Annotated in this window: 93 protein-coding genes (2 of these 93 running past the window's edge); 50 read left to right on the forward strand and 43 right to left on the reverse strand. The window is 53.8% G+C overall.

Translation table 11 applies throughout. The features are described from left to right. Positions 1-213, reverse strand: the beginning of a protein-coding gene (locus Y017_RS11155) for a DUF4062 domain-containing protein (RefSeq protein WP_231483486.1). The gene continues 834 nt to the left of window position 1, outside the view; only the first 213 of its 1,047 coding nucleotides appear in the window; its start codon is at positions 211-213; its stop codon lies beyond the left edge, outside the window. 305 nt (positions 214-518) lie between these two features. Between Y017_RS11155 and Y017_RS11160 the strand changes: the two genes are divergently transcribed. Continuing rightward, a complete protein-coding gene (locus Y017_RS11160) occupies positions 519-1,265 on the forward strand; it encodes a ParA family protein (protein ID WP_011588021.1) in 747 nt (248 codons plus the stop codon). A 104-nt stretch (positions 1,266-1,369) separates the two neighbouring features. Here the strand turns inward: Y017_RS11160 and chrA are convergent, their stop codons facing one another. Further along, positions 1,370-2,512, reverse strand: a complete 1,143-nt coding sequence (gene chrA, locus Y017_RS11165; protein ID WP_035460831.1) for a chromate efflux transporter — start codon at positions 2,510-2,512, stop codon at positions 1,370-1,372. 100 nt (positions 2,513-2,612) lie between these two features. Here chrA and recQ point away from each other — a divergent pair, with 100 nt between their 5' ends. Further along, positions 2,613-4,754 (forward strand): DNA helicase RecQ, encoded by a 2,142-nt coding sequence (gene recQ, locus Y017_RS11170; RefSeq protein ID WP_035460833.1) that lies wholly within the window; start codon positions 2,613-2,615, stop codon positions 4,752-4,754. Positions 4,755-5,213: 459 nt separating this feature from the next. Beyond that, complete coding sequence (locus Y017_RS11175; protein WP_035460835.1) at positions 5,214-6,593, forward strand: DEAD/DEAH box helicase; 1,380 nt, start codon at positions 5,214-5,216, stop codon at positions 6,591-6,593. 90 nt (positions 6,594-6,683) lie between these two features. Here Y017_RS11175 and Y017_RS11180 read toward each other — a convergent pair whose 3' ends face one another. Then, positions 6,684-7,358, reverse strand: a complete 675-nt coding sequence (locus tag Y017_RS11180; protein ID WP_011588017.1) for a hypothetical protein — start codon at positions 7,356-7,358, stop codon at positions 6,684-6,686. Between the two features lie 434 nt (positions 7,359-7,792). Next, positions 7,793-8,698: an aspartyl/asparaginyl beta-hydroxylase domain-containing protein gene (locus tag Y017_RS11185; RefSeq protein ID WP_011588016.1), complete on the reverse strand. Its 906-nt coding sequence runs from the start codon at positions 8,696-8,698 to the stop codon at positions 7,793-7,795. A 264-nt stretch (positions 8,699-8,962) separates the two neighbouring features. Here Y017_RS11185 and Y017_RS11190 point away from each other — a divergent pair, with 264 nt between their 5' ends. Next, the gene (locus tag Y017_RS11190) at positions 8,963-9,289 is read left to right on the forward strand and encodes a YecR-like lipofamily protein (RefSeq protein WP_035460837.1); all 327 of its coding nucleotides are present in this window, start codon (positions 8,963-8,965) and stop codon (positions 9,287-9,289) included. Positions 9,290-9,452: 163 nt separating this feature from the next. On the opposite strand, the gene sat is transcribed toward Y017_RS11190, so the two are convergent. The 6 genes from sat to Y017_RS11220 all read right to left on the reverse strand — a co-directional run bounded on the left by sat (position 9,453) and on the right by Y017_RS11220 (position 15,492). After that, entirely contained in the window at positions 9,453-10,658 is a 1,206-nt protein-coding gene (sat, locus tag Y017_RS11195) for a sulfate adenylyltransferase (protein WP_081737609.1), read from the reverse strand. A 193-nt stretch (positions 10,659-10,851) separates the two neighbouring features. Beyond that, positions 10,852-11,910, reverse strand: coding sequence for a succinylglutamate desuccinylase/aspartoacylase family protein (locus Y017_RS11200; RefSeq protein ID WP_011588013.1), 1,059 nt, complete (start codon positions 11,908-11,910; stop codon positions 10,852-10,854). 118 nt (positions 11,911-12,028) lie between these two features. Continuing rightward, the gene (gene rimK, locus Y017_RS11205) at positions 12,029-12,937 is read right to left on the reverse strand and encodes a 30S ribosomal protein S6--L-glutamate ligase (protein ID WP_011588012.1); all 909 of its coding nucleotides are present in this window, start codon (positions 12,935-12,937) and stop codon (positions 12,029-12,031) included. Then, positions 12,934-13,392 carry an ATP-dependent zinc protease gene (locus Y017_RS11210; RefSeq protein ID WP_011588011.1) on the reverse strand — a complete coding sequence of 153 codons (459 nt, stop codon included), beginning with the start codon at positions 13,390-13,392 and terminating at the stop codon, positions 12,934-12,936. The genes rimK and Y017_RS11210 overlap by 4 nt, the downstream gene beginning before the upstream one ends. After that, a complete protein-coding gene (gene gloA / locus Y017_RS11215) occupies positions 13,392-13,775 on the reverse strand; it encodes a lactoylglutathione lyase (protein WP_011588010.1) in 384 nt (127 codons plus the stop codon). Before gloA ends, Y017_RS11210 begins: the two co-directional genes overlap by 1 nt. Positions 13,776-14,268: 493 nt before the next feature. Beyond that, positions 14,269-15,492 (reverse strand): argininosuccinate synthase, encoded by a 1,224-nt coding sequence (locus Y017_RS11220; RefSeq protein WP_035460840.1) that lies wholly within the window; start codon positions 15,490-15,492, stop codon positions 14,269-14,271. A gap of 228 nt (positions 15,493-15,720) precedes the next feature. On the opposite strand from Y017_RS11220, the gene rnt reads away from it, so the two are divergent. Continuing rightward, on the forward strand, positions 15,721-16,389 hold the full coding sequence (gene rnt / locus Y017_RS11225; protein ID WP_035460842.1) for a ribonuclease T: 669 nt from the start codon (positions 15,721-15,723) through the stop codon (positions 16,387-16,389). 133 nt (positions 16,390-16,522) lie between these two features. On the opposite strand, the gene Y017_RS11230 is transcribed toward rnt, so the two are convergent. From Y017_RS11230 to Y017_RS11245, 4 genes are all read right to left on the reverse strand, one after another. Further along, positions 16,523-17,125, reverse strand: coding sequence for a peroxiredoxin (locus Y017_RS11230; RefSeq protein ID WP_007148668.1), 603 nt, complete (start codon positions 17,123-17,125; stop codon positions 16,523-16,525). 336 nt (positions 17,126-17,461) lie between these two features. Then, the gene (grxD, locus tag Y017_RS11235; RefSeq protein ID WP_011588007.1) at positions 17,462-17,794 is read right to left on the reverse strand and encodes a Grx4 family monothiol glutaredoxin; all 333 of its coding nucleotides are present in this window, start codon (positions 17,792-17,794) and stop codon (positions 17,462-17,464) included. Between the two features lie 165 nt (positions 17,795-17,959). Further along, positions 17,960-20,143 carry a TonB-dependent receptor domain-containing protein gene (locus Y017_RS11240; RefSeq protein WP_035460843.1) on the reverse strand — a complete coding sequence of 728 codons (2,184 nt, stop codon included), beginning with the start codon at positions 20,141-20,143 and terminating at the stop codon, positions 17,960-17,962. A gap of 87 nt (positions 20,144-20,230) precedes the next feature. Then, positions 20,231-21,781, reverse strand: a complete 1,551-nt coding sequence (locus Y017_RS11245) for a hydantoinase B/oxoprolinase family protein (RefSeq protein ID WP_035460844.1) — start codon at positions 21,779-21,781, stop codon at positions 20,231-20,233. A gap of 232 nt (positions 21,782-22,013) precedes the next feature. Between Y017_RS11245 and Y017_RS11250 the strand changes: the two genes are divergently transcribed. The 3 genes from Y017_RS11250 (at position 22,014) to Y017_RS11260 (ending at position 25,215) form a co-directional block, all read left to right on the forward strand. After that, positions 22,014-23,195: an aspartate aminotransferase family protein gene (locus Y017_RS11250; RefSeq protein WP_035460978.1), complete on the forward strand. Its 1,182-nt coding sequence runs from the start codon at positions 22,014-22,016 to the stop codon at positions 23,193-23,195. Then, positions 23,192-24,100, forward strand: coding sequence for an ornithine carbamoyltransferase (gene argF, locus Y017_RS11255; protein WP_035460846.1), 909 nt, complete (start codon positions 23,192-23,194; stop codon positions 24,098-24,100). The genes Y017_RS11250 and argF overlap by 4 nt, the downstream gene beginning before the upstream one ends. 65 nt (positions 24,101-24,165) lie before the next feature. Then, positions 24,166-25,215 (forward strand): ABC transporter ATP-binding protein, encoded by a 1,050-nt coding sequence (locus Y017_RS11260; RefSeq protein ID WP_035460847.1) that lies wholly within the window; start codon positions 24,166-24,168, stop codon positions 25,213-25,215. Positions 25,216-25,355: 140 nt separating this feature from the next. Here Y017_RS11260 and Y017_RS11265 read toward each other — a convergent pair whose 3' ends face one another. The 5 genes from Y017_RS11265 to Y017_RS11285 form a co-directional block, all read right to left on the reverse strand. After that, on the reverse strand, positions 25,356-26,459 hold the full coding sequence (locus tag Y017_RS11265; RefSeq protein WP_035460848.1) for a GGDEF domain-containing protein: 1,104 nt from the start codon (positions 26,457-26,459) through the stop codon (positions 25,356-25,358). Further along, the gene (locus Y017_RS11270; protein WP_035460850.1) at positions 26,456-27,559 is read right to left on the reverse strand and encodes a diguanylate cyclase; all 1,104 of its coding nucleotides are present in this window, start codon (positions 27,557-27,559) and stop codon (positions 26,456-26,458) included. The genes Y017_RS11265 and Y017_RS11270 overlap by 4 nt, the downstream gene beginning before the upstream one ends. A 197-nt stretch (positions 27,560-27,756) precedes the next feature. Then, positions 27,757-29,250 carry a glycerol kinase GlpK gene (gene glpK / locus Y017_RS11275; RefSeq protein WP_011587999.1) on the reverse strand — a complete coding sequence of 498 codons (1,494 nt, stop codon included), beginning with the start codon at positions 29,248-29,250 and terminating at the stop codon, positions 27,757-27,759. A gap of 188 nt (positions 29,251-29,438) precedes the next feature. After that, complete coding sequence (locus Y017_RS11280) at positions 29,439-31,064, reverse strand: ATP-binding protein (protein ID WP_011587998.1); 1,626 nt, start codon at positions 31,062-31,064, stop codon at positions 29,439-29,441. Between the two features lie 45 nt (positions 31,065-31,109). Further along, on the reverse strand, positions 31,110-31,832 hold the full coding sequence (locus Y017_RS11285) for a response regulator (RefSeq protein ID WP_011587997.1): 723 nt from the start codon (positions 31,830-31,832) through the stop codon (positions 31,110-31,112). Positions 31,833-32,505: 673 nt separating this feature from the next. Between Y017_RS11285 and Y017_RS11290 the strand changes: the two genes are divergently transcribed. The 4 genes from Y017_RS11290 to Y017_RS11305 all read left to right on the forward strand — a co-directional run bounded on the left by Y017_RS11290 (position 32,506) and on the right by Y017_RS11305 (position 40,659). Further along, positions 32,506-35,394 (forward strand): ribonucleoside-diphosphate reductase subunit alpha, encoded by a 2,889-nt coding sequence (locus tag Y017_RS11290; protein ID WP_011587996.1) that lies wholly within the window; start codon positions 32,506-32,508, stop codon positions 35,392-35,394. Between the two features lie 144 nt (positions 35,395-35,538). After that, on the forward strand, positions 35,539-36,831 hold the full coding sequence (locus Y017_RS11295; RefSeq protein ID WP_011587995.1) for a ribonucleotide-diphosphate reductase subunit beta: 1,293 nt from the start codon (positions 35,539-35,541) through the stop codon (positions 36,829-36,831). A 194-nt stretch (positions 36,832-37,025) separates the two neighbouring features. Continuing rightward, positions 37,026-37,343 (forward strand): hypothetical protein, encoded by a 318-nt coding sequence (locus Y017_RS11300; protein WP_035460852.1) that lies wholly within the window; start codon positions 37,026-37,028, stop codon positions 37,341-37,343. A 1-nt stretch (position 37,344) separates the two neighbouring features. Next, the gene (locus Y017_RS11305; protein ID WP_035460854.1) at positions 37,345-40,659 is read left to right on the forward strand and encodes a hypothetical protein; all 3,315 of its coding nucleotides are present in this window, start codon (positions 37,345-37,347) and stop codon (positions 40,657-40,659) included. A gap of 64 nt (positions 40,660-40,723) precedes the next feature. Here Y017_RS11305 and Y017_RS11310 read toward each other — a convergent pair whose 3' ends face one another. Next, positions 40,724-41,302 (reverse strand): restriction endonuclease subunit S, encoded by a 579-nt coding sequence (locus tag Y017_RS11310; protein WP_035460855.1) that lies wholly within the window; start codon positions 41,300-41,302, stop codon positions 40,724-40,726. Between the two features lie 261 nt (positions 41,303-41,563). On the opposite strand from Y017_RS11310, the gene Y017_RS11315 reads away from it, so the two are divergent. From Y017_RS11315 to Y017_RS11375, 12 genes are all read left to right on the forward strand, one after another. Further along, positions 41,564-42,322 carry a hypothetical protein gene (locus tag Y017_RS11315; RefSeq protein WP_035460857.1) on the forward strand — a complete coding sequence of 253 codons (759 nt, stop codon included), beginning with the start codon at positions 41,564-41,566 and terminating at the stop codon, positions 42,320-42,322. A gap of 16 nt (positions 42,323-42,338) precedes the next feature. Continuing rightward, positions 42,339-44,318, forward strand: a complete 1,980-nt coding sequence (locus Y017_RS11320) for a DDE-type integrase/transposase/recombinase (protein ID WP_035460859.1) — start codon at positions 42,339-42,341, stop codon at positions 44,316-44,318. Between the two features lie 11 nt (positions 44,319-44,329). Beyond that, positions 44,330-45,304: a TniB family NTP-binding protein gene (locus Y017_RS11325; protein ID WP_035460862.1), complete on the forward strand. Its 975-nt coding sequence runs from the start codon at positions 44,330-44,332 to the stop codon at positions 45,302-45,304. Beyond that, complete coding sequence (locus tag Y017_RS11330; protein WP_035460864.1) at positions 45,301-47,367, forward strand: TniQ family protein; 2,067 nt, start codon at positions 45,301-45,303, stop codon at positions 47,365-47,367. The genes Y017_RS11325 and Y017_RS11330 overlap by 4 nt, the downstream gene beginning before the upstream one ends. Beyond that, on the forward strand, positions 47,364-47,687 hold the full coding sequence (locus Y017_RS11335) for a hypothetical protein (RefSeq protein ID WP_035460866.1): 324 nt from the start codon (positions 47,364-47,366) through the stop codon (positions 47,685-47,687). Before Y017_RS11330 ends, Y017_RS11335 begins: the two co-directional genes overlap by 4 nt. A 138-nt stretch (positions 47,688-47,825) precedes the next feature. After that, complete coding sequence (locus Y017_RS11340; RefSeq protein WP_035460868.1) at positions 47,826-48,275, forward strand: hypothetical protein; 450 nt, start codon at positions 47,826-47,828, stop codon at positions 48,273-48,275. After that, the gene (locus tag Y017_RS11345; RefSeq protein WP_051428759.1) at positions 48,272-49,039 is read left to right on the forward strand and encodes a metallophosphoesterase; all 768 of its coding nucleotides are present in this window, start codon (positions 48,272-48,274) and stop codon (positions 49,037-49,039) included. The genes Y017_RS11340 and Y017_RS11345 overlap by 4 nt, the downstream gene beginning before the upstream one ends. Beyond that, positions 49,036-49,635 (forward strand): 3'-5' exonuclease, encoded by a 600-nt coding sequence (locus Y017_RS15580; RefSeq protein ID WP_081737611.1) that lies wholly within the window; start codon positions 49,036-49,038, stop codon positions 49,633-49,635. Before Y017_RS11345 ends, Y017_RS15580 begins: the two co-directional genes overlap by 4 nt. Before the next feature lie 540 nt (positions 49,636-50,175). Beyond that, positions 50,176-51,435: a hypothetical protein gene (locus tag Y017_RS11360; protein WP_035460871.1), complete on the forward strand. Its 1,260-nt coding sequence runs from the start codon at positions 50,176-50,178 to the stop codon at positions 51,433-51,435. Beyond that, on the forward strand, positions 51,432-52,061 hold the full coding sequence (locus Y017_RS11365; protein ID WP_035460873.1) for a hypothetical protein: 630 nt from the start codon (positions 51,432-51,434) through the stop codon (positions 52,059-52,061). Before Y017_RS11360 ends, Y017_RS11365 begins: the two co-directional genes overlap by 4 nt. Continuing rightward, a complete protein-coding gene (locus Y017_RS11370; protein WP_155849263.1) occupies positions 52,036-54,867 on the forward strand; it encodes a hypothetical protein in 2,832 nt (943 codons plus the stop codon). The genes Y017_RS11365 and Y017_RS11370 overlap by 26 nt, the downstream gene beginning before the upstream one ends. Next, positions 54,864-55,703: a hypothetical protein gene (locus tag Y017_RS11375; protein ID WP_155849264.1), complete on the forward strand. Its 840-nt coding sequence runs from the start codon at positions 54,864-54,866 to the stop codon at positions 55,701-55,703. Before Y017_RS11370 ends, Y017_RS11375 begins: the two co-directional genes overlap by 4 nt. 463 nt (positions 55,704-56,166) lie before the next feature. Here the strand turns inward: Y017_RS11375 and Y017_RS11380 are convergent, their stop codons facing one another. The 8 genes from Y017_RS11380 to Y017_RS11420 form a co-directional block, all read right to left on the reverse strand. After that, positions 56,167-57,312 (reverse strand): hypothetical protein, encoded by a 1,146-nt coding sequence (locus Y017_RS11380; protein ID WP_035460880.1) that lies wholly within the window; start codon positions 57,310-57,312, stop codon positions 56,167-56,169. A 514-nt stretch (positions 57,313-57,826) separates the two neighbouring features. Beyond that, entirely contained in the window at positions 57,827-58,717 is an 891-nt protein-coding gene (locus Y017_RS11385; RefSeq protein WP_035248946.1) for a restriction endonuclease, read from the reverse strand. A gap of 100 nt (positions 58,718-58,817) precedes the next feature. Beyond that, complete coding sequence (locus Y017_RS11390) at positions 58,818-59,570, reverse strand: endonuclease/exonuclease/phosphatase family protein (protein ID WP_035460884.1); 753 nt, start codon at positions 59,568-59,570, stop codon at positions 58,818-58,820. Between the two features lie 403 nt (positions 59,571-59,973). Then, positions 59,974-61,121 (reverse strand): IS3 family transposase gene (locus Y017_RS11395; protein WP_101235023.1). Its coding sequence is split into 2 segments (ribosomal slippage): positions 59,974-60,884 and positions 60,884-61,121, totalling 1,149 coding nucleotides; the frame shifts between segments, so codons are not numbered across the junction. Positions 61,122-61,357: 236 nt separating this feature from the next. After that, positions 61,358-62,734 (reverse strand): hypothetical protein, encoded by a 1,377-nt coding sequence (locus Y017_RS11405; protein ID WP_035460888.1) that lies wholly within the window; start codon positions 62,732-62,734, stop codon positions 61,358-61,360. Positions 62,735-62,754: 20 nt separating this feature from the next. Next, positions 62,755-64,206: a DUF4041 domain-containing protein gene (locus Y017_RS11410; protein ID WP_035460889.1), complete on the reverse strand. Its 1,452-nt coding sequence runs from the start codon at positions 64,204-64,206 to the stop codon at positions 62,755-62,757. Between the two features lie 3 nt (positions 64,207-64,209). Beyond that, positions 64,210-64,491 carry a hypothetical protein gene (locus Y017_RS11415; protein ID WP_035460891.1) on the reverse strand — a complete coding sequence of 94 codons (282 nt, stop codon included), beginning with the start codon at positions 64,489-64,491 and terminating at the stop codon, positions 64,210-64,212. 855 nt (positions 64,492-65,346) lie between these two features. After that, positions 65,347-66,000: a peroxiredoxin gene (locus Y017_RS11420; RefSeq protein ID WP_101235024.1), complete on the reverse strand. Its 654-nt coding sequence runs from the start codon at positions 65,998-66,000 to the stop codon at positions 65,347-65,349. Between the two features lie 192 nt (positions 66,001-66,192). Here Y017_RS11420 and Y017_RS11425 point away from each other — a divergent pair, with 192 nt between their 5' ends. Together Y017_RS11425 and Y017_RS11430 are read left to right on the forward strand one after the other, a co-directional pair. Further along, entirely contained in the window at positions 66,193-66,756 is a 564-nt protein-coding gene (locus Y017_RS11425) for a DUF3365 domain-containing protein (protein ID WP_035460894.1), read from the forward strand. A gap of 712 nt (positions 66,757-67,468) precedes the next feature. Further along, on the forward strand, positions 67,469-67,681 hold the full coding sequence (locus tag Y017_RS11430) for a hypothetical protein (protein ID WP_011587991.1): 213 nt from the start codon (positions 67,469-67,471) through the stop codon (positions 67,679-67,681). 58 nt (positions 67,682-67,739) lie between these two features. On the opposite strand, the gene Y017_RS11435 is transcribed toward Y017_RS11430, so the two are convergent. After that, positions 67,740-69,467 carry an amidohydrolase gene (locus Y017_RS11435; protein WP_035460896.1) on the reverse strand — a complete coding sequence of 576 codons (1,728 nt, stop codon included), beginning with the start codon at positions 69,465-69,467 and terminating at the stop codon, positions 67,740-67,742. A 366-nt stretch (positions 69,468-69,833) separates the two neighbouring features. Here Y017_RS11435 and Y017_RS11440 point away from each other — a divergent pair, with 366 nt between their 5' ends. The 7 genes from Y017_RS11440 to Y017_RS11470 all read left to right on the forward strand — a co-directional run bounded on the left by Y017_RS11440 (position 69,834) and on the right by Y017_RS11470 (position 79,191). Then, a complete protein-coding gene (locus Y017_RS11440) occupies positions 69,834-71,474 on the forward strand; it encodes an acetolactate synthase large subunit (protein WP_011587989.1) in 1,641 nt (546 codons plus the stop codon). Positions 71,475-71,585: 111 nt separating this feature from the next. Beyond that, positions 71,586-73,016, forward strand: a complete 1,431-nt coding sequence (locus Y017_RS11445; RefSeq protein ID WP_035460899.1) for an aldehyde dehydrogenase family protein — start codon at positions 71,586-71,588, stop codon at positions 73,014-73,016. A gap of 387 nt (positions 73,017-73,403) precedes the next feature. Beyond that, positions 73,404-73,931: a spore coat U domain-containing protein gene (locus Y017_RS14910; RefSeq protein ID WP_050731498.1), complete on the forward strand. Its 528-nt coding sequence runs from the start codon at positions 73,404-73,406 to the stop codon at positions 73,929-73,931. A 48-nt stretch (positions 73,932-73,979) separates the two neighbouring features. Then, positions 73,980-76,454 carry a fimbria/pilus outer membrane usher protein gene (locus tag Y017_RS11455; protein ID WP_155849265.1) on the forward strand — a complete coding sequence of 825 codons (2,475 nt, stop codon included), beginning with the start codon at positions 73,980-73,982 and terminating at the stop codon, positions 76,452-76,454. Positions 76,455-76,469: 15 nt separating this feature from the next. Next, positions 76,470-77,177, forward strand: a complete 708-nt coding sequence (locus Y017_RS11460) for a molecular chaperone (protein ID WP_035460903.1) — start codon at positions 76,470-76,472, stop codon at positions 77,175-77,177. After that, entirely contained in the window at positions 77,174-78,115 is a 942-nt protein-coding gene (locus tag Y017_RS11465; RefSeq protein WP_035460905.1) for a spore coat U domain-containing protein, read from the forward strand. The genes Y017_RS11460 and Y017_RS11465 overlap by 4 nt, the downstream gene beginning before the upstream one ends. Before the next feature lie 287 nt (positions 78,116-78,402). Then, on the forward strand, positions 78,403-79,191 hold the full coding sequence (locus Y017_RS11470) for an endo alpha-1,4 polygalactosaminidase (protein WP_035460907.1): 789 nt from the start codon (positions 78,403-78,405) through the stop codon (positions 79,189-79,191). A 3-nt stretch (positions 79,192-79,194) separates the two neighbouring features. Here the strand turns inward: Y017_RS11470 and Y017_RS11475 are convergent, their stop codons facing one another. Together Y017_RS11475 and Y017_RS11480 are read right to left on the reverse strand one after the other, a co-directional pair. After that, a complete protein-coding gene (locus tag Y017_RS11475; protein ID WP_035460909.1) occupies positions 79,195-80,832 on the reverse strand; it encodes a cation:proton antiporter in 1,638 nt (545 codons plus the stop codon). Positions 80,833-81,143: 311 nt separating this feature from the next. Next, the gene (locus Y017_RS11480; RefSeq protein ID WP_231483487.1) at positions 81,144-81,773 is read right to left on the reverse strand and encodes a lysophospholipid acyltransferase family protein; all 630 of its coding nucleotides are present in this window, start codon (positions 81,771-81,773) and stop codon (positions 81,144-81,146) included. Between the two features lie 110 nt (positions 81,774-81,883). On the opposite strand from Y017_RS11480, the gene Y017_RS11485 reads away from it, so the two are divergent. From Y017_RS11485 to Y017_RS11505, 5 genes are all read left to right on the forward strand, one after another. Then, complete coding sequence (locus tag Y017_RS11485) at positions 81,884-82,381, forward strand: M48 family metallopeptidase (protein ID WP_035460912.1); 498 nt, start codon at positions 81,884-81,886, stop codon at positions 82,379-82,381. A 312-nt stretch (positions 82,382-82,693) separates the two neighbouring features. Further along, on the forward strand, positions 82,694-85,441 hold the full coding sequence (gene acnA, locus Y017_RS11490; RefSeq protein ID WP_035460915.1) for an aconitate hydratase AcnA: 2,748 nt from the start codon (positions 82,694-82,696) through the stop codon (positions 85,439-85,441). A 339-nt stretch (positions 85,442-85,780) separates the two neighbouring features. After that, positions 85,781-86,071 carry a hypothetical protein gene (locus Y017_RS11495; RefSeq protein WP_144412620.1) on the forward strand — a complete coding sequence of 97 codons (291 nt, stop codon included), beginning with the start codon at positions 85,781-85,783 and terminating at the stop codon, positions 86,069-86,071. Continuing rightward, positions 86,071-86,676: a GNAT family N-acetyltransferase gene (locus tag Y017_RS11500; protein ID WP_011587977.1), complete on the forward strand. Its 606-nt coding sequence runs from the start codon at positions 86,071-86,073 to the stop codon at positions 86,674-86,676. Before Y017_RS11495 ends, Y017_RS11500 begins: the two co-directional genes overlap by 1 nt. A 396-nt stretch (positions 86,677-87,072) precedes the next feature. Beyond that, the gene (locus Y017_RS11505; protein WP_011587976.1) at positions 87,073-87,831 is read left to right on the forward strand and encodes an NYN domain-containing protein; all 759 of its coding nucleotides are present in this window, start codon (positions 87,073-87,075) and stop codon (positions 87,829-87,831) included. Between the two features lie 131 nt (positions 87,832-87,962). On the opposite strand, the gene Y017_RS11510 is transcribed toward Y017_RS11505, so the two are convergent. From Y017_RS11510 to Y017_RS11550, 9 genes are all read right to left on the reverse strand, one after another. Then, a complete protein-coding gene (locus Y017_RS11510; protein ID WP_011587975.1) occupies positions 87,963-89,252 on the reverse strand; it encodes a TRAP transporter large permease in 1,290 nt (429 codons plus the stop codon). Next, complete coding sequence (locus tag Y017_RS11515; protein ID WP_011587974.1) at positions 89,249-89,758, reverse strand: TRAP transporter small permease; 510 nt, start codon at positions 89,756-89,758, stop codon at positions 89,249-89,251. Before Y017_RS11515 ends, Y017_RS11510 begins: the two co-directional genes overlap by 4 nt. Then, positions 89,755-90,744 carry a TRAP transporter substrate-binding protein DctP gene (dctP, locus tag Y017_RS11520; protein ID WP_011587973.1) on the reverse strand — a complete coding sequence of 330 codons (990 nt, stop codon included), beginning with the start codon at positions 90,742-90,744 and terminating at the stop codon, positions 89,755-89,757. The genes Y017_RS11515 and dctP overlap by 4 nt, the downstream gene beginning before the upstream one ends. 8 nt (positions 90,745-90,752) lie before the next feature. Continuing rightward, a complete protein-coding gene (locus tag Y017_RS11525) occupies positions 90,753-91,604 on the reverse strand; it encodes a TRAP transporter TatT component family protein (protein WP_011587972.1) in 852 nt (283 codons plus the stop codon). Between the two features lie 73 nt (positions 91,605-91,677). After that, the gene (locus Y017_RS11530; RefSeq protein WP_011587971.1) at positions 91,678-92,499 is read right to left on the reverse strand and encodes a rhomboid family intramembrane serine protease; all 822 of its coding nucleotides are present in this window, start codon (positions 92,497-92,499) and stop codon (positions 91,678-91,680) included. Then, entirely contained in the window at positions 92,490-93,542 is a 1,053-nt protein-coding gene (locus tag Y017_RS11535; protein WP_011587970.1) for an aminopeptidase, read from the reverse strand. Before Y017_RS11535 ends, Y017_RS11530 begins: the two co-directional genes overlap by 10 nt. Then, a complete protein-coding gene (gene yeiP, locus Y017_RS11540) occupies positions 93,542-94,108 on the reverse strand; it encodes an elongation factor P-like protein YeiP (RefSeq protein ID WP_011587969.1) in 567 nt (188 codons plus the stop codon). Before yeiP ends, Y017_RS11535 begins: the two co-directional genes overlap by 1 nt. 119 nt (positions 94,109-94,227) lie before the next feature. After that, positions 94,228-95,013 carry a 1-acyl-sn-glycerol-3-phosphate acyltransferase gene (locus tag Y017_RS11545; protein ID WP_011587968.1) on the reverse strand — a complete coding sequence of 262 codons (786 nt, stop codon included), beginning with the start codon at positions 95,011-95,013 and terminating at the stop codon, positions 94,228-94,230. 50 nt (positions 95,014-95,063) lie between these two features. After that, complete coding sequence (locus tag Y017_RS11550) at positions 95,064-95,924, reverse strand: GNAT family N-acetyltransferase (protein ID WP_050731497.1); 861 nt, start codon at positions 95,922-95,924, stop codon at positions 95,064-95,066. 124 nt (positions 95,925-96,048) lie between these two features. Between Y017_RS11550 and Y017_RS11555 the strand changes: the two genes are divergently transcribed. After that, entirely contained in the window at positions 96,049-96,312 is a 264-nt protein-coding gene (locus Y017_RS11555) for a CDGSH iron-sulfur domain-containing protein (protein WP_011587966.1), read from the forward strand. 17 nt (positions 96,313-96,329) lie between these two features. Here Y017_RS11555 and ppc read toward each other — a convergent pair whose 3' ends face one another. Next, on the reverse strand, positions 96,330-98,996 hold the full coding sequence (gene ppc / locus Y017_RS11560) for a phosphoenolpyruvate carboxylase (RefSeq protein ID WP_035460920.1): 2,667 nt from the start codon (positions 98,994-98,996) through the stop codon (positions 96,330-96,332). Positions 98,997-99,177: 181 nt separating this feature from the next. Between ppc and Y017_RS11565 the strand changes: the two genes are divergently transcribed. From Y017_RS11565 to Y017_RS11575, 3 genes are all read left to right on the forward strand, one after another. Further along, on the forward strand, positions 99,178-100,122 hold the full coding sequence (locus tag Y017_RS11565) for a hypothetical protein (RefSeq protein WP_011587964.1): 945 nt from the start codon (positions 99,178-99,180) through the stop codon (positions 100,120-100,122). A 94-nt stretch (positions 100,123-100,216) separates the two neighbouring features. After that, positions 100,217-101,908, forward strand: coding sequence for a trypsin-like serine protease (locus Y017_RS11570; RefSeq protein WP_035460922.1), 1,692 nt, complete (start codon positions 100,217-100,219; stop codon positions 101,906-101,908). A 66-nt stretch (positions 101,909-101,974) separates the two neighbouring features. Next, a complete protein-coding gene (locus tag Y017_RS11575; RefSeq protein WP_081737614.1) occupies positions 101,975-103,903 on the forward strand; it encodes an acyltransferase family protein in 1,929 nt (642 codons plus the stop codon). A 144-nt stretch (positions 103,904-104,047) separates the two neighbouring features. Here Y017_RS11575 and Y017_RS11580 read toward each other — a convergent pair whose 3' ends face one another. Continuing rightward, positions 104,048-105,064 carry an LLM class flavin-dependent oxidoreductase gene (locus Y017_RS11580; protein ID WP_011587961.1) on the reverse strand — a complete coding sequence of 339 codons (1,017 nt, stop codon included), beginning with the start codon at positions 105,062-105,064 and terminating at the stop codon, positions 104,048-104,050. A 182-nt stretch (positions 105,065-105,246) separates the two neighbouring features. Continuing rightward, positions 105,247-105,945, reverse strand: coding sequence for a TetR/AcrR family transcriptional regulator (locus Y017_RS11585; RefSeq protein WP_011587960.1), 699 nt, complete (start codon positions 105,943-105,945; stop codon positions 105,247-105,249). Between the two features lie 319 nt (positions 105,946-106,264). On the opposite strand from Y017_RS11585, the gene Y017_RS11590 reads away from it, so the two are divergent. The 8 genes in view from Y017_RS11590 to Y017_RS11625 are tightly spaced (at most 56 nt apart) and all read left to right on the forward strand, a layout consistent with a single transcriptional unit that may run on beyond the window. Next, complete coding sequence (locus tag Y017_RS11590; protein WP_231483489.1) at positions 106,265-107,767, forward strand: DUF1302 family protein; 1,503 nt, start codon at positions 106,265-106,267, stop codon at positions 107,765-107,767. A gap of 56 nt (positions 107,768-107,823) precedes the next feature. Beyond that, entirely contained in the window at positions 107,824-109,110 is a 1,287-nt protein-coding gene (locus Y017_RS11595; RefSeq protein ID WP_011587958.1) for a DUF1329 domain-containing protein, read from the forward strand. A 50-nt stretch (positions 109,111-109,160) separates the two neighbouring features. After that, entirely contained in the window at positions 109,161-110,396 is a 1,236-nt protein-coding gene (locus Y017_RS11600; RefSeq protein ID WP_035460927.1) for a Rieske 2Fe-2S domain-containing protein, read from the forward strand. A gap of 50 nt (positions 110,397-110,446) precedes the next feature. Then, positions 110,447-111,685: a Rieske 2Fe-2S domain-containing protein gene (locus tag Y017_RS11605; RefSeq protein ID WP_035460930.1), complete on the forward strand. Its 1,239-nt coding sequence runs from the start codon at positions 110,447-110,449 to the stop codon at positions 111,683-111,685. Between the two features lie 3 nt (positions 111,686-111,688). Beyond that, positions 111,689-112,723, forward strand: coding sequence for a ring-hydroxylating dioxygenase ferredoxin reductase family protein (locus Y017_RS11610; protein WP_011587955.1), 1,035 nt, complete (start codon positions 111,689-111,691; stop codon positions 112,721-112,723). Between the two features lie 3 nt (positions 112,724-112,726). Continuing rightward, positions 112,727-114,061 carry a M20 family metallopeptidase gene (locus tag Y017_RS11615; protein ID WP_011587954.1) on the forward strand — a complete coding sequence of 445 codons (1,335 nt, stop codon included), beginning with the start codon at positions 112,727-112,729 and terminating at the stop codon, positions 114,059-114,061. Between the two features lie 41 nt (positions 114,062-114,102). Further along, entirely contained in the window at positions 114,103-114,948 is an 846-nt protein-coding gene (locus Y017_RS11620) for an alpha/beta fold hydrolase (protein WP_035460931.1), read from the forward strand. A gap of 3 nt (positions 114,949-114,951) precedes the next feature. Further along, on the forward strand, positions 114,952-115,343 hold the start of the coding sequence (locus Y017_RS11625; RefSeq protein WP_011587952.1) for a hypothetical protein. 625 nt of this gene lie beyond the right edge of the window; 392 of the gene's 1,017 nt are visible here — the first part of the coding sequence; the start codon lies at positions 114,952-114,954; its stop codon lies beyond the right edge, outside the window.

Genomic DNA, 115,343 nt, shown 5'->3' on the forward strand with positions numbered 1-115,343 from the left:
AATCAGAATGAAATAATCACTGCTATCAATCAGCGTCTGGATGACCGGCAACAGCGTATTACATTCTGCAGCAGCACTGTCCAATCCGGTGGGAATCAGGCCACTAGCCAACATGGGCGGCATCAACGCCTGGCGCGCTCCCCGCATATCGGGAAACGTGGCGCTGATAAAGGCTTGATAGCATTTGTTGGCTGTCGCGCTCACCCTGATCATGACCTCATTCTTTGTAATTCCGGCCCATTGGGTTCGGTCGGCGGATGGTTATTAAAACGCCTGACTGCCCCGATCACAAGCCAGCCTGGTAGCCTGAAAGCCCAGCATACACCCGACATGGACATTTAACTGGTTCATGCTAGCCTGAGCCCAGTCTATAACGCGGCCAAGGCCGCTATAATGGCTGATTGCACCGGCGGCAAAGGAAGCCCACGCAGGCTTTGAAAAGCCCTTCCCCTTGCCCTATGGGGCTTTTCAACAACTTGCCCGCAATACACTTTCAAAGTTTACAGGAAAGGAACGCCATGCAAACCATTGCCTTTTACAACCTGAAAGGGGGTGTAGGTAAGACCTCAACAGCAGTGAACATTGCCTGGCATGCTGCTCGCTGGAAACACCGCACTCTGCTTTGGGACCTAGACCCACAAGGTGCCGCCAGCTTCTACTTGGGCGTAGATGATGGCGATGGCTACAAAGCAGGCAACTTGATCAAAGGCAAACAACCGATCGGCCGACTAAAACGGGAAACCCGCTGGAGCAACCTGGATGCTATCCCTGCCGATCTTTCCATGCGTAATGCGGACATCAAGCTAATCGAAAATGGCGGCGCCAAAAACCGCCTGAAACAATTGATTGCTCCGCTGGGGGAAAGCTACGAGCTGGTTATTCTGGATTGCCCTCCCACCTTAAGCCCGATGGCCGAAAGCATCTTCGCTGCGGTTGATTATCTGTTTGTCCCAGTGATTCCCACTCACCTGTCAGTGCGTGCTTTCCAGCAGGTTCTCGACTGGCTGGACAGCAAAAACTACAAGAACCTAACCGTAGTGCCGTTTTTCAACATGGTGGATCGCCACCGGGATCTACACGTGGAAATGCTGGTGAAGCGCCCCAAGGCAATGAAAGGCGGGCTAAAAACCTGGATTCCCTATTCCACTCACGTGGAGCAGATGGGCGACCACAGAGCCCCTGTAGGCGAGTTTGCCCCCTACACCCCAAGCGCCCAAGCTTTTCGCGCCATGTGGTTCGAGATTGTCGGAAAATTGAAATTATAGTTTCTCTAGGCGGGGGGGGGGCTTTTCGTGAGAGGCGAACCCCTCCTTACTTGGTAACCCCGAGGACAAGTCCCAAGGGCGCCAATGTGGCGCCAGAAAAAAGCTTAGTTCAGCATGGTCTGTGCCAGCACGCCCAGCATCGTCATGCACAGCACCATCCCCCATAGCGGCACCTTGCCGCTGTACAGCAACAATAAACCAGTCAACACCGCCAACAGATCCCAAACATCATGCACCGCGGAAACAAACACAGGCTGATAAAGCGCCGCCAACAGCAACCCAACCACTGCCGCATTGATGCCCGCCACCGCCCCGGCTAGTGCAGGACGAGAAGACAACCACTGCCAAGCGTCCATCAACCCCAACACCAGTAAGAAACCGGGCAAAAAAATGGCCAGGGTGGCAATCAATGCGCCCCACCACGGGCTAGCCGGCAATAACACAGCCCCTAAGTAGGAGGCCAATGAGAACATCGGCCCGGGCACCGCTTGCGCGGCGGCGTAGCCGGTGAGGAAGGCATCCGGGCTCAGCCGTGAGCCCACCAATTCCTGCAGCAAGGGGAGAACCACATGGCCGCCGCCGAAAACCAAGGCGCCGGCGGTGAAGAAATCATTCCACAGCGCCAGCAACGGTCCGTCAGTTAACAGCGCCGCCACCGCTAATAGCCCAAACAGCACCAAAGGACGCCGCCGTAGCACGGGCTTGCCCACAGCTGGGCCGGCCAGCACTGGGCGCAACCAACGCCACCCCACAATCGCCGCTAACAGCAACGCGATCACTTGCCCGTAGAGGGTAGGCCAACCGATTAACAGTAACGCCACCACCATTGCCAAACACCGGGTCAATTTATGGGTACAGAAGCGCCGCCCCATATTCCATACCGCATCAGCAACCACGACCACCGCCAGCCACTTAAGCCCGCTGATCACTCCCCCCTGCAGCCAGAGCGGCAATGCGTTGGCATAAAGGGCCAGCAACCCCATCAAGAGAAAAGACGGGAGAGTAAAGCCTATAAACGCCACAAAAGCGCCAGCCACCCCACCCCGTAACCGACCGATAGCAAAGCCCAACTGGCTGGATGCCGGCCCCGGTAGAAACTGGGTAAGCGCCAACAAGCGCGCAAAATCCTCGTCATTCAGCCATTGCAGTTGCACCACGAAACGCTGATGGAAATAGCCCACGTGCGCCGCCGGCCCGCCAAAGCTGATCAAACCCAACAACAAAAACTGCCGAAAAATATCGGTCATTAACTGCACTCACACCTATTATCAGTTGTACCCAAAACGCTACCACACCGTAGTGTCAGACGGATGTCATCGTTTCCGCCCTGCAGGTATACTCCCGACCATGCAATCCAATGCCCACTCCGTGCTCGAACATGTCTTCGGCTATCATCAATTCCGTGGTGAACAACAAACCGTTATCGATACCCTGATACAAGGTGACGACGCCTTAGTGCTCATGCCCACCGGGGGCGGTAAATCTCTTTGCTACCAGATTCCCGCACTGGTGCGCACAGGTACCGGTGTAGTGATCAGCCCATTGATTGCACTGATGCAAGACCAAGTGGACGCCCTTAAAGCGTTAGGGGTGAGAGCGGCCTTTCTTAACTCCACCCTGGCGCACGATCAGGCCCGGGCGCTGGAAAGCGCCCTGCTGCAGGGTGAGCTGGACATGCTCTACATCGCCCCCGAACGGCTCATACAACCGCGCACCCTGGCGCTGCTGAAACAGGCTGAGATTGCCCTGTTCGCCATTGATGAAGCCCACTGCGTTTCCCAATGGGGCCATGACTTCCGCAACGACTATCTGCAGCTATCCTTGCTGCACCGGGAATTTCCGGATGTGCCGCGCATTGCGCTAACCGCCACCGCGGACCAGCGCACCCGCACGGAAATCGCCGAGCGACTCGACCTAACTCAGGCACGGCATTTTGTCTCCAGCTTTGATCGCCCCAATATCCAGTACCGCATCGAACGCAAGGACGGCGCCCGCAACCAACTACTGCGCCTGCTGCGCGCAGAACACGCCGGCGAAGCCGGCATCGTCTACTGCCTGTCACGTAACAAGGTGGACCGGGTGGCTGAATGGTTATGCCAGCAAGGCATCAATGCCCTGCCCTACCACGCCGGGCTGTCTGGTCCCATGCGGGAAAAACATCAGCAGCGGTTTTTACGCGAAGACGGCATCGTCATGGTGGCAACGATTGCTTTTGGCATGGGTATCGACAAGCCCGATGTACGCTTTGTGGCACACCTGGATTTACCTAAAAGCATCGAGTCCTACTATCAAGAAACTGGCCGTGCCGGCCGCGACGGTAATCCGGCCACCGCCTGGATGGCCTATGGACTGGAAGATGCCATCAAATTAAAACAGATGCTCGCCCAGGGCAGCGGCAACGAGCAACACAAGCGCAATGAAAACCAGCGTTTGGAAAGCATGCTAGGGCTATGTGAAATCACCCACTGCCGCCGTCAGGCCCTGCTACATTATTTTGGCGAAACCCTGGAAAAACCCTGCGGCAACTGCGACACCTGCCTGCACCCACCGGAAACCTTCGACGCCACCGAGGCAGCTCAAAAAGCCCTAAGCTGTGTGTATCGCACCGGACAACGCTTTGGCGTCAACCATTTAATCGACGTCCTTACCGGCAACCGCTCGGACAAAGTCGCCAGCGCCGGCCACGACCATGTGTCCACCTGGAACATCGGTAACGAATTCAGCGCTACCCAGTGGCGCAGCATTTACCGTCAACTGGTAGCCCGTGGGCTTCTCACCGTGGACATGAATGGTTACGGGGCTCTCCAGCTCACCGATGCTTGCCGCCCTTATTTGCGCGGCGAGCAGCCCCTGCTCCTGCGCAAGGAAATCGCCAAAGCGAAGAAAGCGGGCCTGCGCAAAAGCCAATCCAACGTGGCAGAGGCCGACCGCACACTCTGGGAAGCGCTGCGCGCCTGTCGCAAACGGTTGGCAGAAGAAGAAGGCGTGCCACCCTACGTAGTGTTCCACGACGCCACCCTGATGGACATGCTCGCCATTCGGCCACGTAACCATCGGGAATTTTCCGCCGTAAGCGGGGTGGGCGATCGCAAACTGGACCGTTACAGTGACGACTTTTTAGCTGTCCTGAATGGCCACGCAGAGGGTAATGACAACGACGAGGCAGACGCTGCCGGCCCCGACAGCAACGACATTCTTACTCTGGCCCTGGCCAACATGGATCCACCCGCTATCGCCCGACAACAGAACGTGAACGAACAGACCATCTACCGAGAATTGAGCAAACTAATCGTGAGCGGTAAGTTGTCACTGGAACAAGCGTTGGGCCTTAGCCACGTAGAAATCGGTATTATTCAAGATGCCTTGCTTAGCCAAGCTAACTTGGCCGAAGACACGTTCAGCTACCGCCAGATCAAAGAACAACTAGCCGATGACTGGCCCACAGGCGTTCTTCATTGTGTACGTCAAGCCATTTTGGCGCAGTGCTAAACCTCCCTGCGCAGAAACACCGTCTTTTCCTCAGTGATCTCTGAATCCTGGCAGCTAACCATCTGCCCTAAACTGGTTATTTCACTCTTTTTCCGTGCCTCTCTTAAACGAACGCGGAAACTACCGTGTCAGGAAGTTTGATCAACGATGTACTAAGCCAATCTCGTAGCGGCTGTAGACCACCGGCAGGCCATACTCAACTTCGGCACGGTAATGATGACGCCGATGTAAGCAAAAAATTATACCGATACAACAAAATCCACTACTGGATTAGGCTAACGCAAGTACAAAAAACAAACAGCGGGAGGAGGAAAAAAAGGAACAGGAAGAATCTATACAGGGGAACATGCCAACCTCTTAACGGCCTAAACCGGTCATCGGCTTTACCAAGCATTACTCGTGTTCACCGCCCGGATCAGTTAGGCTTGCCGCCCTTTTCCAGCTGATCCTCCCAACTTCATGCATTTTTCAGATCTCGGGCTGTGTGATGCCCTGCAAGCGGCCGTCGCTGAACGTGGCTACGACACCCCTTCTCCTATTCAGGCTCAGGCCATTCCCGCCGTACTCTCTGGCCGTGATGTGATGGCCGCAGCCCAGACCGGTACCGGCAAAACCGCCGGCTTTACGTTGCCGCTTCTGGAGCGCCTGCGCACGGGCTCACCCGCCCGCAATAACCAAGTCCGGGCTCTGGTGCTCACGCCGACCCGCGAATTGGCCGCTCAAGTAGCAGAGAGTGTGGCCACCTACGGCAAGAACCTGCCCCTAACGTCCACCGTGGTATTCGGTGGAGTGAAGATCAATCCACAAATGCAACGCTTGCGTGGCGGTTGCGATGTGCTGGTGGCAACTCCGGGGCGCCTGCTGGACCTATACCAGCAGAACGCGGTGAAGTTTGATCACTTGGAAGTGCTTATTCTGGATGAAGCCGACCGTATGTTGGATATGGGCTTTATCCACGACATCCGCAAAATTCTTGCGAAACTGCCGCCCAAGCGGCAGAACCTGATGTTCTCTGCCACCTTCTCGCCGGAAATTCGCGCGCTGGCCAAAGGCCTGGTCAACGACCCGGTGGAAGTGGATATTAGCCCACGCAATACCACTACCGAACTGGTGACACAGTGGATTGCCCCGGTGGACAAAAAGCGCAAACCCGCTTTGCTTACCCATTTGATTCAAGAAAACGGTTGGTTCCAAGTGTTGGTATTCAGCCGCACCAAACATGGGGCCAATAAACTGGCCAAGCAATTGGAAGCCAACGGTATCGAAGCGGCGGCCATCCACGGCAACAAAAGCCAGAATGCTCGCACCCGGGCACTGGCTGATTTCAAGAGTGGTAAAGTCCGCGCCCTGGTCGCCACGGATATCGCCGCCCGTGGCTTGGATATCGAGCAGCTGCCTCAGGTCGTCAATGTGGACCTGCCCAATGTTCCCGAAGATTACGTGCACCGCATCGGCCGTACTGGCCGGGCCGGCGCCACTGGCCAAGCCATCTCTCTGGTCAGTGCCGACGAATTCCAGCAGCTCAAAGACATTGAACGCCTGACCCAACAGCAGCTGGAACGCAAAATTGTAGCGGGCTTTGAGCCTAGCGAACCCTTACCTACCGGCCGCGCGCCCCTTCCCCCCAAGAGCAAGCGCCCCAAGAAGCCTAAACCTGCCTCCGCAGGCAGGAACCGCAACGGCCAGCCCTCGGGTAACGGCCAGCGCGCCCAACAGGGCAGCAAGGGAAACCAGAGTGGTAATGGCGGCAATAGTAGCCATGGCGCCAAACCTGCCGGAAATGGACAACGCCGCCGTCGTCCCCCAGGCAACCGCCCCGCCAATGGCAACAAAGCCTAAATGCCGTGGCGAGACGCATAACGCCCGGCAACTGATGGCGAACAAAAAACGGGGCCTACAGGCCCCGTTTTTTGTACTCACGCCAAAACCTTAACGCTGGCGCAACAGGCTCTGATACTGCTCCATATAGGCCTTTAGATCGGCATCACTCAGGTCTTTCAAAACCTTGTTGTTCACCGCATGCATCGCTTTGCGGCTACCGTCCACCCCTACATTCAAGGCTTTCTGGGACACAAACCCCACCTTCACTTCCTTGGTATTGGCGACAAAAACCTCATCAATCACTTTGTCCGACACATCATTCATTGCACGGATTACCAGCGACACCTCTTCGGTTCCTTTACCCGCTGCACACAATTCAGTGGCCTTATGGAAGCGCTCGGCAAAATCGTCATCCACCGCAAACGCCATATACGCCTGGTTATCGTTATCGTCACCGGCCGGCCAGTACATCTCCTTTACATTGGCCAATACCCGCGAAAACTCTTTGCTCGTGATTTTTTTGAAAATCTGGCGAGTCAGCATGCTAGACGCCTTACTCCCCGTTGAAACGGCAAAATCGATCACTTTTTTCTGGCCGCCAGAAAGCTCGGTCCTGTTGGCCGGTTCCAAAAGAAGCAGGCTAATAACACGATCGGTCAGGTGGTCCACCATCTCAATAAACTTTTCTGCGCTATCTTTACGGTCGTTTTCAACCGCATGAATAAAATCTTCTGTGCTGTTCACCAGCGCCGGGTTTGCTGGAATCGCCACCACGTTTTTCATTGTTAGATCCTTGCTTTACAGGTCTGTGTGCCCAGGCCACCTAATGGGCGGCCGATCAAGTTGGCCATAATAACGGTGCCATGGGCGCAGGGGAAACGCCGATCAGGCCGGAATAACAAAGGCTATACGTATATGAGGCTAACGGGCGTCATGTGTAACCGACTCTCGAGCTGCCGATCCACACCCGTTTGCCTGCTCCAACGCCGCGCCACACCAGTGATGCCGGCCCCAGCAGCCTGCGCAATGCTTCTGTTTGCTGGCATCACAAGCCAAGCGCGGTACTCAAATACCCCCCGGCCCCAGATGCTGCGGGGTTCACATCATAAATAAAGACACACGTTTATTGGCAAGCCGAGAAGGAGAAAGAGGCTTGCAGTCGGAGGGTATGCTGCAGCTAAATCAGACCCTCACCGGGTGCAGGCAGCGCCCCCTCCTTACACCAACCGGTAACCGATACTGCCCAGCACCGCCAGCACCACTATCCATTTGGCTGTCACATAGAACGGCTTGTTCTTTCTTTTCACGGACTTAAGGAACGCCTTGTAAGCCAACACCCCCTTGCCCAATTTGTTGCCAATACCCGTATGGCTGCTATCCACGTTATCGATCATGAACAAACGATTAAAGAACCAGCCAAAAAACCAATAGCTCTTCTGCACCCATTTAATTTTCATGGGCCGGTCCACGTCTGTCATCAAAATAATACGAGGCGTCTCGGTACGGTTCCAAGCGGAATGAATATAGGTTTCATCAAAGATAATACTGTCGCCATCACGCCAGATATAATCCTCTTCATCCACCGTCAATCCGCAGCCTTCATCGTTGGGTGTACTCAACCCAATGGAGTATCGCAAGGTGTAGGCAAAAGGATCATGGTGCCGATTGAGCTTCTTGCCCGGCATCAACACCGCGAACAAGGCGATATTCAGCGTCGGGATTTGCTCCAGCAGCGCCATGGTTTTAGGCGCTAAATTGTAGGCGGAGGGAAGCTTATTGTCGTACACCTTCAAGTAGAAGCTGGTCCAACGGTTATCCTTATAGAAGCTGCTAGCGGGCAGGTCATCCTTTGCCGTAATTAAACCACCTTGGTACAGCGCCACCGCCTCATCACGGATGGTTTCCCAGTTATCTTCAATCAGTTGCAGCTCCGGCAGATACGACAAATCGATACGCGGTGTGGTTGGCACTTTGGACAGCAAATAGGCGGGGATATTGAACGGCACCATAAAGGTGGAAAAATCCGACAACTGGCGCTTCAAGCCAAACGGCTCGCGATTACGCATCCGGATAAAAAGAATACAGCCGGCATAAATTAGCAGGCAGGCCAGAATCACTGTCATCAGCTTTTCCCTGGGTTCTGGGCAGACCTACTGCCCGAAAAATCGACGGACGGGATCTTAAAAACCACCCCGTAAAATCAGCATAATACCTGCCAATCAGCGCCATTGCTCTGTCAAACGGCTCCACTGGTCTGTTGCCTCTTTTGCGGGAATACAGACACTACCGTTATCACCATTTTGCTTTCTTTACAGATTGCCGCTTGAGTCCGTCAAGCCAGCCCGTAAACTTGCCGGTTAATGCTCACAAACTGACTGGAGCGCTTTATGCTCACTCGATTGATTGCCGTTCTTGCCTTTGCTTCGCTGACCGCCTGCGTAACCCCCGCCTCGCCGATTCGCGTCGCCGATGGCAACCAAGCCGAAGGCTCCGTGACCCTGGCCACCGACTACAGCCTGATGCAAAACCCACAGATAGATTGGCAACAGGGCCTGCAGAAAGCCAACACCCAATGCCAAGGCTGGGGTTATAACGGTGCGATTCCCAGCGGCAAACCGAAACGGACCTGCAACAATGAAACCCAGGATGGAAATTGCATCGGCTGGACCGTCAATGCCACCTTCCAATGCACGGGACCGAACCAGCCACAATAACACGGCTAAAAACGCGACGATGGCCAGCCGCTCTCCTTAGTTGCTTATTAGTTGCTTATTTTTTCCTGTCCAACGTCGACAGTCCATAAACAAAAAAAGCCTCTTTCCAGAGGCTTTTTCCTTTTACTCAATGTCGATCAAGCGCAACGACTCTTGGGGCCGATTACTTTCCGGCATCCAGCGCCTGATAATAATCCATCAGAATCTGTGCCACTTCCGGGCGCGAAAATTCCGGCGGCGGCGCAATGCCTTGGCCCAACATCTCACGCACCTTGGTACCTGACAGGAGAACAAAATCGTCTTTGGTGTGATCAGGCACATCGCGCATCATCACCACGCGATCGAGTTTTTTCGAATAGGCGGTGTGGTCGGCTTCGAAGATTTTAATTTCCAGTGCACCCGCTGGCACTTTCTCCTGGAAGATGGTTTGTGCGTCGAAGGCACCGTAATAATCACCCACTCCGGCATGATCACGACCAACGATCAAATGACTGCAACCACAGTTCTGGCGGAATACCGCGTGTAGTACCGCTTCACGGGGGCCAGCATATAGCATGTCAAAGCCGTAGCCGGTAATCATCACGGTATTGGGCGGAAAATAGACGTCTACCATCTTGCGAATGGAGGCATCGCGCACGTCAGCCGGAATATCGCCGGCTTTCAGCTTGCCCAGCAGCATGTGAATCAGGATGCCATCGGCGTTCAGCGCTTCCTGGGCCATGCGGCACAGTTCTTCGTGGGCACGGTGCATCGGATTACGGGTCTGGAAAGCAACCACATTATTCCAGCCGCGTTCAACAAATTCATTACGGATGGACACAGCGGTGCGGAAGGTGTCGGGGAAGTCGTCAGCAAAGTAGGAGTAATTCAACACCTGGATGTCGCCGGAAACAATAAAGTTACCCGCAGCAAGGAAGTTGGCCACGCCCGGATGTTGCTTGTCTGTGGTGGCAAAAACCTTCTCCGCAACGGCTTCCAACTCAGCGTCAGTTGCTTCCTCAATGGCCGCCACGTCCATCACCGCAATTACCGGCTCACCCTCCACATTGGGATCGCGCAAAGCAATACGTTTGGCCCCGGCAATAGCGCTAACATCCTTCAACATATTGAGGATCGGCACAGGCCAGAACAGGCCATCGGCGGTCGTCAGGTTATCAGCCACCGACAACATATCGGCCTTATTCATATAACCCGTGAGCGGGGTAAAATAACCAGCCGCCATCATCACCGCATTGGCGGCGGCCGAGGAACTGATCGCCACCGAAGGCAGAGTCTCCGCTTCACGCTGCAAGGCAACGCGGGCGTCTTCATCGGCGACGTAAAGGGGGGTTAATTCATCCGCACCATGCGGCTTGACCAAAGCGACCATCTAGTTACTCCAAATACTCAATCAACGAGGCATCCATATAGCGGCGCAGTATAACAAAAGACGAGTGTCAGGTCGGCCCAACAATGAGGCATAAGACAAACGCAAACCGGCATAAGGAGTCTTGTAAAGCGTTAAGCCGTTACCACGAACAGCGAGCCCCATTCTTTCCTGACTCAATTCAACGCGCCATGCTCTATACAATCGGCAGCTGCCCGGATTGCGTCGGCCCGTCTTCGATATCCGAGGTAAAGACTTCCAGTGACTCCGCCACTTCACTGACTTCCTCGAAACGAGCAATGTGATACAAGGCTTCGCCTTCATTCACCAGCGGCAAGTTATTGCGACCCACCAGAATGCCCGATGCGGGAGAAATAATATCCACGTCGTCGCCACCAAACGGGCTGGAAATGCGACCGATCAAATCGCCGCTTTTAATCCACGCACCCAGCGCCACCAGTGACAAGAACACACCGTCGCGTTCCGCACGGACCCAGCTTGAAGAACGAGCAATATAAGGCTCGCGCGGGGCTTTGGTACGGCGGCTACCGGTCATTCCTAGGTGATGCATGACATTGAGCACGCCTTTGACGCCGGCACGGATACAGGATTCATCAAAACGCAACGCTTCGCCAGCTTCATAGGTAATCACCGGAATGCCTTGAGCTTCTGCCACTTCGCGCAAGGTGCCTTCGCCCAGTACCGAGTTAATCACCACCGGCACGCCAAAGGCGTTAGCCATGGCACCGGTATCTTCGTTGGACAGATTAGCCCGAATTTGTGGCAGGTTATCGCGATGAATAGCGCCGGTATGCAAGTCCACCGCATAGCTAACCCGGTCCAGCACTTGAGTCTTGAACTGCCACGCCATTCGCGCGCCCAAGCTGCCGGTTTCAGAACCGGGAAAACAGCGATTCAAGTCCCGGCGATCCGGCAGGTAACGGGATTTATGGATAAAGCCGAACACATTCACCACCGGCACCGCCAGCACGGTACCGCTAAGGTTCTTTAATGCGGAGTGGCGCAACAGGCGGCGAATGATTTCCACGCCGTTCAGTTCGTCTCCATGGATAGCCGCGCTGACCATAAATACCGGTCCCGGCTTACGCCCATGAATCACATGGATCGGTACGTTTAACGGTGTTTGGGTATAAAGCTGCGCTAACGGCAATTCCACTTTCGCCCGAGTGCCGGGCTGAACCGTAATGCCGTTGATCTCGAAGGGGGTATTTTTAGGCTCTCTACTATTTTTCATTTTTTATTCAATACCTTAGAGAAAAACCGTTGAGCTAAAGATCTCTCTGCAGGAGCCCTTAAGAGGCCAATGGCGCCTACCCATTTCGTCCCTCAAGGGGCTCCTACGGTGACCTCCGTCAGCCTTTGGATCCTTTTGTCTGGGTTCTATAAGGCCGCGCATCCTTTTCGATAAATTTGATCAGCAAACCGGCCACATCCTTATTGGTGGCTGTTTCGATGCCTTCGAGGCCCGGCGAGGAATTCACTTCCATAACCACAGGGCCATGGTGTGAACGCAGGATATCCACACCGGCCACGTTGAGGCCCATGATGCGCGCAGCACGCACCGCAGTGGCGCGCTCTTCCGGGGTAATACGGATCAGGCTAGCACTGCCACCGCGGTGCAGGTTGGAGCGAAATTCACCCGGGGCGGCCTGGCGCTTCATGGCCGCAATCACCTTGCCGCCCACCACAAAACAGCGGATATCCGCACCGCCGGCCTCCTTGATGTACTCCTGCACCATCACCGAGACGTTCAAACCCATAAAGGCTTCGATCACCGACTCTGCCGCCTTGCGTGTTTCCGCCAGCACCACACCGATTCCCTGGGTGCCTTCCAACATTTTGATCACCAGCGGCGCACCGCGAACCATGTTGATCAGATCAGGAATGTCATCCGGAGAATGAGCAAAACCGGTAATCGGCAGGCCAACCCCTTTACGGGACAATAGCTGCAAGGAGCGAAGTTTGTCCCGGGAACGGGAGATCGCCACCGATTCATTCACCGGAAACACGCCCATCATTTCAAACTGGCGCACCACCGCCGTGCCGTACTGGGTAATCGAGGCGCCAATACGGGGGATCACCGCATCAAAGCCTTCCAGCACTTCACCTTTGTAGTGAATCTCCGGCTTGTGGGCCACCATGCTCATATAGCAACGCAGAGTGTCAATTACGTGCATTTCATGGCCCGCTGCTTCGCCGGCTTCGACCAGGCGACGCGTAGAGTACAAACGCTTGTTTCGGGAAAGAATCGCAATTTTCATGGTTGCTCTTTTGTGCCGCCCAGTAGGAATGAGGCTGTCGGGTCCACAGTTATCAAATCCATGGCGGTTCGTCCCAGCAGCATGCGGAATTTCATATTTTCACGGTCAGTGAGGGTGATTTCTATGGGCCATTGGCGCCCACCTAACGCGATCTCTGTGCGAATCACGGGCCGCTCTTCCTTGTGCCCACCGGAGTCAGTGACCACTCGGCGATCCAGCACAGGGGCTTCACATTCACGAATGGTGTTCTGATCTTGAATCGGATGAATACAAAAACGTACCCATTCGTTACCGCCGCGCTCAAAGGTTTCTACCTCATAGGCATGCAACGCCGAGGTACGAGCACCGGTATCCACCTTCATCTTGATGGCATCAATACCCAGCTCCGGCAAAGTAGCCCACTCGCGCCACCCTACCGTCACCTTGCTAAGTGCCTGCGAATCATTCGATACCATCAATCGCGTCCCAGCAATTCGACTTTGTAGCCATCCGGGTCTTGGGCAAAGGCCAGTACCGTAGTGCCGTGTTTCATGGGCCCCGGCTCACGGGTAATACGGCCACCTTTTTCCCGAATACGCTCACAAGCAGCGTACACGTCGTCCACGGCAAGAGCCACATGACCATAACCGTCGCCCAGATCATAGGCGCTCTGATCCCAGTTGTAGGTCAACTCCAGCACCGCACCCTCAGATTCTGGCTGGAAGCCCACAAAAACATTGGTAAAGCGGCCTTCCGGATACTCTTTACGACGCAATTCGGTCATTCCCAGCACCTGAGTATAGAAAGCAACGGACGCCTCAAGGTCGCCCACACGCAACATGGTATGCAGGATTCGCATGCAAGAATGGCTCCCAACGATATTAGAACGCTACAAGGCTTGTACAGGCCCTGCCCTATCAGGGCGGAGTGTGGTGTCAGTTTGGTGAATTAACAAGAAAAAAACCGTAAAGCTAACGCGTAAGGTCCCACGCCCGCCAAGGCCAGAGAACTATCTGAGCCTAGCATTCGGCAACATGATCCAAAGCAGCAACACAGAATCCTGGTAATCTACATCTGCTTTTCGGCCTACGGTCGTCATGTATACGTTGCAGGTGAGTATTCACATTCACCCAGACCAAACGAGCAGGCAGAAACGTGCTGTCAGCTGCGCTCACAGCGATGCTGTGTAGGGCAAATGCAAATAGTTGCCTTCTACCGAGGCAAAGATCCTACGATCGAAATGCGATTTGCAGATGTCCATGTGACCTATGGGGCTGAAAAACAGCCAAAAAAAACCGCCGCGAACCCAGGGTTCGCGGCGGTTTCCGTGCACATGCAACGTGCCGCGTTTCTTAGCTAAGCTTACGGCCGGTTTTAGCCGCAATACGTAAGCGCAGAGCATTTAGCTTAATAAAGCCTTCCGCGTCCTTCTGATCATAAGCACCGGCATCGTCTTCAAAAGTAGCAATGGAGGCGTCGAACAAGCTGTCATTGTCGGAACGACGACCCACCACAGTCACGCAGCCTTTATAGAGCTTCAGGCGTACTTCACCGTTCACGTGTTCCTGGGTGGCATCAATCAGCTTCTGCAGAGCCAGACGTTCCGGGCTCCACCAGTAACCGTTGTACAGCAGCTCCGCGTACTTGGGCATTACCGAATCTTTCAAGTGTGCAGATTCACGATCCAGTGTCAGAGACTCGATGGCACGGTGAGCCGGCAACATAATAGTGCCACCGGGTGTTTCGTAGCAGCCACGGGACTTCATGCCCACATAGCGGTTTTCCACGATATCCAGGCGGCCAATGCCGTTATCTCCACCCAGCTTGTTCAGCTTGGTCAGCACATCGGCCGGGCTCAGGGTTTCACCATCGATAGAAACGATATCGCCTTTTTCGAAGCCCAGAGTAATGTAAGTCGCCTGATCCGGCGCTGCTTCCGGGCTAACGCTCCAACGCCACATGTCTTCTTCCGCTTCCCACCACGGGTCTTCAAGGTTGCCGCCTTCATAGGAGATGTGCAGCAGGTTGGCATCCATGGAGTACGGGGATTTTTTCTTCTTGTTGGAGAAATCCACCGGAATATTGCGCTCTTCACAATACGCCATCAGCTTTTCGCGGGAGTTCAAGTCCCACTCGCGCCAGGGAGCAATTACCTGGATGCCGGGGGCCAAGGCGTAGGCGCCCAGCTCGAAACGCACCTGGTCGTTACCTTTGCCGGTGGCGCCATGAGAAATAGCATCGGCGCCCGTTTCTTCGGCGATTTCCACCAGGCGCTTAGCGATCAATGGGCGCGCAATAGACGTACCCAGCAGATATTCACCTTCGTAGATGGCATTGGCGCGGAACATAGGGAAGACATAATCACGGACGAACTCTTCGCGCAGGTCTTCAATGTAGATCTCTTTCACGCCCATGGCTTCTGCCTTGGCCCGGGCTGGCTCCACTTCCTCACCCTGACCGATATCCGCGGTGAACGTCACCACTTCACAGTCATAGGTATCTTGCAGCCATTTGACGATAACCGAGGTATCCAGGCCACCGGAATAAGCCAGTACCACCTTGTTGATCTTGGACATTGAAAAGACTCCGCAAATGGGTCGCCGGCAGCGCATGAGCCAGCGCCCGATGAATCGTGAGGCATATAGAGGGGGCGTATTGTACCCGCCTGCCCCCTTGCCCGTCACCTCCATGACGGCCGCGCGTGCGGTTTCGTCTGTTGCCTGCGTAGCTATTCCGGTAGCATAAGCCCCCCTCGCCGTTACGCTTAGCGTTCCTGCGGGGTCTTTATGTTTGATGGAGTGATCATGAGCGATCAGCATCCTAGCCTGGCGCTACGTTTCCGCGGCTTTTTACCCGTTGTAATCGACGTGGAAACAGGGGGATTTAATTCCCAAACCGACGCGCTGCTGGAAATCGCCGCCGTTTTGATTGAAATGGACGCCCAGGGCAACCTGCGCCCGTCCACTCGTATCCAATTTCATGTGGACCCGTTCCCCGGAGCCAATCTGGAACAAGCTGCACTGGACTTTACCGGTATAGACCCAAACAACCCGTTGCGCGGTGCGGTACCGGAAGAAACCGCCCTCAAGGGTGTATTCGAGCCTGTGCGTAAGGCGATAAAGCAACACGCCTGCAGCCGTGCGGTATTGGTGGGACATAACAGTTTCTTCGATCAGGGCTTCCTGAACGCCGCCACCGACCGTACCGACATTAAGCGTAACCCGTTCCACCCGTTCTCCAGCTTCGATACCGCCACTCTGGCCGGCCTAGTCTACGGGCAGACGGTGCTGGCGAAAGCCTGTGAAGCTGCCGGTATCCGCTTCAGCCAGCGCGAGGCCCACTCCGCACTGTATGACGCTACTCGCACTGCAGAACTATTCTGCTCAATGGTCAATCGCTTTAAGACTTTGGGCGGCTGGCCGCCTCCACCCGCAAAAACCATCCCGCCAACTCTGGCGAGAGAACTGGATTGAGTTGAACAGCTGACGATACGCCGCGTTTTTGATCTAGATTTTAACGCCAGTCATCCAGCTTCAAGCATCCAGAAAACAGCATAAAAAAAGGGGCGCTATTTCTAGCGCCCCCTTTTCTTTGTGCGGCTTATTATTACAGTTTGTCGGCATTACCAGACAGGTACTCGGCCACGCCGTCCGGGGTGTCCTTCATACCGGAATCGCCTTTCTGCCAGCCCGCCGGGCACACTTCACCGTGCTCTTCGTGGAACTGCAGGGCATCAACCAGACGAATCAGCTCGTCCATGTTACGACCCAGTGGCAGATCGTTAACGATCTGGCTGCGCACGACACCGTTTTGATCGATCAGGAACACACCACGGAAAGCCATACCGCCTTCGGACTCAACGTCATAGGACTGGGCAATACCGTGGTTCATGTCTGCGGCCAGGGTGTATTTCACTGGGCCGATGCCGCCATCGTTAACCGGCGTGTTGCGCCATGCGTTGTGAGTAAAATGACTATCGATGGAAACGCCAATCACTTCCACGTTGCGTTCTTTGAACGCGTCCATGCGATGATCCAGAGCAATTAGCTCGGACGGGCACACGAAGGTGAAGTCCAGCGGGTAGAAGAACACCAGGCCATACTTGCCTTTAATGGCTTCAGACAGGGTGAACTCATCAACGATGCTGCCATCGCCCAATACAGCAGGAACAGTAAAATCCGGTGCAGGTTTACCTACCAGAACGCCCATTGTTTCTCTCCATTGTTTCCATTTATACGATATAGCCAGAGCAGTGCCATCTCTCTGGCCGCTTGAAATCAGTGCAGCAGATCATACAACGCCCATGGCAATACTGCATTGGGCTAGTGCCGCATTGGACAATCATGGGGATTGTGTCCCGGCTTTCAACAGGCAAAAGGCGTTCTTTAGCAGGAATCTGCATCGTTTGCGCAAAACGCCGTCAATTCAGGGCTAGGGCACGTATTAATCAATTGCAGCAGATCAACAAGAATGCCACAAAAAAAGACGCTATAGACAAAAAAACCCGGCGCTAAGGCCGGGTTTTACGTAATACCAACGCCCTATTCAAGCGTCGTCATCCGATTCCACGGCAACGCCGTCAACCATCTCTTTAAGCTGACCGGAGCGGTACATATCCATAATGATGTCGCAGCCGCCAACCAATTCGCCGCCCACCCACAACTGCGGGTAAGTCGGCCAGTTAGCATATTCTTTCAGATTCTGACGAATTTCTGGGGCTTCCAGAATATTCACATAGGCAAACGGCTTGCCAACGGCGGTCATCGCTTCCACCACCTGTGCGGAAAACCCACACTGGGGAAACTGGGGGGACCCTTTCATGTAGAGGATCACCGGGTTCTTTTCGATCTGGTCTTTGATGACCTGGATAACATCCATACTGACTACCTGGCGGTTGTGGGGTGTATTGGCTGTGGTTGGCCACTATTCTACCACTGATGGCCCTGCCCATCCCAGATGGGGTCACAGAGGCGCAGCTTCAAGAGGCACGAAACAGAAAAGGGGGCTTAAAGCCCCCTTTTCTTCTTACCACAAAGAGCAACCTCAGAAATGCACTTTCATGCCCACGTAGCCAGTACGCGGCTTGTTGGGGCGAGCACCGGCAGGGTCACGAGAAACGATTTCTTGATCGTCAAACACGTTATCCACTTTGACATACACTTCCATATCACTGTTCACCTGATAAGTCGCCACGATATCGGCAATCACGTAATCGCTGGTGCGTTTGAACGTGGTGACTTCTCCCGGGCGGTCACAGCTATTATCGATACACATGCCATCGGTGTGACTGACTGACATCAGCGCAGACCAAGCCGCCGGCTTCTCCAAACCAAACGTCAGGCTAGCCAAATGCTCAGGCAGGTAAGGCAACACATCGCCCTCCAGCACCGACAGGTCATCCGCATCCTTGGTGATTTCACCGTCAGTGTAGGTATAAGCCAGCCGTACCGGCGCTCGCAGGCCACTATCACCTTCCCAAATCACACTGCTCAAGCCCACTTCCAGACCCCGTACTTCCGACTCACCAAAGCTCTGGGTGCCAAAGTCATTGCCATTGGGGCATGGATTAGCAATAGAACAGTTCTGAATGGTATTTTCATAATCGCTGTAGAACGCAATCACATCCGCACTGAAGTTTTCCTGCCAGTAGCGGAAACCGGTTTCGTAGTTAACGCTTTTTTCCGCATCAGTGCCTTTCTGGGAAGACGCGCCTGCCGGCGCAAAGCCCTGGTGAACGCCCGCTAACAACGACCAATTGTCATTGAGCAGCCAAGTAGCCCCCAGCCCCGCCATCAGTTCTTCGTTACGATTTTCAGTGCGTGAGCTCACCGTGTTACGTGCCGGATCGCCCCAACGCTTGCTCTTGCTTTCCACGTTCTCGTAGCGCAATGAGCCGGTGACAATAAAATCACCAATATAAGCGTGATCTATAATCCAGGCAGACACAGCATCCGCATTTTCCAAACGGTTATCACCACCCGTGGGCAAGGTGGACGACTGGTACACCAAGCTGCCATTGACCTGATCAAAGGTGTCCGTGGGCTGATAACGATCCACTTCATCCTGATGGTAACGAGCCCCGACAATCAGATCATTGTCCACAGAACCGGTCTGGAAACGGTGATTCAATTCAGTCTGCACACCTTCAGAGATGTACTCCCGATTATTGTTCTTGAATACCAAATCCGTGGCATCAGCAGCACCACTCAACACGGCCTGCTTAGTGCCACCATTAGCGTTAGCATCCGCCACAAAACCACCAATGCTCTGGCCACCAATACTGGCCAATTTGTACCAGTTACGGTTGAACTCGTTACGATACACCACGGAGTTCAACTGGGTGTTCTCGTCAAACACTAAGGTATGGCGCAAAGATACCGCGTCTCGATCATTATCCATCTGATCGATATCGCTCATACCGTAGCGACGGTTGGCATCATTCTCGAAATCCCGGTCGGTCAGGCCCAGGTAGGTTTCATCAGAAACCTCACTGGAATGCTCCAGCTTCAACTCAAATGCCTGTTGAATATCCGCGGTTTCCGGGGCCTGCCAGCGCAGCTTGGCGACATAATCACGCTTATCAAAACCACTATCGCGGTTGGAACGGTCGATATCCTTGAAGCCTTGAGCTCGTTGTTGATGGGTTTCCAGCATGAAACCAAACTGACCTTCGGTGGCCCCATAATAGGCATGGGCACGCTGCGATCCATCTTCACCACCCTCCACATTCACCATGCCAGACGCACGGGCAGGAATCGGGGTGGACAGGAAGTTAATGGACCCGCCCACGGTGAAGGGCCCATAACGCAAGGTATCCGGCCCTTTCAACACCTCAACACCGTAGAAACGACCGGCACTAGGGAAATAATAAGCGGCCGGAGCAGCATAGGGGGCCGGCGCAATCAGCACACCATCTTCCATCAAAGAGATTTTACTGGAGCGATCTCGGCCGGAACCACGGATACCGATATTTGGGCGCAGGCCGTATCCATCTTCTTCCTGGAAATACACGCCGGGCACGTCGCGCAGCATGCGGTGCACATCGGTGTTTTCCTTTTCTTCCAAATCTTCGTTAGAAAGCACGTGGGCAGAGCCACTGACGCTAAAAGTGCTCTGACGATCCCCAATAATCTGTACCGGTTTCAGCTCATTGGCTTGATCAGCAAAAGCTGGAGCGGCCATAGCGGAGGCGATGGCACAGCAAAGCAAGCGGCGCTGCAAATACATGACTTTTCCCTTCCCGACGCAAATGTAAATAATGTAAGCGCGCAGAAGATATAACGAAAAAGAATCAATATCAATATGCTATAGTTCTCATTTGCATTCCCTGCCGCGATACCCGCCACCGCCGGGTGAAGCCACTAACAACCGATCACCGGGGCGAGCGGTGAAGCTGGCTTTCGGTGGCAACAACCGGCCGTTATGGCGGTTTTCCCCCACCGCTCCACTCTGCCCTCCGGCCAGCCCCCAGGGAGCGAAAAGGCGACGCTCAGTAAGCAGGGTGACCTGGGCATCAGCCAAGAACTCCAACTCACGGACCAAGCCCTCGCCCCCCATAAACTGCCCACTCCCCCCACTGCCCCTGCGCAATTGATAACGGTGCACCCTCAGCGGATAGTGAGACTCAAGGCTTTCGACTGGCGTATTAAGAGTATTAGTCATATGACTGTGCACCGCCGACAGCCCAGGGCCACCAGCATGAGCGCCCGTACCACCGGCCATGGTTTCGTAATAATCCCAGCCATTGTCACCGCCAGCGCCCATAGCCACATTATTCATGGTTCCCTGACTGGCTGCGGGAATTGCCTCCGGCGCCGCCTGAGCCAGCGCACCCAGCACCACATCCACCACCCGTGAACTGGTTTCCACATTGCCGGCAGCCACCGCCGCCGGGCGGCGGGCATTGAGCAACGAGCCTGGCGGAGCGGACAGCTTTATAGGCCGAAAGAGACCATCGCAGGCAGGCACGTCATCGTCCATCAAGCAGCGAAAGCAGTAATAGACCGCTGCGGCTGCCACGGACAACGGGCAATTGATATTTCCCGCCACCTGATCTGCCGTGCCACTAAAATCCAGAGAGGCCTGATCTCCGCAAATCGTGAGGCTGACGGTAATGAGGATGCCCTGCTGGCCTTGGCCATCGTCGTCCATGTAATCCTGGAACCGGTAACAACCATCCGGCAGGGTCGCGATGCGAGCGCGAGCACGCTTTTCACCATACGCATTGAGGGCATCAAAGGCCGCCACCAGATCAAATTGCTGATCGGCCAGCTCCGCCAAACGCCGGGCACCCGCCTCACAGGCACTAGCCTGGGCAGAAAAGTCGGCAAAACGCGGAGTCTCTACCGGCAACGTCCCGTGCTCCTCCAGCCCGGCTAGGCGCCGGCACAAAGGCACCTGCCATTGCCCTGCGCGTTTTAGCCAACTGGGAGCAATAACAATCCCTTCTTGCTCCAGATGGGTAGATACCGGCATGGATCCAGGGCTGTGGGCACCAATATTCGCATGGTGGGCCCGGGTCACAGTGAAGCCCATTAGGGTCTGCGACTGAAATACCGGCGCAACCACCGTTACATCCGGCAAATGCGTGCCACCCAAATAGGGATCATTCACCACCATCAGATCTTCTGCCTGCCACTCTCTGCCCGTGACCAGATCCGCCATGGCATAAGCCATGGACCCAAGATGCACCGGGATATGGGCCGCCTGGGCGCACAGCCGACCTTGGGCATCAAAAATAGCACAGGAAAAGTCGAGTCGGTCCTTGATGTTCGGGGACAGCGCACTCAGGCGCAATACCGCACCCATTTCCTCACAGATACCGCCAAGGCGGTTGGCAAAAATACTCAGCTGGACAGGATTCATAGGGCAATAGGCAGTCAATAATGAATAGTTGATAGCGAAAATCTAATGCAGAGCAGTCTGCCCTTGTTCATTGTCTTGCATCAACTATTAACTATTGGCCAATAACTGCGCTATTATCGGCGGTTCCGGCAGCCCTCGGCTGCCGTTTTTTGTTTTGGGACGGGAACCAGACGCGGATAAGAGCGCACTGGCTCGTTATCAATTATTCATTGCCAATTATCAATTGCCTGCTATGTCGCAATATTTGATCCCCACCTACGCGCGCCAGCCAGTGGCTTTCGTGCGGGGCGAAGGCGTGTGGTTATATGACGAAAACGACCACAAATACATGGATGCCATCTCCGGAATTGGTGTGTGTAACCTAGGCCACTGCCACCCGGCGGTGACCCGAACCCTGGCTGAACAGGCCAGGCAATTAGTGCACACGTCCAACCTGTACCGCATTCCCGCCCAAGAATCGCTGGCGCAGCGTCTGTGTGAGTTGAGCGGCATGGCAAACGTGTTTTTCTCCAATTCTGGTGCAGAAGCCAACGAAGCGGCCATCAAGATTGCCCGCCTGTACGGCTCTCGCAAACAGATCACCTGCCCCACCGTGGTGGTGATGGAAGGCAGCTTTCACGGCCGCACCATGGCCACCTTGTCGGCCACTGCCAACGCCAAGGTGCAGGAAGGTTTTGCACCCTTGCTGGACGGCTTTGTTCGCGTCCCGTTCAATGACTTGGCGGCAGTAGAAGCATTAGCAGAGAACCGCGACATCGTCGCTGTACTGGTAGAACCGGTGCAGGGCGAAGGTGGCATCCACATTCCTGCGGACGACTACTTGGCTGGCCTGCGCGCCCTGTGCGATCGCAACGACTGGCTACTGATGCTCGATGAAATACAGTCCGGCAACGGCCGCACCGGGGATTACTTTGCCTGCCTGGGTGCCAATGTCACTCCGGATGTGCTGACCACGGCCAAAGGCCTAGGCAACGGCTTTCCGATTGGCGCCTGCCTGGTTGCCGGCAAAGCCGAAGGTGTGTTCGGCCCCGGTAATCACGGCAGCACCTACGGCGGCAACCCGTTGGGTTGCGCTACTGCCCTGACCGTCGTCAATGCGCTCACCGATGATGTCATTGATGGTGTGGCCGACAAAGGCGCCTGGCTGAAAGATGCCTTTACTCAGGCGTTTTCAGACCTGCCCATGGTCACCGAAATTCGTCAGCGGGGTCTGATGCTAGGTATCCAGCTCGATCGCCCTTGTCCCGAGCTGGTCAACCGCGCCCGCGACGCCGGCCTACTAATCAATGTCACCGCCGGATCCGTGGTACGGCTACTGCCACCGCTAGTGATCAACCAAACTGAAATGCAGCATCTAGTGGACACCCTGTCTGCCCTGATCCACCGTTTTGCCGATGAGCAGGAGGTCGCATGACCCGTCATTTCCTGACCCTGACCGATCTAACTCCAGATGAACTCGGCTACCTGATTCAGCGCGCCATTGAGCTGAAAACCATGCTGCGCAACGGCCAGAACCATGAGCCATTGAAAGGCAAAACGCTGGGCATGATTTTCGAAAAATCATCCACCCGCACCCGGGTATCCTTTGAAGTAGCGATGACCCATTTTGGTGGCTCCAGCATCTTTCTCTCGCCCCGAGACACTCAGCTGGGCCGGGGTGAACCGATTGAAGATTCAGCACGGGTACTGTCACGCATGGTCGATGCGGTAATGATCCGCACCTTTGACCACGCCACCCTGCAGACCTTTGCCGACCACTGCGCGGTACCCGTGATAAACGCCCTCACGGATGACTTCCACCCCTGCCAGCTACTCGCCGACATGCAGACGTTTGTAGAGCATCGCGGCAGCATCCAAGGCAAGAAAGTGGTGTGGGTCGGTGATGGCAACAACATGTGTGCCAGTTACATTAACGCTGCCAACCAGTTTGATTTCGAATTGGTCATCAGCTGCCCAGACGGCTTCACCCCAGATAACGACCTGCTGGGCCGCTATCCGGAGCGGGTCAGCTTAGAAGCGGACGTGGCCACCGCCGTGCAAGGCGCTCATCTGGTAGTGACCGATGTGTGGGCTTCCATGGGCCAGGAAGATGAACAGCAAACCCGCCTTAACGCGTTTGAGGGTTATCAAGTCACCCCTGAACTAATGGACAAAGCCGATCCGGATGCGCTGTTCATGCACTGCCTGCCCGCCCACCGTGGCGAAGAAGTCAGCCACGAAATGATGGACGACCCCCGCGCCGTGGTCTGGGACGAAGCCGAAAACCGCCTGCACGCGCAGAAAGCCTTGCTGGAATTTCTGCTCACTGGCCAACATTGATGGCAACGCTGCACGCCTCACACGCATACGTTTGCGTGTTGCGTGCAGCCTAGAGCTGCGCAATCATGAAAGAACCACTGCTTAGCCTCAATCATCTGGCCTGCGGCTACCACCAGCAGACCGTCGTCAATGACCTGAGCCTGACGCTGGCCGCCGGGGAAATCGCGTGCCTGCTCGGCCCAAGTGGTTGCGGAAAAACCACCACCCTGCGCGCCATTGCCGGGCTGGAACCAGTAACCTCCGGCTCCATCAGCATTCTGGGCAAAACCGTCTCCGGCCCCCACCAACAACTACCACCCAACCAGCGTGGCCTGGGCATGGTGTTTCAGGAACATGCCCTTTTCCCCCACCTTACCGTGGCCGACAACGTAGCCTTCGGCCTGCGGCACCAAAGCCGCTCGCAACGCCAGGAACGCGTGCAAGCCTGCCTGCAACGAGTGCGCCTTGGCGGCCTTGATCAACGCTACCCTCACGAACTTTCCGGCGGGCAACAACAGCGCGTCGCCCTAGCCCGAGCACTGGCCCCCCAGCCAGCCCTGCTGTTGCTGGACGAACCCTTTGCTAGCCTGGATTTGGATCTACGCCGGTCGCTGGCCCAAGAATTAGGCGATATTCTCCGTCAGGAAAAAGTCACCACCTTGCTGGTAACCCATGACCAAGAAGAAGCCTTTGCGTTGGCCGATCGGGTGGGGGTCATGCAGCAAGGCCGGCTAGAACAATGGGATACCCCCTACAATATCTACCACGCCCCGGCGAATCGTTTCGTGGCAGAATTCGCCGGTTACGGCACCTTCCTGCACGGCACGGTGCACGACGGTAACACCGTTCACACTAGCCTTGGCGATGTGACCGGGCGCAGCCGCGTACCCCTGCAACCCGGCACCGAGGTGGAAGTTCTGCTACGACCGGAAGATGTGATCGCCGACGAATCCGCTCCTCTGGCCCTACCCGTCACCCGCCGCCAATTCACCGGTGCAAGCATCCTCTACCACCTAAGAGTCGGCGCCAAAGAAACCCTGCTCTGCCAAACAGACAGCCACACCAATGTGGTAGAAGGCGACAATCTTCATGTCCGGCTGGGAACCAAGCATCTGGTAGCGTTCGAAACGCATTGAACGTTGAAGTGCTAACCATGCAAAGTGCATATTGGCCTGCGCTACAACAATGAGACCCTTTCCATCGTAAATGACTTGCTCTGCGGCACAGGAGTTTATCGTCTAGCGGAGCCCGCTGATCGCATTGTTCGACTTTCAACTCATGCAACTCGGCTCTGGTCCCGCCCCCCGGCCTTTGCCCTATATAAGCCCTGATCCGCCCGGTTAAGCAACTCGTCCACGCTCTCTCCCTCCTGGTAAGCCGCCACGCCCACAGACAGGCTGACTATCGCCGGCCCACCTTGAGCATCGAAGCGTTGTTCGCGCCAACGCAAGCGCAAGCGTTCTGCCACCAGTAAAGCACCTTGGGCGTCACTCTGCGGCAACACCAGCAGAAACTCTTCGCCACCCAAGCGGCCAAAGTGATCGCCATCACGCATTCCCGACAACGCCATCTCGGAAAACTGACGCAGCACTCGATCGCCCCAGTCATGGCCATGACGATCATTAATTTTCTTAAAGTGGTCAAGATCCACGTAACACACCGCAAACGGCACGCTCTTACTGCTGAACAAAGCCCTCTGGCGCTCCAGAATTTCCAGTAAGTGGCGGCGGTTAAACAGGCCAGTGAGGTCATCACGAATGGCCATTTCCCGTACCTTTTTCACTGCATTGGCGAGGTCACGATTTTTATCGACCAGAGCGTCGCGAAGGCGATTAATACTGCCACCGGTGACGGCAAAACTCACCGAAATCATGGCAAATACCAACCATTGCAACAGCTCCACTGACAGACTCAAGTGTACCCAACGATCCTGCAGAGCCAGCCACAGCATCAACGCATAGGCCGCACTGGCCATAAACGCCACTGCCACCATGACTTTGCCACTGAGCCGAAACGACACTAACAATAACGCGGCAAAAAATAGCGTTACCACGCTGAGCCGAAACTCATCCACGTAATAGCCCGACACCATGAACACGCCGATAAAATACAGGATTAACGGTAACGATAAGCTCGGCTCACGCAGCCTAAAGGTGATGCCTGTTGCCATCAGCAGCTGGTAAGCCAACAGAGAGCCCCAGACCAGCAAAGCCAGCACCAACGCCTCCGTCAGCGAGATATCCATGTAGCCAAGCTGAAAATAAACCACGCACAATAGGGTGTGCATAGCGATGATTACCATGGCAGAACGACTATGCCTTTGCATCAAGCGTTTCTCGCTCAATCTCAGCTTTTCCGCCTGATGCAAAGCATGCTTCATTCGGTTTCCCCGATGATCAGTTTATCGCGTCCGGTTTCCTTGGCCCGATACAAGGCGAGATCGGCTCGCTTAATCAGTTGTGCGGGAGTTTCACCATCCGCCCGCATGGCCAACCCCCCGGACACCGTCACCATCAGCCCCGGAGCATCTTGAAAACGCTGGCTGCGCATGCTCATCAGAATACCTTCCACTAAGTTACGTGCCTCCTCCTGGTCACTCACTGGTAGCACCAACATGAATTCCTCCCCCCCCAGCCGGGCGGCCAAATCCTGCTTGGTCAGGTGGCGACGGGCCACATCCGCAAAACGCTGCAAGACCGCATCGCCCATACGGTGGCCATACTGGTCATTGGTTCTCTTGAAGTGATCCAAATCCAGGTATACCACCGCCAACTGGTACGCCCCGCGGGCAGACTGTCCGCACGCATTATTTAATAGCTCCATGGCATGGCGGCGACGATAGAAACCGGTCAATTCATCTTTCACTGCCATCTCGTGAATGCGCTCGACAATTTCTGCTAACTGCTGATTACGCCTGCCCAATTGGAACCGAATAGTGGAAATTTCAGACGCCAACAACATGGCCGCCACCACCATGACACTAAACAACCCCCACTGAATCCACTCGCCCCGGGCATCAATCGCTTCCGGCCAGTACACACAAATAACCCCCAGCACAATTGCGTAGCCCAACACGCAATAACTGGCCAGCGCCATGAACTGCCGCAACGACGCCTGAAACACCCCAAGCTGAACAATGGCGAAGAAAAGCAGCATGACACACAGGCGTACCTGATCCACGAATAACGCCGTTATTAGCAACCCGGTGGTCGACCACACCATTAACGGCATAATCATGGAAGGCTCCGCCAAACGGCGATTCAGCCCCATCAGCATGAATAGAATAAAGAGAAGATGACCCGCCCAAATGCCGGCAAAAAGAGAATAGAAAAGGAACTCTCCACCCCGGAAAAAATCCAGCTGTAAAGCGATCCAACAAAGTAGAGTATGGGCACCGCCACCCGCTAGGATCGCAAACCGCACGCGGCGCAGCTGTTGGGACTGCAAAGCCACAGGGTGAAGCGTTAACGTTTGATCCATGCCGGATTCCTGAGTTGGTGCAACCCTCCCCATTAGCAATCGCACCAACTGGTAGCATAATATTATTATTGATGTGCTAATAATAATACTGAATGTCGACTACGTCACAGTTTGATCATCCCCAAAACCGAACCGTCCATCGTTATAAAGCGCTCTTTACTGCCAGCGAAATCCTTAACATTTATGCAAGTTAGCCATCAATTAGCACCCCGTGAGGTCTGACAAACTCGAGCCACCGCATCCCGCCACCCTTGATAGCGCTTCTGCCGCTCCGGCTCAGCCAGCGCGGGGGAAAAGCCCCGTTCACAACGCCATTGCTCTGCTATGGATTCCAGTGATGCATACAACCCGACCCCCAGGCCAGCCAGATAGGCAGCCCCCAAGGCCGTGGTTTCGGTGACTACCGGTCGGTCCACACAGACGCCCAGCACATCCGACAAGGTCTGGCTCAGCCAGTTATTCACCACCATTCCACCATCCACCCGCAGGGTGGTCGGCCGGGTGCCACAATCCGCCGCCATAGCATCCAGCAAATCCCGCGATTGATAACACACGGCCTCCAGCCCCGCGGTGACCACCTCGGCAATCCCAGTATCACGGGTCAACCCCATTAAGGCTCCCCGAGCATGGGGGTCCCACCACGGTGCGCCCAAGCCAGTAAAGGCCGGCACCAGATACACGCCTCCGGCAGAACCGACGCGGCGGGCCAGGGCTTCGGTTTCTCTGGCATCCCGAATTAAATGCAAGCCATCTCGTAGCCACTGAATCGCCGCTCCAGCCACAAAAATAGAGCCCTCCAGTGCATAGGTGGTTTTGCCATTGAGGCGATAGCCCACGGTGGTCAGTAAGCGGTTATGGGATTCCACCGCCTCACCCGTATTCATGACCATAAAGCAGCCGGTGCCATAGGTGCTTTTCACCATCCCCGGAGCAAAACAAGCCTGCCCCACCAACGCCGCCTGCTGATCACCGGCAATACCGGTCACCGGCACCGCCGCGCCCAACAATTCCGGGCAGGTGGTACCGAAATCAGCGGCACTGTCGCGCACGTCGGGCAATACCGATGCAGGCACATTGAATAATGTCAGCAGCTCTTCATCCCAGCATTGCTCATGAATATTGAACAATAAGGTACGCGACGCATTGGTGGCGTCAGTAGCGTGCACCTTGCCACGGGTCAGCTGCCACAACAGCCAGCTATCGATAGTGCCAAAAGCCAACTCTCCGGCTTCTGCACGCTGACGCGCATTGGGGACGTTATCCAGCAACCAGGCCAACTTGGTAGCGGAGAAGTATGGATCCAGCAACAAACCTGTTTTGCTACGCACCTGATTTTCATGACCCTGATCACGCAACGCTTCACAGGTAGACGCCGTACGACGATCCTGCCAAACAATTGCCCGGGCCAACGGGTCACCGGTTTCGCGATCCCACAACACCGTAGTTTCACGCTGATTGGTAATACCAATGGCCACCAATTGCTGCGCTTCTACCCGGGCATTGCGCAAGGCTTGCTGACACATGGCCAAGGTATCATTCCAGATTTCCATGGCGTCGTGTTCCACCCAGCCATCCTCGGGAAAATACTGGCGAAACTCTTTCTGAGCCTGCCCGCAAGCGTGCCCATTGGCGTCGAACACAATCGCCCTTGAACTGGTAGTGCCCTGGTCGATGGAAAGGATATAAGGCATGGCTCGGCTAACCTTGTTATGCATATGGGGGTAGAAATCAAACAAATGCCACGAGATAGCATAGAAAGCGTATTTTAAATGAAGACCGGATGACACATTGCACAATAACGGCCAACCCAATAGACCTTATCGGCTACCAGCGGCTTTGTGCAAAGGCCTAAATAGAGGAACATTTAAGCTTTCCCTATTCAATGAAGTTCGTTCACCCGCCCTAGCACATGCTGGCCCTGCTGATCCTTGGGCAAGGTCACGGTAAAGCGGGCACCACCTTGCGGGCTTTCATCCACGCAAATCCCGCCTCCGTGCCAATCCACAATACGTTTCACAATGGACAAACCCAAACCGTACCCACCGCTGGCCCGGTGGCGGCTCTTATCCAAACGGGCAAAGGGTTTAAACACCCGCTCGCGTTCGTGCTCTGGAATCCCCGGGCCGTCGTCATCCACATGAATGAACACCAGATCATCACTCTCCTCAACCCGCATAACAATATGGGATTTAGCGTAGCGCAAGGCATTGGTCACCAAGTTCTGAAGCACCCGATGCAGATAGCGTTCCTCCGCTTCCACTTTGAGGGTCGGGCAAGCGTTGTTCACGGTGATGACCGTTTCATCACGAATGGTTTCCAACTCATCGCGCAGCTGTTCGCACAATTCGCCAATCACCACCGGTTTGAATTCAATATTAGGAGTGCCTTGCTCCAAGCGAGCATAGGTAAGGATTTCGTCAATCAGCTGATCCAGCTGTTCGATATCTTGATCCATAGCATTGAGCTTTTCACGGCGACGCTCCGCCGACTCAATATCGGCAAGCATCTCCAGCCCAAAACGCAACCGCGCCACCGGGGTGCGTAATTCATGGCTCACTGCGCGAGTCATCTCTCGCTGTGACTCAATCAAACGACGAATATGTGCCGTCATACCATTAAAGGTTGCTGCCACCTGCCCGATGGCATCACTGCCTTCGATATTGGCATAGGCTCCCAGGTCCCCACTGCCCAACTGACTCACCGCCTTATCAAGCCTCTTGAGTCGCCGCTGCAGGGGGCTCACCTGTAGATAAGTGGCCAGCGCCACCGCCAACAAGCTGGTAATACCAGCAATCAACAGCAACTCAATAGGAAACCGGTCAAACAAGCTCAGCGGGCCAAGCACCAACAATTTATCGGTTTGTGCCACCGGCGCATAAATCCGGATACTGGAATCATTGCGAGTACTGTCGTCAAGAGCAATAACCACCTCACGGCGCCCGAGTCGCTGTTCTTGCTCATCATCCAGAGAGACATCATCGCGCTGCAGCAACGTCAGAGGGTAACCGAACTGACGCTGCAAAGTAGTCAACGCCTGATCCCACTCTGATTCTTGGAAATGGGACAAATAATGAAGGATCAACACAGCCGTAGCCCGCGCCTGTTGTTCAGACACCTTGGTCATCCGCGTGTTGATATAGACATCTTCGCCAGGAAGCTGAAACAAGACATCGGCGTAGCCCGCATCGTCATTCAGACGCATCACCACAAGGCCGTCTTCAAGGTGCAAACGTTCCCGATACCCCAGCGCCAGATCATCACTGGAGAGCAGCGCGATCTCGGCACTGAACAGCTTGCTAAGCACCTGACTCCAGCGATCGCGGTCGCCAACCTCATAATGCTGGTAGCCTTCCGCCATCAGAAAGAAGGTACCCCGGGCCATCTTTTCACGGTACAGGTCGGATCGGTAACTGTTCACCAGCTCCACCGCACCATAGGTGATGGCGCCGATCAAACACAGCGCCAGCAACAAGCCCCCGTAGAGCCTCAGGAAAATACTATTCAAACATCACCCAGCGTCATCCCTGCGCCGCAACGACCAACTCAGCCGTTATATTGCGCCGATTTCCTTGACGAACAGATACCCCTTGGAGCGTACCGTTTTGATGCGCTTGGGGTTTTCTGGATCGTCCCCCACTTTAGGGCGAATCCTGGAAATACGCACATCAATAGAGCGGTCTTGCCCGTCATATTGAATGCCCCGCAGTTTCTCGAAAATTGTTTCCCGTGACAGCACCGTGCCCGCGTTGGACGCTAGCAGCCAAAGCAAATCGTATTCCGCACTGGTAAGATCCACCGAATCGCCGGCCAAAGTCACTTCGCGGGCAGAGTTATCGATCACTAAGGCACCGAATTCCAAGCGTGCCGGTGAATTATCACGCTCACTATCCGTTTCCACTCGACGTAACAAGGCACGGATCCGCGCCAACAACACCCGGGGTTTAACCGGCTTGGCCACGTAATCATCGGCGCCCATTTCCAAGCCCAGCACCTGATCCATATCATCGGTGCGAGCGGTAAGCATGAGAATGGGATTCTTATAGGCACTGCGCACTTCACGACATACCGTCAGGCCGTCGGCACCGGGCAGCATCAAATCTAGCACCACCAGATCCGGCTGATCCGCACGAATACGGCGAATAGCTTCTTCACCGTCGCTGACTACCGTCACACCAAGGCCATTGCTTTGCAGGTATTCACAGGTTAAATCGGCAAGACGCTCATCGTCTTCTACGATCATGATGGCTGGCGGGTTATCCTGCACAGTTGTCATCCCGTCCTTATCCTTCTTGAAATTTGTATCGTTATTGTCGTTTTGTTCCAACGCCAACCCGGCAAACTGTAACAAACGTATCTCTATCGTATGTTTATACGCATACGCGTTGTACACGGCAACCTCTCAGGCGGCTCATCATACAGACAACAACGCCCCTGTGGTTTTCCCATACTTCTCCCAATATAGACGCCTTATATACAACAATCTGCAAGAGCACCCCCATTAACAAACACTATATCTAGTGTGGCATGCCCCAAAAAAAGCCTTCTCAATGCACTCACATTGCCCCACAAGTTATCCACAAGATTTCCCCAGGTGAAGTGCTTGCAAATAAGTAAGCACAACTATACCTTGTACCAGAGTCAGGCGCGCACCCCAACATGTTGGGTTTTTATAAAGCTAACGCCTCCCCAAGACAAAGCAGTCTATCGCACCGGAAAGTGCAATCTCATCAGCGATTTAGCACTTTCCTGACAAGCAAGGGGGAAAATTACGTCATGAATAAGACACAACATCTTGTGGTTCGTGCGCTCACGACCCCACCATGCATTACCTAAAACACGATTTAACGCGCCATGGCCGTACGGCCATGGCGTTTTGCGTAGTGAAGCCGCCAGGTTCACAGCACACAAACACAGACAGCTAAAGCACAAACAATGGAGAGGGCACCATGCAGACGGATATGAGCCAGAACCCACAGAACGCTGGCTCCCCTGCCAGCGACAGCAACGATCAGGACCAGAGCATTGCCAGCACAGCGCCCGGCCAGCTACGCGTCATCAAGCGCAATGGCAAGGTCGTGGGCTACGATGACGACAAGATCACCGTTGCCATTAGCAAAGCTTTCCTTGCTGTCGAAGGCGGCACCGCCGCTGCATCGTCCCGCATCCATGAAACCGTAGCTCGCCTTACCGAGCAGGTCTCCGCCACCTTCAAACGTCGCATGCCTTCCGGCGGCACCATCCACATCGAAGAAATTCAAGATCAAGTTGAACTAGCCCTAATGCGCAACGGCGAACAGAAAGTCGCCCGTGATTACGTGCTGTATCGCGAACAGCGAGCCTCCAAACGCGCTGCCGAACAGAAAAGCACAGACCTGCCCGCACCGACTCACCAAGTGGATATGTCTGTCACCATGGAAGACGGAAGCAAAGCACCGCTGGACATGGCACGCCTTGAGCACCTGATCCGCGCAGCCTGTTCCGGCCTGGAAGACGTGAACGCCGATAAGATCATCACTGAAACCGTGAAGAACCTGTACGACGGCGTCTCCATCCACGACGTGAACACCTCCATGGTGATCACCGCCCGCACCATGATCGAAGTGGAGCCGAACTATTCCCAGGTGACCGCTCGCCTGCTGATGGACAAAATCCGCGCCGAAGCACTGCAGTTTCTGCGCGTGGCCGAACGTGCCAGCCACGATGAAATGAATGCCCTCTATAGTGATGCATTGAAAGCCTACATCAGCAAAGGCATCGAGCTGGAACTGCTGTCTCCGCAACTAGCCGAGTACGACCTAGACGCGCTAGGCGCGGCCCTAGATGGCAATCGCGATCTGCAGTTTTCCTACCTGGGCCTGCAAACCCTGTATGACCGCTACTTCATTCACCATAACGACACCCGCATCGAACTACCCCAGTGCTTCTTTATGCGTGTGGCCATGGGCCTGGCAGCGGAAGAAGATAACCGTGAAGCGCGCGCCATCGAGTTCTATAACCTGCTATCCAGCTTCGATTACATGAGCTCCACGCCGACCCTGTTCAACGCCGGCACTCTGCGCCCGCAGCTATCCAGCTGCTACTTGACCACCGTGCCGGATGATCTACACGGCATCTACGGCGCCATTCAAGATAACGCCATGCTCTCCAAGTTTGCCGGCGGGCTGGGTAACGACTGGACCCCCGTGCGCGCACTGGGCGCTTACATTAAAGGCACCAACGGCCGCTCACAGGGCGTGGTTCCTTTCCTTAAAGTGGTCAACGATACCGCCGTGGCCGTTAACCAAGGCGGCAAGCGCAAAGGCGCCGTCTGTGCCTACCTAGAAACCTGGCACATGGACATCGAAGAGTTTCTGGAGCTGCGTAAAAACACCGGTGATGACCGTCGTCGTACCCACGATATGAACAGCGCCAACTGGATTCCCGACCTGTTCATGAAACGCGTGATTAACGAGGAAGACTGGACTCTGTTCAGCCCCAACGACACGCCAGACCTGCACGACCTGTACGGTGAGGCATTCGAAAAAGCGTATACAGAATACGAAGCCAAAACCCGCAGCGGCGAACTGAAACTGTTCAAGCGACTGCCCGCCATCAACCTGTGGCGCAAGATGCTCTCCATGCTGTTTGAAACAGGCCACCCTTGGTTCACCTTTAAAGATCCGTGCAACCTGCGCAGCCCGCAGCAGCACGTGGGCGTAGTGCACTCCTCCAACCTGTGCACCGAAATCACCCTGAACACCAACCAAGAAGAAATCGCCGTATGTAACCTGGGCTCCGTAAACCTGGCCCAGCACGTGGACGAAAACGGTCTGAATATCGAAAAACTGCAAAGCACCATTAACACCGCCGTGCGCATGCTCGATAACGTGATCGACATCAACTACTACAGCGTGCCCCAAGCGAAGCGTTCCAACATGAAGCACCGCCCGGTGGGCCTGGGCATCATGGGCTTCCAGGACGCACTGTATAAGCAGGGCATCAGCTATGCTTCCAGCGATGCGGTGACCTTCGCCGATACCTCCATGGAAGCGGTGAGCTACTACGCCATCCAAGCCTCCGCCAAACTGGCGGAAGAACGCGGTGCCTACCAGACCTTCGACGGCTCCCTATGGAGCCAGGGCATATTGCCCATCGACTCCATCGATATTCTGGTCAAGCAACGTGGCGAAGATTACTGCAAGGTGGACCGCAGCCAGACCCTGGACTGGGACAGCGTGCGCGCCATGGCCAAGAAAGGCATGCGCAACTCCAACGTGATGGCCATTGCACCGACAGCAACCATCGCCAACATCACCGGGGTTTCTCAGTCCATTGAGCCCACGTACCAAAACCTATACGTGAAATCGAACCTGTCCGGCGAATTCACCGTGGTCAACCCTTACTTGGTTAAGGCGCTTAAAGAACGCGGCCTGTGGGACAACGTCATGGTCAACGACCTGAAATACTACGATGGCTCCGCACAACCCATCGAACGTATTCCGGCTGACCTGAAAGAACAGTTCCGTACCGCCTTCGAAGTGGAACCGCGCTGGTTGGTAGAAGCAGCAAGCCGTCGCCAAAAATGGATCGATCAGGCTCAATCCCTGAACCTGTACATTGCCGAAGCAAACGGCAAGAAGCTGGACGTGACCTACAAAATGGCCTGGTTGCTGGGTTTGAAAACCACCTATTACCTGCGCGCCATCGGTGCCACCCAGACCGAAAAGTCCACCATCAGTGATGGCAAATTGAACCAGGTTTCCTCCGGGCCAGAAACGCCAGCTGAATTCAATCAGGCCGCCGACGTACCCAAAGCTTGTTCCATCGACGAACCTGACTGCGAAGCCTGCCAATAAGAGACGCTCGCACGCTATCACGCGCCATGCAGCACGCATTTTCCTGCGTACCCACATGAAACGTGAAGCGTGCACGCTGGCATAAAGAATACGCAAGCGGTGAATCAACACCACCAAACTTGTAATGGAATATGGAGAGAACACATGCTGAGCTGGGACGAATTCAATGCGCAAGAGACGCCTGTCGCCAAACCGCAGCCCACACCCGCAACGCCGCCGGAACCTAAGGCGGTATCTGACCAAGCGTCACCTGAAGCTAAAGCACCGGGAACGGGAAGTACTGCGGATGATGGAATCGAGCAGCAGCGACGAGACAACACCGCCGCCGCCCGAGCCGCCTCAGACGCGGTAGCCCGCGCCCAGGCCTCCGTGGCAAAGATGGACATAGAAGACGGCGTTGCCGAACTGGAAGGGGCCGCTGGCCGCGTAGAAGTTGACGACAAGCGCATGATCAACTGCCGCGCCGACCTGAACCAATTAGTTCCCTTCAAATATGACTGGGCCTGGCAGAAATACTTGGATGGCTGCGCCAACCACTGGATGCCTCAGGAAGTGAACATGAACGCCGACCTGGCGTTGTGGAAAAAGGCCGACGGCCTCACCGACGACGAGCGTCGCATCGTCAAGCGTAACCTGGGTTTCTTTGCCACTGCCGACTCCCTGGTGGCCAACAACTTGGTGCTGGCCATCTACCGCCTAATCACCAATCCAGAATGTCGCCAGTACATCCTGCGTCAGTCTTTTGAAGAAGCCATCCACACCCACGCTTACCAGTACTGCATCGAATCACTGGGCATGGATGAAGGCGAAATTTTCAACATGTACCAGGAGATTCCGTCCGTAGCCAAGAAGGCCCAGTGGGGCATCCAGTATACCCGAGACCTATCCGACCCGGAGTTCACTACCGGCACCCCGGAAACCGACAAAGCACTGCTGGAAAACCTGATCGCGTTCTACTGCGTACTGGAAGGCATCTTCTTCTACTGCGGCTTCACCCAAATTCTGTCCATGGGTCGCCGCAACAAAATGACCGGCGTGGCCGAACAGTTTCAATACATCCTTCGTGACGAATCCATGCACGTGAACTTCGGCATCGACGTGATCAACCAGATCAAACTGGAAAACCCGCACCTGTGGGATGCCCAGATGCGCGACAAAGCCACCCAGATGATTCTGGAAGGCACCGAGCTGGAAATTCAATACGCCCGCGACACAATGCCACGCGGTGTACTCGGCATGAATGCCGCGATGATGGAAGAATACCTGCAGTTCATCGCCAACCGCCGCCTGGCCCAACTGGGCCTGCCAGAACAGTTCAAAGGCGTGAACAACCCGTTCCCGTGGATGAGCGAAATCATGGACCTGCGTAAAGAGAAAAACTTCTTCGAAACCCGGGTCACCGAATACCAGGTGGGCGGCGCACTCTCCTGGGAATAACAGTGTGATTTGTTGTGAGTTGCCATTAGAGAGGGCACGTTTGCCATTAGAGGATCTCGTGCCCTCTTTAAAAATCAACAAGTTACAATCTTTATGTCAGCACCCATCATTAATTAATACAACTGACGCCACCTTTTGGCCGTTACGCAAATCAAAAAAGCAGAGAGCTCAATTTTAAGAAGGAGGGTAATACAATGGACGTTATAACTTCCGCAGTCTTTTCTGGCATCCTTTACGACATGCTTAAGCAATCAGCGAAAATATCTGCCAACAATCTCAAATATTGGCTCAAGGACTGGGCATTGAGTCAAAACCAAGCGGAAAAAATTGAGCACGAATTAAGCCACTTAAATATTAACGCTCAAATGAGCGAGAAAGACATCGAATTAGAACTCTTATCAAACAAGAAAATCCAAGAATTAATAGCGTCAATACAGCCATCGAATCAGACCAGGATCTCCCAAGTTCACAACGGCAACGGCAACAACAATGTAACCATCAACAATAGTTAAAATGTCGAAAAAGTCTGAAAACGCAACCTCCAACACCACAACCCAGTTGCACACTGGCATTGGCGACAACCATGTCACGAACCAAATAACTGCCACTTCGGCTGTAGATCTAGAAAAAACCATAAGGGCGATACTTAAAAATATCACCTATCGAGAGTATGAAACTGCGAGAAAAGCCATCTCCACGCTTAAGACTCCCAGCAATCTAACCGCAGAATCAGACTTCATATTAGACACAGCATCCATAATTATAGAGCTAATTGAATCCGGAGAAACAAGCAAAAACTTAGAGCCGATAGAGAGCCTCATAGAGTCACACTCAACCCCCCTCGCATTAGACCTTGGCAGATACGCAAAATGTCTTTTCATCATGAAAAGGCAAGATGCTGAAACGGCACAGTCATTCTACGAAACCCTCGAAACCCCTGGAACGTTAACGGCCGGATTTTATCTAGAACATTTAGCCACCACAGATGAACTTCGAGACAAGCTGATAGCAGAAGGATCTTATGGCTCTGAAAGTATATTAAGCGCAATCACTCGGGGACTAATTAGGAACCAAGATTTTTCATATTCAGCAGAAGCGGCAACCACATTAAACACACAATCCCCGTCTCTAAACGCTAGATTTTTAGTTGCCGTCACAAAATTCAATGAGACACTGGTAGCCGCTCCCAATCACTACTGGAAAACATCAGCTGCGCAAAGAAAATGCATTCTTGATCTGGCAGAAGAAACCTCCGAACTAATTGACCTATCTTTTGGCAAAGACAAGAGAATAGCCGAATTAGCCCAAGGAATTTTAAGGTATTGCCTTGGAGAGAGCCAAATCCTGGCCAACTCCATGTGGAAAAACATCAACAACCTCGAGAAGCACATACCCGATACCGCCAAGTCTATGCGGAACGAAAATGAAGCAAATCCAGAGTATAGCGATAACATTGAAGGGAAGATTGCTAGAGCGTCAAAAGATAACGGCTTTAGAGAACAATTAATTCGTGAGCTGGAAAACTGTACATCTCTGTCCCCCGAGGATGGGGTATTGATGTGCATGTTCGCTGATAGCACGACAATTCGGCGGTGGACGAACAGCGGGGGCAGCATTGATGCTTCCGGCATACAAAAGCACTTTGCAATGCTTGAATTACTCTGTGCGTCATATGACAACAAACCGGAAACCAATCAAGAAATTCGTCAGCAGTGCATTGAATTCAACAACCTATATGCCGATGAGATAAAAGACATCAACCCTCAGCGGCTCACGCCCCTATCGGAAAAGCTCGTCGACATTGGCTTAGCCGAGCAAGCTGCCAGACTCACCAAATCCCATATAATTGAAGAGGATTTATGGCCATCTGAGTTAATGCTGAGTCACATGAGAGCACTGCACTCCAGCAATCAATTCAAAAGCTTAGAAACGATCCTATCCAGAATAAATGAAAATTTAAGAAACAGCTTTTGCTGGATCTTAGAGAGCCTTCTCCTAGAGCACCAAGGAAAAATCAGTGAAGCTCAAAGGGCAACGAAAAGGGCCCTGGAACTATCCCCAGAATCACCACAGAATAATTGGCACCTTGTATACCTATACATAAGATATGATTTGGACAAGATCGAGCTTCGAGACTTTCTTTCCTCTATTCCTAGTCAAACAATCCAAAATCACAACCCCATTTCTTTAAAATTACTTTTCGCAATCTCCGACTACTACGACCCCGAATTAGCAGAAAAAACAATTTTACGGTGGTTCCTGGACGACCCTGAGAAAACATCAGAGACTGTCACCAATTTTTATTTAAGAAGAATCACCGAAAACCCGAAAGCCGCAACCACTCCGCTTTATATTGGAGACGAGATACCTGCATACACTTTCAAGAAGAATGGGGTTAAAGATTATTGCTTTATCGCAAATAGAGACGACTCAACACACTCTCGAAAGATAATCAAACCAGACACCCCCATGTTTGAGGTTTTAGAAGAGGGTCAGGATACAACTATTGGGATGAGTGAAATCACCGAAATAGCTCGAATCCCACCACTGCTTGCAGCTTTCCAAATAGCGTCACAAATCAGACAGGCCAATAATTTTGGCTTCGACTCGTTTTTTTCATTTGAAGGGGAAACCCCTGAAGAAAGCATTGAACAGCTTTTAAGGACAATAAAAATAATTGATGCACAAACCCCAAAAGAGCTGCCTCAAGACCCCAAAATACCGCTCTTCATGAAAGGATACTTATTAGGGAACGGAGATCCTGTGCAGAATGCCTTTGACCACCTCTGCTCAGCCCAATCTTTCAAGCACTCACTTCCAAATTTTGGAATTAAAGACCCTGACGTAATTGTAATTGACACATATTCAGCTCTACTGCTCAGCATAACAGGCGCGGTCTCTTCCCTGGCACAGAAAAACACTAAATGCGTTATAACCAAAGAAACCCGAGAGCTTCTTGAGCGCTGGGCTACCGAAATCAAACAACCATCACTCAAAACAATTGGGGTCACCGAGAAAGGGAAGATATGGTCAGAAGACTCACATGAGCGAATGAAACGAGTTGGATTCACCCAAAAGGGAATCAATATTCTGCTTGATATCTGCGAGGAAGCACACCCAGAACTGTGCGACATTCCTGAAGAGATCGCATCAATTTCCGACTCAATCGACCAATCAATTCTATCCAGTCTGATTTTATCAGTAGCAAACGACATCCCCTGGTTTTGCATCGACCCAATGTTTGCCCATCTCTTTAACCAAATGAATTGCAAAACAATTGATGCCAGTACATTTCTGCTTGATTTAATTTCCTCCACCGACCTATCCGAGAAGAAAACCGGGATTTATCTGCATATAAGCGCCAACCTCCCACGCCCAATCCCTCTTCAAGAGATGATTGAACTTTCAAGCTCAGATGATCATTTTGATCATTACTTCCTTTCTCGTCTCATAAGGAAGTATCCAAATCCTTTTAAAAACCAAGAAGAGTTGACAAATTTTATATCTGTTATAGCGACAAGAGCCTTACTTAAAACCATCTACAGAGATCACCCTATTTGGAAAGGGTCAAGAACAGAGTGCGCCACAAATGAGAGCTTCATAGAGCACCTCATTTTCTCATGTTTTTATGCCATAATCTCAACAGAGGGGGGAAAATCACCCGAGGAAAAGCTGGCATCTCTTTTAAACCACCTATTCATTAGATTTAAATGTGTAGAGAAAAACTTAGCTTTAATTGACTTCCTTGCTACGCAATTCGCCAGAGGGCACTTTTTAAGCATTGACAAGATAAAAACCGCCTTAGACCACCAAGCCAGCTTTCAATAGCCAATTTTCTTGATGCCCTCCTTACATACCAAATCATAAGAAACCCTGATAAAAACACATGCCGCTATCCGCGTAACTCAACCTCAAAACCCGCACTGAACCGGGAATCGATAGCCTCAATGCTCACGCGCAAAACCGCTATTTCTGCACACCTCTGCCGCCAGCGCTGAACCCACTGCAGCTGTTCCGGCAGAGGCAGGCATGGCACCTCAAACTCCTTCAGAACCCCCTGATTTATCACCTTGCCACTCGCCCCAGATGCCCTCTCTCGAAAAAACGCCTGGGCCGAATCAGAGTTCAGCACCAGCGCCAGAAATCCTGTATCCAGCCAGTCAGAATGCGCCCTGATCAGTATGAAATGCTGATGGGCGATAGCAGGCGGGCCTTCAGGCACACCCTCTACCAGATAGGCTGGGTGCTCCTTGCCTATCGCCTGGAACAGCACATCCCCATTCTGAAGGTAGCGCAGCTTTCGCTTTGGCGGCAAAGACGTACGCACCACGCCCTCCCAGTCAATCAACAGCTGATCATTACCATTAGACGGGCGCACGATTCTCACATTCCCATCGGGATCGGGCTTCACCGAACTCTGCACGGCAAAACCCAGCGAGATCTCTGCAAGATCACCTAATTTTCGCTTCATATCCTGCCGACCTCTATTTTATATATCAGAAAATATATATTTTTATTTGCATTTTATCCACACAATATTGAACTTTAGAAGAAGTTATTCTTGACAACCAAAACCGCAAGTGATAGGGTGTGAAAAACTGAGGCAACTATCCCTCAGCACATTAGTGAAATTAAAGACGATAAATATGCGAATACGAATACGCGTTAACTAAAACGCCGTCGTACATCGGCGGCGCTCACTCTGGCATGTAAATGACTAGGAGCCCCGTCGATGACTTTATCGTCAGCGAAGCGCACCCGTGCGCCTAAAAGAAACACCCGCCGCCAAAGCGTCTTCTCCATCGAAGACATCCATACTGCTATTGAAGCCGCCAGGCACTCCCCGCAGTTTCGCATTCCCCATGGCCGCCAAGGTGGCCCATGGAAAGTCCTATTCCCCTCTCAAAAAGCCCGCAAGACCTTCGGAAGCAGCAAGGACTACCTCCATATTCTGGAAGGCCGGCTTGAAGCCGACTACTGCTTGAGCCTGGAGTTTGATACCGATATTGAGGTTTATGCCTGCCAACCCTGCAAGCTGCTGGGAGGCCAGGATTATGGCTTCGCCTCATTCACCCCCGATCACATCGTTTTCCCCCACAGCGCCCCGGCCTACGTGGTGGATTGCAAACCCAAACCGGTTGCCGAGGCGAAAATTCATCGCGAGCGCCACGCCATCCTGCGACAAGCACTGGCCGCCCAAGGAGTCGAATTCCGCGTCGTCACCGATGAGGACATTCGAGTTCAGCCCCAAATAGACACCTACAGATTCCTCTATGGATTCCTCGCGGCACCCGAGGACTACCTAGCCGAGACACAAGTGGCCGTTGAGCGAGAACTCCAACGCTTGGGCGGCACCGCACAAATGAAAGACCTCAGACACCTGGATCAGGACGTTGCCCGCCGCGGCACCGCATGCGGACTCGTGTCAGGTTCAATCCGGGCCAGATTTTCAACCCCATTCGGCCCCAACTTCGAAATTTCCCTCGTTTAACTCAAGGAGGATTGCCATGAACAGCATCAACGCCAAGATTACTGACATCCACGTCGGCTCCCGCGTACGCGTCGATGGTCTCGACTGGGAATGCACCCACCTGAATGCTGGGAGCACAGATATCGTGCGCCTTAGCCAGGTGAACGGAGAGCAGATCAGAAAAATGCCAATCTCTTATCTCGCCGACCTGAATGAGGAAGGCCGAGCATCCCTGATTCGGCATGTCATTCCGCGAAAGCAGGACTTGATGGACATCTATGACCTATCTCCGGCTGAACGACGGGATTTCGAGCGCTGCTGTGCAGGCGCGACAATTTCTCTTGCGCATGCCAACTGCAGTAGGAAAAAGGCTTACAAAGAGTTTCTTTCATTCTGCGAACGTCAAAACGAACAGTTTCTCGAGGAACACAAGCTCAGCCCAAAACCTGCGCAGAAGCCGGCAACCGTTCAGAAGTGGCGCCGGCAGTACCTCAGCGCGGGGGACTTCAGCTGTTTCGTACGAAAAGATAGCCGCACCCAGTACCGGGCACGCCAGTATCCAGAGAATATTGAGAAGCTCGTGACCAAGGTCATTCTCAATTGCTACGCGAATGACCGAAAACCCCGGATGACCCAAGCCTATCGAACGCTCCTGGCTGAAGCTCAGGCAGAATTCATGATCTCTATTGACCAAGCAAAGAGCATGATGCCCTCCTACCGCACCTTCGTGCGCCGCATCGAGGAATCCGACCACTTTGAAGTGCTCTCAAAGCGCCTCGGCAAACATCATACCCGCCGCTTGGCTGGCTACGGCAAACATATCGGCTACCCGGAGTTCATTGGCGGGCGTGTGGAAGTGGACTGCACTCGAGCGGATGTGATGGTCTACGACGAAAAGCTCGACCATTGCTACCGCCCTTGGTTGATGGTCATGATTGACGTCTACACTCGCTGCATCATCGCCTGGGACTTATCCTCTACTGCGCCCAGTGCCGCCAAATTTTCCCGCGTATACCGTAATGCCATTGGCGCCGACGGCTATCCGTACCGCTGTGTTCCTTCGATGATGGTGGTGGACAATGGCTCAGAGTTCGTAAATGGCGAGCTTTGCACACAGATCAGGACGTTTGGATCCCGTGTTGAGTTTGCACCACCGCGAACCCCAAAAGGGAAATCCTTCTGTGAGCGTTTCTTTCGTACGGCGAATGAGTACCTCTTTCACCAATTGGAAGGCACCACCCAGTCTAATCCCCAGGAAAGGGGTGATTATGACGCAGAGGAGCATGCCATCTACAACATTGAGACGCTCAATGAGCGGTGGGAAGAGTTTCTCGGTGCCTATCACGACGAGTACCACCGTGGACTGGAAGATACTCCCCGCCTCTTTTGGGAGAACGTCGTTAGCACACCTGAAAGCACGCCAAGAACGCTCCCCTTCGATGAAGCTCAGAAATTTGGCACTAAATCGACACGTGTTCGTATCAACGGAGGTCGCGTACGACTCTACAACCTTCTCTGGACAGCACCCAGTCTTCCTCATCTGAACTTCAAAATGCGTGCAAAGGCCGTTGTCCGTGGAGGATCCGAAGGCAAATCTCCTGAGGTACTCCTTCGTTACAACGAGCATGATCTCACTCAAGTTTACGTTTCAGACCCACAAGATCTGCATTCCTTCATCATCTGCGATCCGGTAGATCCGGCTTATCAAACCGGTCTAACCATGGACGTTCACAAGAAAGTGCGGGCCAACCTGCGTGCCAGAGGCAAGGCGCTGAAAAACCGAGCCGAGTCACTCGGTCTTCGTTACGCACTTGAACGCAAGCTTGCGGAAGACAAACGAGAAGCAGGCCAGAGTAAACGCAAGAAAAGCCAGCTGCGCGAGTCTGCCGAACGCTCTTCCAAGGGCAATTTTCAGGATCAGGTCAGCTACAAGGAAATCCTTGATGAGGAGAACTCCCAAGATGAGAACTTCTTGAATGATTTAGGTGACGACTTCGATTCCGAAGCGGATTACTGAGGGAACTATCCATGGGAAAAGTAAATTTCGACGCGATCAACACCCTCTCTAGCCGCCGTATCAAGCACCCGGTCTATACCGGGTGCCTCTCTCTGCTTGAAGAGCTGTATGAGGATGCGGCCTCTCAGGCAGACAAACCCCTGAATAGCGCCCGGGGTAGCGCCTATCTATTCACTGCTGAGACGGGCGTGGGCAAAACCACACTTCTCACAGACTTCCTCGATGCACACCCCGCTTATATGGCAGAGACAGACATGGGGCGGCAATGGAGTGTTCCTGTCGCCCTCATTAGGGTTCCTCCAGCATGCACCCTAAAAGGGTACATCTATGAGATCTGTCGCGTCCTCAAGGTAGCCACCACGCGGGAAAACACCACGAGCCTTCTCACTCGAAAGGCTATCGACGGGCTGAAGAACGCAGGAACCCGCATGTTTATCACAGATGAAACCAACATCGTTCTGGAAAGCGCCACCCAGAAAGAAATTACCCACATCCGGAATTTCATCAAACAGCTCATTGATGAAGCAGGAATCCCTATTGTGTTCTTTGGCCTGCCTGCAGACTGCAAAGAGTTCTTCAACAGTGACCCCCAAACCGTTTCACGGCTGGTTAAGAGCGTCAGCCTGCCGGAATTTGCGCCTCCCTCCGCCAATGATTCGATGATGCACAAAACAGCAATGAGGTATCTCAAATATCTTGCTGACGACTGCGGCATTACCCTCGATGACGAAATGAAGCCCCTCGAATTCTCCCAACGCCTTTATCTGGCTTCAAAAGGGATGATGCGTGACATCAACCAGATCATGACGGAAAGCGCCAAGTTCGCCATGAGGAAAGGGAAAACCGCTCTGGGCCAAAGCGATTTCAAAGCTATTTGTAGATCATTGAATCTGAATACCGATTTCGACCCCTTTGCCGCTGAAAGCAAAAGCTTACAGGCTCTCATGGCCAAAATGGTCTCAAAGAAGAAGGCAGGATTATCATGAGCAATCTAGCCTTTCTCCCCAAAGCGCTGCCCGGAGAAAGCGCCGGCAGCTTGCTGCTCCGCCTGAGCCAAGCCCATACGGAGCGACCTTCCGCGCTCCTTATGGCGCTTGGCCATAGCAACTGCTCCATCTCCGTAAATATCCGCAATCTGTACTGCGGCCTCCCTACACCCGTCTTTTCACTCGTGGATACCCAGAATTGGGCCCCATCCAAATCCACGACCACCCTCGCGAAGGCGCGGAACGCCAAGAAGTGGCTGGAGTATCTACATCCATCCGTATGTCCAGATTGCGCCCTAGAAGGCTGGCTTCCGGATACCCATGACTTCCACCTCATTACCAGCTGCACCAAGCACGGCAAAAAGCTCCGCACACACTGTAACCACTGTGGAGACCCTGTACGCTGGAATCGCTTTGGGTTGAACCGTTGCCACTGCACCAAAGAATTTGGTGATACCGAAGAGGCGAGCCAAGCCGAGCTCGCGGTTACACGCCAGCTCGAGGAATGGATCAGGCGCGGAAAAACGGACGAGCTGGCAGCCTACCAGGAGCTGGAGGCGCTCCTGCGCAAGCGCATCTCTACTGAGGAATCTTGGGTTGAGGCGTCCATTGGCTGGATCCAGGGGGATCGCCTTCTGGTAGCCCAACGCCTCAAAGCATACCTTGCTGGAGCGGCCCCATTGGGCTCTCGAGCACTTGTCGCCGCGTTATCTTCCGCTTCTTCTTCATTACTGCAGCAGGCTCTACCCCAACTGCACGAGATGCTCGACAGCCTGCCTGCCCCCCAAGACCCGAAAACCCTGTCAAAGACCTTCTATCTTGGCCACACAGAGCTGCGCTTCGCACTGGGTTGTAAAGCCCTCACCGTAGAGATGCTACTCAAGAATCAAGTGCTCAATAACACCTTGGCACAAGGATCACTGACGCAGCGTCACGTTTTTCTACCTGAGCTGAAACGCCTGTATACCTGCTATGCACCCCAAACGAGTCAGAATACACATAGTCTGACACTGACTCAGTTCGCAGGAGGCACCAAGCGTAAGACCCATGAACTGCTTTCTAACTTACTTGCCGGCGATCTAGCACCAGCACCCGCTGACTCGTGGAGACTTGAGGACTGGCGTGTGGTGGCACCTGATGGGTATACCGATGATGTCCCGGAGGGATACTCAACCTTGGCGATGGCGCAATCCATTTTGGGTGTGAACAGCCAGTATATCGCTGGATTCAGGCGGTCAGGCCTGCTCACAGGCCACCATCAGCGCAATAAAAACAATCGGTACTTATACAAGACCGCAGAGCTGCATGCATTCCGAGAAAAATACATCTCCGCCGGAGACATTGCCTCTCTGACCAGCAGTTCAGTGACGGTTATCACCGATAAGCTGCGCTTTGCCGGCATTCAGCCAGTCAGCGGGCCCGGAATCGACTCCAGTCCGGTTTTCCTATTCCTACGACAAGTCATCGAGAACGAAGACCTCAGTGCCGTGTTATCAGTCCAGGAGGGCTACTCCACCTCCGGCCGCAGACCCAAGTCCGCACCCAGAGTGGATGGCAGCCTTTGGATGACTGGCGGCGAGGCAGCAGAAGCACTAGGACTCACTGCCCAGCAGCTCTATCAGCTGGTAGATAAGCAAGACCTCGTAGCAACACGTCCAGAGCATGCCTCCTCCAAAGTAAGTAACTACTTCCTTCGCAAGCAGGTCAGCAAGATGAAGGGGAAGCTGGCTCGCATGGTGACGGTTGATGACCTCGCAGCCAAATGCGGGGTTACCCCAAAAAGAGTATTGAGCCGTCTTTGGCGATTGCTCAAAGCCAAGCCATTAAATTATAAGGGGGAGGCCTGTATCGACCATGAGGAAGCCGTAATCCTGGAAGAGCACTTCTCTTGGTATTGGGATGATCAACAAGCCGCCGCATTTATGGGGGCTGCCGCAACGGACATTCATAACTGGAAACGACTAGGCCACCTTACCCCGCTACCTGAAGGGCACCGTGGCTTCATTGAGAATCGCGTCCTGTTTGATTGCGAGCAAATCAAGACATTCAGGAGGCCTGGATGAGCAAGGTACCCACCACCCTGAAGCAATACGAGGAAATCGTGGCTCATCTGTACAGGGAGTTCCCAACGCTACTCAGCCGGGAAAGCGGGGTTTACAACCTGCGCTTTTATGCGAGTTTCACGATCAACCCCTGGTGGTTTCCCGCGGTTTGGCAACTTCTTGAGAACCTCGCGTTGCTAGACGCGATGAACCTGATTGACCCACCGATCTTTAGAGACTTCAAAGACAAGCGTGGCCTGCTCTGTATTTACTTCGACGGTGGCGACGAGCTGTCAGAGATGCTGATTGAGGGTGTCGAGAAGCTGATAAATCGCCGCTAGAAACTCCCTTTTGAATCAAAGACTAACAAGCAAGCCAATTACTTTATGTTTTATTAAGTCATTGTTTTTATTCGATTATTTGACTTTTTGTGACACCAAGAATAGCGTCATAACGAATAGCCAAATCAAGGAATTGTCATGCTTCCCTTTGAGCCCATCTTCGACATCGAGGAATTCAAAGCAGAGTTTGCTTTAACAGGCCCGGCAGAGAAAATCTTGTTTTCGAAGTATGAGGGACAGGAAGTTGAAAGCGTCATTTCAGACGTGAGATCCGTATCCTCCAAACCAGCTTGCCTCATCGCAGCCTGGGTGATCATTGATCTCGAACTGGGCGAGAAGCAGTTGAGCCAACTTGCCACTGACGGGGTTAACCATGGAGGCCAACCTTACGTCTTGTATTCGCGGTTCCTGATTGCTGATCACCGTGAGCGATGGCCTCTAGGAGCCCATGTCTTTAGCACTCCCGTTGCCAGAAACCTGGGAGGAGGCCTATTTGAGACAGCTCATACGGCATACGTGTTATACGGCCAGGGATACAGACTGGGTATGGACGTTAATTCAGCAGCTAGGATCAAGGACACCGTATGAAGGCCCATCTACTCACAGACATCCACAATGAGCATAGGACAGCCCCATACCGAGTTGCGGATATCAATTTCGACGTCCTAGTTCTCGCAGGCGACATCGACAGTGGACTAGACGGAATCACTTGGGCTGCCGGGGAGTCCCAACGGCTTGGCGTGCCAGTTATCTATGTCGCTGGTAACCACGAATACTATGGCACCGAGTTGCTGAGCCACGAAATGGCAATGCGGGAGCTAGCGGCGAGCGTAGGCGTTCATTATTTGAACAATGATGCTGTCGTGATCAATGGCGTACGATTCATGGGCACGACTCTATGGACGGACTACCAGCTAACCGGTGACGATCCCTTCTTTGTGCACTACCAAATCAAGCGGGCTATGTCAGACCATCGCCTGATTAGATATGGAGACAGGCTGTTCTCTACGGAACAAGCCTTTGAATTACATCAGCAATCTATTTCCTGGCTTGAGAAGAGCTTGCAGTCTAATACCAGCTATCAGGCAAATGTTGTGGTATCACACCACGGCCCATCCGAACTTTGCGTACACCCCGCCTGGAAAAAACACATTGTCACAAACGCCTATTGTTCAAACCTTGAGCATCTCGTCGAGCAATCAAACTGCTGGTTCTATGGCCATACGCATGCAGCCCTGGATACGAAGGTTGGAAAGGCCCGCTTGGTGTCAAACCCCGCAGGCTACCCTGATCAAGAAACTGGCTTCGAACCCAAGCTGGTTATCGATATCTTGAGGGGTGAGTGCGAATGAGTCGTCCCATTCTCATTGTTGATCTGGAAGCCACATGCTGGAGGGACAAGCATACAGCGCCAGCTGAGAAGGAAGTCATCGAGATCGGCTGTGCTCTCGTCGCGTCGGATAGCACGGTAATGGATGATTTCAGCACTTTCGTGAAACCGCTGCTCCACCCAAATCTCACTGCATTCTGCACAGAACTAACGACTATCACCCAATCAGACGTAGATACCGCCCCAAGTTACCCGGAAGCATGCCAGTTGGTGGATGAATGGCTTGGCCAGCGGGTCAGAGGCTCAATTTGGGGATCTTGGGGCAACTATGACCGAAATCAGCTGCTTGAGGAGAAGGCCAGACATTGCGCTGCCCCTGCATTCCTAGGTGTACCCCACATCAACCTGAAGCGGCTCTGGGCCAGATCCCTAGGCATCCCTCCGAGAGGAATGGCTCGGGCTTTGGCGTATTCAGACATCCAGCCAGAGGGAACACATCACCGAGGAATTGATGACGTCCGGAATATCGCAAAGCTATTACCCGGTATCTCCCGACAGCTGATCAACCATGCTGTAGCCACGTGGGCGCCATATCCAGAGCCTGGAGAGAGGACATAGCAATGCCAGAAGCCCCCCAAGAGCCGCTAGAAGAGAAATACCCGAGCCTGTTTGACCACGACCAGTTCATCTATCCAGTTGCCGTGGGCCCTGGATGGATCCCGCTCGTTGACACCCTATGCCGCCTGCTGGTGAAAAGCACAGAGCAAGGGGCATCGGAAGTTAAGGCACTCCAGGTGAAGGAGAAATTCGGGAAGTTACGCTTCTACGCGGTGGCTTGCTCAAGTTATCACGGAGGGCTCATCAAATTGGCAGAGGCATATTCCGCCCGTATTTGCGATGTTTGCGGGGGATTGGGAAGTATGGTTTGTATTGATGGCTATTACGTTACCAGATGCAAATCTCATGGCAGATCGCCATGAAACCACATCCACAGCCCTTCAAACACAGGGTTTTAACCGCTAAACGAGTCTAGAGAAATGTAGGCTACTAATCCGGCAACAAAAAACGCCCCCTCTAGTGGTCACTCACGAAGGAATATGCATTACTCTGGGGCTACACGATTTAACACTTTCATGCATAGCAATATATTCAGGCGCCATGAATCCACAGCAAATACTCAGAAATCTTGCCGATTACTGGCCGATCATTGCTGAACTCTACAAGGAAAATGCCGACGGCATCATTATCGAGGCCAGTCTGCTCAAGGTCATTCGCGCCGTGGCGCCCCCTACGAGCAAAAAAGACAAAACAGCCCGGGAAATGGTGGTCGACCTGGAGCAATCCCGAATTTTGGAGCACCGCCCGCGCGGCCAACAAGGCTGGGAGTGGGAGCCCGGCGTTCTTCAAATGGTCGAATACCTGATCCAGGAGCAGCAGCTTGGGCTGGTTGGCAACATCAAGGCCGGCATTGAGGCCATGGATCTGCACCGAGAAAAACTTGAGCAGGCCATTGAAGCCGAGAATCTGGAGGGCTTCCGCCACTATCTCCAATCAATCGATCGCCATTTCCGGAACCTGACCCAGGAAATTCGCGGTTCGCGTCAGGCGGTTTACCGGCTGGCAGAGAAAGCCAAAACCCAGGATAAAGATCTCCCAATTCGTGAGCGGTATGCTCGCGTGCTCGATGCTTGGGATGAATTTGTCACGCCACTGAATCAAATGGCCCGACCGGGGGAGTTGTTCGATCGTGCCCAGTCGGTTTTAGAATCAAATATGCGATCCTGGCAGCAGTCCAGATCTATTCGCATCCTGGTGCAGGATGCGGAGCGAGATATGCTCAATGGGGTGGTGTACCGTCTTTTGGATTTTCGGGACGCTCTCCCCCAAGTACTGGCGGACATGGAGAGAATTCTTTACCCACTTGTGAAGCAGGCGCGGCTCAACACTAATATCACCCGGGGCGCCAACTTGGCACTGAAAGCTCTTGAGCCCTCTATTCAGAGTAAATCATCCGCCAATCAGAAGGTCATTGATTGGGGGCTTGCCATCAAGTCAGGTAACAAGGATAGCCGGCCAGATCGCAGTGATGCGCTGGTTGCCTTCTTGTTTAATCTGGATCCGAGCAAGCCAAGGGTGGAGAACCGGCTTCCTTCCCTAGAAGAGCGATCGGAGTCACGCGCTCGCAAGGTCGTCCCGGTGCAGAAGATCCTTCGAAAATTAGGTGCTGCTGGGCCTGTAGACGATGTGATGGCTTGGATTCAGGAACATTTCCCAGAGGCCAATCTGGTGGAGGCCCTGAGCGCCACCATGAAGATTCGCCACGACCCCCGGTTGCAGGACAGAGAAATTACTGGTGACAGGGAACGCTACATATTTGGACACCGTGTTATTGGAATGACACGTAGAGGACTGCAATGAGCAATGTGACCACCAATGACGATGCCATTATCCGGGTTCTGCAATCAGTAGCAGAAGCTATGCCGAATGCCACCCAGATCTATGACTCATTGCGAGCCGGCTATTTCATTTCTACACGAGACCACAGGTTCTTCCAGGAACTGAATAATGCGGAAGAAGGCTACAAGTTCCTCTTTCGAATGACCGGCCATAGTCTGGAACATCACCACGCGGGGTTCTACTACCTGGAAGCCCCCGAAGTTGGCCAGCCATCCCAGTTGTCCGGCCGATCCCGACAGTTCGCAGTACTGGCGTTCTGCCTGGTAGAAGTTCTGGCCAGCGTTGGCTTGGACATCATCACGATGATTGATCACTCGAAAATGATTACTGAGCACGACATGGAGACCCTTCTTGACCGGTACCCGGATCATCTGGCCTCTGTAGACATACTGGATATGGAGTCGCTAGATTCAGCATTCAAAAAAATGAGCACTTACGGCTTTGTATCCGAGAAGATCGAGTCAGCCAATGGCAAGGGATACGAGCTGACACCTTCCATGCGGTTCTACCTGGATGTTTGTGAAAAGCTGTCCCAGCAACAGCGTGAGCAAGAAAGTATGGATGCAGAGGTTATCATTGAAGAATAAATCCCTGAGCTTCGGCATTCGCCGTTATGCCCTGATCAACTCCGGCGACTACCGGTATGGCATCTTCCCCATGGATGCTGCCCTTTCCGTCTGTGGCAACAACAACATGGGCAAGAGCCAGGCGATTAATTCCCTGCAGTTCCTGCTGTTCAAGAGCACGAACGAGATGAATTTCGGGAAGTATGATGCGGCCAAGAGCCGGGAGTTCTATTTCAAGACCGACAGCAGCTACATCGTTGCTGAATTGATCACAAATGAGGGGGTTTTCCTTTTTGGGGCCTACGGCAAGGGCCCTGGGTATGGTTATGAGTACCAGCTATTCGTGGCCAAGACAGGCTTCCAGGACGAATTCTTTATCGATAACGGCCGTGTGCTCACCTATGAGGAGGCCATGGCGCGTCTTGAGCAAACTACTCGCGTCCACAAAATCAATCGGGATGAGGCCCGCCAGGTACTTTCTGGTGAGTACATCAAAACCCCGGTTAAGCATGATCTGTCCCTGGTACCCCTGCGTAATGCTGGCGAAAAGCGCTATAGCATCTTCAAGAGGATCTACAAGAACCTGATTACGCTCAATGACATGCGAGAGCGTGACATTAAGCGGCTGATCCTGGACGTCTTCTCTGACACCCTCACCGACACCAAAAAATTCAATTATCGTGAGGAGGTCTCACTCGCCTTCCGTGAGCATGACTTGCTGAAAGACGAGATCGTAACCCTCAAGAGTCTGGAGAAGAACCTTGAGCGGTACAGTGATCGCTTGTCCTATTACCGCACAACTCGCGATGAGCTCGAAGAGGCCCGGGCCACCATTGCCCAAACAGCCATGGCATTTCGTGAGCGTGCCGAGGGCGAGGCCGAGCTGATCCGTAATGAGATTCAGGCCGCTAAAAATGATCTCGAACTGGTCGATAGTCGCAATAAGGATCGGAGGCAGGCCCGGGACGAATTGATGGTGGCGTTGCGTCGGTTGCAGGATGAACAAGACGAGTATGAAAATGCCGATCGTGAGTTCGCCCTGACCTCCGAGGAAGCCATTACTGGCGAGATTGAGGATTATCAGCGGCGGCTGGCGGAATTGAATGAAGCCCTAAAGGGCGCGAGTCACAATACCCCTGATCAAATCCGGACTGATCTCCTCCGACAGGAGAAGCTGAGAGAGCAGCGCAGCAAGGCCCTGGCCGCGCTCACCTCCTCCCAGCGGATTATGGACAAAATTGGCCTGGCCCCAGAGGTGCTTGAAGAGGCTTCTCGGGTCATCAACCCAGAGATCTTGTCGCTCGACATTGATACCGTTGAGGGGGATGCCAACCAGCTCAAGCGCTGGATTGAAGAACGCCAGGGGGAGTTCTCTGATGGCCGTCTCTCTGCAAAGGGGTTCTCGGTACCTCTTTCTGGGGTGTCAGGAATTAACCTGGGCGAAACAGAGGAAGACCTCAAACGGGACATTAATCGGATTGACCTTTCCCTGATCAAGCTGAAAAAGGAGCTGGATGCGGCAGAGAATAAGGCCAAGTCCGAGCGTGAGATCAAGCGCCTCAATGAAGAAATCTACAGCGCGAACAAGGATCTGATTAATTTCCGCCGCTATTGTGATTTAAAGAAAGGCCTGGATCAGCGAACCACAGAGATTGCCGAGGCCGAAGCCAAGCTGGATGAGGTCAACAAGATCATGAATGGCCTGGTGGACGAATTGCGTCAACTGGAGTCCCGGCAGACACAGGGCCAGCAGAAGATGATCAAGCACAACGATGATCAGCAGGCGATCAAGACCTTCATGGCGCACGAGATCATGACCACCAAAACCCTTCGTGATCTCGATGGTAGCTATGTGGATATGAATTTGGACATCGCCGCAGCCGTGGGCCATGCCACCAGTGTTTACGCGACTTTCTGCAACATCCTGAATGACTTGAACTCAGCGGATCGTGAAATCCTGCAGGTGTACAGCAAGCACGCGAGCCTGGAGACCCTGGAGGAGCGAATTGAGCAGGTGATCGATGATCACAGCGCCCTGCCCGAAAAGCAGGAAATGCTGATTCGCCTCAATCAAATCGCCATCACGAAGATCTCCAGCCGCCTGAAGGACATTTACGACAACTGGCTGCGTCTGGAAAGTGCGATGAGCGAGTTGAACCGAAGCATTAACAAGAAGAAGGTGTCGAATCTTCAGCAGTTCAAGATTGAGCTGCGGCCATATCAGAAGCAGATCGATGCCATCTACCACCTTATCGAGTCCTCCGCGAGCAATGATGACCAGATGACCGGAGACCTGCTCCGCAGTGCTGCCCGGGAAGAGGACATGAATGTGGTGGTGGCAAACGACGCCAACCGGACGCTGGGTGCCTTTGTTGATGACAAAGGTGGAGACCTGCTACTGGAAGACCTGTTTGAGCTTTCGTTTGTGCTGGTTGATGTCAACGGCAAGAAGAATGAGGCCTCCGACTTGGATGAGATGGCCAGTAATGGGTCAACCATGACCATTAAAGTGCTCATCAACATCTACCTGATCCGACACCTGATGGATGCCAAGATGTTTGAAAGCCGGTACCTGCCCTTCTATGTGGATGAAGCTGGTGCCATCGACAGCACCAACCAGGAATCTCTGATCAACGTGTGCCGCGAACTGGGTTTCATTCCTGTCTTCGCCTCAGTCCAAGCATCCGAGGTAACGCGCTATATCATCGATATTCAGCATGCTCGCACCGGCGACGGGATCATGTTCACCACTCAAGACTGGATTACAAACGACCCACTTGAGGATAACGATGAGCAACAGGACTTTTTTGGCGAAGGAGATGAGTGATGACCCCACTTCTTCGGGCCATGGCCAAGCTTATGCAGGCAGAGAACAAGGCTTTGCCGGCATCAGAGATTTCTGCCAGCGCCCGTAAGGTTCTCTCATCAAGCGAATGGGGAGACTGTGTTCGTAAGGAGCGCAGGGGCGCTGGGCAGGTTATTCGCGTCACACGGCCGAACACTCTGAAGCAATATCTGGACACTCACTGGCCAGCTTGGTCTGAAACAGAGAGTCCTCTACCCAACCCATCACGAGCAGAAAGCGTTCGAGCGCGGCGAAACAGCAAGTCCGGCGCTAAGATCCAGAGGTGGGCCCTCCACATTCGCCGGTCACCAAATTTTGCTCCGACAGTTCACATTATGGAGGATGGCCAGCCTTCCCCCTTGAAGCTGGACGACACCGTCTATTTGGTTGAAAACCTGGAAATTTGGCTTTACATCGAAAAGATTGCGGGCCGTTTCCCCCCAGGCCACTGGCTCTATTATGCAGGGTTCGTGAGTGATCGGATGAAGGGCTTTCTGGCCGAGTCTGGCTGCGTAAAAATCGTCATGCTCCCAGATTATGACCCAGTTGGTTACAACAATTTCCTTAGCCTGAGGGCCGCTCTATCACCAACGATCCAGGTCGAGCTCTACCTACCGGAACAGGCCGACCAAAGCACCCTCAAACGTTACGGTAACGAGAAGCTCTGGCGAGACCAGAAGGCTTACAAGGCAGCCCTTGAGGAGCTTCGGGCAGAGCCCGGCAGATTAAGTAATTTCATAGAATGGCAAATAGAGTTAGGAATGGCACTGGAGCAAGAATACCTACTTATAGAAATAGATTCTGAAGCTACCGCTTGAAGAGGCATTGATGGCTACCACGCCATGAGACTTATAGATCATAAGGAAAATCAAGAACCAACTGACAACTTAGCCCTCCTCTGTCGAGAGCGACTGTCAGATGATGACCATCACTGTGCACAAAGACGAATAATCAATATCCATTACTCTCTCTAATTAGTCATTATTCCGCCGATTGTAAGGCGATTGATTAGTCGGCTTCAGCGAAATGTTCTTTTCGCTTGCTTTACTTTGAACAGCAGACTCGCTCCTGCCCAATTTCAAGCTGATTACACGTGTAGGGGTATTGCCCTTCGCAAGCTTGCTGAGTTCTTTAACATCATTCTCAGACCATGACTTGCCAGAGTTTCGGGTAGATTTGGCCATGCCTGCAACCTCACATAATTCAAAGCACACAATAACTGTATATATGATCAGCACTGTCATTGCAAACAGTCTATTAACACCCTGATTCTGCCCAAGATCAGTAATAGCCTCTTAAAGGGTTAGGCTTAGGCCAGTCGAAGCTATCATCACTCGCGTCGGCCTCCTTGAGGCGATCTATTGAAATGCAAATATCTCTATCTGAAATCGAATAGCTGTCTACGATGTGCTGATCCGGGACTACCAGCTTACTTCTTACCCAATCCAACCACTCGACGTGCTCTACACCACTGACAGAATCGATAAAATCACGATCCGAGCGATTCTTCTCAAGTTCATCTCTCATCAACTGGAAGTTTTCAAGGCGCTTAGTCTCGAGCTCTTGAATCCATACTTCCCGGTGATCGTTTCGAAGCTGGATTTCTCTTTCCCGCGCTTTAATTAATTCCCGCTTCTTCTTTTCAACGGCGACCTGAAAGCAGGTGTTTAGCGCTACAGCCATATCTCCCAACCGATTCTCTACGCTGCTATCACCCTTGTCTTTGATTGATCTTTTGCTCTCCCATCCGCATTCGAAGGTGACCGCAAGCTCACCTGCCTGTTCATATCTATATTTTTCGCCATAGTCATACTTTCGTTCTGCGACAGGCACTTCTCTACGAATCACGCGCTCTTTGATCTGAATGCTGACGCTAATACCATCTTTCTCAAGGGCGATCTCATAATCACGCCCATAACCATGTCGCTGTTCCGCTCGGTTAAACCCTTGTATGCCCGCCATTTGTATGAGCCAGTCGGCCAACAACAGCGCTCTCTGCAGCGTCTCCTTCGTTACGATGACAGGGATCGGAAGACTCTTTCTAGTTCTGAGGAAGCCATATCGATCCACAAAGCCAGATTTAAGCAGTCGCTTTGCCTCTCCTGCATCAGATGTAACTGTTTTTCGAAGCCCCTTAGCAACAAGAGCCAGAACATCATCTGTCAGCTGGGGAGGCGCCTCTTCTGGTACTGCTTGAGGAACAGGCGGACTGATCAGAATTTGGTCACACCCATCAAATTTAGGGAGTGCCGGCCTGGGCCGCTTCTGGAGCCTCTCAGACAACCAGTAACCCTGAGGAGGACGTGGAATATTCATCTTGCCGCAGATCTTCCTGATAGCCACATCTGAAACGCCTAATTTTTCACCAACCTTGGTCATCGGCATTGACCAAACCAGGTCGTAGAGATCCTTTCTTGATAGTTCCATTTTCGCCTCTTCCATGGGCCGGGTACAGCGGGGTATAGTCCACAAAATATACGAAAAATCTTATACTTCGATGTCTGGAATGGTGCCCCTGCACAATGGGAAGCGCTCTTAAAAGAACAAATTTATCCTATTATTTTCAACCAGTTATATAGTTTTTGTTTTTTGTCATGGCAAGAACTGCGATTTACATGTGGCAAGAATTTTCTAAGTGGTTGTTTTTGCTAGAAGGGATCTGAGGCCATTAGAGAGGGCACGTTTGCCATTAGACGGTAACGTGCCCTCTTTTTATATCAGGGACTTACAGATTTCTTGCCATTAGAGGATCGCACTAAACCGAAAAATCACCACTCAAGGGGTGACTCAATCTTGAACTCTTCGGGTTAATGCTTGCTAAGCATGAACAGCTCGATGATTAAAATTTTGCATTGCCAGAAGAAACCCAGGGAGATTATGACGATTCAAAGTTAACCCGAACCCATCCCCATTTAGCTGCCGAACGCTACAAATGGTGAGGCTACATATCCTCATATTCAAAAAAATCACTATCAACAGCCTTAACCTCATATGAGTTTTTGATCTGCACACCAACATTGAACTTGTGCATCAAATCCACTAACCCTTCTCCATCCAATAAAACGATCGTGTGGTGGGCATCATGTGCTTTCTTAACCGCCTTTTGGTCGAAAGAAGAAGTGGTTACAAAAATGCCTTTGCGGGTATCCCCACTCATCGCTCCAATAAAATTTCTAATATCGGTTTCACGAACCTTATTTTGGGTAAATCGCTTAGCTTGAATAAAGATTTTTTCAAGGCCTAACTGATCCTCGTTAATGATTCCATCAATCCCACCATCTCCCGATTTAGCTGTTTCAATAAAATCTCCATACCCCATTTTTTTTAGCAGCATTAAGATGATTGTTTCAAATCTATATGGGTCGACCTCTTTGAGCTTGGCCAGTAATTCACCTTTAACGTCAGCTTCTATTTTTTCGAAGCCAGCATCAATGAGATCTTGTGGGCTATCCTCTCCTGCTGCAGCTGAAAAACCTATGCGGCTACTGTTTTCAGGCTCATAAAATGAGAATACGTTTGAATGCAACTGCTCAAGCCCGACCCCCTGAGAAGCAGAAACTTTACCCTTTTCCGTTATCTGAACTTGACCGCGCTGTGGATAGTGAACCAACCCACCCTTCTTTAAGTACGACTTTCCCCAAGCAATTCGATTTTCAATCAATCGCTCGCCATTCTTGGTGGTTCTTTGCAGCAGTTCTACTGGCAAATCGCTGTAAAAGCGCTCCTCAACTACGCGAATAAGCTCCCTGCCTTTCAAAACCTGTCCATCTGAAAGAACTTGGAGAATTGGGCCAAAAGTTTCATTAAATTTCGGCAAATCTACCGTTTCCATCTGCACGATCCTTTCTTTGTAGCCTAACGCCATCAATAAACGACGACCTAAAAAGAGCGTCCGATGGCGACCAAATCCCGTAACGGATTTTATTTCCTTATTAACTTTTGATGCTCAACGTCAACGGCACGTGGTCACTTATTGAGATCCACTCGTCGTGCTGACCAACCTGTAAATTACATTCTTCGGAAAAATCTGACGAGGTAAATACGTAATCAATGTGGTAAGGCTTATCGCGGTTTCGCTGCATGAAAAATGTTGGGCAGCTTTCATTTCCTTGTTCCTCCTTAAATACTCGGTGATACTGACTCTTGAAGCCCATCTCCTGGAGCTCAGCAACTACATCCGAGTGGTTCCACCAGCGATCCGGCTTATCCCAGCGCACATTGCTATTAAAATCGCCGAGGATGATTGTCTTTGACCGGTTAAGATCCTCACGGTGAATCTGGAGATACTTCCAGAATTGCCCCATGTAGCCAAATACCTCCTCATTGCGCCCCTTCGTCCAGACGGACAGCAAAGTGAAATCTCTGTTGATAGTGAACGGGAGAAAAAGCCTGAGATCTTCCGTAACCCAACTCAGTGTTTCACTTTTGCTGAACAGCCCAGGGACGGAAAAACTGCCACTCCAATCTAACTTCTCAACTCGGTGACCGTTTCGGGGAAAGATGCCAATGCCACGATTTTTTGACTCGCCCAGCCACAGATAAGAACCGGCCCACTCTCTATATGCAGGGGTCGATCGTGCAGGATCTTCACACTCCTGAACCACCAGAACATCAGCCTGCAAGCTATCTGCTTCTGCAAGCTTCAGCCTAAGTGCCCCATTACAATTCCAGGTTACAACTTTCATAGATAGGGACAGTTAATAGCCTATGTAGTGTGCTACATGATTCCGGACACCAACGAAGGCGGTCAAGCACTACCTAATCGAGGTGTCAGACCACAAGAAACGGCTCTCCCTTACCCCTAGATTCAAGCAGCAAGCCACCAGCTTAATCCTGGGTCAAGGCTACACTTTACCCAAGACCAGAGCATTGCCCAATTTACTCACTGGGCCCCATTTCGGAATACACCTTTCGACTCTTCCATAGGCACTGATAAGCGCGGTATAGTCCATAAATATACTGAAAACTATATATTTATACGCCAGCAAAGCGTGCTATTGCGCAGCTATTCAGCGCTTTGGAAGTTCTGAGTTATGCTATCTAATTCAAGTAGTTGCGATATCTGTGCTTTGAATCGCCACCAGTTCTCTAGACACTTCTCAGCCGTTCTTGGTGACGCTTTTCATACTCTACCGGCGACAACTGCTCATTAGAACTATGGCGTCGCCGGTTGTTATAGAACATCTCGATATAATCAAAAATATCTGCTCGGGCAGCGTCCCGGCTGCTGTAGATCTTTCGCTTTATCCTCTCCCTCTTCAACAGCTGGAAGAAGCTCTCAGCAACAGCATTGTCGTGGCAGTTACCGCGCCGACTCATGCTGCCCTCCAGGTCGTGCGCCTTCAGAAACGAGTCCCAGTCGTGGCTGGTGTATTGGCTGCCTTGGTCGGAGTGCACAATCACTTTGCCCTCAGGCTTGCGACGCCAGACAGCCATCAAAAGTGCATCCAGCGCTAGCTCCTTGGTTATCCTGGATTGCATTGACCAACCGATCACCCGTCTTGAGAACAGATCCAGAACAACCGCCAGATACAACCAGCCTTCATGTGTGCGGATATAGGTAATATCCGTTACCCAGCTCTCGTTCGGCGCTTGCGGATTGAACTGCCGCTGCAGGATATTCGGTGTCACCTTGTGTAGCTCCCCAGCCCTATGGCGTGGCTTACGATAACCCACCTGCGCTCGTATTCCCGCGTGGCGCATCAGCCGGTGGACTCGATTGGGCCCGCATTGCTCGCCATACTCGCGTAGATCAGTATGGATTTTCCGGTAGCCATACACGGCTCCGGATTCCAGCCAGAACTGCTTGATCAGACCGGACAGGCGCTCGTCCTCGATTGCACGAGCTGAACGAGGCTGTCTCTGCCAGGCGTAAAAGCCACTGGGGTGAACGTCCAACAGAGAACACAGTGAGCGGATTGGCCACCGCTCGCTGTGCTCCTGAATGAAGGCGTACCTCAATCGGACTGACTGGCGAAGTACGCCGCGGCTTTTTTTAGGATGTCTCGCTCTTCGGTAACGCGCTTGAGCTCTTTCTGGAGTCGGCGGATCTCGGATTGGTCATCTGCATTGGCCTGATGCTGCTCGGAATCCGGGCCGAACTTCCTGATCCAGGCGTACAGACTGTGGGTGGTGACGCCGAGTCGATCAGCCACTTGGGCCACACTGTGACCACGATCGGTCACCTGACGAACCGCCTCAATCTTGAATTCTTCGGGATAGCGCTTGCTGCTCATGGATACCTCTCTGATTGCCATTTTGGATGGCTGAAAGGTGTCTAGCAAACTGGTGGCGATTCAGATGGAATGTACGCAACAGATGCAAATCACATGGCAACACGCCATGAGTCAGCAACTGCAACCGTCTTTGCACAAAAAACTTTAACACTCCCTAGGGCTAGCCTAGGGAGTAAGTTGCGGCTGAGCTACCGAAAGCACCACAATATACGGCTTATATTTATTCAATTAAAAATTCAGCGAAGCCACCTCAACAATTCATCGACATCTTTAATCTTTCTTTTTTGTTCAATTCCTTGAGTCGATGCATAAGAGTCCCGCCAAGCTTTAGATTCAAACGCTCCATACCTGTCTTCATACTCTTTTACACTAGCGTCAATCTCGCTCTCGAGCTGCCTTTGATAAATCGTGGCAGCCTTCTCAAAAACAGAAAAATATTTTTCTTCTAGTTTTGGTGTGTATTTTTTACAAAAATCTGCTTCAGCCATTAATGCGACATTAGTACCATTGGAAACAATATCTGCAAGCAGAGAAAATGCACAAATTACGGAGGATTGCTGCCCTGAATCAACGCCTAATTTGATTAATTTCTCAATTGCATAAGCATTGCCTGACAGCAACGCATAATCAATAGGCCTATAACCGGAGGCGTCGCTCTCATGAACATCAACCCCCATGTCAACCACCACATCCAGCTTCTCTCTGCCACCCACAACAATTGCGTATATAAGAGGAGTAAGGCCTCCCACCATATCTACGTCTTTATACCACCTAATATATCCAGTCTTTAAGCAATGGGTGGGCAAGACTGATCCCGCATAATTAATTTCACAACCATTGTCATATCTTCTAGAAGAGTAAAAATCATTAGCCCGATAGGCATTCGACTTAAAATCTTTTACGTTCAAATATCCTTTATCATGATAAAAATCAAAGTATTTTTTCATCTCCTGGGCAGACACTGACCTATCCTCAATCGCATAAACCCAGTAAGGAACATTTTCAAGATTCAACGTAAAGTTCGGAGCACCATAAAATTTTCCATAAATAAGGGAATTATGATTTGGTGTCACCCTTCCTCTTTCCCAATAAGCACCGAGAATCTCTTCATAATTATCCTCGTTACTTATATTTCCTATTAGAGAATGATATCTCAGCATATCAAGCTGAGTTTTCTCTAAAGATTTAACATTCTTATTTGTTTCTTCAACAGTCTTTTGAGTGTCAGTTAATTTCTTATCTAAAACACCAAGATTATAAAGAATATCTTCTGAGTGAGAGACGATAAAACCGGATCCTTTATTGTCATTGTCACCCCCAGTATCAGACCACGAAACCCTGGAATAGTATCCAGTAGTCATAGTCCCAATCATGGCAACCAATAAGAAGATAAATAATGGTGAAAACCATGCCTCAGAAAAAATGGATTTCATTCTTTGGGAAACAGACGGAATCATCCTTACCGCTAGCGCCATTACCGCAGCAAAAGCAAACACCATCCAAACATATGGGACACCGTCACTGAGACCAATGAATAGATCTTGAATAATTCCAGCAACAGCTGCAGCAGCAACAAAAACTCTTGTTAATCTTTTTTTAATCGGTGAATTCATAACAAGTCCTTCTTAGTTAATCAAGAGCATACGATTTCTTGCAGCCTTTGTGTTTCAAAATACTCATCAGCGGCGATTGTCGTAGTGAACTCTGCCTCGTTGTCAGTCAACTTTACAACAGCATTTTTAATATCCGGCAAACCAACTCTAAAGAACTCTTTCCTCAGATTTACAGCATTGACCCGGTGGTGGCTGAACTCACGATGCAACGCGGTTTCTAGGGCTGGCGCATCATCCGCAAAGATGATGGCGTGGACATCGAATGAAAATGGGACACTGGCGTCCCCTAACTCTTTAACCCTATCCATAGGGTCTAGCCGGCGGGTCATGCCAATTTTGTACACATTTTCACCAAACGACCCAATATTGCTGATCACGTAGACATGACCACGACGGGTTTGCTCAGCCAGACTCTTGGCTCGCTCACCTCTAGCCTCGGCCTCTTCCAGTTGAGCCTGGAGCCCTGCAATCTTCGCTTCAGCTAGAGCTCGCTCTTCCTCTGACACCTTATCAAGCTCCTCCCGCGCCTTATCGAGCAAGTTCTGGTACATTTTTTCTTCTTTCTCTGCTGCAGCTAGGGCATCTTTGAATTCCTTCTCTGCCCGGGCTTCCTCCCGCATCTGCTCCCGGATTAAGCGCTGCTCTTCCTGCTCCTCCTTCTTCTTGAGGATGAACTGGTACTGAACGCCGCATTCTTCGTACTTTGCCGTGACGTAATCAATGCTAATCCCGCATCGGAGACTGGCTACCAGCTTCTCCAGGTCATTAGCCAGCTTCTCAATCCTGCCCAATGTTCGGTCAAAGTTTGACGGGGAAACCTTTGCGATTAGAAGGTCACTCTCAATATTGAAGGCTCTCATCAGGAGCTTCATTTGCCCATCGATGATCTTCTTGTCTACCCTTGGATCTCCCGTCAGGCTTACCTGGCCTTCCTGTGTAAACGCACTGCCGTCCTTGATCATCGCCTTTTGCTTATCCCTGAGGGACTTTATCTCAGCAGCAAATCTTTCACTGGTCTCATACAGATAATCTGGCGTCTCGAAGTGACCATAGGCAACAAAATAATCAACCCGAGAGTAAAGATCGATTTTTGCCAGAACGGATTGCAGCGCTTCCTCCCGCTCTACGGTTTCCGCCTCTCTTTGAGCTAACACGGTCTTGAGTTCTTCAAGAGCCAAGGAATCTGCCTTTAGCTTCTCCGCGATAGTGTTCGCGTTGGCTCTGAGATCCTGCAGATCCTTTGAAGCGAGATCCAGGCTATTGAATTCAGCCTGCGAAGCCTGGACTTTGGTGTTCATCACCTGGAGATCGGACTCTGCCTGCTTGGATTTCTCTTTCGCGGCCTCAACAGCAGCTCTAAGGGTGTTGAATTGCTTAATTTTGCTGTCACCTAACTTCTTGGTCACAAAGAAGGTAACAAGGATAGAGACTAGATAGACGCCCGCGAGCACGGCCATGATCTCGATGGTCATGTGCTACCTCATATATTCGTTAATGATTTCTTCTTTGATGATCCGGCGCTCTTCCACACGATCCTGGTAGAGTTCTTTGGCGTACTCTACCTCGTCCTTGATCGCCTGCTTCTCGGCACGGATTCTGGCGCGTTCGGCCTGTTCGGCCCTGCGGATGGATGCCTGCTCCTCGCGTTCGCGGGCTTTGATACGTCGTTGCCGGTCTCTCTCGGCATTCTTTGATGCTCTATCTATAGCCTTGCCGACTTTAATAGCCGTCCTCAGGCCGCTCGGCTTCCTAGCCATGCTCCCTCCCTTCCTGTTACGCCCATTGCAGGCGCCCCATTATTGTTACCTTGAACAATATAGAACAACGTTCATTAGTCAATTACCGACCAATCAACACCTAGATTACCTAGGGTTATCGATGACGCCCCTGACTGCCATAGACTTGGCAGGTGAATCGCCACCCGTTCCCTAGACTGTAGTAATCCTCCAGCTTGGTGCTGGATCAAGGCTACACTTTACCCAGGGCCAGAGCATTGCCCAATTTACTCACTGGGCCCCATTTCTGAATTCTCCTTTCGACTCTTCCATAGGCACAGATAAGCGCGCTATAGTCCATAAATATACTGAAAACTATATATTTATACGCCAGCGCAGCGTGCTATTGCGCAGCAATTCAACGCTTTGAAAGTTCTGAATTATGCTATCTAATTCAAGTAGTTGCGCGATCCGTGCTTTTTATTATGGCAAGAACTGCGATTTACCCATGGCAAGAAATCGTTAAGTGATTGTTTTTATTAGAGGTGGAGTGATGCCCCTAATGGCAACTCACAATTTCTTGCCATTAGAGGATCGTTCGCAGCCGCAAACGCGCAACTAAACGCCCTCACACTTCACCTCAGCAACGCTCCGCCACAATCTACACAGCGCACCTCTTGCCCCTTCATTACTGCCTGTGTCCACGATTAGCTGTAACCCCCCCCCGAAAATTAATCAAGGTTTTGAGTAGAGACTTTTACTCTGATCGCACAAGGAGCGAATAATGAAGAAGTCTCGATTTTCCGACAGCCTGATTCTGGCGATTCAGCTTGAATGAAGGGGAAGAAGGGGAAAGAGGAGCGCCACCGGATGGTGGCGCTGGGCGTTTTGCTCAGCTTACAAAGATTTGGTGCAGAAGTAGAAATCCTTGCAGTCGTATTCACCTGACTCTACACGGGCGTTGGCCGCTTGCGCCGTCTTGGCCGGCGGGACGATGACCTTGTCTCCTGGCTGCCAACCTTCCGGGGTGGCGATGCCGTTTTCATCACTGGTTTGCAGTGCTTCTAGCAGGCGCAGGAATTCCGGAATGGAGCGACCATTACTCATCGGGTAATAAACCATGGCACGCAGGATGCCATTGGGGTCGATGATAAAGGTGGCGCGCACGGCAGAGGTATCCGCTGCGCCCGGATGGATCATTCCGTAAGCATTGGCCACTTCCATCTTCAGGTCTTCAATGATCGGGAAAGGGATCTCCACACCGAAGTTCTGTTTGATATTGCGTATCCAGGCAATGTGCGAGTGGATGCTGTCGATAGACAAGCCAAGCAGTTCACAGTTGCGCTTGGCAAATTCTGGGGCGGCCTTGGCAAAGGCCATGAATTCGGTGGTGCACACCGGGGTAAAGTCCGCCGGGTGGGAAAATAGCAGCAACCACTTACCACGATAATCTGCCAGGGTTCTCTGGCCATCGGTGGTCAGTGCGTTGAAATTGGGGGCCGGTTCATTGATCTGCGGCAGGCCGCGGGTTTGCTGTACTGGGGCTTCCATTGGTCTCTCTCCTTGCATTAAAAGCGGGGGACCGGGCTTGCAGAAAAAGCATAAAAGGGAGACCGTATTCCCGAAAGATATATTCTTATAATATTTACATATATATCATATCGCTCACTTTTAATCTGAATGTAGGCCGACACCAGCAAGGCAACAATCAAGCGAGACGACAACTGGAAAAAGGAGTCAGTGATGAAACGGACACGGGTAACGGGGTTGGCGTTAATGCTCATGGCTGGCCCTTGCGTTGCTGATGCGCTCACGGACAGGGAAGAGGCGCGCCAGGCCAGCATGGCTCTGGGCGGGGCACTCAAACAGGCATTGATAGCGTCCATGAAGGAAGGGGGACCGCTGGCGGCCATTGACGTGTGCAATCTGTCCGCCATGCCGATTACCGAACAGGTGAGTGAACAGAGCCAGTGGGCTGTGGCCCGCACCAGTCTGAAGATTCGCAACCCGGATAATGCCCCGGATGCCTGGGAGCGCGAACAGCTTGAAGCCTTCCAGGCACAACTGGATGCCGGAGCCTCGCCGGATTCCCTGGAGGTGCTGCAGACTGAATACCGTGACGGTAAGCCGGTGCAGCGATACATGAAACCGATCATGGTTCAGGGGCCCTGCCTCGCCTGCCATGGCAGTCAGCTGTCCGCCGAGGTGACGCAGGCACTGGATACCCATTATCCGCAGGACCAAGCCCGGGGGTACCAGGCCGGGGAGTTACGCGGTGCCTTTACTCTGGAGCGTCCGCTTCCCTGACCTGGCCTACGGTAATTTAAGGGGGCTGGCCTGAATGGCACTGAGTTAACTCCAAGCAGGTCATGTTACTGATCGATTTCCTCCCCGTTGCTTTGGAGGATGGCCATTCATGCGTATATCGACGTGTGGCTCATGTCTGGACGCGTCAATAGTGGTGTCGGCTTTGTCCGTCATTTGATCGCTCTTGGCTCAATGTGCCAGGCGTTTTTCATCTCACCACTAGCATTCCCCCTTTCACGCTGGTGCGCATTAAAGCCAAGTGGCTTTAGCGTTCTAACAGCAGGAATGCTTCTGTGGGTCGATTTACAAATAGCGAAAAATTGATCACTTTTCTTAATATTAAAACTAAATACATTCCCTTCTGTGAATACGGTGATAGGCCCCTGTGTCCACGATCCGCAGCCCGAAAGACGGACTCAACCTTGAACTCTTCAAGCTAACCCTTGCTACTCAAATACCGTGGTGATTGCCATTTTGTTGCCTGAACGGAGCCTCGGAAACTCATGGTAATTCAAACGACGGCAGAAGATGTAGCCCCAGGTAAGCAACCACCAAAGAACGCAGCGTCGCTTGCGAAGATCCCGAGACCTTTCATCACAAGCGCTCAAAATTTCAGCAGTTTCGGGGAAATGCCGTTTGTTTTACGTCATCATCATTGGCAACATGGGGACGAGCCTGTACCAAGGCTCATTCCAACCGCAGGAGGCTTCGCATGAGCGATTACGACGACAGAGATGATTACCAGCAAGAAGCCGAAGATCTGTTGGAGACGATTGAGCAGGTGGAAGAAACCCTGACAGTCATGTCTAAAGTGGTCGGGCAACTGAAAGAGCAAGTGGCATCACACCTAGACCCGAACACGATAGAAATGAGCGCCGAGGAATTCCTCGATCAATGTGAAAATTTAGAAGGAACTTGGCACTAGCGCTAATTCAACGCGCTTTGCGCAGAGCGCCGACACCCGCGCTCTGCACAAACGGGGGCTACATGGCTGACCTTGGCCGCTCCGCCTGCCCGCTCGGGTAGCGGCGCACCCCTCCCACCCACGTGCCTAGCACCTGAATCTCCCTCCAGTCACCGATGGCTTCCCGTGGATCCCGGTCCATCCAAACCAAGTCCGCACGCATTCCTGGGCGCAACTGCCCCACCTGATCGGCCACCCCAAGCTGTTTAGCCGCATCCACTGTCACCGCTTGCAACGCCCGCTCCACGTCCACTGCCTGCTCCGGGCCCAACAAAGCGCCAGAGGCGGTCTTGCATTCAACCGCGTTCCACACCAGCTGCAACGGCTCAAACGGTACCATTGGGGAATCTGCATGCAGGGTAAAGCGCAAGCCGGCTTGTGCCGCTTGTGCCAGCGGACTTACCTGCCGTGCCGGCTCCTGCCCCGGGAAAATATCCTGGTGGCGATCGCCCCAGTAAGACATATCGACATTGAAGAAAGAAGGAATCACATCCAGCGCCACCATTCTTTGCAGCTGCTCCGGGGTGGCCATTTGCACATGAATCAACACCGGCCGCGCTCGCACCTGCGGGCAGGCCGATCGTGCACCGGCGATAGCATTCAAGCTCTGATCAATGGAGGCATGGCCATTGGCATGCACGGCCACCTGCCGGCCCTGGCAATGAAACTGTTGCACCTGATCATTAAGCGCCTGCTGAGATAACGCGCCCCCCCCCAAATCGTCCTCCGGGGAATCATCCGGCAACGAATAATACGGCGCGCCGAAAAAACCACTGTAGCCTTGCAGCGAACCCTCGCTGACCAGTTTCACCGGCCCCAGGTGAATACGATCGCCCTCCGGAATGTCGAGTTTCCCAGACTGTCGCTGTTGTTCCGCTTCCGCGTTGGGCCAGAGACTCAAGCGCAGCGGAATCAGCCCGAACTGTAGCGCCGGTTCCAAAGCCCGAATCGCTGCCGGGTCTGCCAATCCATTCTGCGCAAAAGTAATGCCACGGGACAGATAGATATGCGATGCCCGGGACAACACCTTCAAAAGGTCCATGCTTGCCAACGTCAATGCCTTGCTACGCACTGGATAAAACGCCGCTTCTGCTAGCAAACCATTGAGCCGCCCGGTTTCATCGCGCCCATAAAAACCACCGGTAGGATCTGTGACATCTTCCTTGATCCCCATACTGCTCAGCGCGGCGGAATTAACGACCCCAAAATGCCCGGAGCGATGCATCACCACAATCGGTCGCGTCTCGCTTACTGAATCCAACTCCGAGCGGGTGGGGTAACGTTGCTCACCGATAACCGTGTGGTCAAAACCGTAGGCAAGCAGCACCCCTTCTGAGCGACGCTGCGCCAAAAGACTCAAGCGCTCCAGCAAAGTGTCTATGCTGTGTAAATCGCCAATGGGAGGACTGTTAGCATCCACCGCCACTGCCGATAACCCTTCACCGGGGAAATATCCATGCGCTTCAATAAACCCGGGCATTAGCGTGCCGCCCTCCAAATCGATCACCATCACATCGCGGCTGACCTGCTGACGCAACACTTCGGCCTCACCCAACGCAACGATTTCACCATGCTTAACTAGCATCGCATCCGCTACTGGCTGCTGCGGGTCCATGGTCAGCACCGTACCATTGAAGAACAGTTGGGCCGCCGGCGCCGGCGGATTAAACCAACGATGGACCCCTACCGCGGTTAAGATCAGCAAGGCGATCACCACCACCACAACCCACAACCCAGCTTTCTTCATCGCTCTCTCTCTCAATGCTGGCCGGTGCATTTAGCCACCCACAAGCCTTCACTCATTAAGGGCAGACTCTGCCCTTCTCCACCGCGGAGAACAAGCTTGCTGTCTCTAAGGCCAAAACCCCTTCTGCTTTCATCGCCTTTTTCAATCAAACAGATTCGTTAACCCCATACCGGCTTGCCTGTTCGGCGCGCTATAGTGAAGCCGAACCTAGAGATATCGCACCTTTTTCGCGCACCTTATATGCACCAGAACAAAGAAAAAGCGGCATCATCTTTGCATCACACGCGGTGATAATTTTATCGCCACGCATCGTGGAACCCGGCAAGGCGACAAGCCAACAACGGGACCAACTGGAGACAAAGAGTCATGAAAGCATCGGATTTGTTCGTTCGCGCCCTGGAAGCAGAAGGGGTTGAACATGTGTTTGCCATTCCCGGTGAAGAGAACCTCGATCTGCTGGAGTCCCTGCGCGGCTCCAACATTGAGCTGGTGATCACCCGCCACGAACAAGCTGCCGGCTTCATGGCATCCACCTATGGTCGACTCACCGGCAAAGCCGGCGTTTGTATGTCCACCTTGGGTCCCGGTGCCACCAACTTGGTCACTGCCGCCGCCTACGCCCAACTCGGGGCCATGCCCATGGTCATGATCACCGGCCAAAAGCCGATCAAAACCAGCAAGCAAGGCCAGTTCCAAATCATCGACGTGGTCGACATGATGCGCCCACTCACCAAGTTCACTAAACAAGTTGTCAGTGGCGACTCCATCCCCACCCGTATCCGCGAATCGTTCCGCCTGGCCCAAGAAGAGCGTCCCGGCGCTACTCACCTGGAACTGCCGGAAGATATTGCCCGCGAACACTCCACCATGCCGGTAACGGAGCCCAGCGCTACCCGCCGGCCTATCGCTGAAGACAAGGCCATCTGCAAGGCCATCGAGGCAATTAAGGGCGCTCGCAAACCGCTGCTGCTGGCCGGTGCCGGTGCCAACCGTAAGCTGACCAGTAAAATGCTGCGCCAGTTCGTGGAGAAGCTGGGCATCCCGGTGATCACCACCCAGATGGGTAAAGGCGTGGTTGATGAAACCGGCCCACACTTCCTGGGTAACACCGCCTTGTCCTCCGGCGACTTCGTGCATCGCGCCATCGACCAGGCCGACCTGATCATCAACGTGGGCCACGACGTGGTGGAAAAGCCGCCCTTCTTTATGCGCCCCGGCGGGGCCGAAGTGGTTCACATCAACTTCAACTCCGCCCAGGTAGACCCGGTCTACTTTCCCCAAATTGAAGTGGTCGGCGACATTGCCAACAGCCTGTGGCAGCTTAAAGAACGCTTGGCCCCCCAAGAACATTGGAGCTTCTCGGATTTCCACCGTATCCGCGATGCGCTGCAAAAACACATCCATGAAGGCATACAGGACGATAGCTTCCCGATCCGCCCGCAACGTCTGGTGGACGAGATACGCAAGATCATGCCGGAAGACGGGATCCTGACCCTAGATAACGGCATGTACAAAATCTGGTTTGCCCGTAACTACCCAGCGACCAAACCCAACACGGTACTGCTCGACAACGCCTTGGCTACCATGGGCGCCGGCCTTCCTTCTGGCATGGCCGCCAAAATGGTACACCCGGACCGTCGCGTGATGGCCATCGTCGGCGACGGCGGCTTCATGATGAATAGCCAAGAGCTGGAAACTGCAGTACGCCTGAAGCTCGACATCGTAGTGCTGATTTTACGCGACGATGGCTACGGCATGATCAAGTGGAAGCAGAACGACATGGACTTCCAAGACTTCGGCCTGGACTTCCAGAACCCGGATTTTGTTGCCTATGCCCGTGCCTACGGCGCCAACGGCCACCGCGTGGAGTCCACTGCCGGCCTGGGCCCGCTGGTGGAAGAGTGCTACCAACAGGGGGGCGTACACGTGATCGACTGCATGGTGGATTACCGTGACAACAGCCGTATCCTCAACCGGGAAATCCGCGAACTCAGCAGCAAGTTGTGAGCAACGCAGCACGCAATAAGCTTTTGCGTGCCTGTGGGTTGCGTGTCCCATGCTAGCAAATCATAGATTGCCCCAACCTCATGGCCTCACCAACGCCATTAAGGAACCAACATGTTAAAAGACGCTTACCCGTACTACTTGGCCAACGAAGCTGTGTTCGCCAACCAAGATCTGGATGTTACCGACAAATACAGCGGTGACGTCGCCACTCGTGTCGCCATGGCGGATGCCGCCACTATCGACAAGGCCATCGACGCGGCCGACAAGGCCACCAAGCCCATGGCACAACTGGCCCCTTACGAACGCCAGGCGATTCTCTACCATTGCGTTAAGCGCTTTGAAGAGCGCTTTGAAGAACTGGCCCTAGCGCTGTGCATCGAAGCGGGCAAACCCATCAAGGACGCCCGTGGCGAAGTGGGCCGCCTGATCGACACTTTCCGAGTCGCCGCCGAAGAAGCTGTGCGCATCGATGGCGAAATGCCGAACCTGGAAATTGCCCCCCGCGCCAAAGGCTACCGGGGCATGGTCAAGCGCGTACCCATTGGCCCGTGCTCTTTTATTTCCCCGTTCAATTTCCCACTTAACCTGGCCGCCCATAAAGTGGCGCCGGCCATTGCTGCCGGCTGCCCCTTTGTCCTCAAACCGGCCAGCCGCACGCCCATTGGCGCCATCATCATTGGTGAAGTGCTGGCAGAAACCGACCTGCCGAAAGGGGCGTTCTCCATTCTTCCCTGTCACCGTGAAGGCGCCGACCTGTTCACCACCGACGAGCGTTTCAAGCTGCTCAGCTTCACCGGCAGCCCAGACGTGGGCTGGGACCTGAAAGCCCGTGCCGGCAAGAAACCAGTCATTCTGGAACTGGGCGGCAACGCGGCGGTGATCGTGGATGAAGATGCCGATCTGGACGATGCCGTAGAGCGCATTACTTTCGGTGCCTTCTATCAGTCCGGGCAAAGTTGCATCGGCGTACAACGCATATTGATTCACGATGCCATTTACGACGAACTAAAAACCCGTTTGGTAGAAAAAACGGCCAGCCTGACAATGGGGGACCCTAAAGATGAAGAAACCTTCATCGGTCCGGTGATTTCGGAAGGCGAAGCTACCCGATTGGAAAACTGGATTAATGAAGCCGTGGACGCCGGCGCCACCCTGTTAGTGGGCGGCAAGCGCGAAGGCGCCATGCTCGAAGCCACCCTGCTGGAAAACGCCCCCAAAGGCAGCAACATCGTGGAAGAAGAGGCCTTCGGTCCTGTTGCCGTCATCAGCCGCTTCAGCAATTTCGACGAAGCGCTGAACACCGTTAACGAGTCCAAGTTTGGCTTGCAAGCCGGCATCTTCACCCGTGACCTGTACAAAGCCCACAAAGCCTGGGACGAACTGGAAGTGGGCGGTGTGGTGATCGGCGATGTGCCCAGCTGGCGCGTGGACAACATGCCCTACGGCGGCGTGAAAGACTCAGGCCTGGGCCGCGAAGGCATTCGTTGGGCCATCAATGACATGACTGAGGAGCGTTTACTGGTGATTCGTACCGCACCGTAAATTTCAAAGCGGCAGGCCTATTCACAGGCCTGCCGTCTTCTCCATCCCCCTCTTCTCTACCCGCTCAATCTCACTCAACTTCTGGCAAGTAGAAGGCTCTTAACTCAACCGGAAGCGGCACGGGGATTTCCGCTCAGCAAGCGTTTTCACACCACCGGCACCCCATCCATAGCACACCTATCGTCAATGCGTGCAAGGGCACCCGAAACATTGCAGAAAGCCCTTAGCTGAAAACGAATCCCATTCATCACCAATTTCTGCCGCATTACCTGTAATTGATTTACCGCTTTTAACCTCGCTCATAAAGTCGAACCACCAAACCCAAAGCGTGACATATATCACAAAATTAATTTGTCACTTAACGACTCATTGGCAATGGATAAAAACATGAAAAAAACACTTACCGCTCTGGCTCTCGGCTCCACCTTAATGAGCACCGCAGTAATTACCTCTGCCGCTGAACTGACAGATAGCTTTGATGTACTGCTCAACCTGCAATCGTCCTGCACCCTAGACAGCACCACTGACCTGGATTTTGGCGACCAAACCGATGCCGACGTGGTAGCAGGCAACATTGATGCAGCCAACTCCGTGACGGTGACTTGCTCCAATGGTGCGGACTTCACCATCGGCCTGACAAATGGCGCCAATTTCGGCGATGGCCCTGTGGCCACAGAGCGCGCCATGAAGTCTGCCAACGCCTCCTATGTCAGCTATCAAATTTTCCAGGACTCCGGCAGAACCACCGCCTGGACCGACACGGACGATGTTGCTTTCAATGGCACCGGCGCCTCCCAGAACATTGATATTTATGGTCGCATCCCGGCTCAGACACCGACCATTGATGCCGCTGACACCTTCAATGCCACGGGCCTAGCACTCACCGATACCGTCACCGTAACGCTGACTTACTGATGCCTCTTCCCCGCTGCCCTTGGCGGCGGGGGAAAGGAAAGGCTCTCCGTGAATAGCAGCGATGACAGGATCTGTTCCCCCCTGCCTGCCTGTATGCTTAGCGCAGCCTTTAAGGCCGCGGCATTACTGGCTCTGTTATCCGTCTCATCCGTCATTCATGCCCAAAGCTCACCCCTTGAGCGGGCAGCAAATGAATCGCAGGTCGTCCGCCTTTCCAGCGCGTACTCCCCATCCGACATTGCCCGATTACGCGCCCAGGCCAGAGGCCAAGGAGGCAATACCTATGTGGCCTACCCTCAGTTAATCCTCAACGGTCGGCCCACCGCTTACATGCTCCCTGTACAGGTATACGGTGAGGAGCTGGCCATTGATACTCAAGCTCTGGCTTCTCAGGGAGTCACCTTTCCCGCCCAAGCAAGCAGCAAGCAATGGCAAACGCTAGGGCAACTTAATATTACTGGTCACTATGACAACAGCGCCCAGCAAATCAGCCTGGTAGTGCCTGCTAATTGGCTTCCCCAACAAACGCTGGAAGTGGGGTTTTCTCTGGTTAACTCACCGGTGCAACGTGGCCAAGGTATACTGATTAATTACGATGCATACAGCTCTTGGCTGGATAACGGTGAACAAACCCTCTCTGCTGCCCATGAGCTGCGCGCTTTCGATGATTGGGGAGTGGTCAGCTCCAGCGGGGTGGTGCGCTGGAGTGATAGCGCCCCTGATAACGGCGATTACATCCGCCTAGACAGTTACTGGCGCTATACAGACCCGAACCGCATGCGCACCTACATGGTGGGCGACACCATCAGTGACGCGCTAACCTGGTCGCCCTCAATTCGCTTGGGCGGGGTACAGATCGGCAGAAATTTTTCCTCTCGCCCGGACTTGATCACCTTCCCCCTGCCACAGATCCATGGCTCTGCAACGCTGCCCTCGGCACTGGAGGTGTTCGTCAACGACCTTCGCCTGTCGGACCAAACCGTGCAGCCAGGCCCTTTTGTTGTTGAAACATCGCCTATGGTCACCGGCTTTGGCGAAGTGCAAGTGGTGACCACCGATACACTAGGAAGAGAAACCGCGCAAACCGTGCCTTTTTATGTCAGCCCAAAACTTTTGAAGAAGGGCTATTGGGATTACTCCGCTAGCCTGGGCGCCCCCCGGCGCTTTTACGGGCAGCGCGCCAACGACTATGACAACCAGGTCGTGGCAACCGGTGTGGCGCGCTATGGTTTCAACAACACTCTGACCCTGGAAAGCACCCTGAACGCCAGCGGCACATTGACTAACGGCGGCGCCGGCATGGTGATCCGTTCCGGCTTGCTTGGGGTATCAAACCTATCTATTGCCCACGGCAGCGATAACGACGATCAGGGAAACCAGTGGGTTGCTGGTCATGAATTTCGCACACAACGTTACAGTATCAGCGGCCAATACACCGAGCGCACCCGTGGCTACAAAGATTTATCCAACAGCATCGACCTGCGCATACCTATTAAGAGCAGCACACAATTGAACGGCAGCGTCAGCTTCGGGCAACAAGGAAACCTGAACGTAAGCTACCTAGAAACCCGACTTTTCAACGGCCCCGACACCCGGTTTCTAGTACTGGGCCATAGCCGAAGCCTGTGGCAGCAACTTTCACTGACCTTGAGCGTTAACCAAAACCTGGAAGCCTCCAGCGACAGAACCTGGCTGGCCGGCTTTACCTACCGCCTGGACAAGCCCAGCGACCGACCGATTCAGGCCGGGGCGCGCATTAACCACAACGAAAAAACCGAAAAAACCGAAACACTGCTCACATTGCGCCAGCATGTGCGGGATTTCTGGGATCTTGGCTGGGACTTGGCCTATAGTCCCGACGCCAACGGTACCCGCCAGGCAAGAGGCCGCTGGTGGACTCCCTATGGCGACATTCAGGCTGGGGTGTATGGTCAGGATGGCGAGAACAATAGCTTTGCCAGCCTAAGTGGTTCACTGGTCTCCAACTACCAAGACCTGTTCGCCGCGAACACCATGAACAACAGCTTTGCCATCGTCGATACCGGTGGCTATGCCGGCATACCGGTGCGCCAGTCGAATCGCGTGATCGGCAAAACCAATCACAAAGGCAGGTTGCTACTACCTGACATCATTCCCTTTACTGAAAACGAGCTCGCCATCGATATTGATGACCTACCGGTGGATGCACAAAGTGGTGCCAGGACGCTAACCATCAAACCCGCAGAGCTTACCGGGGTAACCGCCCGGTTTGACATTGCCCGGCAGAACAGTGCCATTGTGGTGATTCATAACGCCCAGGGGAAACCTGTTCCGGCAGGAGCCAAAGCCCTGCTGGCAGACGCAGACGCCACAGTTGTGGGCTATGATGGGGAGGTATTCTTGCAGGGCATAACCGAAGGTAAAAATGAAATAGACATCATTAGCAACGGCGAATTATGTACGGTGATATTCAACTTCGCCGCAAAGCCGGGCACCCTGCCTCGACTTGGCCCTTATCAATGTTTGCCACCGTCAGCGCGTTAAAAAGGACTGTGTACCATGAAGATATTTACCAAGGCGCTATTTCTCTCTCTATTCACGCTGTTACCTTCTGCTGCGCTGTGTGGCCAGCTCACCGTTTCGCCCCTAATCATGAAGATGTCTCCATCGCAGCCTAATGCCGCCTATAAACTCAAGAACGGTTCGTCCCAAGACGGCTTTTACCAAATCCAGCTTTTTGCTTGGGAACAAGGAGACGATGGAGAAAACCGCTTGCTACAACAAGACGATCTGATCATCACTCCCCCGGTGACCCTTATTCCAGGTAACGAAGAGCAACTAGTCAGAGTAATCCAGAAAAACCCGCAACCATCCGATAGTGAGAAGAGCTACCGTCTGGTCATCAGTGAAGTGCCGGACACCGAGTCCGATCAAGGAGCCAACCTCAAAGTTCTGCTGCGCATGTCCTTGCCGCTATTTGTTGGCACACCAGAACAAAATCATACCCTTAGCGTGTCGCTCCAGGATGGCACCCTACGCATACGCAACACAGGAACCGCCCACGCGCGAGTATCAAATGCCTACTGGCAAGCCCCCAACCAAGATAAGAAGTTTGTTATCCAAGAGGGCCTTGTGGGTTATGTGCTGCCTGGCAGGGAATTGCTCCTCCCAATTGAAACCGTTCCAGCAGAGAGCACCGTTGCCTCTTTTTCAGCATCAATCAATGGAACCCCATTCACCCTCTTGGTGAAGGATAGCCCGAAATGAAACGGTTAATCTTGGTAGTCATGCTTACTGTCGCACCAGTAGCCCAAGTAGCCGCTTTAGAATGCAGCATTACTAATTCACCGATCTTAGATTTTGGCATCAAAGATCCTTTTGACGGCGGCGTTGTCACTGCTACCACTTCCATCCAATGGTTTTGCAGAAAAGGTCTTCTCGAAGCCTTACTCGGTGGCTCTTTTAATATGTGTATCTTTGTCGGAACAGATAGCAACGGAGGCGTTTTGCCACGCAATATGACACCAACCAGCTCCGGGCCCTCTATTCCCTTTAATATTTATACGTCTTCTTTGGGCAGTACAGTCATTCAACCGACAACAAACGCGATCACCGTGCCCGTCAATTTTAACGGCCTGCTTGACTTAATAAATAGTGGCACGGTCACGGCCTATGGCATTGTCCCTAGTCCCATACCTAGCACGGTGTTAGCAGAGGTACACAACACCAGCATGCTTAACTCTCAGGTCAGAGGAGTACAGAGCAATCAATCCTGCGACACCGTCGGCGAACTCCTCACCACCTATACGCTAGAAGCCACCATCGAAATCCCTGACCAGTGCCAAATAACGGCCCACGATTTGGATTTTGGCACCCAAAGTTCACCTCTGCCACAGACGGACAGTGACACGTTTATTGATGTGCGCTGCACCAATACCAGCCCGTTTACGGTCGGGTTAAGCGACGGACTGAACCCCTCCGGCGGCTCGCGAAGAATGCGCGACGGCAGCCAGTTCGTCAGCTACGGTCTGTTCCAGGACGCCGCCAGAAGCATTCCCTGGGACAGCACCACAAATCGCAAAGGGGCCACGGGGCTTGGCACTAGCACCAGTATCATGATGAGTGTATTTGGCCGCATTCCCGCCGCCCCCTCCACCCCTCCGGGTAATTACACGGATACCATCACCGTAGACATTGAGTTTTAGCAAGCCTATGAACATCCCTTGCATGCTCAGTCTCTCAAACCGATTCGCAATCGGTGCTCATTCAGGGCACAGAAGGCGCATTTTTGAGGGCATGCCGGTTGCCTATGGAGAAAGGCAACAATGAGAGAACTAGCCTGAAAGGCTCGAAGGGCGCAGCTTTCCATAAACGGCACCTGGATGTTCATCTTTTCATACTGACTTACACAAATAACGTGATTACGCCGTATTCTTTTGCCTGAACCCATCCTATAATCAAGAAACTATGGCGTGTATGGGTGTGGTATCAAATGAGTACATCTCTAGGCCTGTTAACAGGCGCGATTACCAGCCTGCTGGACCCGCAGGAAGTGGCACAGCCACGTTACCAGCCAACAGTGGAAACCACCTGGCAAATCCAACTGCAAGGCGCCACCAATACCGGTTACCAAGCCGACCTGTATATACTCGATCTATTCGACACCCCGCAATCCGTCATCACTGACCTGCAGGCCAGCGGTCGTAAGGTAATCTGCTACTTCTCGGCGGGCACCTATGAAGAATGGCGAGAAGATGAAGGGCGTTTCACTGCGGCAGACAAAGGAGGCCAGCTGGACAACTGGCCCGGCGAACGCTGGTTGAATACCCGCTCTACCAATGTCCGCAGCATCATGGTGGATCGCCTAACACTGGCGGCGGAGAAAGGTTGCGACGGAGTAGACCCAGACAACGTTGATGGTTACAGCAACCAAACCGGCTTTCCCCTCACCTATGACAGCCAGCTCGATTACAATCGTTTCTTGTTTAACCAGGCTCAATCCATGGGCCTGGCGGTATCACTGAAAAACGACGTGGAACAGGTCGCAGACCTGATCGACTATGTAGATTTTGCAGTGAACGAATCCTGTCACGAATGGCAAGAATGCCACCGGCTATTACCTTTCGTGGAGGCCGGCAAACCAGTGTTTCACATCGACTATATCTACAGTCAAGACCCCGATGGCCATGCCATCCATTGTCAACATATGAATAGTCTGGATTTCCAGTCCCTAACCTTGCCTTGGGCATTAGACGACAGTTTTCGTATGAGCTGTTTCTAACAATTAGTTCAATGCATCTTTAACACGCTGTGCCATATAATCTGCCGCCTCTTGGTATGGGCTCAGCACGTGCTTCACTCCCGCTTTTTTGAGCAGCTCACCGTCATATTCATGATGAACCGTGACGGCTAGTTCTCCTGCAAAACGAGTGTCTTTCAGCAGTTTCATTAAGCCCAAGTTCAGATTCACATCAGGCACGGTGCTGATTAACCATTTAACCCCGTCCAAGTCCAAGTGCTCGATAAATTCATGGCTTTCCATATCTGCGTAGCTAGCACGGATACCCTGCCGCTGGTAGACGCGCACAAGTTCCGGGTCAAAATCCAGAGCCAGAACTTCCACCCCATTTTCATGAAGTCGCTCCACTAAACGCCCACCGTATCGCCCTAAACCAAACACCAAAACAGGCGGCAAAACAGAATTGTTACCCAGCTCCTTTTCTTCACGAAAAGGATGAACTCTCTCAAAAATGCCAAGCACGGGGGACAGTTTTTCATACAATGTATGGGAGTAGAGAATCATGTACGTGGACAACGTTATGGTAATAATTCCCACTAATGTAATAAGCCCAAGGGTATTCTCACCCACATGTCCCAAACTAATTCCCATGGCCATAAAAATAATCGAAAATTCACTGATTTGTGCCACCGTCAGGCCGGCTAGAAAACCGGTACGCCGCCGATAGCCCATATATCCCATGATCGCCATCACCACTAATGGATTACCGATCAACACAAACAGTGAAAAGATGGCCGCAGCACCTAACTCTTCCCCCAAACTGGCAAACTCAAGCTGCGAGCCCAAATGGATAAAGAAAAACAACAACAAAAAGTCCCGAACGCTCGCTAGCCTGGCATTAATAACTTCGCGGTATGATGTCGATGCTAGGGAGAAACCGGCTAAAAACGCACCCACCTCTTTACTAAAGCCAACCATATCCCCTAACGCAGCCGCAGAGGTGCCCCACGCAATAGCAAAAATCAGCATCAACTCAGGGGAGCGGGCCAGAAGATCCATTATTCGTGGCAGGATATAGCGCATCATCAAGGCGACGATGGCCAATGCCGCCATTAGTTTGGCAATAATTGCCAACACCAAAAAACCCGTTTTCTCTATCTCTATGCCTGCAGAAACACTCAGGCTTCCGACCACCATCATCGCCAGCACCACGGCGATGTCCTGAACGATCAAAAAGCCCATGGCAATACGGCCATGGAGCGAATCTATTTCTTTTTTATCAGACAGCAGCTTAACGATAATGATGGTGCTGGAGAATGTCAGTGCAACCGCGATATAAAGCGCATTTACCCAGTCGAACCCCAGCCCTATGCCTATACAAAAACCCAGTACAATGGTGAAAATAAGTTGCCCAAGACCTGTGGCCACGGCCACCATGCCCAAGTGCCGGATCAAGTGCATATCCAGCTTTAGGCCAACCACAAACAACAGAATGGTAACCCCAACCTCTGCCAGCAACGCTATATGCTGATCTTCGCTTAGCGCATCCATAAAGGAAGGCCCAACTACAATCCCTACTAGGATAAAAGCCACAATCAGCGGTTGTTTGAGTCGAACGGCGAGCATGCCAACCAATGTTGAAGCCAGCAGCAAGGCAGCAAACTCATAATACTGGTAATCCATACACCCTCACGGATTGATCAAAAGTCTAGCGACTGAACGTTACAGATGCCTTCAGCTTACCCTATCAAGAGAGCCTCAACAGGCGGCCACCGACAGAAAATCAGCAAATCGAGCCGTTCTTCTACCTTGAGCCCTGCACTGCAGATAAATGCATGCACCTATAGATGGATAGGCACCCTCATCCTGGCCCGTGGCGAAGCCACCGCGATAGATCAGTAGATCAACAATGTGGCAGACAGCCGCTACACCAACGCTAGCGCCTGTAACCGATGCTCTCCTCCTCTCCGGCAACACATACAGGCATAAAGCCTTTAGCGCCCAACACTCTTCTCTCTATCACGAATGGCTTTCAACGGCGCGGATAACTTATCTGGATGACGCGGGTGAATAGCGGCATAGCATTCAAAAATTTCGGTTAGGTCTTTTTCCACATCCCCACACGGTTCGATAACACGGGCAAAGGTAATTTCTTTTTTAGCATAATCCGCGGTGGCTACCACAATGGGCACGCCCGCCTTCTGAGCGATACGGTAAAAGCCAGTTTTCCACTGTGCCGCGCCACCTCGAGTGCCCTCTGGTGCCACTACCATCACCAACTTATCGTGACGATTAAACTGCTCCACGGTCTGCTCAACGACACTGCCCGCCTTATGCCGGGCAATGGGCAACGCCCCCATCCAGCGCAGCATCGTCCCAAAAGGCCCCTTGAAGGCGCTATCCTTGATCATCACATGGGCATCTAACCCCAGCTGCATCATCGCTGCTAAGGTGTAGATACCATCCCAGTTGGAGGTATGCGGCCCACCAATAATCACCGCCTTGGGCACCGCCGGCATGGGGTTGGTTACCCGCCACCCCGCTAGGCGCAGAAAACCGCTCGCCAGAGACCGAGAGAACGTATTGCCCCTACGGGGGTAATCAGAATCCGAGGGTGATGACATGGGATTGTCCATTACAAAAAGAGCAGCGATCATACCCATGCGACTGAAAGACTGCATTGGCACTAATGCCCAACGTATCCCCAACGTTCTTACAAAGTGATGATCCGCCCATGAATTCCCTGCGTTATATCACGGGCTATCCCACTCAAATTCAGCAGCAAGCACAAGTCCTGCTGGATCAGGGAAAACTGGGAACGTATCTGAATCAACGCTATCCAGAAAAACATGATATTCAAGGTGACAAAGCACTGTTCCAATACGCGACTAACCTTAAACAGCAATACCTTCGCAAAGCTCCGCCTCTGAGCAAGGCCTATTACGACGCCAAGCTGAAAACGGTTAGCCAAGCATTGGGGATGCATACCCGGCAAACCCGCATTCACGGTAACAAACTGCGCAGCCATAATAGCTTGCGTATCGCGAGCCAATTCAAAACGGCCCCGGAAGCTTTTTTACGCATGATCGTGATTCACGAGCTGGCTCATTTCAAAGAAACCGAGCACAACAAAGCGTTCTATCAACTGTGTTCACATATGGAACCGGACTACCATCAACTGGAACTGGACACCCGGCTCTGGTTACTCTGGCAAGATACCGACAATAGCTAAAGCCGTCTTTCCGGCGGATGACGATTCCGCCTCCTCAGCGTTGCCCGTGCTCCTGCTAACGACCGCGCCAATCCCAAAACCTCTTTATTCAACAAGCATTTACATTACAGGCGGCTTTAACCCTGAAACGTTCATCTCAGCCGTTTCATGTCCCCGCCATAAGGGCGTAGTATGAAATGACTTAACGTCATAACGCAGGGTCACCAGTGCCGCGGTTTGTGGCTATGCTGTATTGATCCTGCGCCAGTGTTCCCTCTGGCGGTCATTCTATCCGCCAGCGCGGAACTCCCATCAGAGCCCAGGAGGTGTGTAGTGACACGGATTGGCCAGGACACCCTTAACAGCAAAAAAACGCTGCAAGCCAACGGCAAGACTTATCATTACTTCGATATCAATGCGGTCGCCGACAAAGGCTGGGGTGATCTCAGCAAGCTCCCCTTTTCCCTCAAAGTCCTTCTCGAGAATCTACTCCGCTTTGAAGACGGTAACAGCGTCACCGGTGCCGACATTGAAGCCGTAATGCGCTGGCTGGAGCAGAAACGCTCCGACAAGGAAATCAATTACCGCCCTGCCCGAGTGCTGATGCAAGACTTTACCGGCGTACCCGGTGTTGTGGACCTAGCCGCCATGCGTGACGCCATTAAGAAGGCCGGTGGTGACCCTGGCCGCATTAACCCGTTAACACCGGTAGATCTGGTCATCGACCATTCGGTGATGGTAGACAAGTTCGGCAACCCACAGGCTTTCGAAGAAAACGTGGAGATCGAGTATCAGCGCAACCGGGAGCGTTATCAGTTCCTGCGCTGGGGTCAGAAAGCCTTCAACAACTTCCGCGTGGTCCCACCGGGCACCGGCATCTGCCACCAAGTAAACTTGGAATACCTAGCCAAAGGAGTGTGGTCGTCCGAATCTGAGGACGGCAACACCTATGCCTACCCCGACACCCTAGTGGGCACCGACTCCCATACCACCATGATCAACGGCTTGGGCGTGCTGGGCTGGGGCGTGGGCGGCATCGAAGCTGAAGCCGCTATGCTAGGCCAGCCCATTGCCATGCTGATTCCCGAAGTTATCGGCTTCAAAATCAGCGGCAAACTCCGTGAAGGCATCACCGCTACTGACCTAGTACTTACCGTCACCGAGATGCTGCGCCGGCGTGGTGTAGTAGGCAAATTCGTGGAATTCTTTGGCGACGGACTGGCCGATCTAACCTTGGCCGACCGCGCCACCATCGCCAACATGGCCCCGGAATATGGCGCTACCTGCGGCTTCTTCCCCATCGACGAGCGCACCATCGAGTACATGAAACTGACGGGCCGAGACGAAGACACCATTGCGCTAGTGCAGGCCTACTGCAAGGCACAAGGCCTGTGGCGCTCCAGCAGCGATCCAGACCCAGAGTTCACGGACGTACTGGAGCTAGACCTGAACGATGTGGTTCCTAGCCTGGCCGGCCCCAAACGCCCCCAGGACCGAGTGCCGCTCACCTCAGTCAAACGCACCTTCATCGACGTGGTCACCGACACGCTCAAACTCAATGACGAGGAAATCAGCAAGCTGGAAGGCGAAGGGGGCCAAACCGCCGTGGGCAACCACGAACCCAGCGGCGGAGATGTGCCCATCACCATCGATGGCCACAAGCACCATTTAAGCCATGGCGATGTGGTGATTGCTGCCATCACCTCCTGCACCAACACCTCCAACCCCAGCGTTATGCTAGCCGCCGGACTAGTAGCAAAAAAAGCCGCCGAGAAAGGCATGAACCGCAAACCCTGGGTGAAAACCTCACTGGCCCCCGGCTCTAAGGTCGTGACCGATTATCTAAATGTCACCGGCCTGCAAGAGCCACTCAACAAGATCGGTTTCGACTTGGTGGGCTACGGCTGCACCACCTGCATCGGTAACTCCGGACCACTGCCACCGGAAATCGACAAGGCCATTTCCGACGGTGACCTGGTAGTGGCCTCTGTGCTCTCCGGTAACCGTAACTTCGAAGGCCGGGTTCATCAGAGCGTGCGCACCAACTGGCTAGCTTCTCCGCCATTGGTGGTGGCTTATGCCTTGGCCGGCACCGTAAAAATTGACCTGGCTTCCGATCCCCTCGGCAATGACAAAGAGGGTAACGCGGTTTACCTGAAAGACATCTGGCCCAGCTCCGATGAAATTCAAGCGGAACTGGTGAAGATCAACGACGACATGTTCCGTAGCCAGTACGCCAGCGTGTTCGAAGGTGATGAAATCTGGCAGAGCCTGCCTATCCCGGATTCTCAAACCTACGACTGGGACAGCAGCTCCACCTACATTCAGAACCCGCCCTTCTTCGACGGACTCACCGCCGAGATGGACGATGTAGAGCCAGTGAAAAACGCGCGCATCTTAGCGATGTTAGGTGATTCCATCACCACCGACCACATCTCCCCCGCTGGGGCTATCAAAGCGGATTCTCCCGCCGGGCATTACCTGCAAGGGCACGATGTGGAACCTATCGACTTTAACTCCTATGGATCACGTCGAGGGAATCACGAAGTGATGATGCGCGGGACCTTCGCCAACATCCGTATCCGCAACGAAATGACCCCCGACATCGAAGGTGGCTTTACAAAACACCTTCCTCAAGGCGAGGAAATTTCTATCTACGGCGCCGCCATGCGCTATCAGAACGACGGCATTCCCACTGTGGTGGTTGCGGGCAAAGAATACGGTACGGGTTCCAGCCGCGACTGGGCTGCCAAGGGCACCAACTTGCTCGGCGCTAAAGCGGTCATCGCTGAAAGCTACGAACGGATTCATCGCTCCAATCTGATTGGCATGGGCGTGCTTCCGCTGCAATTCCCAGAAGGTACTGACCGCAAAACGCTCAACCTGGACGGCACGGAAGAGGTGGATATTCCAGACCTGAACAATAACCTAAAACCCGGCGACACCATCACCGTGATATTCCGTCGCGATGGCAAGGAGCAGAAAGTGGCGGCCATCTCTCGCCTGGATACCGCAGCGGAAGTGGAGTATTACAAGAATGGCGGCATCCTCCATTACGTGTTGAGACAGATGATGCAGTAGAGACGCTCCACACCGCATGCAATGGTGCCGGCAACCTGTTCTGCATGCACCAAACCCAGAAGGCCGCATCCAAACACCGGGCGCGGCCTTCTGCATTTTTGTAACCATGGTAGATCGCATTTACCCAATGACACAGACAGGCTGAGAACGCGAACCCGACACTCGCGCCTCACCTTCAGCGACGCCGCTTACCGTTGTTACCTAGCGAAGCCTGCGTACGCAACGAAACAATGACGCAGTGCGCGCCTGCCCCGCATGAGCGGGCGAACCGCGTGTAGCGTTTGCCGACCGTTTTTTGCTATGCTGGCTTTTCACCACACTGAGTTTCGGGGGAACTCCGTGCGTATCGTATTGCTGATTTTCATCTTCGCGTTGAGCAACCTAGGCCACCATGCCATCGCCCAACCACCAACCAACGACACCGATTTGCTAAACGCAGAACAACGCGATGCGCGCCTACGTGAACAACAGGAACTGGAAGCCCGCACCAACGATCTGCAAGCCCAGCAAGAAACCACCCGCGAACTGCTGGACCAGCAAGACCAATATCTGAAAGCCCTGCGTGCTCAAATCAAGGCAATCAAACAGGCAAACACCCCCACTCCTTACACGCACAAAGACACACCATAATGATTCGAAAATGGTTGGAGCAATTGCTCCGTCGTAACCAACACCCTATTGCACCTACCCGCACGGCGACACGGCACACTCCGGACGAAATCAGGGCCCAGGACACAGCGAATACTAGTAACGGCCCACAGGTCCTATTGCGACCGTTTCAGATTCGGCCCATGGACAGTGGCGACTTGGGCGAACTGCTGGGAGTGTTCCGCCAAGCCATTCAGGTCAGTGCCGCCGATCAATACGACCAACAACAACGGGATGCCTGGAGCCGAGCACAAAGCCATGAGAGCCTGATTTCCGCTCTCAGTGAAGGCGAAGCGGTAGTGGCCGAATGGGATAACGTTCTGGTGGGCTTTGCCCACCGGATCAACGACTACATCAACATGCTGTTCGTACACCCGAATGCTGGCCGCGAGGGCATCGCCACTCTACTCTACCAACACTTGGAAGACGGCGCCCGGATGGAAGGCATCACTGAACTCGCCGCCCACGTCAGCCTCACCGCCCACGGCTTCTTCCATTTCATGGGCTTCACCAGCGAAGGGCAAGAAGAAGCCGAACGCAACGGCGTCAGCCTAGCCCGCTACCCCATGCGCAAGCCTCTGATCTGATCCCGGATGTTATCGATCAAATAATCTGATTAAACCGGTCGAGCCATCCCCCTGGTTTGCTCAGAAAGCCCCCGCTATAGTTACTTTATCGTTGAAGCCCTTTTCTTTAGCCACTCAATCATATTGCACTCATTCTGTGGTTATAAACCTTAGGTTTGTTAGATCCGGTATTTTCCCCCTTAGGCCGTTACCCGACGGCCGTTTTTTTGTCGCTACATAACAGCCTATGCTTCACACCCAATCAGCCACTGAAAGGCAGGTAGCGGCTCAAGGGTCTCGTACCTTATTAGTGTTGGCGAAGTTGCCACCCAACGCGCTGTCGCCTTGATCATTCCTTGATATTACCACTGTGCCGAATCCATCATGTTGTCGTATAACAGGCAAAAGGAATGAACCATGACAGGCACAAACATAGAAACACACTCCTCTCAGTTGACCACCACGTCTCTGGCCGTGCTTATTGATGCAGACAACACACCGCCCAAGATTGTCGACGGCCTGTTCGAAGAGATTGCCAAGTTCGGCACCGCCAGTGTCAAGCGCATCTACGGCGACTGGACCAAACCTAACCTTGGAGGTTGGAAAAGCGTACTACTGAAACATTCGATACAGCCTATCCAGCAATTCGCCTACACCCAGGGGAAAAATGCTACCGATTGCAGCATGATCATCGATGCCATGGATCTGCTCTATAGCAAGCAACTATCTGGTTTCTGCCTAGTATCAAGTGACAGCGATTTTACTCGCCTAGCGGCGAGGTTAAGGGAAGAAGGACTGACCGTGTACGGTTTCGGGGAGCGTAAAACACCCGGCCCGTTTGTGGCCGCTTGTGATAAGTTTATCTATACCGAAGTATTACGCTCAGACCATGCCCCGCAACATACGCCCGACAAACCCCAATCCTGCGAAGAACCCGTTAATAAAGAGGATCCACCACTTCAGCTTATCGCCAACGTTATCGATGATATTTCTGATGAAGAGGATTGGGCGAATCTTGGCACCCTAGGCCAACATTTAAGCAAGCGTAAACCCGACTTTGACACCCGTCTGTTCGGCCACAAAAAACTCAGTGACATGATCCGCGCCTATCCCAAATGGTTCCAAATCCAGAAAGGGCAAGGCAAAAGCATTCAGGTCAAAACCCTGCGCAAATAACGCCGCTAGCCTTTCAGCAAAGAAACAACGCAAGAGGCCGCGCTCGGAGAATGAGCGCGGCCTCTTTGACCTCTGCCTCAGCAAAAAATCTGATCGCGTTTCAACTTTTCACTCTCAACGTGCCGCTTAAATCAGCGCACCAGCCACAAGCTCAACTGCGGTACATAGGTAATCATTAACAAAGCGATAATCAATATCAGCATGAAAGGAATGGTTGCCGCGAACAGCTCCGTAACTTTCTTCTTGAAGCGGTAACTGGCAATAAACAGATTCATACCCACCGGCGGGGTGATATAGCCAATCTGCATGTTCGCCACGAAGATAATCCCCAGATGCACAGGGTCAATACCGTAGCGCAACGCCACCGGCAAAATCAGTGGCACCATGATCACCAGCGCCGCAAAAATATCCAGTAACGCGCCCAATAACAGCAGCAAAATATTAAGCAGGATCAGGAAGGTGATTTTGCTTTCCACATGCGTTTGGATTAGAGCAAATAGCTCCTCTGGCACACCGGCATACACCAAGTAGTCAGAAAACGCCTGCGCCACCGCCAAAATCAACAATATGCCGCCTACCATGATCATGGAATCACGCATAATTGTCGGCAGCTTGCGCAGGGAAATTTCCCGATACAGAAACACCTCCGCCACCAGCACATACAGCGCCGTCACCGCCGCCGCCTCACTAATGACTAAAAAGCCGGAGAAGATTCCGCCCAGCACCACCAATGGTAATGGCAGCTCCCAACGAGCCTGCCATAACGCATCCACCAGTTCACGGAAATCAAACGCCTGCCGGGGTACATCGGTGCCGCGGGTAGCCCACACACAGTAGCCGTAAAGTAGCACGATCATCAGCAATGCGGGCAATAGGCCAGCCAGATACAGATCGACAATCTCCACTGTGGGCATGTCCAATTGCTGAGACATTTGCTGAGCAATAATGCCGTAGATCAACAGGGGCACAGACGGCACCAATAGCAAGCCCAAACTCCCTGAAGAGGTCACCAGACCCAAGCTAAATTTTTCCGGGTAATTGCCTTTCACCAGCGCGGGCAGCAACAGCGCCCCTAATGCCACAATAGTGACGCCAGAGCCGCCGGTTAAAGCGGTAAAAAAAGCACAGGCAATCAACGCTACAAAAGCCATGCCACCGGGCATCCAGCCGAAGGCGGCTTGGCTTAGCCGCAACATACGATCAGCGGTTTTCGATTCACTCAGCAGAAAACCCGCAAACGTAAACAATGGCAATGCCATCAGCACCACAGAATTGCTGAGCTGATAGATATCGATGTGCAGCACTGCCAACTCAATCTCTAGGGTATAAAACCCCAGTGCTGCCGCGCCAAGAATAATGGCAAACAAAGGCGCGCCCATTAACGCCAATACCACCAGCAGGATAATCGCCGCTGTAATCATGGCGTCAGCTCCTGCATCTTCGGCCGTTTACCAATCAACCCCATCGCAAACAACACCACATAGCGCAAGGCCATGACCGAGAAGCCCACTGGAATAATCGCTTGCAACAACCAGCTGGGCACACTGGCAAACGCTGGCGTGGCGTACTCATATTCTTCAATCACGAATTGCACGCTGTACCAAGCAACCAACAAACAGATAAAGGCGGTAAACAGGTCTACAAATGTAGTCAGGAACGGGTGATATTTTTCTGGCAATAACGATGAAGCCACATCAATGCGAATGTGCTCATCATTACGTGAAGCGATCATGGCTCCTAACAAACCAATCCACAGCACCGCGTTCTGCAGTAAGGGCTCAATCCATACCAAGCTGGTACCAAAAAAGTTACGCAACACAATTTGCGCCACAGCCAGCAGAATCATAAACAAAAGAACGGCCACAATAAGGCCGTCCTCGATATGATGAAGGGCGCGATGCACCCTACGTAATAGTGCAGCCATCATTGCCCGTCGCGTTGCTTGGCAAGAATGCCATTAAGCCGATCCAGCATGGCTTGGCTGATTTCGCCCTCTTCCACCAGTTCAGCGGTGGCGTGCTCGGCATAACGGTGCCATTCCTTGCGCTGTTCTTCGTTCGGTTTGATCACTTCCAACCCCTGTTGTTGAACAGCGGCAAAAGCGCTTAGGTTTTCCTCGCGACTTTTCGCATTCAGGGTGTCAAAGGTGCCATCCAGTATGGCGCGAACCACTTTCTGGTCTTCCGCGCTGATGCGTTTAAAGTACTTTTCGTGGATACCCAGCATGCCAAAGGTATAGAGCAGCGGCATGTCGGTCAGATAGTTTACTCGGGAGTACCACTGCAGAGTCAGCGCCGCGACAGGGGGCGCAGCAAAAGCATTCACCGCACCGGTTTGCAGGGAGGTCAGCACAGAGCCAATATTGAGCATAATCGGTGACAGCTCGAAAGCCTTGGCCGCCTTAGCAGAGGCTTCATCATTCGCCGGCAACCACAGTTTTTGTTCACGCAAATCGGCAATACTTTTTACCGGCTGCTCAGACATCACATAAGCAAACCCGCCATCCAGCAAACCGAAGCTGACCCAGCCACCGTCTTCCAGGCCCTTTTGAATTACCGGGTCCAGTTCACTGCGTACCGCATCCACTTCATCGTAATTATTAAAAGCCAACGGGACATTGAGAATCTGGCTGTCTTTGTACGCGGAGGAAAAAGCCCCGCCTTGGGCCACCAGGCCGTGGAGCTGGCCAATACGGATTTTGCGTTCAACCGCGCGGTCATCGCCCATCACCCCGCCGGGATAAATTTTCAGTTTCACTCGGCCATCGGTTTGCGCAGCAATATCTTTACCGGCTTTTTTTAGCCCAGAAACAATGGTGGTGCCATCCGGGTACAGAGTGGAAATTTTCAGGGTGGTCGCAGCGGTGGCAACCAGCGGGAACAACACGATCAGAATCGTGGCAAGGCGCAGCATAAACACTCCTAGAAATAATCATCCGCGTCGGCAAGCAGGGCTTCAGCCTGCTGCTGCGCATAGGTATTTTGCAGGGTCAGGCCGTGGACATCAGGATCCGCCGCCAGCACCTCGTTGAGCAAGCTGTCATGCAGCTCCCGATCAAACAACAGACGCGCATATTTTTCCGCGTAAAGCACCTGGGCCAACAAGTTTTTACCGTCGGCCAACTGCACCGCCTGTTCAAAATGAGTTTTCGCCAGTTCAGGGTTGCCACCGAGCGACGCCGGTAAGATGCTGTTTAGCACGCCCAGATACATGTGTGCCTGGCCATACTGATAGTGCTCATCCAGCGCAACAATTCGCTCCATGATGGCTTCTACCCGGCCCAGTTCAGCCACCGCGTTCCAATCATTGGTGTTTTGCTGGATATAACCCGCCCAGGCTCCACCCAAGGAAAACAACACGGGCACATCACCTTTGTTCGCGTCTTCCAGCAGGGCCTCGAATTCAGGGACAGACAAGCTACGTAAGTCGCAGTAATCCTTATCGTGGGCACAGGCGGCACGGAAACCGTAATCCAGAGCCTTAATGCTGAGCTTGCGGGCACGTTCCGGCTCTTTCACGAACAGGCCTGCGTAGGCGCCATAAAGGTCCGCACCACTGCTCAACAGCGATTCGCTTTTCGGCCAGTTTTCGATCAGACCATCGACCATCAGCAAATAGGTAGGCAGGCCGTCTTCGACCAGCTGCAGGTCATTGTTATTGAGGACACCATAGGGCAGGTTGTCGTCAACATGGGCCAGAGAACAGCCTTGCAGGGCAACCACCGCTGCGAAAAATAGAGAAGGTACCCAATAGGGTACAGAGCGCCACTGCATAGGTCGCTGACATCCTTTCATTGTTGTAACGTCATCGTTTTGGCTGTCTTTATAGCAGTCCACCGGGGGTAACTCAAACTGCTCCTTGCTTCTGGCTGCGCCGCACCATGCCGAAAATGCCGCCCAACAAACAACCGCTTACCAGCCCTGCCAGATGTGCCGCATTCGCCACCACATCCGATAGCCCTACGAAACAAATCACCATCCATACCAGCATAAAAACCACAATCTGCCGACGCAGGGCAAACCCGGCACCCGGATTCAGCCACCCGAAGATCCATAGGTAGCCCAACAAACCGTACACCACTCCGGACAAGCCACCGAACATGGGCCCGCTGTATAAGAACTGAGCCACATTGGAAACCGCTGAGGTCACCAGGGTGACCAGCAACAGCTGGGCAGACGATTGATGGCGTTCAATCAGACGCCCCAGATCTGCCCACCACAGCAAGTTGAAAATGATATGGAGAAGGGAGAAGTGCATCAGCATAGGAGTGATCAACCGCCATGGCTGGCTGGTCAACCCCTCCATGGTCGCGGGAAACAACAGGGCAAGATAGACCCCGTCGCCCATTAGATAAGGCGTCAAGAAGATGGCCACACACAACCCCAGCCCAAGCTTGGTCACCCAACCCATGCTGGCCAGCCAGCCACCAGACAGCAAGGGCTGTGGCTGGCCGGTGAGAGGCTCCACAGCTTGTCGGTCCTGCCCCCGTTTCAGGTCGGCAATCAGCTCTGCGGTCAGTGTTCGCGCATGGGGATATTGCTCAGCATCAGGCACACTCAGCACGAACTGACCTTCATCCTCATGACGGTGCACCTGAAAACCATTGCGTTTCAGGGTGCGTTCGATCAGATTCGCCAGCTCTACCTGGGGGGTACGAATCAGTTCCATGCCAGTGCCTCCAGGGCTTGCTTGCGTTGTACATCATCCAAATCAGACAAGTTATCTACCTGCTGCCAGAAACAGCCCCATTGCTGCTGGCACTGTGAAAAAAGCCGGCTAAAAGCCGGCACATAATCATTATAATCACTGACCGTATTCAATTGGGCATTGTTCAACGGACCATCGAAAAAAGGTTTGTAGCCTTTTAAGCCCGGCAAACGCTGGCTTTCATCAGCGAACCGGTCTCGGGCCTGTTGCTGAATGCGAGCCTTTTCGCGAGCCAATCGCGAGGACTTCGAAGTCGACTCATACAGCCTTGCTAGCGCCTTACGAGTATCAGCAATGATACTTAGAAAAGCATCCTCCACCTGCTCTCTACGATCCCAGTAGCCATTCGGCAGTGGCTCTCCGGTTGCCAAAAAGTACTGCTTTGCGCCCTCCCGCCCCACCATGGTTGCCAAAGATTCGTTGAAGCGAGTATCACCCTTGATATACAGCTTGCGGTGAGCCAATTCGTGAATCAGCAACTCAGCCAGTGAAGGCTTTGACCGCTGGATCATGGGCGTAGTGAGGGGATCCGCAAACCAGCCTAGGGTGGAATAGGCTATAGCGCCCCCCACCCAAGTATCCATGCCGTCAGCCTGTAATTTCGCCGCTGCTTTTTCTGCCCGTTGCCGCTGGAAAAAACCGCGATAGCTGACACAACCCACCAACGGATAACACCAGGTTTTTTGCGTCAGCGACCAAGGCGGTGCCGCCAGCACATTCCACACCACCGCATCCTGCTCCAACGCCACATATTGATGGTAGACATCATCAGCCGGCAGCCCCAAATGAATTCCCGCCCAGCTCACCAGCTGCTGGCTGAATTGCAATTTCTCGACCAACGATTGCGGTGTTTCAGGATCTGCCAGCACCTGCTCCACCGGCTCGCGCTCACCCATCAACGACCAATGACCGCCAATGGCCTGGCTGTAATAGCCCAGCTGGCAGCCTGCCAATACCCATGGCAGCCAAAAACATAACAGGGAAAAACGAAACAGCGTCGGCATCAGGCCCGAGACATGAACTTGCGTTCGGCGGTATTCACCCGCACCTTTTCACCCGCTACGATATATTCCGGCACTTGCACCACCAAGCCGGTATTCAAGGTGGCAGGTTTGGTACGAGCCGAGGAGGAAGCAGCCTTCATGGCCGGCGTGGTTTCAGTCACGTCCAGCACTACCGACGCTGGCAGCTCTAGGCCGATAACCGACTCTTCTACTTTCAGAGCCAGCACGCCTTGCGTCTCTTCCGTGATGAACGCCAGCTCATCACGGATATCGTCCTGCTTGAGCAAATACTGGGAAAAGTCCTCGTTATCCATAAAGATGTAGTCATCCCCATCCACATAGGAGAACTGCACCGCACGGCGCTGCAATGCCACCGTGGCCACGTCGTCATCGCCCTTGAAGCGCTCTTCAAACTTGGGGCCACCACCAACCGCACTGGCCTTCACCCGGTACAATGTGGCCGCCCCCCGGGCAGAGGGAGACTGCACCTCGATCTGGCGAATGGCATACAAGGTGCCGTTAACTTCAATAACGTCGGATTTTTTCAGCTCACTGGCGCGGGTCATGGAAAAGGCTTCCTGAAATGTCGATGCGCCAATGCTACAACAAAGAGCCGCTGCAAGCTGCAAGCTGCAAAGATAGATAGAGAGAGCCGGGAAATTCCCAAGGGTTTGCTTTTCAACTTTTAACGTTGAACTTTCAACTGCCCCTCAAGCCGTTCGTACGCCAGGGAACACAATGCCTTACGGTTCATGCCTTCCCCATCAAGAGGCTCACAAAAATGCAGGCGAACACGAATTTTTCGGCGTAACAATATGCTCCACATGTGATGATGGAACTCATCGTCACCAATAAACGCCAAACTTTGGTCCGCCGCGCCCATGCTGTCCAAGTAGCGAATCGCCAGTGGCTGAACCGGCACCTGCGCTAACAAGGGCGCATCAAACAACTGCGGGAAAAAGCGACGCAGCCCGGTACCATCCGTCGTGGTGCCTTCCGGGAACACCAGCACCGTATGCCCGCGCTTTAGACGACCGGCAATTTCTTGAGCCACGCGAACGGACTCACCGCTACCCCGCTTGATAAACAGGGTGCCCATGGCACGAGCCAGCATGCCTATCAGCGGCCAGGCACCGACCTCAGCCTTGGAAAGAAAATACAGATGTCGCTGGCTGGCAATAACAGGAATATCCAACCACGAAACATGATTACTCACCAAAAATACGGGCGTCTCGACCCTGCTACCTGTAACGGTCAATTCCACACCCAAGATACGCAGAAATCGCCGGCACCATCGTTGCTTTGCCTTCAATATCACGGGCCGATAGGGTGACCAGAACGCGCCAAGAAAAAACGCCAGCACAAAGCCCCACAATAGATAGAGCACAACACCGGCAACTCGCCACACTCGACGCAGTTGCGGCCAGACCCCTCTCTCGGGATAGGTACCAACACTGACGCTATGATTCATATCGCTCCTGTATACAGTCTGCTAGCTGTCAATTATCCACTACCCATTGTTTACACTGCCTGGGCGGGCTGCATGAAGTGCTGCACATAGCGAGCGGGCAGGTTTTCCACCGCCATCAGCACAAAGAAGTCCAAGCAATTAAAATCCGGGTCCCAGCATGGCTCACCACATACCTGCGCGCCCATGCGCAAATAAGCCTTCAGCAACGGCGGCATCTTCACACCCTCCGCTTGTGCATCGCCGGGCAATGCCTGCAACCGTAAGTGAGGCTGCACTCGATGCTCGGCCCGGCTTAAATGGCGCCCCTGAATGCGCTCGTTGACCGCCGCCACGTTATAGCCTTCACTCAACGCAATGCTGGCGCAGCCCAGCAGGTAGCGCACATCATTTTCCAGCATGTATTGCGCCAGCCGTGCCCACAGCACACTTATCACCGCCCCGTTACGGTGATCCGGATGAATGCAGGTGCGCCCGATCTCCGCCAGCTTGCCCTCCAGACGCCCAAGCATGGTGAGATCAAACTCACCACTGGAATAGAATCCACCAGTACGTTGCAGCCTGTCACCGGGCAATACCCGAGTGTAACCAACAATGTCGCCGCTGCGATTGTCGCGCACCACCAAGTGCAAGCAGTGGCGGTCAAAACGATCACGATCCAGCCCGAACGGCGCACTGAAACTCGCGCCGTATTCCTGGGAGAAAATGCGATAGCGTAAACGTTGAATTTTTAGAATTTCACGACGCGAACGGGTGAAGTAAGCACTGAAGCGACCCTGCGCCTGGGCTTCTCTATCCGTTGTCATTTCCCGAGGAAAGCGAAGAATCTCGGCAGTGGCAACGAACGGCTTAGCGAACGCTCCTTTCCATTGCGGGCTCAACGCTTTGATCTTTCCTGCGGCTTGCGCAAGCATAGTGTGCTCCACTGGCAGTTTCAGCCAGTGTCGTCAGCGACCATGGCAAGGCAGTGACACTTGCGTGACATTTGCGCGACACACCCAGAGAGCCTAAAAAATAAAAAACGAGAAGGAGAGAGCCATGGACGCCCCGCACATTGCCGACACCGTCCCGTTTCCGTTGCCCGTCAAAAAAGGCGATACGGTGTACTGGTGTGCCTGTGGCCTGAGTCAGACGCAACCGTATTGTGATGGCAGCCACAAGGACACCCGCTTCTCACCGGTGCCCTACACGGCACACAAAGACCAAATTGTGTTTTTCTGTGGCTGTAAACACAGCAACACAGGGATGATCTGCGATGGCAGCCATGTGGCGCTCAAAGGAAAAAGCACCGGCCACCGATGAGAACCCGTGCTGACAACCTATCCTGTATTGCGTAAGCCCGCTGCAATACCCGCAATGGTTACCATCAGTGCACTCTCCAAGGTCTCATCGCCATCCTGTTGGCGCAGCCTTGCCATCAGCTCCGCCTGCAACAGGTGCAGCGGGTCGGTGTAAGGGTCGCGCACCCGGATCGACCAGCGCATCACCGGATTGTTATCCAGTAGATCTTCCCGGCCAGTGAGTGCCGACAAGGCACTTACCGTGGCGGTAAGGCGCTCGCGCAGTACTTCACCCAGACGCATTAGCCCAGGGTCGTCCCCCGCCAAACGCTCTTCATACCAAGCGGCCACACGCAAATCCGATTTCGCCAGTACCATCTCCAGCATATCCACCACGCCCTGGAAAAAAGGCCACTCGCTAGCCATTTCCCGCACCATAGCATGCTGCGCGGCATCGTTCTGAGCATCTTCCAGAGCGGCGCCGGTGCCTAACCAGGCAGGCAGCATTAACCGAATCTGGGTCCAAGCAAACACCCAAGGGATCGCCCGCAGAGAGCTGATACCTTGATCCGACTTGCGCCGCGCAGGGCGGCTGCCCAGCGCTAGCCGCGACAACTCCGTTTCTGGCGTAACGGTACGCAGGTAGCGCACCAGCTCAGGCTCATCGCGCACCACCCCGCGATAGCCCGCCACGGAGGTATCCGTCAGGGCCTGCATCTGTTGGCGCCACTCCGGCCGTGCCGCCTGGGGTGGCAACAAGGTTGCTTCTAAAGTGGCCGCCACATACTGCTCCAGGTTAAACACCGCCACCGACGGGCGACCGTATTTAAACCGAATCACCTCCCCCTGCTCAGTCACCCGTATACGCCCGGCCACCGAGCCTGGCGGCTGTGATAACAGCGCCATGCGGGTGGGCGATCCGCCCCGGGAAATGGAGCCACCTCGGCCATGAAACAGTGTGAGCGGAATGCCGTTATCGGCAAACAGGGCCGTGAGCTTTTCCTGGGCTCGATACTGAGCCCAGGCCGCGCCGAGAAAGCCCGCGTCCTTGGCGGAATCTGAATAGCCAATCATGATTTCCTGCCCGGCAGCCACTCGCTCTCGATAGAACGGCAGCGCTAACAACGCTGACATGGTTTGCTCGGCACCATCCAAATCGTCCAAGGTCTCGAACAGCGGCACCACGCGCATGGGTTCACGAACCCCGGCTATCTTCTGCAACAACATCACCGCCATCACATCAGACGGGGTAGTGGCCATGGAAATCACATAAGCGCCTAGCCCTTCGCTGCCTTGCTCGGCAATCACCTCACACGTTGCCAATACCTCTGCCACTTCGGCCGTACAGTGCTCACTGTCGCGGAAAGCGGCGTCAATCAGTGGTCGACGCGCCTGCAGCTCATCAACCAGAAACGCTTGGCGCGCCGCCTCATCCCAATCGCTGTAACGACCCAACTCCAAATAACGGGTGATGGCGTCCAACACATCACTGTGACGGGTCGATTCCTGACGAATATCCAGCCGCAACAGGGTGATGCCGAAACAGTTCAGGCGCCGCAGGGTATTCTTTAAATCGCCATCGGCAATGTCACTTAGCCCCACGGCACGCAATGAACGGTCGAGCAACTGTAACGGCGCCATCAACTCTTCACGGCGTAAATAGGCTTGGCCCTCCGGCACCGGTAAGCCTTCTACTTGTGCTTCCATCTGGCGACGAGTCAGGCGTAAGCGGCTACGCACTTCGCGCAGCAGCACACGGTAAGGTTCATGGGTTGGGCCAGTGGCCGCCAGTAATTCCTCACTGGCCGACTTCATCGACAGGTCCGCCAGCAAGTTCTCCACATCGCGAAGATACAGGTCTGCCGCCATCCAGCGGGCCAGCAGCAACACTTCCCGAGTCACCGGGGCGGTCACATTGGGGTTACCATCCCGGTCACCGCCCATCCACGACGCCAACTTCACCGGCGCCCAGTCGGAGGGGGGCGCAGGCAGCCCCCGGTCGGCCAGCTGTGCTTCCAGTTGGCGCAGAACATCGGGCACCGCCTGCCACAGGGATTGTTCAATGGTGGCAAAGCCCCATTTGGCTTCGTCCACCGGGGTCGGCTTTTCACGACGAATTTCATCGGTGCACCAGGCCGCCAGAATCACCCGGCGCAGACGTTCGCGGCGCAACTCACGCTCGTCTTCATTGAAGTCTGGGCGATCCAGCTCACTGAGCAGATCGGCCATTTGGTCATACTTGCGAATCAACGTACGGCGGGTCACCTCGGTGGGGTGGGCCGTCAGCACCAGCTCGACAGAAAGCTGCTCAAGCGTTTCCGAGATTTGCTCTTTGGCAATGTCATTATCGGCCAGGCGCTGCAGCACCTCCTGCAACCCCTGATCAGTACCCGCATCCCCCGGATAGCGCTGGTGTTGACGATGCAACCGCTCCCGGTGATGTTGCTCGGCAATATTGCTCAAGTTAAGAAACTGACTGAACGCACGCGCGACCTCCAGCAGAGTCGCATCATCCAGCGGCGATAATAAATCGCGCAACGAGGCCAGTGACGCCCCCCCTTCGGTGCGGGTCGCCACCGAGGCTTGGCGGATTTTTTCCACCGTCTCGTAAATGGAATCGCCCGCCTGCTGGCGCAGGCACTCGCCCAACAAATCACCCAATAACCGGACATCATCACGCAATGGTGCATTTACATTGTGATCCACTGTGCCTCCTTACCGTTCAGGAATCGTTGCCGGCGCCTACCATACTCGCTCTTCAAGTCGGTGCCATAACCAACAAATGCTGTTCAAATTGCAGTTTTAACAAGATTACACTGCTGGACACCTTTATTCCGCTGCCGCCGTGCCGCAACATAGACCCCCTAACAAACTTGGGATCGACTCAATGATGAACACCTCACGCCGTATTACCTCGGATCAGGGTGTAGTGCTGATGCAATATCTGGCGCGGACCCTGTTTGCTGGGCTTGCGGTGATATATTTCCACTATGCAGACCACTTTTTCTTTAACTTGCCCCAAGCAACCCCGTGGCTGTTATTCAGTGCTTACGTGGGCATTCAACTTCTGCTATTGATCTGGCGCCCAGTCAATGCCGACGCCTTCGCCTCCGCGCTAGACCTGCTGACTCTGGGTATCGTGTTGTTATTGGATGCTGGTGACCCGCCTCCCACCATGGCGCTGCTGTTCATTGCTGTGCTCAGTAACGGCCTACTGCATGGCCTCAAACGTTTTCTCATCATGCTTGCCGGAGCTGAAATCGTATTGGCCTTCGTGCTCCCTATCCGCTTGAGTTACAGCGACGCGGCCAGCGCCTCTGCCAGCCTACTTCTGGTCGCGGCACTCAGCGCCTGCATGTTGTATTTCGGCTTGATGATCTGGCGTAACCAACACCTATCCCGAGCGGCGCTAGAAGCCACTTGGCGCGACCCAGATACTGATTTCATTAGCCGCGAAGCCTTGGTAAGCACCGCCGGCTGGCTGGTGCCTCTGCACGACCGCATTTCCTCGCCACTAACCTTAGTATTAGTGCGGCACCATGAATTACCGTTACTCGCCGACCGAGTAGCCCAGCGCATTCGCCGCAGCGATGTGGCCGCTCGCTACGATGAACAACACCTGGCTCTACTGCTGCCCTGCACCGCCACCGCGGCGGCGGAACAACTGCTCAATGATTTACGCACCCGGCACCAGGGGCTGCGTGCGGCCATGATGACCCTGGCCAATGGTGACGCCGCCCTTGAGCAAGCACTCTCTCACCTGCAGGCCTCCATGGCCCGCACCACAGAAGAAGACAATCACTGGCTGGCCCACGCACCGCCGATAAATTGAGCCTATTACACCACCAATTCATCAGGCGATCTTTGTCACACTGCCTTGTCGGCAAATGCGCTACACTGGACCAAACAACGACAAGGCAGCCCCTATGCCAATTCGCACCGTTTTTCTAACCCTGTTCGCCATCGCCAGCCCGCTGCTCGGTTTAAGCATGCTCACACAGGCGGCCGACGCCCCCAGCCCACGCATTGTTGGCGGCAGCCCGGCCGCCGACCGTTGGCCGTGGATGGCACAAATCATTATTAAAGAGCCTTCCGGCAGCCCCTCTTTCTGCGGCGCCAGCCATCTCAGCCCCCGCTGGGTTCTTACCGCCTACCACTGCACCCAGTACCTGAACGGTGACCCGGCCACCGCTGACCGGCTGTTCGTTTATATCGGTGAAACAGAGAACAAACTACTATTACCTCCAGAAGGTCGCATCACGGTGGAGGGAATTTATAAGAACCAACAGCGCTTCGACAATTTTTCCTTTGCCCACGACCTCGCCCTACTGCGCATTCCTGCCACCAGCAACAGGCTATGGCCCAGCTTGGCAGACGACGACGTTTTTAATGAGCTGAAAAACCGCCCGTTAAGCCAACGTGACGAAGCGGTAACCGCCCTGGGTTGGGGCCAGACGGGCAGCGGTGAGCGAAGCACTGTGCTGCGCGAGGTGCAACTGGACTTCATTCCCAGAGAGGAGTGCAAGCAACTATCCACTTTGAGCATTCCCGATTCCACCATCTGCGCGGCAGAGCTCAATCCGGTCAATGGCATTAATCAGGACACCTGCTTCGGTGACAGCGGTGGCCCTCTGTTCATCGGCGAAGAGGGCAACCCCTGGCTAATCGGGCTCACCAGCTTCGGGCTGCAAGACTGTGCCACCGGCGCTCCTGCCGGCTATACCCATGTCACCGCTGAAATTGCAGAAGTGGAGCGCCTGACCACGCAGGGCAATGCTCCCTTGGTGGACATGACCATCAACGGCGAGACGAAACGATACTATCAGCGCATTAACGGCACCCAGGCCATCCCGATCACCCTACGCAATAATAGTATCAACAACACCGCTACCAACCCGGCTATAAGTCGCTCTTTCAGCGGCAGCATAGCCACCAGCGCCCGCTTTAACTGGACCGGCTGCAGCACCTTGCCCTCCGTGACACGCTGCACCGTGGCCAGCAGCTTGGCCGCTAGTGCGTCCCGCACGGGCAACCTTGACGTCACTGACAGCAGCGGAACCGATCAGCTGGTGACGCTAACACTCAGCGCCAGTGCAGACGAAAACGACTACCGCCGCCGTAACAATAGCCTGATTCATGAAATCGCCTTCTCCGACAATCCTGATTTGGCCCTATCCGCCGTCCAACAGACCAGCAGCCGCTCCCAGGCCAGCGTCGCGGTGACATTGAGCAACCACTCGCCCTTGTTCGCCGCCACCAACACCGGCATCAGCTTCTCGCTCCCGACCAACACCCAACTGCTCAACGGCCCCGAGCTCGGCTGCCAGCAAGGCAACCCGATATATTGCCCCATTGGTGGCTTGGGCACCGAGCAAAGCCACACCTTGACACTGAAATTCGCCACCGACACCGGCATCAGCCAACTTTTTACCTTTAAAGGGCTCCCCACCGAAGACAACAACATCCCTGGCGACACTGACATGCAAGTGGATGTCACCGTGCAGTACAAGTACAACGCCACCGTTAGTTCAGCGGCTGGCGGTGGCAGCGGAGGAGGGGCCTCACTGTGGCTGGGGCTAATCGCACTGGTGCTGGGAGTGCGCCGACAACGCAACTAACTTGTCTGCCTGTCATTGCGCCTTTATTCTTGCCGGTTTACCAATATGCTCACCGGGGGAATCCACGTGAAGGCCAAGCCGAGTTACCGCGCCGACATCGAAGGCCTGCGCGCCCTGGCCGTGATCCTGGTGATTCTGTATCACTATCAGGTACCGGGCATCAGTGGCGGCTTTATCGGTGTCGATGTGTTCTTTGTGATCTCCGGTTTCGTGATCACACAGCTGCTGGAACGGGCCTTCCAGAAAGACACATTCCGCTTTCGCGATTTCTATGCCCGCCGAATTCGTCGCCTGGTGCCGGTATTTTTACTGGTATCCACCGCCACATTCTTGATGATCTCGCCATTCTATATCGGTGACGCCTACTATATTTTTGCCAAAAGCTGGCTGGCCTCGCTGATCGGGCTGAGTAACCTCTATTATTTCAACGAGCTGAGCCAATATTTCGCCCCGGAAACCCTGTCGCTTTCCCTGCTCCATACCTGGTCGCTGGCCGTGGAAGAACAGTTCTACTTGCTCTGGCCTGCTTCGCTGTACCTGGCCTATCGCTTCGGTAAAGGGCGCACGGCCCACTGGCCGTTTCGCATTACCTTGGTCGCCACCTTTGTATTATCCGTGTATATGGCCAGCGCCCACCCGGCCGCCGCGTATTATCTGCTGCCCGCCCGGCTGTTTGAATTTATGCTCGGCACCGGTGTCGCCCTGTTCAGCCAACAGCTGCCCCGCCTAAACCGCAGCAGCGCAGAAACGCTGGCACTGGTAGGGTTGACCATGATCGTGGCCACCGCCCTGCTGATCACCAAACACGATCACTTCCCCGGCTATAACGCCCTGTGGCCCACCCTCGGCACCGCCATGGTCATCTACGCCGGCCTGCATCAGCCGGCCACCTTCACCGCACGCCTACTGAGCCTGCCGGTGATGGTTTTTCTGGGAGGCATTTCCTATTCCCTGTACCTGTGGCATTGGCCACCAGTAGCTTTGATGCATTACCAGCTGATCGAGCTGACCTGGCTGAACCGATTATTGCTCATAGCGGGTGTCGTGGCCCTCTCTTGGTTCAGCTTTCGTTTTGTGGAAAACCGCTACCGCCACCGGGACTGGAGCTTCACGAAATCGTTCCTGATCTTTATTCTGGCCCCGCTGATCGTCATCTGGGCGATCCAGTCCACCATCCGCATCGCCGACGACACCAGCTTCCGCATCCCCGAAGAGCGCCGCGAACTGTACAAAATCATCGCCAACAACAACCCGGCGGATCTCTACAAACGTTGCTTCAAAGGCAAACCGGTTGAATTTAACCAGAGCGACGCTTGCCTGTTCGGAGCAAAACCCGCCGACGGACAGCCCAACAGCATGTTGATTGGCGACTCCCACGCCATCGCCCAGATCGGGTTTATTGAACAACTACTCAAAGGCACAGACTATTCCGTGCTGATGGTCACTCGAGCCTCAACTCCGTTCCTGCCCCCCGCCATTGCGGAAAAAGCCCAGGCCTCTGATCCGACCAAAGTGGCTCGTAACCAAGCCCTCAGCGACTACCTGAGCCAACGGCCCATGACGGTTTTCATCGGTGCCTGGTGGAGCGCTTACCTCAAATCTGAACACTACCAACGCTACTTTGTGGACACCATCGGCTGGCTGAAAGCGCACGGCCACACCGTCATCGTGATGGAAGACGTGCCAGAACTGCCCTCTTCTTCTTACGCGGAATGTCTACTGAAAAACATGGACGATTGCTCCATCAGCGCTGAGGATGTGAAGAAATCACTGGCCAATTTCTATCGTTTCAAGCAGAACGCACAGCAGCGTTACCCGGACGTGCAGTGGATCAATCCACGCAAAGTTCTCTGTGATGCCACCCGCTGCCAAACCGTCCTGAACGGCATCCCACTCTACCGCGATGAAAGTCACTTAAATAACGTGGGCGGGATTGAAATCGGGCAGGAATACCTGAAGCGCTTCGGCAACCCGTTAACTTCATCGGAGAAATAACCCACTTTTGCACGAACACCTCTCGATGCGCGAACCGGGCTCGATCAGCAGCCGCAGACCGTAGGCCAGATTGACCCAAGGGCACCGAGAGCGCGAAAGGGGTAATACGACCTCACAAGCGCCCTTAGTGAAAACTAAAACGCATCACACCGCCTGAAACTGCGCCAACGACGCCAGAATATCCAACGCATGACGACGCTTCACCGGATCATAAAGATCCACCGTCACCATCAACTCATCCACCTCCACGGAGTCCAGCAGCTGATCCAGCTGCCCCTGCATGGAGGCTGCCGTTCCCAGCAACTGTAAGCCCAGGAAATCTTTTACCCCTGCTTCCTCTTGTGGATTCCACAAGCCGTCCATGCTTTGCACCGGCGGTTTCATCCATAACGGCTGGCCACGAAACAAAGCAAGAATACGTTGGTAACTGGTGGTGGTCAGGTAATGAGCCTCTTCGTCGGAGTCCGCCGGCACCGCAGGCAACGCCAACATGGCGTAGGGTTTGCTCAGCTGGGCAGAGGGCTGAAATTGATCCCGATAGATACGCAGCGCCTCACGGTACAGTCGCGGCGCAAAATGCCCGGCAAAGGCATAGGGCAACCCCCGCTGCGCTGCCAGCTTGGCGCTGTACAAACTGGAGCCCAGTAGCCAGATCGGTACCTGAGTGCCAGCGCCGGGAATCGCATTAACCCCCTGTGACGTATCCAGTGGCCCCAGCAAGCGCTGTAGCTCGGCCACATCATCGGGGAACTGCTCAGCCCCAAGACCTTCACGGCGCAGGGCGCGGCTGGTCATCGGGTCGGTTCCCGGTGCGCGGCCCAACCCCAAATCAATCCGACCGGGGTACAAAATCTCCAGCGTTCCAAATTGCTCCGCAATCACTAACGGCGGGTGATTCGGCAACATCACCCCGCCAGACCCGACCCGAATGGACTCGGTGGCGCCAGCAATATGCCCAACCAGCACCGAGGTAGCTGCACTGCTGATCCCCTGCATATTATGGTGCTCCGCCAGCCAAAACCGCTGAAACCCCAACGACTCTGCATGGCGTGCATAAGCCACACTGTTAGCCAACGTCTGCCCAACGGAGTCTCCCTCACGGATCGACGCTAGCTCCAGCAATGAAAACGGTACGCTTACAGACAAAATGCATACTCCCATAACGCCGGCACTATGAATGGTGTTAAACCCGAAGATTCACGTCAACAAAGTAACCTACACGATTCAGGCCGTATAGCCGCACCACGGGCTCATGCTAATGCGACCCGCGGTTTGATTTCCAGCGACAGGATGTACCGCTAGCACCAAGGAAAGATTGAAGTAGCCGCCCAAGAAATCCGCGCTCAACCAGCCCCATCGCGCGAATGCTCGCCGTCAGCGGATAGGAGACTCTGCTCCGAACGATAAGGCACCTCTTGGGCCGCTCCCGTCCCCTGAATACCAAAAAAGAACAACCGACAGCAATGGTCAGCAACGACCTCGGGGTCATCTTGTGAAGGCATATATTCAACAAAAAACTGGCGCATGTGGCGAGTTTCGTAGTGGTGCAACACCAAGCCCAGAAGCGACGTCACTAGCATGTGGGTATCGAAAGCCTGGGTTACTCGGCCAACGCTTCGCACCATCGCCTCGTACTGTTTACCAAACAATAGATCCACCAGCATCTTCAGACGTTCGCTGTTACCTTCCAGCTGCTCTCGCTTCACCAGCCGAAAAAAATGCTGATCCTTAGCTATGTAAAACGCGAACTCTCGAATGAACTCACCGAGCTGGCTCTGGGGTGTTCCTTCAATGGATACCAATGCTGAAAAATGCGCAGCCTGCTCTGCGTAGGCGAAACGCAGTACCTGCTCATACAAATCTTCTTTGTGGACAAAATGGTGGTAAAGCGTCGCTGGATTGATGCCAACCTCTTGCGCAATGCGTCGCATTGATACGCCGTTGAAGCCGGTCTCTGCGAACAACTCTAACGCTTTTTCAAGAATTACGGTGCGTGTACTTCCAGCCGGGCTATCAACCGGCACTGCGGATCGATCTGTCATCAGGCAAAACTCCCTGTAGCTGCAAAAGTGCAGGCCTCACCCAGATGCTGCACCACTCCAGTGCCCCCGTCAAACGTTTGTTTGGTTTTGGTGCACCAATGACGTTCCCACGATTTCTCGGCAAACGCTAACTGTGTTGCTACCCGATTGTTTTATAAGTCTATTTTTTAGAAACAACAACAATTGGCACGCCTATCGCATTCCCAAACAAACGTTTGGTTGATCCTTATAATGCCCGCGGTGGCCTAGTTCATAGTATGGAGTTCACAAAATGCAAAAAACGCCCATAGTCGCTACAGGTCACCCTCTAAGGTTCGCAATGGTGCCCCTCCTTTGTGCCGTGACCACTAGCGCCCTCATTGCCCCCTCTATTGTCCACGCCGCAGACATTCGTACCTCCGGTTATCTGCGACAGCACCTCGCCACTAATCTCAACGACGTGCCGGAAACTCAAGAAGACGATAAGTACGACCTGGCTATGGCTAGAACCACCTTACTGCTGCAAGTCGATGCCGATTTGGGCTGGGCCTATGGGGTCGCAATAGGCCGCTTGACCCGCGAATACATGACCAACTACCTCGATCGCTTGGAAGACCTCACTGCAGTAACTGGATCAATGAATACCCCCCCTCTACCTCGCTCAGACTTTGAAAACGACTACAGCGACGAAGAACTGCGCGAGGCCTACTTGGACATCCCGATGGGCTCGCAGTTTTCAGCCCGCATCGGCAAACAGCAGGTGGTGTGGGGGGAAACCGATTTCTTCCAGGCAATGGATGTAATTCACGGCTACGACCAGACCTGGCGCGCTTTTCTGGAACCGGAGAACGAGGAGTGGCGCAAGCCACTATGGTTGGCCAACCTGCAATACTTTTCGGTCAATTCGGACAATTCTTTACAGCTTGTGCTGCGGCCTGGGATCGATGATGACGACGCCATGGGCAACAGCCTGGATACCTTCGGTGGGCGTTGGAGCCTCAATGGCAGCCGCGGATTCAATACCGCGGGGCTGATTCCGGTGAACTACGATCACTCCAAGGCGGATGCAGATGATCCCTCGTACGGCATTCGCTGGTCGGGCACAGCCTTAGGTGTCAGCTATACCCTCAACTATTACCACACCTTGAGCCAGGACCCTGTGGTGAACTTCGCGGACCTCAGTGGTGGCTTCAACCCGGCGTTTCAGGCTTATGGCGACGCCCCGGAGAATGGATTTGCCGAGTTTATCTACCCAGAGATAGACATCTTCGGTGCCACCCTCAATGGCTACCTGGAAAACATCAATGCCACGTTCCGTGCGGAACTGGCCTATACACCAGACAAACCTTACAACTTTGGTTTCGCCAACACCCCGTCTGCCGGAGGCAATGGCATCATTGAAAAAGACACTCTGCGCTCAATGATCGGCCTGGACAAACCCCTACGCACCCAGAGTTGGCTCGGCACCAGCGCGCCCACGTCGATCAGCCTGCAGCTGTTCGACACCTGGATTATCGATCACAAAGACAGCGAACAAGTGGTGGATTTCGGCTCTCCCAAAAAGGAGCACTCCAGCATCCTGACCGCTCTGATAATGATGCCATTTCGGCATGATTCGGTGAACCTCTCCTTCGCAGCGATCTACGACCTAGCATACGACGGCACCATCCTCGTACCCGGTGTAAGCCTGTCGTTCGGAGATCACTGGCGGCTGATGTTCGAAGCCGATTTCTTCAACGGTGGGCGCTACAAAAGCGACCCCACGGATCCACAGGGTCAAAGCTTGATCGGCGCGTTTCACAACAGCGACCAAGCCATGGCACGTATCACCTACCAGTTCTGAATCTAAACCCAACCCCCGCTGCCCAGCGGTATGACAACGGTAGACAGGAGCACACAATGATTTATCAATTTCTTCGCGCACTGCGCAATGCTCAGGCCGCTCTGATCCTCTCACTGGGGATAACCGCTCTGCCAGCACTGGCAGAGGAGGTTCCAACCGGGTTTGTGCTGTCGGCGCAGAACCTTGACGAGCACCTGGACGATCATTATCAGGGCACCCCACTCAAGGAGCTGCTAACCGAACACCTCATTATGCGTATTCGCGAACACGGATTGCGCATAAAGCTCGCGCCGGCAAGGCCGATGCAGCCCGACTCCCGCTATATTGCTGCCACAAAAACCTACGCGCCAAAAGTGGGCTTCGATACCCAAACCAAGACCCCAACAGGTTACGTTGCGGGCATTCCGTTTCCAAAACTGGATCTGGCAGACCCACACGCTGGCTGGAAGCTCGCATGGAATTTGTTTTATGCGATTCCCACCAATGCCGACAACAGTGCAGTGGGCGGCCCCATCACCATCGCTGGCTTCGATAAAGGGATAGTTCGCCAGTTTGTGGGTGACAACTACAAGTTCCGCATGGTTGGGCGCTACACCGATGAGCAGCCCGGACACCGTGGCGATGGCACCATCAAGCAAAAGTCCGTGGTGGCACTGAGCGCACCCTATGATCTGGCTGGTCTCGGTGTGTACACCGTGCAGTCTGCGCAGGGGAAGGCAGACGAAGCCTACGTTTACGTCAAGTCCATCCGACGCATCAAACGCACCGCAGGCGCCGCCGTCTGGATGGATAACCAACCGCAGATGGACATGCTCAATGACGACAACAATGGGATAGACAGTTACCCCTTGTGGTATTCCGATTTCCGCATACTGGGCAAACGCACCATCCTCGCGGTTTCCTACCTCGAGCCCATGATGACCAAGCACTACGAAGACTTGATCGAGCAGTCTGCGCCCTGGATCAACCCAAACCCCGAACATGTGGTCTGGCGTCCCACCGAAGTCTTCGTACTGGAAGGCACCCCGCCTTCAGAGCACCCCTACGGCCGAAAAATTCTCTATGTCGGCACTGACTACCCACAGCCCTACGCCGGTGAGTTCTACGACAAGAACGACGAACTGTGGCGCATGTGGCGGCTGTGGATCACCCAGTCGACAACACCGGATGGCTACACCATTCCCTCCGCCAACTACGTGCAAGCCATCGACCTGAAAGCCCAACGCGCCACGTTCATCGACGGCACCGGCATCATGGTGCAGAACGACCCTCAGTTCAAAGAGGAAATGCTCTCTCCACGGATCATGCAACGACTGGCCACCGGCAAGCAGGGCCTTTACTGAGCAAGCCACCGCACTGGGTCAATCGGTCACACACCCAAGGGAGTCATGACATGAACGCATCCATATCCAACAACAGGCCGGCCGCAACAGGCCATAGCAGTTACGCGCCCTATATCAAGGCCCGCTGGGGGCTCAAAAACCATTGGTTTCCGGCGCTATTCAGCGAAGAACTTAAAGAGGGTGAGTTCGATGCAACCACTCTCTGTGGTGAACCCATTTTGCTGCGCCGCGAGGCGGGCCAGGTACACGCGCTGGAGGATCGCTGTTGCCACCGCGGCGTGCCGCTGTCAAAAAAACCTTACTGCTTCAAGGAAGGCACGGTCACCTGCTGGTACCACGGCTACACCTACGGGCTCGGTGACGGCGAGCTGAAAACCATCATCGGCAGCCCTGATGACCCGTTGATTGGCAATGCCAGCATCAAAACTTATCCGGTCACTGAGGCGGCAGGCATGATCTTCGTGTTCGTCGGAGACGCCGACTTTGGCGAGCCCCCACCACTTTCCCACGACTTGCCCCCGCAGCTACGCGCAGCCGGAGAAGATCACTACTGCGCCCACCTGCTTAACCCCAATACCACCGTACGTGGCATCCGTCGCCAAGGTTCCGCTAACTGGCGCCTGGCCTCCGAGAATGGTTTTGATCCGGGGCATGTCCTGGTACATCAGGATTCTCCCTGGGTGTACGCCCAGGACTGGGCTCTGCCACTTGGTTTTCGACCAGTAACCGAACACGCGACCACCACCTTTGTTGAGAACAACGCACCGCGCGGCATCCTTAATGAGTATGTACCTGGCGCCGATGGCGTCGCCCACTACGAGCCGGTGATGCACAACGAAATGCTCGACGTCTCAGCATTTGGGGGGCAAAACGTTCCCGCAGGGCTGCGTACCTCCATGTGGCTTCCCGGCGTCTTGCTGGTAGAGAACGCGCCCTACCCAGGCATGTCCATGTACGAGATGTATGTGCCCATTGATGACCAGACCTACCAGTACTGGGAGCTCATCGCCTGCGAAACGCCAACCCCCGAAGACGAGACAGCCTTCGTCGACCAGTACGAAAACTACCTCAAAAAAGCCATGTTTAATGATTTTAACGACCAGGACCTGGTTGCCCGTGACGCCATGCAACCGTTCTACGCGCAGGATGCCGGCTGGTCCGCTGAGCAATTGTGCTCACTCGACGCCGTCATCATTGGCTGGAGAAAGCTGGTGGCAGGCTACGCGCGTGGCATCCAAAGCCCGCCCAAGGAGCTCTCTCGACCACGTAAATCACGCACCCTATAACACAACATCACAGTGACAACCATCACGTTCATACCCCAGGAGTACATGCTATGAGCACACCCGACCCAACCCAATCCCAAGTCACCCCTCCAGCCCAAGGCGCAACCGCTGCCAAGAGCTACCAGCCCTATGTCGATGCCAAGTGGGGATTGAAGAACCACTGGTATCCGGCACTGTTTAGCCACGAGCTGGAAGAAGGCGCTTTCGGTTCCACCAAAATCTGCGGCGAACCCATTCTGCTACGACGAGAGAATAACCAGCTCTACGCACTCGAAGACCGCTGCTGCCACCGTGGTGTGCCGCTGTCGAAAAAACCCTACTGCTTTAAAGAAGGGATGGTTACCTGCTGGTACCACGGCTACACCTACGGCTTGAACGATGGCGAGCTCAAGACCATTCTCGCCGCACCCGATGACCCTCTGATCGGCAACGCATCGATCAAAACCTACCCGATCGTAGAGAAATACTCGATCATCTGGGTGTTTGTCGGCGATGCAGACTATGCGTCCATTCCACCGCTGGAATCCGACCTGCCACCACAAGAGTCCAAGGACTACGCCCACTACAGCCCTAACCTCACCGATGATGACGCCATCGTTCTCGGTATTCGCCGCAAAGGCGAATCCAACTGGCGCCTAGCGGTCGAGAACGGTTTCGATCCCGGGCATGTACTCATCCACTGGAAATCACCGCTCGTCTATGCCCACGACATGGCGATACCGCTGGGATTCAAACCCACCTCAGACGGTGCCGTCAAAGCATTCGAAGACCCCGATGGCCCCAAGGGCATGATGAACATGTACCCGCCCGATGCCGACGGCCACTCCCACTACGAACCCATTTTCGAGAACACCATGCTCAACGTGCGGGCTTCCGGCGGGACCCCAGCACTCGGACTACGCACCTCCATGTGGCTGCCCGGCGTGCTCAAAGTGGAAAACTTTCCATTTCCGGGGATCACCGCCCACGAAATGTACGTTCCCATTGATGACAAAAGTTACGAGTACTGGGAGCTATTGGTCAAAACCGCACCGACCAAAACCGAGCGCGATGAATTTACCGACCAATACGAAAACTACCTGCGTGACGCCGTCTTTCACGATTTCAACGACGACGATCTGTGGGCGCGGGATTCAATGCAGCCGTTTTATGAAAACGATGTCGGCTTCGCTGAAGAAAAGCTCTGCGCGATGGATGCCGTAATTGTGGCCTGGAGAAAGCTAGTGGCCCGTCATGCACGAGGTATTCAAACACCCCCCATGGAGCTTGGGACCAAGCGACGGAGATAAAAGATGACGAACCCCCAAGTGCTGATCCAGTTCGCCGACGACACCACCCGGCGCATCGAAGTAGCGCCAGACCAGACGGTGCTGCAGGCTGCGCTTGACGCCGGACTGCAACTGTTTCACCAGTGCAAAACCGGCAGTTGTGGTTCCTGCGTCGGCACCGTAGAGAACGGTGTGGTGCGCATGCGCAGCGACACCAGCATTGCACTGCTTCCCCGCGAGATCGAGCAGCGCAAGGTACTCACCTGCCTGGCGCAGCCAGAAAATGATGCGCATATCCGCATGGACTACGGGTTCAATGAGCTACAGCGGTATCGACCCCAGCGCTTCCGCGCTTGGGTCGAAGACATTCATCGGCTCAATGACTCGGTGGTTGAGCTGACCCTAGAGGTCGACGAAGCCGAACGCGATGCTCAGTTTCTTCCGGGGATGTACTACCTGTTGCGGGTGCCCAACACCGACATTTGGCGGCCCTATTCCATGAGCTCGACCGTGGAGCAGCTGCCATCCATGCGCTTTCTGATTCGGCTGCTCGACGACGGCGCGATGTCGACCTACCTGGAGAAAGAATGCGCCATTGATGCGGAGTTGGAGATCGACGGCCCCCATGGTGCATTCAAAATGCAGCAGCCGCCGCAAGGCCCCGTGGTGCTGATCGCCGGAGGCACTGGCCTCGCGCCGGTGCTGTCGATCCTCGACACTCTTGCGGAAATGCGCTGGCGGGCGCACCCCATCCACTTGCATTTCGGGGTGAACCGGCTAAGCGAGCTGTTTTATCTCGACGAACTAGCCGCGCGACTTGAATGGCTACCCAATCTGAATCTGCGGGTCACGCTAGTAGAGCCCCACACCGATTGGCAAGGCGCGCTGGGGTACGCCACCGAGGGGGTGCCCGATGCGGCATTGGGACCCGACACCGAGGTCTTTCTATGTGGCCCGCCGCCGATGGTAGACGCCGCCGTCAGCTCGCTCGAAGCACGCGGCATTCCCCCTGCCCACATTCATTTCGAATCCTTCATTCCAGCCCAGGAGGGCATATAACCCATGAGCCAACAACAGCCACCGGCCCCCGTAGAGGGGTATCAAGACATGGTGCACGCCGCCGAATCCCAATTCGATCGCGAGCAATTCAAACAGCTCCTCATGGACATGGTTAACATCCCAAGCCCCACCGGGGAAGAAGCCGAGCTGGCCCGCTACATGGCCGACCATATGACGGCCAACGGCCTCCAGGGGCAAACCCAATACTTGGACGACCAACAGGCGAATGCCATTGGGAAACTGCCCTCTCGCAGCAAACAAGGGCCGGAACTTCTACTGTATGCCTCCTTTGATACCCACCTCGGTGGCTCCGACGAAGAGGAGCGCTGGGCAGGACAGCCCTTGCCCAGCATGCTGCGCCCACAAGCCCGCCTTGAAGGCGATGAGATCAGCGGGCTCGGTGCAGAAAACCCCAAAGCCTACGCCGCCTGTGTGACCACCGCCGCCACCTGCATCGCCAAGGCGGGCTTGGAATTACCCGGCGAACTCACCGTCGGGTTGGGCGCGGGCGGCATGACCGCGCTGTCCAGACCGGGATTCAGTCGCCGCAATATCGGCCACGGCGCCGGGGTTATGTTTATGTTGCAGCGTGGCTATCGGCCTGACTACTGCGTCATGTGCAAACCGGTGTACGCGGTCGCCTGGGAAGAGGTCGGTATTTGCAACTTCACCATCCGTGTCAAAGGCGCCATGGGCTACGTTGGCGTGCGCCATATGATGCCGCAGGATCAAAACCCCTTCCCACAGGTGGCCAAGGTCATCGAAGCCCTTGAAGCCTGGTTTCCCACCTACACTGCCCGGCACACGTCAGGGCTGGTCGCCCCCCAGGGAGGCATTTCCGCCATTGAGGGTGGATGGCCACACAAGCCCATCATCACCACCGCCGATGTGGTATTGCACGTGGATATCAGACCCAGCCCCCGCACCGATCCGGTACAAGTAAAACGCGAATTACAAGCCATGTTGACCGAGCTATCTCAGCAACACCCCGACGTGGTCACAGAGCTTGAGGCAACCCTTGCGATTCCCGGGGCCACCACTTCGCCGGATAACTGGATCATTCAATCGATGATCCGAGCCTGGGAAGACGTGGAGCAAACCCCGCACGAACCCTTCCTGAATATGAGTGGTTACACCGATCTGTCGGTCATCCGCCAATGGGGCGTTCCGGCAGCCCGCCTGGGCGTGCCCTTCCGCCATCAGGAGCCGGACCCGGAAGATAGCTTGCCGATGAATCGGGTACACCTGGACGATTGCTACCGCTTGATTCAGGTGCTGATCCGTAGCGCCATCGACACCTGTAGCCGCCCCATCGAAATCACCCAGCAGTACCAATAGTTACTCGTATCCACACTCCAACTCTTCAGCAGGAGTCACGCATGGAACCACTTGAGCTTGAGGACCAATTTGTTACTACCGAAGCCGGCTACCAGCTGCACTACCAAAGCGCGGGTACTGGCGAGCCGCTGATTTTCCTCCACGGTGGTGGCCCCGGAGCCACCAGCTTCGGCAACTTCTACTACAACGCACCGGCGTTCCTGGAACAGTACCAGTGTTTCTTTTACAACATGCCCGGCTACGGCCAATCCAGCAAGTTAGTGGTTGAGGCGCCGATGTACAGCTTCCACGCCAGCATGCTCGCTGAATTCATGGACCTGGTCGGCATCCCGCGAGCGCACCTGGTCTGTCAGTCCTTCGGCGGCTGTGCGGCCATCAAACTGGCGATCGACCACCCTGAACGCGTCAATAAACTGGTATTGATGGGCGCCCAGCCGATGTTTGGCGGGGTTATTGATCCATTGAAACTGATGAGCAAACACGCGGCCAACATTATCCTCGACTACTACGGGGGCGAAGGTCCGACCCCAGAAAAGATGCGACGTTTACTGGCCGATTACGAGATGCACGATGACAGCAAGCTCACTGGCTGGACGGTGAACGATCGCTTTGCCAACAGCACAGACCCGGAACTGCTTGAAGTCGCCCGCACTCCCGGTTTCATGGGGCAACCCGAATCGCTGCTCGGTGACTTGCACCGCAATGTCGTCCCCACCCTTTGCCTGTGGGGTCTGCACGACTGGTTTGGCGGCCCGGACGTGCCCCTGCTGTTTCTCAACCAGTTTGCAAACGCTCAATTGTTTATCGAAGGACAGGGCGCTCACCACTGGCAGACCGAACTACCCGAGCGCTTCAATCGCGTTGTGCTCAGCTACCTGAGTGAATAGACCATGACCTCCCGAACCCAACGTCTAATCGAGTTATGCGTGTCCTTGGGGCTGACGAGCGGATTACTCGCCGTTGCGGCCTTTTATCAACCCAAAGTGTCCCCTCCGCCCATCAGCCAGCCCGCGCAGGTGCCAACCGATCGCTACTACGGCATCACCGCTGTCCAGGGCAACACCTGGGTGGTGGGCGACGGCGGCAAGGTGCTGCACTCCATCGACGGAGGTGACAACTGGACAGTGCAACGCGGCTATGGGCACCCCGACTTGCAGGCGGTGGCGGCATGGGATGCCAAGCAAATCATTGCCGTTGGCAATGACAACCAAATCATCCGCAGCGAGGATGGCGGCCTAAACTGGTCGTCCGTAAGGGAGGTTCCAAAGTCTCAGTGGAACAA

This window comes from Alcanivorax sp. 97CO-5 (assembly GCF_000524665.1).
Lineage (GTDB): Bacteria > Pseudomonadota > Gammaproteobacteria > Pseudomonadales > Alcanivoracaceae > Alcanivorax > Alcanivorax borkumensis.

Excerpts from the sequence above, each read along its gene's own strand:
- Y017_RS11620 (WP_035460931.1), top strand. The coding sequence starts at position 114,103 with ATGGAACCACTTGAGCTTGAGGACCAATTTGTTACTACCGAAGCCGGC.
- Y017_RS11550 (WP_050731497.1), bottom strand. The coding sequence starts at position 95,924 with ATGCTTGCGCAAGCCGCAGGAAAGATCAAAGCGTTGAGCCCGCAATGG.
- Y017_RS11610 (WP_011587955.1), top strand. The coding sequence starts at position 111,689 with ATGACGAACCCCCAAGTGCTGATCCAGTTCGCCGACGACACCACCCGG.
- dctP (WP_011587973.1), bottom strand. The coding sequence starts at position 90,744 with ATGCTGCGCCTTGCCACGATTCTGATCGTGTTGTTCCCGCTGGTTGCC.
- Y017_RS11200 (WP_011588013.1), bottom strand. The coding sequence starts at position 11,910 with ATGAAAAATAGTAGAGAGCCTAAAAATACCCCCTTCGAGATCAACGGC.
- Y017_RS11525 (WP_011587972.1), bottom strand. The coding sequence starts at position 91,604 with ATGCAGTGGCGCTCTGTACCCTATTGGGTACCTTCTCTATTTTTCGCA.
- Y017_RS11390 (WP_035460884.1), bottom strand. The coding sequence starts at position 59,570 with ATGAAAGTTGTAACCTGGAATTGTAATGGGGCACTTAGGCTGAAGCTT.
- Y017_RS11210 (WP_011588011.1), bottom strand. The coding sequence starts at position 13,392 with ATGGTATCGAATGATTCGCAGGCACTTAGCAAGGTGACGGTAGGGTGG.
- Y017_RS11330 (WP_035460864.1), top strand. The coding sequence starts at position 45,301 with ATGAGCAATCTAGCCTTTCTCCCCAAAGCGCTGCCCGGAGAAAGCGCC.
- Y017_RS11185 (WP_011588016.1), bottom strand. The coding sequence starts at position 8,698 with ATGACAGTGATTCTGGCCTGCCTGCTAATTTATGCCGGCTGTATTCTT.
- Y017_RS11545 (WP_011587968.1), bottom strand. The coding sequence starts at position 95,013 with ATGAATCATAGCGTCAGTGTTGGTACCTATCCCGAGAGAGGGGTCTGG.
- Y017_RS11160 (WP_011588021.1), top strand. The coding sequence starts at position 519 with ATGCAAACCATTGCCTTTTACAACCTGAAAGGGGGTGTAGGTAAGACC.
- Y017_RS11405 (WP_035460888.1), bottom strand. The coding sequence starts at position 62,734 with ATGAATTCACCGATTAAAAAAAGATTAACAAGAGTTTTTGTTGCTGCT.
- Y017_RS11555 (WP_011587966.1), top strand. The coding sequence starts at position 96,049 with ATGGACGCCCCGCACATTGCCGACACCGTCCCGTTTCCGTTGCCCGTC.
- Y017_RS11515 (WP_011587974.1), bottom strand. The coding sequence starts at position 89,758 with ATGATGGCTGCACTATTACGTAGGGTGCATCGCGCCCTTCATCATATC.
- Y017_RS11180 (WP_011588017.1), bottom strand. The coding sequence starts at position 7,358 with ATGAAAAACGTGGTGGCGATTCCAGCAAACCCGGCGCTGGTGAACAGC.
- Y017_RS11485 (WP_035460912.1), top strand. The coding sequence starts at position 81,884 with ATGAATTCCCTGCGTTATATCACGGGCTATCCCACTCAAATTCAGCAG.
- Y017_RS11220 (WP_035460840.1), bottom strand. The coding sequence starts at position 15,492 with ATGTCCAAGATCAACAAGGTGGTACTGGCTTATTCCGGTGGCCTGGAT.
- Y017_RS11325 (WP_035460862.1), top strand. The coding sequence starts at position 44,330 with ATGGGAAAAGTAAATTTCGACGCGATCAACACCCTCTCTAGCCGCCGT.
- Y017_RS11365 (WP_035460873.1), top strand. The coding sequence starts at position 51,432 with ATGAGCAATGTGACCACCAATGACGATGCCATTATCCGGGTTCTGCAA.
- Y017_RS11605 (WP_035460930.1), top strand. The coding sequence starts at position 110,447 with ATGAGCACACCCGACCCAACCCAATCCCAAGTCACCCCTCCAGCCCAA.
- Y017_RS11585 (WP_011587960.1), bottom strand. The coding sequence starts at position 105,945 with ATGACAGATCGATCCGCAGTGCCGGTTGATAGCCCGGCTGGAAGTACA.
- Y017_RS11290 (WP_011587996.1), top strand. The coding sequence starts at position 32,506 with ATGCAGACGGATATGAGCCAGAACCCACAGAACGCTGGCTCCCCTGCC.
- rnt (WP_035460842.1), top strand. The coding sequence starts at position 15,721 with ATGAGCGATCAGCATCCTAGCCTGGCGCTACGTTTCCGCGGCTTTTTA.
- Y017_RS11340 (WP_035460868.1), top strand. The coding sequence starts at position 47,826 with ATGCTTCCCTTTGAGCCCATCTTCGACATCGAGGAATTCAAAGCAGAG.
- gloA (WP_011588010.1), bottom strand. The coding sequence starts at position 13,775 with ATGCGAATCCTGCATACCATGTTGCGTGTGGGCGACCTTGAGGCGTCC.
- Y017_RS11270 (WP_035460850.1), bottom strand. The coding sequence starts at position 27,559 with ATGGATCAAACGTTAACGCTTCACCCTGTGGCTTTGCAGTCCCAACAG.
- Y017_RS11360 (WP_035460871.1), top strand. The coding sequence starts at position 50,176 with ATGAATCCACAGCAAATACTCAGAAATCTTGCCGATTACTGGCCGATC.
- Y017_RS15580 (WP_081737611.1), top strand. The coding sequence starts at position 49,036 with ATGAGTCGTCCCATTCTCATTGTTGATCTGGAAGCCACATGCTGGAGG.
- chrA (WP_035460831.1), bottom strand. The coding sequence starts at position 2,512 with ATGACCGATATTTTTCGGCAGTTTTTGTTGTTGGGTTTGATCAGCTTT.
- Y017_RS11430 (WP_011587991.1), top strand. The coding sequence starts at position 67,469 with ATGAGCGATTACGACGACAGAGATGATTACCAGCAAGAAGCCGAAGAT.
- Y017_RS11295 (WP_011587995.1), top strand. The coding sequence starts at position 35,539 with ATGCTGAGCTGGGACGAATTCAATGCGCAAGAGACGCCTGTCGCCAAA.
- Y017_RS11310 (WP_035460855.1), bottom strand. The coding sequence starts at position 41,302 with ATGAAGCGAAAATTAGGTGATCTTGCAGAGATCTCGCTGGGTTTTGCC.
- Y017_RS11190 (WP_035460837.1), top strand. The coding sequence starts at position 8,963 with ATGCTCACTCGATTGATTGCCGTTCTTGCCTTTGCTTCGCTGACCGCC.
- Y017_RS14910 (WP_050731498.1), top strand. The coding sequence starts at position 73,404 with ATGAAAAAAACACTTACCGCTCTGGCTCTCGGCTCCACCTTAATGAGC.
- Y017_RS11345 (WP_051428759.1), top strand. The coding sequence starts at position 48,272 with ATGAAGGCCCATCTACTCACAGACATCCACAATGAGCATAGGACAGCC.
- Y017_RS11600 (WP_035460927.1), top strand. The coding sequence starts at position 109,161 with ATGAACGCATCCATATCCAACAACAGGCCGGCCGCAACAGGCCATAGC.
- Y017_RS11250 (WP_035460978.1), top strand. The coding sequence starts at position 22,014 with ATGTCGCAATATTTGATCCCCACCTACGCGCGCCAGCCAGTGGCTTTC.
- Y017_RS11335 (WP_035460866.1), top strand. The coding sequence starts at position 47,364 with ATGAGCAAGGTACCCACCACCCTGAAGCAATACGAGGAAATCGTGGCT.
- yeiP (WP_011587969.1), bottom strand. The coding sequence starts at position 94,108 with ATGACCCGCGCCAGTGAGCTGAAAAAATCCGACGTTATTGAAGTTAAC.
- Y017_RS11425 (WP_035460894.1), top strand. The coding sequence starts at position 66,193 with ATGAAACGGACACGGGTAACGGGGTTGGCGTTAATGCTCATGGCTGGC.
- Y017_RS11300 (WP_035460852.1), top strand. The coding sequence starts at position 37,026 with ATGGACGTTATAACTTCCGCAGTCTTTTCTGGCATCCTTTACGACATG.
- Y017_RS11475 (WP_035460909.1), bottom strand. The coding sequence starts at position 80,832 with ATGGATTACCAGTATTATGAGTTTGCTGCCTTGCTGCTGGCTTCAACA.
- Y017_RS11245 (WP_035460844.1), bottom strand. The coding sequence starts at position 21,781 with ATGAATCCTGTCCAGCTGAGTATTTTTGCCAACCGCCTTGGCGGTATC.
- Y017_RS11320 (WP_035460859.1), top strand. The coding sequence starts at position 42,339 with ATGAACAGCATCAACGCCAAGATTACTGACATCCACGTCGGCTCCCGC.
- Y017_RS11265 (WP_035460848.1), bottom strand. The coding sequence starts at position 26,459 with ATGAAGCATGCTTTGCATCAGGCGGAAAAGCTGAGATTGAGCGAGAAA.
- Y017_RS11285 (WP_011587997.1), bottom strand. The coding sequence starts at position 31,832 with ATGACAACTGTGCAGGATAACCCGCCAGCCATCATGATCGTAGAAGAC.
- grxD (WP_011588007.1), bottom strand. The coding sequence starts at position 17,794 with ATGGATGTTATCCAGGTCATCAAAGACCAGATCGAAAAGAACCCGGTG.
- recQ (WP_035460833.1), top strand. The coding sequence starts at position 2,613 with ATGCAATCCAATGCCCACTCCGTGCTCGAACATGTCTTCGGCTATCAT.
- Y017_RS11480 (WP_231483487.1), bottom strand. The coding sequence starts at position 81,773 with ATGTCATCACCCTCGGATTCTGATTACCCCCGTAGGGGCAATACGTTC.
- Y017_RS11535 (WP_011587970.1), bottom strand. The coding sequence starts at position 93,542 with ATGCCGACGCTGTTTCGTTTTTCCCTGTTATGTTTTTGGCTGCCATGG.
- Y017_RS11435 (WP_035460896.1), bottom strand. The coding sequence starts at position 69,467 with ATGAAGAAAGCTGGGTTGTGGGTTGTGGTGGTGGTGATCGCCTTGCTG.
- Y017_RS11230 (WP_007148668.1), bottom strand. The coding sequence starts at position 17,125 with ATGGGCGTTCTGGTAGGTAAACCTGCACCGGATTTTACTGTTCCTGCT.
- Y017_RS11505 (WP_011587976.1), top strand. The coding sequence starts at position 87,073 with ATGACAGGCACAAACATAGAAACACACTCCTCTCAGTTGACCACCACG.
- Y017_RS11385 (WP_035248946.1), bottom strand. The coding sequence starts at position 58,717 with ATGGAAACGGTAGATTTGCCGAAATTTAATGAAACTTTTGGCCCAATT.
- Y017_RS11415 (WP_035460891.1), bottom strand. The coding sequence starts at position 64,491 with ATGGCTAGGAAGCCGAGCGGCCTGAGGACGGCTATTAAAGTCGGCAAG.
- Y017_RS11445 (WP_035460899.1), top strand. The coding sequence starts at position 71,586 with ATGTTAAAAGACGCTTACCCGTACTACTTGGCCAACGAAGCTGTGTTC.
- Y017_RS11370 (WP_155849263.1), top strand. The coding sequence starts at position 52,036 with ATGCAGAGGTTATCATTGAAGAATAAATCCCTGAGCTTCGGCATTCGC.
- rimK (WP_011588012.1), bottom strand. The coding sequence starts at position 12,937 with ATGAAAATTGCGATTCTTTCCCGAAACAAGCGTTTGTACTCTACGCGT.
- Y017_RS11570 (WP_035460922.1), top strand. The coding sequence starts at position 100,217 with ATGCCAATTCGCACCGTTTTTCTAACCCTGTTCGCCATCGCCAGCCCG.
- Y017_RS11510 (WP_011587975.1), bottom strand. The coding sequence starts at position 89,252 with ATGATTACAGCGGCGATTATCCTGCTGGTGGTATTGGCGTTAATGGGC.
- Y017_RS11580 (WP_011587961.1), bottom strand. The coding sequence starts at position 105,064 with ATGGGAGTATGCATTTTGTCTGTAAGCGTACCGTTTTCATTGCTGGAG.
- argF (WP_035460846.1), top strand. The coding sequence starts at position 23,192 with ATGACCCGTCATTTCCTGACCCTGACCGATCTAACTCCAGATGAACTC.
- Y017_RS11595 (WP_011587958.1), top strand. The coding sequence starts at position 107,824 with ATGATTTATCAATTTCTTCGCGCACTGCGCAATGCTCAGGCCGCTCTG.
- Y017_RS11315 (WP_035460857.1), top strand. The coding sequence starts at position 41,564 with ATGACTTTATCGTCAGCGAAGCGCACCCGTGCGCCTAAAAGAAACACC.
- Y017_RS11530 (WP_011587971.1), bottom strand. The coding sequence starts at position 92,499 with ATGGAACTGATTCGTACCCCCCAGGTAGAGCTGGCGAATCTGATCGAA.
- glpK (WP_011587999.1), bottom strand. The coding sequence starts at position 29,250 with ATGCCTTATATCCTTTCCATCGACCAGGGCACTACCAGTTCAAGGGCG.
- Y017_RS11305 (WP_035460854.1), top strand. The coding sequence starts at position 37,345 with ATGTCGAAAAAGTCTGAAAACGCAACCTCCAACACCACAACCCAGTTG.
- Y017_RS11175 (WP_035460835.1), top strand. The coding sequence starts at position 5,214 with ATGCATTTTTCAGATCTCGGGCTGTGTGATGCCCTGCAAGCGGCCGTC.
- Y017_RS11240 (WP_035460843.1), bottom strand. The coding sequence starts at position 20,143 with ATGTATTTGCAGCGCCGCTTGCTTTGCTGTGCCATCGCCTCCGCTATG.
- Y017_RS11380 (WP_035460880.1), bottom strand. The coding sequence starts at position 57,312 with ATGGAACTATCAAGAAAGGATCTCTACGACCTGGTTTGGTCAATGCCG.
- Y017_RS11420 (WP_101235024.1), bottom strand. The coding sequence starts at position 66,000 with ATGGAAGCCCCAGTACAGCAAACCCGCGGCCTGCCGCAGATCAATGAA.
- Y017_RS11590 (WP_231483489.1), top strand. The coding sequence starts at position 106,265 with ATGGTGCCCCTCCTTTGTGCCGTGACCACTAGCGCCCTCATTGCCCCC.
- Y017_RS11440 (WP_011587989.1), top strand. The coding sequence starts at position 69,834 with ATGAAAGCATCGGATTTGTTCGTTCGCGCCCTGGAAGCAGAAGGGGTT.
- Y017_RS11460 (WP_035460903.1), top strand. The coding sequence starts at position 76,470 with ATGAAGATATTTACCAAGGCGCTATTTCTCTCTCTATTCACGCTGTTA.
- sat (WP_081737609.1), bottom strand. The coding sequence starts at position 10,658 with ATGGTCGCTTTGGTCAAGCCGCATGGTGCGGATGAATTAACCCCCCTT.
- Y017_RS11565 (WP_011587964.1), top strand. The coding sequence starts at position 99,178 with ATGATGAACACCTCACGCCGTATTACCTCGGATCAGGGTGTAGTGCTG.
- Y017_RS11500 (WP_011587977.1), top strand. The coding sequence starts at position 86,071 with ATGATTCGAAAATGGTTGGAGCAATTGCTCCGTCGTAACCAACACCCT.
- Y017_RS11470 (WP_035460907.1), top strand. The coding sequence starts at position 78,403 with ATGAGTACATCTCTAGGCCTGTTAACAGGCGCGATTACCAGCCTGCTG.
- Y017_RS11260 (WP_035460847.1), top strand. The coding sequence starts at position 24,166 with ATGAAAGAACCACTGCTTAGCCTCAATCATCTGGCCTGCGGCTACCAC.
- Y017_RS11410 (WP_035460889.1), bottom strand. The coding sequence starts at position 64,206 with ATGACCATCGAGATCATGGCCGTGCTCGCGGGCGTCTATCTAGTCTCT.
- Y017_RS11465 (WP_035460905.1), top strand. The coding sequence starts at position 77,174 with ATGAAACGGTTAATCTTGGTAGTCATGCTTACTGTCGCACCAGTAGCC.
- Y017_RS11615 (WP_011587954.1), top strand. The coding sequence starts at position 112,727 with ATGAGCCAACAACAGCCACCGGCCCCCGTAGAGGGGTATCAAGACATG.